The following is a 110,471-nucleotide window of genomic DNA, read 5'->3' as shown; positions in this document are numbered from 1 at the left end:
GTTGATTAAACCGTTTTGGAACAGCGCTTCATGGCCGAAGACACCCCTCCCCCGCACACCCCTGATCCGCCTGTGCGGGACGCCTCGTTGAAAACGCCCGAGGCGCTGGTCTGGGGGGCCTTTCTGGGCATAGCCGCTGTCGGGCTGGTGACGCTCGCCGCCTCCGGTGCGGAGATCTGGACGCGCGACTATTGGGGAGATGATCGGTCTGAGATCGCTAGTAAGCTGGCAACATTCGCGCTCGCGATGGTTGCTATTTGGCTTGCCTGGCGAAGAACGAACACTGCAAGCCGACAGCAACGCGTCGCCGAGCGGGGTATGAACGTGGATCGTTACCAGAAGGGCGCTCAGATGTTGGAGAGCGAAAAAACCTACATCCGCGTTGCCGGCATCAACGGGTTGCGCGATCTGGCAGCCAGCGACCCAAGCGAAAGCTATATCATCGTCCAATCGCTTCTCGTCGCCTTCATCCGAGAGCACTCCAAGACCCGCGCACCGAAGGCCGCTGAAACCGACAAAGAAACGGAAGGTACCGCCAAACAGCGCGCGACATACGAGGACCTTAATCCCGATGTCCGTGAGGCCTTGGACGCCACAACAGCCCTGCGGGAAGCAATCCCCGAGGTGCATAACTTGGAGCAACAAGCTCAGTGGCGCCCCAGTCTCGCACGCGCAAACCTGTCCGATGCAAACCTTGACGGCGCCAACCTGTTCGACGCGAACCTTGCCGAGGCCAACCTGTCCGGCGCGAACCTTTTCATCGCCAACCTGTCCCGCGCGAACTTTGACGGTTCCAATCTTTCCAGTGCGAACCTTGTCGGCGCCAATCTGTCCGACGCAAACCTTGCCGAGGCCAATCTGTCCAACGCGAGCCTTGGAAGCGCCAATCTGACCGGCGCGGGCCTGAGACACGCCAATCTGTCTGGCGCGGACCTTCAATATACAAGTCTGTCCGGCGTGAGCCTCAGGATGGCCAATCTGTCCTGGGCGAACCTCGCCGACGCCAATCTGTCCAGCGCGAGCCTGAAATACGCCAATCTGTCCCGGGCGAACCTCGCAGACGCCGATCTGTCCTGGGCGAACCTCGCAGACGCCGATCTGTCCTGGGCGAACCTCGCCAACGCCAATCTCTCCGGCGCCGTTGTTGCTCACTCTAACCTGTCCGCCGCCGATTTTTCCGAAGTCAAGATCAACGAACGCACCAAGCTCTCCGGCATCTGGGCATGGGCCGACCGGCCACCGAGGAACATGCCCCCGGAGATCGAAGCCGCGATCACCTACCGCGATCCGGCCGAGCGCAAAGACGGCGACTGACGCCATCACGCCGCCCTCCCCTCGTCCGCCGCGAAGAGGTCACCCCCGCCCTTTGCCCGCCGTGCAGGCCCGGCCGCCGGCTCACCGCGCCGGCACTTGATCGTCGAGGATAAGCGCCCGAAGGCCTCCACCTGGGCGCAACGCCGCGCCAGTTCCGCACTGGCCAGGGCGAGATTGCGCCGCAGGACCTCATTCCGGCGGGCCAGATCGCCATTGCGCGCGGTCAACTCGGCATTGCGTCTGGTGAGATCCGCCACCGCGGCGGACACGACGTCCGCCCGCGCGGCCTCATAGGCGGCATGGGCCTGGGCAAGGGCCAGTTGCGCCCGCAGGTCGTCGGGCCGCCTGTCGGCCGCCGCCCTGCGCCGGTCGAGCTCCCGCGCCGCCTCGTCATGGGCGTCCTGAACGCGGGCCTCATGCAGCGGGCGTTCACGGAGCGCGCTCATGGCCGCGCCTCCCGGGTTGTGGAATTACAACGTGTTACACTGGTGGTTCCCCGTGAAACACCCCGTCCCTCCGCCTTGTGGAACGCCCCCTCGCGCCGGTGAAGCTCCGCCGCATCCAGCAGCGCGAACGGGTTCACGTCATGCAGCCGGCACAGCCGCAGGAACGAGGTCGAGGACACGGGCTTGCCGTGCTCGGCATGGCTGACGACACGCGGCGAGACACCCGCCTCGCCGGCAGCCCCGCGCACGGACAGCCCGGCCCGCTCGCGCGCCGCGCGGAAGGCGCTGCCCATGAACGCCAGCGCCGCCGCCTCATGCACCGCCGCGCTCATGACAGCCACCCGGACAGCAACAGCAGGAGCGCCCGGCTTGCCTCGGCGGCGCACAGCCCGGTGACGAACCACATGGCGTAGGTGCCGACCTCTTCGCGTCCCCGCGCGCGCCGGAGGGCGCGCATGTGCCGGCAGGCCAGCACCTCGCCCAGACTGCCTTCCGCCTGTTGCAGCGTCTTGCCCAGAAAGACCGCCTGTCCCGGCGTCAGACGGAGCGTGATCTGGCCCTCGCGCGGCGAAAGCTTCCCGAGAAGGACAAGGCGTTGCCCGACGTCCAGGGCGGCCGTGTCGGTCTCACCGCTCATGCCGCCGCCCTCCCCGCACGGCCGGCAGCCGCTCGCCCGGGTGACCATCGCGCTCCGGCATCAGGAACCCCCGGCGCAGGTCGTCATGCCGCACCACGCGGCGCTCCTTGCTGACCCAGCCAAGATCGGCATTGCCCCGGCGGTGACCGTCGACCCACAGCCAATAGGGCTCCAGAACACCGTCGATCAGCCGCCAGTGCCCCACGACCATGTGCCCCCGCAGCCCAGCAAAGGACTCAACAGGCCGCACCTGCCCCCGGTGCAGCGCCGTCTTCGGCAGAACAAACTCGACCTTGTTGTAGGAGCAAAGCGGCACGCCAACCTGCGCGCGCCGGCGGCTGCACGCCGCGCGGGCCCGGTCCAGCATCGACGGCAGAACCCGGCGCACGCTGGTGACACGCGGGCTGGAAAGCGCGGCAAGCGTTGCCACGGCAACCTTCATCAGACCGAAGAACGCCGGGTCCTTGTTCTCCCCTTGGTCATCGCAGTAGCCAAAGGCATATGCACCAGCCTCCAAATGGATGGAGGCGGAGGGCGCGAGAAACCCTCTGCCTTCACGGTAGTCCATGACGAAGCTGCACACCGGCAGCGGGGCATCCACTCGCGAGGGCCTGACGAAGACGGTGACTGTCGGCGCTTCGACCGCCCCATGGCAGTAAAGAGCTATGGCGTCGTGCTCGACAAAGCACGGGACCAGGGGAACGCGCGCATTGGTGGCTGCAGCAAGCATGGATTCCGCGTCGCCAAAAGCCCGTTGAAGGACGTCAGGCCAATCCCCCGGCAGCACGAAGCGGTCGCAGGCCGGGCGCCAGTAATCGCCCTCGACCGGCGCATGGTTGCGGGCCGGCAGCTTGAGGGCATCGCGCGCCGCGTCCACCAGCGGATGCCCCGTCGGCGCCATCGCCATGAGCGTCTCGGAAATCCTCTTCATGCCGCATCCCTCCCTGCCATTGAAAACCGCCGGTCCCGTGCGCCGGCCACCGCCGCCGCCCGTCTCAGCTCCGCAAGGCCAACGCCGCACCAGGCGCCGACCTCCACCAGCGCCGCATCGCGGACGAACCGGCCGGCGCGAAACGCCGCAAGCGATGCCGGGCCTTCACCCGCGTCTTTGCGCTCGCTCTCACGCCTGTCGCGCCCGGCAATCCCGGCGGCACAGACGAAGAGCGCCAGCACGCGCCGCACATGCGCGCGTTCCGCCGGTGTGAACAGCACCGCGCTCATGCCCGCTGCTCCCATGCATCCGGGGGCAGCACCCCGCCCCCGTCGGCAGGCGCCGCACAGGCGGCAAGCGCCAGCGCAAGCCCGAACGCCAGCGCCCCGGCGACAAGCAGCGTCATGCGCCGCGCCCGCCCCGCGTTCAGCCGCAGCGTCTGCGCCGCGAGCCAGCCGGCCAGCGGGTCGGCCAGCGGATCGGCTTCGGCCTGAGAGCCGGTCTCCTCATGCGGTCTCATCGTCCCCTCCTGAGCGGTGTGGTCATGCGGGGCTGGAACACCTGCGCGTGGCACCACGCGCACCAGTTGGAGCCCGGTGCCGTCGGCGCACCGCAGACAAAGGCCGCCTCTGCTGTAGGGGGGACATCGTCCGGCCAGAGCGGGCGCGGGCATTGGCTGCGCTGCCGCTCCATCAGCGTCACCGCCTCGCGCGGGCCGATCGGGTCCACCCCCGCTGCAACGGGCACAGCCTCGGGTCCATCAGGCAGAAGCACCGTGCCGCGCGCCGGATTGCCCTTTGCGGTCTGGGCGGTCTGTGCGGCCTGTGCGGCCTGGGCGGATCTGGCCCGCGCCTGCCGTGCCCGGCCGGAGCCCGGGCGCTGCGGGCGCCGAAGGCGTGCGCGGCTGAACGCCAGTCCCATCCGGTGCACCTTGCCGATGACGGCGCTGCGGCTCACGCCCAGCACGGCGCTGATCTCGGTCGAGGTGTGCCCCCGGCCGATCAGCTCCGCGAGCCGGCTTTCCAGTGCGGGCGACCACACGCTCATCAGTGCACCTCCTGCAGGCGGGCAACGGCCGAAGCGCGGTCCGTCGCCATGAGCCCGTGCAGCTTGCGGATGAGCGCCTGGATGTTGCGCACATCGTCATCGGAAAGATGCTGGTCCGAGAGGTCCTGAACCGTCTGGCCAAGGGCGGCCAGAACACCGGAAAACCCCGGCCCGCTCGCCGGCGTCCGCTCCACCAGATCGCAGCCCGCCTTGTCCGCCAGCCATTCGGCCAGTTCCCGGATGCCATAGACCTGCGTCAGCAACCCGGCCCGCAGGAGCGAAAGCTCGCCATCCCGGTCGGGATCGGAGGCCGCATAGAGCAGCCATTGCGACACACCGAGTGTCGCGGCCGCGGCCGCGATGCCCTGCTCGCCGGTGCGCTGCTGGATCTCGTCAAACGCCCGGGTGATCGCATCGTGAACGGAGCCGCGCGGACGGGGCTTCACTGCGCTCATGTCATGCCTCCAGAACCGGCCCCGCCTGCGCAGGGCCTCCAAACACGGGAAGACGGTTGGACCTGTGCGGACCGGCCGCACGCGGCCATTCTCCGGATCGTCGCACCGTCAGGCGGCAAGCCGGTGCAAGGGATCGCTCCCCGCCCGCCGGCAGCGGCGCCCCGCACCGCCTCGCGGGGCGCCGGCCACACACCGACAGGGAGGCCGGCCCGCGCGAGACACCCAATCGCGCAGGCCGGCGGGTACGCCCGACCGGAGCCGGGCGAGACGATGAGGGAGGGGATGTGCGGAGCGAGAACGATGGACCGAGGGGAGATGAGGCACTCATGAGGAAACCTCACGAACCAACCCACGCTCGGAACTAAGGAAGAAATCGTTGGGTGAGACTGTTCCTCCGGTAACCTCAAAGATGCGACGCATCTGGTCCGGTCGAGGTACCCTTTCCCCCCGCATCCATTTGACAACAGCCGATGCGGTCACTCCTCCCATGCGCACGGCAAATCCGTGAGTTGAGAGGCCATTCAGGCGAATGTAATCGGAGAGTGTCATGCAAAGTAAGTTACCCATTATGGGTAACTATGCAACCCCATATTGGGTTGCGACAAACCCGCAGGACGTCGGCATTATCCCCGACATGGGTAACCGTCTGAAATTTCTACGCGAAGGTCGAGGGTGGACGCAGGAAAGAGCGGCCGCCGAATTTGACCTATCCAAGTCCGGCTACATCAAGATCGAACGCGGTGAGCGCGAGCTCACCGCAGACCGCATCGCTAAGGCCGCCAAAATCTACGGGGTAACTAAGGCCGAAGTCCTGGATGATCCGACACTTATGACTGACGGTGAGCGCGACTATCTCTTGGGTCTTTATGACCGTCTTCCACCAGCGGTTCAGCAGGTGGCACTGCGTCAGATCGAGGATCTAGTTGACGCAATAGCGCCTCGACCCGAGAAAAAGCCCAAGCCGGGAGAGACCCAATAAGGCGCTCTATATTGCGCCGATCTTCATCCATAGACATTTCACCTCCCGTAACGCATACACAAATTACGACATCAAATAATTGATATCTCTCATATAACAGCATTCATACGAACGCGCCTCACGTCAAATTTCGCGAAGGGATCGCAAGGGATCAGTCCCTCCCCATAGGGAATCTCGCCCGACATACGGACAAATTCCCCGCCACATACGCACGGCCTTTTTGGCGGCTGAAAGAGCCCCCCCCCTCCCAAGTCACTTCTTACTTGAAACAGAGCTTCTGCCGCACGACGCCCTACCGGCGGATGCTAGCAATGATCGCTTTTTGCCCGCGCGCACCAGGACACCCATAAGAGCCAAACAAGCAGAGCTCCCCTTCGGCTCACGCACAGAACAGAAACAACACAACTTCCCCCACGCAACCACCACCGCAGGTGATGGACGGCGCTCACCGTCCAGACTCAAAACGTGGCGCCTTGAGGCCACCCACCAAAGCAGCATACACCTCCGCCATATGTGCAACCCATATTGGGGTTGTCATGATACCCAATTTGGGTATCATTACCTCCATCGCTACCCCGATGGAGGTCCCATGTCAGTCTCATTCGATCAAAGCCATTTCGTCAGTGCCGGGCGCACGCCTGCCCGTCACATCCAGCTCACGCTGTCCCGGAACACAGGCAGCGCCGATGAGGCGGTCCTTCACCTCCTGTCGCCGACGGAAGCCGCGCGGCTTCACCGGGAGCTGACCTCGCTTCTCGCGGTGGACCTCAAGTCGCTGGACACCGACGCACCGGCCGAAGGCGACGAAGCTGCCGGCAGCGATACAGAGGAAGCGCAGGTGCAGGTGCAGGAGGCGCCGACCGTGGCAAGCCTCCTCGCCCGCATCGAGGCGCTGGAGGTCTTCGCCAGCAAGCTTGCCGTGCGCCTGACCAACGCCGAGTACGCCCTCATCGACGACAAGTCGACGATCCGGTTTCTGGAAAACCGGGTCTGTTCGCTGGAAGTGAAGCAGTGACCGGCAACGCCACCACGTGCATCACGCGCCGCGCTTTTCTGCGCGGCGCCGCCGGCTCGGCAGCAGGTGTGGCGGCCGAGGCAGACGAGGTCCGTCATGATGACCGGCCCGAGATGCCCGCAGAGGTCGACGGCAGCAGGCTCATCGACCGCAATGCGTTCGGCCGCACCCTGATGATCCGCGACCTCTCCTCGCGCGAATGGATCTTTCCATGCGAGCCCATGTGTGAAGCCGAGCGCGCTCATGACGCACGGATGCGCGCGCAGAACGCGGAGTATCGCCGCACGGACCTCGCACAGCAGGCCAGTGACTTTCGGGAGGTCGCTCGGCTCGCCTTGATCGCGGCGGACGCCGCCGAGACGATTTCACGCGCGGTCACGGTCGACAACTTTGACCGGATCGCCAGCGATTGCAGCTTCAGGCATGACGGCCGGCGCGAGGCCTTCACGTTCTACCACTCGGATCCGGACTGTTATGACGGTTGGGAAAGCGCCGGCCCTCTTGCCGAAGCGCTGCTGGAGATCCTGCGCGACCAGACGCTCACCATCCTCGCCCGCAACCTGACCGAAGAGGTCGGCCCCCTCGCTGCAATTGCCGCAAGAGCCCGTGCGGCGACGGGGGAAGCACCAGAGCCCGACGAGGCCGGTCATGACTGACCGGCCCGACATGATCGACCGCATGGCCGATGTGCTGCGCACGGGAGCTGAGAAGCGCGGCTGGGTCGACATTGCCGATCTCAGGGAGAGCTTCGCGCAAGACGAGATCGAGGCTCACGGCCCGGAGGCCGCGTTTCGGATCATCAACCCGAATCCCGAATGCCCGCTGAACCTCAAGCATGAGGCCTGCGCCGCCCTGATGGAGCGTTTGCGCAGCCATGCCGGTGCGCTGTCGCCCGGCCGGAGTGACCGTGCCGCATGAGCCAGCTCGCCGCCCTCGCCCTCATTGTCTTTGGCATCGCGTTTTGCGCGGCGCTGTTTGTGCTGGTCGCCGCGGCCCTTGCCGGCGTGGCCGCCCTGACCATGGGCCTGCGCCGGCAACATGAGGACGAGACCGACCTCACGCCCTGGCAGGAGCATCCCCTGCCCGACCAGAAGGAAACAGACACATGAGTGATGCAGGCGGAATTGCAGCGGACCAGCTCCGCGCCTTCATCGAGCGCATCGAGCGGCTCGAGGAGGAGAAGAAGGTCATCGGCGACGACATCAAGGAGGTCTACGCCGAGGCCAAGGGCACCGGTTTCGACGCGAAGATCCTGCGCAAGGTCATTTCCCTGCGCAAGAAGCAGCCGCACGAGCGTGAGGAGGAGGAAGCCGTTCTCGACCTCTACATGCAGGCGCTCGGGATGGCCGGCCCCGCCTGAGACACGAGGAATTCCCGCGCGATGCTCCTTTCTCACCGCGCGGGAACGCCGCCGGCGGATTGTCCTCCCTGGTCCGCCGGCGGCACCCCCGCAAACCGCAGGAAGTCGCACATGAAAGACCTGCCACCCCCTCGCCCGTTCACCTGGGCACATCTGACCGGTCATGTCGGCGCGGTCATGGCCACCGGCGTCCTCCATGTGCCACAGGCCGCGCACGCACGGCTCGACATTCCCGGATACGTGGAGGCAGCGAGATGACACCACATTCGACACCGCCGCCGAGTGTTCTGCGTTGCCTCGAGGCAGTGTTCGCGGGGCGTCCATGGATCCCCCATGCGGAGGCGGCACGCCTTCTCGAGGTTGACGCCAAGACGTTGACGCGGGCCGGCGATGCCGGGCAGATTTTCTATCGCCTCAAGGGCGTCAGGCGGGCCTACACGATCGAGGATCTCGCCGACTACATCGGAGGACGCGGATCGTGTCAGTCTACCGCCCCCGCTCACGCGACCCGCAATCGGGCGAATGGGTCTACAAGTCAAAGGTCTGGCACTACGATTTCATCCTCACGGTCGCCGGGCAGCGTCGTCGATTTCACGGCAGCACAGGCGAAACAGCGAAACGCAAGGCGGAGGAATTCGAGCGCAAGGAGCGCGAACGGGTCCGCGCCGAAGGGCCAAATGACCACCTGACGCTTGCGGCTGCATGTCTGCGTTACAATGACGAGGTCGCCTTCGGGCAGGCCAGCGAGGCGGACACGCTCATTGCCCTCGAACATTGCTGCCGTCTCATAGGTGGCGACCGACGCCTGGTCTCGATCACGGCAGACGACATCGCGATCGCCGTGCGCCGTCGCGCCGGCGAAACCAAGGGCCGAAAAAACCCCAAGCTCATATCCCCCGCCACCGTCAACCGGCAGATCGTCGAGCCCATGCGCCGCCTCCTTCGTCGCGCGCGCCGAATCTGGCAGGTACGCGTCGATGCTGATGCAATTGACTGGACAGGCCTCAAGCTTCGCGAGCCACAGGAGCGTGCGCGCGAGATGACGGGCGACGAGGCGGACCGCTTCTGGGCAGCCCTGCGCCAGGACTACCTGCCCATCGTCTGGTTCCTCGCCAACCGCGGCTTGCGCGTCAATTCGGTGATAGACATGGCCATCGGTGACCTCGATCTAGACGCCCGCCGCATCCGGATCTGGCGCAAGGGACATGGTCTGGTGTGGGTGCCGATCAACGACACGCAGGCAGCGGTTATCGCGACGGAGCTCCAGCGCGCACCAAGAGGGTGCAAGGCGGTCTGGACCTATCAACGGGCACGGGGAGAAAAGCGCGGCAAGCGCTCGCCGATCACCTATGCCGGCCTGCGGCGCACCATCAGCACGACATTGCGAGCGGCGAAAATCACCGACTTCCGCATCCACGATCTCAGGCACGATTTCGCGTCGAAACTGTTGCGCGCGACCCGGGACCTCAAGCTGGTCCAGGACACGTTGCTGCACTCGGACATCTCGACGACGATCCGCTACACGCATGTGATGGACGAGGACGTTCGCGCCGGACTGGATGCAATGCCGTCCCGGAATTATCCCGGAATTCCGGCAACAGCAGGCGGGCGGAAGAAAAAGTCCGCATAATAATCAAAGACTTGGGAAAAGTAGCTCCGGGGCTCCCAAAGCAGATGCGCTACCAGGCTGCGCTATACCCCGACGACTGGATTTCTGCGGTTTATCCGGCATTGACCACGTCAGTCAAGCAGGAACGAACAGGGAGTTGCGGGCAGATACAGGCATCTTCGGGCAAAGGAGACCCGCAAGCCGGTCCATGATGGCAAGGCCGTCTATTTGTCGGCGAGGGCTGCCCTTGCGCCTGACTGAAACCGGGACGGAACGGCAACGCGGCGAGCAGCCTCGATCATGTCGGTCGTCGCTCGCGTGGCAACGGCGGGAAAAGCATAGAAGCGCGCGTAGGGCAGTTCGGGCACCCCGTCATCCTCTCCCAGTTCGCGCAGCCCGTCCCGCGTCTGGCTTCGCGATACCACAGTGACAGCGATCCCGGCACGGGCCGCGGACAGGCATCCGGCGATGCTGCTGCTTTCGAATATGACCCGCCACGGGCGTCCGGCACGGTTCAGCGCCGTTGTCGCGGCTTCACGATAGACGCATGGCTCGGCAAATAGCGCCAGTGGCAGTGGTTCTTCCGCGTCCAGATCATGGCTTTCCGCACAGACCCATGTCAGCGGCTCCTCCCACAGAAGATGGCCGCCAGCTCCGGAGCGAACGCATTGCTTGCCGAAGACAAGGTCCAGCCCGCCCTGGTCCTGCTGCCGCAGAAGATCCAGCGTAATACCGACCTTCAGCTCGAACGTGGCGACGGGGTACTCCAGGCGGAATTGACGGAGAGCCTCGGGAAGCCAGGCGCCGGCGAAATCCTCGCTCGCCCCGATGCGCAGATGTCCCTGCCAGGGCGAGCCGCGCAGCCTCGCACGTGCTTCGCGTTCGAGATCAAGGATGTTTCGGGCGTAGGCATAAAGCGTTGCGCCCGAAGGCGTGAGATCGACGCGGCGTGTCGTGCGCGCAAGAAGCGTCACCGCCGCGCTTTGTTCAAGCCGCCGGATATGACCGCTCACGGCCGACGGCGTCAGCGCCAGACGGTCGGCGGCGGTGGCGAAACTCCCGCATGCCACGACCTCGACGAAAGTGCGTAACAGCAGGGTATCAAGAGGCGACCCGCCAACCGGTTGCATGTGTGTCTGCTCCGCTCATTAGACGCAAATCATCATCAGTGAGCGATGATTAATCGTCAATCGAATTGAATTGATGAGCTAGAAGACCGGTGAACCCTTGGAGGAAATCACTCATGTCCGATCGGAAATTCGCGGTCACACCACGTCTTGAAATCGCCTACGACGAATGGAACCCGGCAGGTGCGCGAACGGCCGTACTGCTGCATGGGTGGCCGGACAGCCCCGCGTGCTGGAATGCGATCGCGCCGGTGCTGGCGGATGGCGGATACCGCATTCTGACGCCTGCGCTTCGGGGTTTCGGGCCGACACGCTTCCGTGATGCCGAGACGCCACGCAGCGGGCAGCTCTCCGCGCTTGGCCGCGACCTGCTCGAATTCATCGACGTTCTCGGGCTGGAAAACCCGGTTCTGGTCGGACACGACTGGGGAGCCCGGGCGGCAGCCAATGCCTGCGGTCTGCGCAAAGGCGTCGCATCGCATCTCGTCATGCTGTCGGTCGGCTACGGGACCAATGATCCGCTGCAGCCGATCAGCCTGCAACAGGCACGAAACTACTGGTATCATTGGTATATGGCCACCTCCCGGGGAGAACGGGTCGTGCGTGAGGAGAGCAACGCCTTCGCGCGTCAAATGTGGGACACTTGGTCTCCGGCTGGATGGTATTCCGATGAAACGTTCGATGAAGCCGCCAAGGCCTTTGAAGGCGAGGATTGGGCGGACATCGTTCTCCACTCCTATCGACACCGCTGGGGCTTTGCCGAGGGAGATCCGGCCTATGCCAATGACGAAGCACGGCTGCATCCGGCACCACGCCTCGCGGTGCCGACGCTGACCCTCCACGGCACGGCGGACACCTGCAACCACCCGGACAGCTCCAAGGGGCGCGAGAGTTTTTTCCAGGGCCGCTACGAGCGTCATCTTCTGGAAGGCGTCGGCCACTTCCCGCAGCGGGAGGCTCCGGCGCTGGTCAGCGAAGAAATCCTGCGGTTTTGCCAGACCAGATAGGGTTTCGCCTGCACGGACGCATCCGGCATCCAGGGGCACAACGTTCAAGGGCAGGTCCGGACGCGCAGGGGCTGCCCATCACACCACCCCTTGCCGTTTTCACGCCGGACATGCCTCGTCTATGGGGCCACACCCTAGTTCTCGGCGGAGGCCGCCGCGATCGTCGGGCCCTGCACGACATCTCCCACCTCGACCCCCAGTTCGGCGGCGCGTCCGCCGGGCACTTCCAGCACGAAACGCACGACGGCACGGGAGGGAATGAGTTCTTCCGACAGAGGAACCGCGTTGCGCGCGATATGGGCAATGCGACCGGTCTTTTCGATGAAGAGAAGGTCAAGCGGTATCAGGGTGTTGCGCATCCAGAACGCGACTTCCCTGTCCTGCCGGAAGTCAAACAGCATCCCTGCATCCGCCGCCAGTTCGCGCCGGAACATGAGACCACGCGCGCGCGCAGCCCCCGTCTCTGCAACCTCCACCTCGAACCGGTGCCGACCGGAGGCGGAGACGATCGCCAGCGTCTCGCGACGAAGCCCCTCCTGCGCACGATCCTCAACGGCAGGGACGCTCTGGGCCTGCCGGGTGTCCTTCGCAAGGGCAGATGAAAAGCCGCCGCCCTGCCAATCGAGCGTACCGGCGAACACGAGACAGGCAATGGCGGACGCAGCCACCACCGCAAACGGACGATACCTGGGAAAGCGCGACATGCGGCGCGGCGTCAATGGGAAGACGGGATGTGGACACCGTCCCCGTCGGGCCGGATCTCCGCCGCCATGCGCCCCTTCGGCCCCTGGCCGAACCGGACCATGACGCTCTGTCCGGGCCGAAGCTCGGTAATGCCGAAGCGGCGAAGCGTTTCCATGTGCACGAAGATGTCCTCGGTCCCCTCGCCCTGGGTGAGGAAGCCGAATCCTTTCACACGATTGAACCACTTCACCACGGCTCGCTCGTATCCGCTCTCGGGCGTGACCTGGGTGTGCGTGCGCGAGGGCGGAAGCTGGGAGGGATGAACCGCCGTGCTCTCATCCATGGAAAGGATGCGAAAGGCCTGCATTCCACGCTGTCCGGGAACCGCCTCGCAGACAACGCGCGCCCCCTCGTAGGCGGTTCGGTAGCCGTCGCGCCTCAGGCACGTGACATGCAGCAGCACGTCCTGTCCGCCTTCGTCGGGAACGATGAAACCGTATCCCTTGGCCACGTCGAACCACTTGATCGCCCCGGCGATCACCGTGAGCTCGGAGTTGACCTCCGTGGACTCCGTGTTTCGATCGGCCTGCGCGGCCTTTGCCCCCAAATCCTTCATCGTCCACGCCTCTGATACGCCGCAAGCTGGATCTATAGCGACATCGCTAAAACCTACGATTCCGCTTGTGGAGGATAACATCCCCCCAAGCGCGGGCCAGACAATTTTGCGAAAATCTCGGGACCGCGCTGTCTGTGCAACTGTGTCTGCAATCGCGCGATTCGCAAAGCCCGCGTTTACCATGTTGCAACCATCCGCCCGCTTCCGGGTAAAATGTCTTCGCGAGGCCCCGCCCTCCCGGTTGAGCGCAATTGACGATCCCGGATGCAATTCCGCTGTGGATGAGCCTTCATCTGCCCTCTTGCCGGATCGAGAAAACATGCCTATAACCCCGCGCAACAACGGACCGGGCGCCCATCGTCTAGCGGTCTAGGACATCGCCCTTTCACGGCGAAAACACGGGTTCGAGTCCCGTTGGGCGTACCACTCTCCGATTTGTTTTTCCTGCGGCATCGGTGCCCCTTCGGGAGCCACCCGGCCCGGCCGGCGCTCCTCCCGCCTCTCCCAGACATCATGCTCTCATGCGGCAACACGGTCATCGTGCCTTGCGCTTCTGGTAGCTGACGCCGAGCGAAGCGTCAGGCCGAACTTCTGTCCGCCTTCCCGAGCGAGGCCGCGTTGCTCCTCGATTTTTCCGGATGGATCAAATATCCCGCGACTTGCGCATAATTATTGCGCTCACGAATTCCTGAATTTCCGATCATTGTTCAATCGCGATTGCAACTTCGGAACGGATTCGCAATTCGCAAAGGCTGCAACGAGATGCCGAGCCCGCGTTTCATCCGCGCGGAGAACAAAACGCGCCAAAAAGCGCATTTTCGCAAAACCTGGGCGTTCGCGAAAGTTGGCACGCTTCTTGGAACTAAGAGACCGAGCGCACGATTGCCACGCGGAAGGTCAGCCCGCCGGTTGTCGGAGCGCCAAGGGAACCACGACTGTCCCATCGACCAACACGGATCGTGGACCCCTGGAACCTGAGACATCCGCCGGACGGCGCCGTCACACCCCCACCCCGGATGGCGTGTCTGGCGGATGATCTCTCTTCCCCTCTGCCCTCTCCTCCCCTGATTGCCATCGCGCTCACGTTCGAGCCCCGTTCCCTCCGACGCAATCGGCTCCGGGCCTTTGCCGCCGATACGCCTTCGCGCGCCGAAACATGCCCGGGATACGGTTTCCCTCTCGCAAGGGGAACCAAACCCATGGAGCGGCGTTGTCTAGTCAAACCAGGCCGGCGCGAAGCTTTTTCAAGAGAACGGGTTCTCCCCGGACACCACCTCTGCGCCGCATCACAAGGAGTAGGGACCATGGGTATCGAAGTCGGTGGCCTCCTCGGCCTCATCATTCTTGTTCTCGACGTCTATGCGATCGTGAAGGTCGCCGGCTCGGGTGCCTCCACGGGCGCGAAGGTGCTCTGGATCGTTCTCATTCTCTTGCTCCCGGTGTTCGGTTTCCTGCTGTGGCTGCTCGCCGGCCCCTCGAAGCCGTCTTACGCCTGACAGCCACAACCTGAACACCGAGCGGCAGGACACGCCGCCCCCTGTCTTCCAGGCACGATAAAAACGACATGGCGACGGAACCATTTCGTGCCGCGGACGTTTGAAGGGGGTGCGGCGGCTCGACACCGCCCACTTGGACCGGGATCGACCGGGGGTACGCGCCTCGTGCAGCGCCACCTCCCCACCCGGCGCCGTCTGAGTTGCGGGTCCTGTCAAGGAAAGTCGCAGGACGCAGAAGGAAAAGGCAAAAAATGTCGGATGTGACCGATAGCAATCTGCGGAGGACGCGTCGCGAAAGTGTCGAGGAAGACATCCATTCGCGTATCGGGACGAAACTGAAGTCCTACTATGACGACGTCCTGTCGCAACCGGTGCCGGACCGCTTCACCGAGTTGCTTCGCCGCCTTGATGAACAGGCGGATTCGGCGGAGGGAAAACGGTAATGGCGACGCTGTCCGCTGAAATCAGGGAAGAAATCATTTCCTGCATCCCCAGCCTTCGCGCCTTCGCGGCCTCCCTTGTCGGAGTTGGAGACAGGGCCGACGATCTCGTCCAGGAAGCGTTGATGAAGGCATGGGCCAACATCTCCCGCTTCCAGGCGGGCACGAACATGAAGGCCTGGCTCTTCATCATCCTGCGCAACACGTTCTATTCCGAGTGCCGCAAGCGCAAGCGTGAGGTGCAGGACGTGGACGGCCAGTATTCCAGCACCCTCGCCGAACATCCCGGCCAGATCGGCCACCTCGATTTCGAGGATTTCCGTGACGCGCTGGACAAGCTTCCCGCCGACCAGCGCGAGGCGCTGATCCTCATCTGCGCATCCGGCTTTTCCTATGAGGAAGCCGCTGAAATCTGCGAGTGTGCGGTTGGAACGATGAAGAGCCGGGTCAACCGCGCCAGAAACCGGCTCTCGGAGATCCTGAGTGTCGATTCAGCGGAAGAATTCGGTCCCGATCAGTCCGTGCGAGCGGCGGTGACGGCATCTCCAGGCGGGATGGAAAAAATCAGTGCCATGGACTAAACTTCCGCCGACGAGCACGCGGCTGGACAGACGACTGTTCGGATACATGGCGGCGGCACTCGTGCCGCTCGCCGCCTTGGCGTTTCTCCTCTCCTACTCCGATCACTTGCGCCGCGCCGACGAAAATCAGGCGCGGTTTTCCGAATATGCGCGCCTGATCGCCCAGTCGAGCGCCAAGGTCATGGCGCGCGCGGACGGGTATGCTTCCGCCCTTTCGTCCAACACTCCCGCCCGCTTTTCCGACTGCCTGACCACCTTCGAGGGAATGAGGCTGGACCTGCGCGAGGCGGTCAGCTTCGTCGCGCGCAGCAACGGCGACCTCCTTTGCGCCGCCGCTCTCGTCGACGGACGCCCCCAGATCATAAACCCGCAATCACGTCCGGACGCCGATGAGGTGCTGCCCGTGACGCGATCGGACGAGGAAACGGGTGTCGAGGTCGAGATCGGCCTGCGGCCCCAAACGTTCCTGCTCGCGCCCATCGAGGCGACGGGGGCCAAGAGCGACACGGGGTTTGCCCTGGTCGACGGCGCGGGACGGGTGATTTCAGCCCACCTCACCAATACCGAAGCGATCGAGGACTTCAGGAAGCTTCTCGCAGAACTCGCAGCCTCCCCGACATCCGCGCCCCCGACGGAGGAAGTTGGCGGATGGTACGTTGCCACCGCCCCTCTACCGGGCACGGACTACGAGGTGGTGACCGCCGCCCCGGCAATGAGCTCGCTTCTCGAGCCCTGGCTCAGCATCACCCGCGCGCTCGCCCTGCCGCTGCTGCTTCTCGCCATCGTGTTCCTGGTTCTGCGTTACGGCATCCAGCGCTACCTGCTGCGTTATCTCCGCCACATCTACTCGACGTTCCGCCGCTATGGCTCCGGCGACACCTCGGCCCGCGTCGGCCTGATGGCCGCGGCCCCGCCGGAGATCAACGTTCTCGGCATCACCTTCGACATGATGGCCGACCAGATCGATGGCCGCACGAGCGACCTGGAAGCGTCTCTCGCCGAACAGACGCGCCTGACGCGCGAGCTCCATCATCGCATCAAGAACACGCTGCAGATGATCACGAGCCTGATCGCCATGCAGCGCCGCGAGGCCGGCCTGCCGGAGGAACGCGCGGTGCTGCGCATCGCGCTCGAGCGGGTTCTGGCAATCTCGTCGGCCTATCGCGTTTCCTATGCCTCGAGCGAGGGAACGGACGTGCCCATCGAGGCGCTGGTGCGCGAGGTCGTGGAAACACTGCGGGAGCCGGCGATGATCTCTCACGGTCGGGTGCACATCACCGCCGACAAGCTCGCTCATGCCACAATAGACCTGGATCGCGCGATCCCGCTTGCCTTCATCCTTGCCGAACTTCTGCCGCCCCGTTTCGATGCCCTTGCCCCGGGCGAGGCGGTTACCATCGCCGTGCGCGGCGGGGAGCGTATCGAACTCGCGATCTCCGGCGGCGGGGGCAATTCCGACACGCTCGACGAATTCGCCGAGGAGACACCGCTGCGCTCACGCCTCATCCGCGCCTATCTCCACCAGCTCCAGGCCACATACGAGACCGGAGAAACCGGTTCATGCCTGACGCTGCCTGGCGGGCACCTCCCCTGAAGCTTCCGCGAACCCAAAGCGCCACTGACTTGCCGGAACAACGAAAACGCCGCGAAGTCCGGGACCTCGCGGCGTTTTTTCACGCATCTGCCGCGGTTACGCGACCGGCGGGCGACGGCCCGTGACCAGGCCGTAGATCAGCGACAGCACGAACAGCACAATGGCGACGAAGAAGATCAGCTTCGCGATCCCCACGGCGGTGCCCGCGATCCCGCCGAAGCCGAGAGCCGCGGCAATCAGGGCGATAATCAGGAAGGTCAGAGCCCATCCAAACATGGTCATTCTCCTTTTTCGCGTGTCTCCGGCCGAAGGGGGCATAGAAACCGCCATGCAAGTGGCGGCGTCTTCGAAGAACTCCAAAGCTCCGGTCAGATCATGGTCGACCCGGCCTCAGCGCGTCATGCACTGTCACAAGTAAAACCCGCCCAATCGAAAAAAGTTCGCCCCTGTTCCAATTTTTCTTCATGCGGGAACAGGGTTGCGGCCACGTCGTGACAGAAGTTCCCTGCGGCAAAGGCCTGCATCAAAGGAATGTTCGCGCGCGCGAGGGACATGGGCGCGACGTGCCATCACGAAAATCGCACGGCCTCGACGGTGAGCCGCGGAAACCCGCGCCACACGGCGCGCCGGGCAAGGGGATCAGAATGACAGGGAGAAAAAATCCGGAACCAATTGCGCGGCCCGTTGGTTGTCTGGGTGTCAAACGGTCACGCCGGGGACGTGGTCTTGCAAATCAGCATCCCCGACGCGACCGGTAAGTCCAACAGACTACCGGGAGACGTTACCATGATCCGCACGCTTCTGACCACCACCGCCCTCGCCGCCGCCCTGACGACCGGCGCCATGGCGGCTGATGACATGAAGTCGACCGATGCGACCCGTTCCAACGGAAGCGGGTCCGCCGTCTTCAACACCATGCAGGATTCCGATCCGATGCAGAGCCAGGGGGGCTATTTTGCCGCCTCGCCCGGGCAGATCCTCGCGTCCTCGCTGATCGGACAGTCGCTGTACAACGGCTCCGGCGAGGATGCCGAGAGCGTCGGCGACGTCAATGACGTCGTCCTGTCCCAGGACGGCAAGGCCCGTGCCGTGGTCGTCGGAGTCGGCGGTTTCCTCGGCATCGGCGAGAAGGATGTTGCCGTCGACTTCACCCGCGTCAACTGGGTCGAGCGGGACGGCTCGCGCTGGCTGACGGTCGATGCGACTCAGGAGGAGCTCGAGAATGCTCCGGCCTTCGATCGCACCAACCTGCAGCCCGGCGAGAATACCGCCGCCATGGAGGGTGCGAGCGAAAAGGACACCACCGCCATGGTGACCGACCAGGCATCGAAGGCGGGTGACGAGCTGTCCGAGATGGGAGACAGCATGTCCGAAACAGCCTCCGACGTCGCCTCGAAGATGGGCATGGACGGAGAACCCGAAACCATGACCCGGGCCGCCGATGCCTCCGCCGACGAACTGATCGGCAGCTCGGTCTACAATGCCCGGGATGAGGAGATCGGCGAGGTCGACGACGTGATCCTGGCTGCCGACGGAGCCAAGGTCGAGGCCGTGATCCTTGACGTCGGCGGCGTGCTCGGCATCAACGAGAAGCCCGTCGAGCTGAAGATGGCCTCGCTCGACATCAAGAAGGACAGTGATGGCGAGGTCCATGTGTACTCCGATTATTCGGAGCAGGACCTCGAGGCGATGCCCGAGTACAACGGAAGCTCGAGCTCCTCGACCACCCAGTAACGGAGATCGATTTCACCGAAAACGCCGGCCCACGGGGCCGGCGTTTTTGTTCAGGTCTGAGCTTTTCGCAACAGAACAAAATACGACACCGGATGAAACCATTCACGTCCGGGCGCGTTATTTCAGTACAAACAGCAAGGAGGTACTAATCATGGCCACCAGCACGACGGCCTCGAGCCGCAACGGATCCAATCGCCAGGCCGGCGACGATGCCGCCACCATCGAGCAGAACATCGAGAGGTTGCGCGGCGATATCGCCGCCCTTGCCCAGTCGGTGACGCGCTACGGCGCCGACAAGACCGGAGAGTACAAGGATCGCGCCAACAAGGCGGGCAAGGATATCGCCGAAAGCTCGCAGCAGGCGCTGGACTCCCTGTCCGCGGAACTGACCCGGCTCGAGGATTCCCTTGCATCGCGCGTGCGCGAAAAGCCGCTCCAGTCGCTCGGCATTGCCGCCGGCATCGGCGTCCTGATTGCCCTCCTGGCCCGGCGCTAACCGATGATGCGCCTCGCCCCGCTTCTTCTATCCGCCATCGCGACGGATTTCGGCGCTCTTTTGCGCCGGCTCCGCCGCCAGGCGATCGTGTGGGTGCTCGCGGGGTTTCTCGCCATCATGGCCTATATCGCAGCCATGGCGGCGGCCGGTATCGCGCTGGCCGCCGAGACAGGTGCGTTCGAGGCGGCGCTCATTCTGGCGCTCGGCCACCTTGCCGCCGCGGTCCTGCTTGTCGCGGGCCTGATGATCGGCGAGGCCATCGCGCGCCGCCGCCGCGAACGCAATCGGGCCGTGGACAAGGACCGCAACCAGGCCCTTCTGGCCGCCGCACTAACCGTTGGAGCGGCGCATCTGCCGGGCCTGTTGCGCTCCCGTGGCGCGGTGGGAGCCGCAGCCCTTGGCGTGGTTGCGCTTCTGGCCCTGCGCTCACGCGGGACACCATCCGACTGAAGCATCCCCGAAACAATATCCCCGATACCGCCCAATATCCCCGATACCGCCCCTGTGGCATCCCGGTCACAAGACGACATCGCGAACCGAACGAAAGGAGCTCATCCATGACCCGGACAGCAGCCGCCGTTCTCAAGCCCGTCAGCCACGACGAACGCCCCGACATCGGACTGGACGACGCCTATCTGGCGACCATGTCGGAGAAACTTTCGGAGATCCTCGCCGCAACCTACCGGCTGACGGTGAAAAGCCACATCTACCACTGGAACGTGGTCGGCCCGCTCTTCAAGCCTCTGCACGAGTTGACGGAGGAGCACTACAACGCCCTCTTCGCGGCGACCGATGTCATCGCCGAGCGCATTCGTGCGCTGGGGCACCTGGCGCCGGCCACCCTGGCCGATGCGAAAAACTTCGCCCCCAGGGGCGGAGATGTCAGCGAACTCAACGCAAGCGACATGGTCGCCGACCTGATCCACGATCACAGCGAGGCCGTGAAGACGATGCGGGCTGCCGCGACGATCGCCGGTGACGCGGGAGACGTCGTGACCGAAGACATGCTGACCGCTCATCTGACCTTCCACGAGAAGGCGCTCTGGATGCTGCGGGCGATCGCGGCGACCTGATCGCGACTGTCGGAACCAGGAATTCCGGTCGGTCACATTCCCCCGATTTCACCCGATCCGGCCGGAATGACCGCGGCGCCTCTTCGGCGCCGCGGTTTCCTTTTGCCCGGCGAACCGGAATCAGGACCTGGGGCCAGAGTAGTCCCCGACCGGTTCCGGTGCCGCCGCCTCGCCTTCCGCGAGTTCCAGCAGGTCCCTCAATCGAACCCGTGCCCGGTTGACCCTGCTCTTCAGCGTGCCCACCGCACAGCCGCAGATCTCCGCCGCCTCTTCGTAGGAAAACCCGGACGCACCGACCAGCACCACCGCCTCACGCTGGTCTTCGGGAAGCGCGTCGAGCGCGACGCGAATGTCCTTGAGCTCAAGCGACGCCTGCTGCGGGGCCTGCACCGCCATGCGGTCGGTCTGCAAGCCGTCACTGTCCGAAACCTCCCGTCCCGAACGACGCAAGACGCTGTAGAACTCATTGCGCAAAATGCGAAACAGCCACGCCTTCATGTTCGTGCCGGGCTGGAAGGACTGCTGGTTGGCCCAGGCGCGAAGAATGGTGGTCTGCACCAGATCGTCCGCGAAATCGCTGCGACCACACAGGGACACGGCAAAGGCACGCAGCGCCGGCAACCGGCCGAGCATGTCTCGCTTGAAGTCGGGGTCGACCGCCTCGGTCGCGGCACTCATGATCCGCCGTCCGACGCCTTGCGTTCAGCTTCGTCCAGCCGCTCGAGCAGATCGAGAAACTTGTCGGGAATCCCCTCGTCCTGCACTGTCTCGTAGAGTTCGCGCAGCTTCTGGGTGATGTGGTCATGCCCTGGAACCGGAACGTCCGCGGACGTCAGGGGGGCGTCCAGCCGGGGCTTTCGCGTATCCGTCATGTCTGCATCCCTATCCTTGCCGCACGCCCCCAGTCTAGCGGCAAACGTTAAAATCGCCCAACCTCATGGAACTTTCCTTTCGCATGAGCGTTTGTGTGGTGTTCAATGCCTTAGAGAGGCAAACAGGGAGCCCCCTCATGTCACTTTCCACCCGTGTTGCGTCCCACCTGCCCTACCTGCGTCGATACGCGAGGGCAGTGACCGGGTCGCAGAAGTCGGGCGATGCCTATGTCGCGGCCGCTCTCGAGGCCCTGATCGCCGATGTCTCGATCTTCCCGGACACCGGAAGCGATCGGGTCTCCCTCTACCGCCTGTTCGCAACGATCTTCGAATCCACCCGCATAGAGCCGGAGAGCGGAGACTCTCCCTTCGCCTGGGAGCAGCGCGCAACGGCGAACCTCGCGGTTCTCCCCTCGCCCGCGCGCCAGGCGTTCCTGCTCACCTCCGTCGAGGGTTTCACTCCGGCAGAAGCCGCCCGGATCCTCAATGTCGAGGAGAGCGAGATCGACGGCCTGCTGGCGGAAGCGGCCGAGGGAATCTCGCGCCAGATCGCGACCGACATCCTCATCATCGAGGACGAGCCGCTTATCGCCATGGACATCGAGTACATCGTCAGCGAACTCGGTCACAACGTGACAGGTATCGCCCGCACGCGCGACGAGGCCGTCGAGCTTTACAAGAGCACCCGTCCGAAAATGATCCTGGCGGACATTCAACTCGCCGACGGCAGCTCGGGCATCGATGCCGTGAACGACATCCTGACCACGTCGGATCTGCCGGTGATCTTCATCACCGCCTTCCCCGAGCGCCTGCTTACCGGCGAGCGGCCGGAGCCGACGTTCCTCATCACCAAGCCCTTCAACCCGGACATGGTGAAAGCCCTCATCAGCCAGGCCCTGTTCTTCGACCAGAGTGTCGGCGCCGCTGCCTGAACGGCCTCGGTCAGGCAAAACGGGAGACAACACCAGATACACTTTTTGCGAGTAAATCCGAGATCGTGAAATCCTGGATTCTCCGATTTGCGACACCGCAAAAGAAAAGGCCCGCGCAACCGCAGGATGGTGGCGCGGGCCTTTTCTTGTTCCGACCTGGCTCAGGCCGGTAAAAACCGGAAGTCAGTGGCGCTCGAGCCAGTCGTCGATCTCACGCTCGGCCTCTTCCTGGGCCTTTCCGTAGCGTTCCTGAATCTTCCCGACCAGTTTCCTGCGATTCCCGGCGACAACATCCAGATCGTCACCGGTGAGCTTGCCCCACTGCTCCTGAGCCGAGCCCTTGAATTGCTGCCAGTTGCCTTCGATCTGATTCCAGTTCATCGGAAACTCCTTCTTGCATTCGGAACGTCTTTTGTGTTCCTGCAAGATCAACGCAGTGGCTCGCCAAGGGTTCCGCAAAGGCCAAAATTAATTATTCGCAATCTCCTGTGTCGAAACCCAAAAAATGCTTGGCCACTGTCACAAACCGCCGATAGAAGGAAGAATGACCCTTTTGGAAACAACGCCGTGATCCGTATTTTACCACCTGTCGTGTTCGGGTTGGTTGCCCTTGTCGGTATCGGCGCAACGGCTGTCGTGTATCGGGCGGAGGAAGCGGGAGACCGCATCCGCTTCGAGAACATGGCGGACGAAAGCATCGACCGGATCGCAAGCCGCGTCCGCAAGCACGTCGCCTTGCTGATCTCGACCCACGCCTTCTTTTCCGCCCAAAGCGGAGAGGTCTCGCGTTCGGCCTTCCAGCGCTTCGTGGGCGGCCTGGAGCTTGAACAGGAGTTCGAGGGCATCCGGGGCATCGGCTATGCTGAAAGAATCTCCTCTGGCGAGGAGCAAACGGCCGAGATGCGCTTGCAGCGCGGCTATGGCCTGAACCTGGCCGTCTGGCCCGACACCGACCAGACCGTCCGCACGCCCATCGTGCTGCTGGAGCCTTTCGACGAACGCAACCGCGCCGCCCTCGGGTTCGACATGTTCTCCGAGCCTCGCAGGCGCGCGGCTATGCAGCAGGCCGTTGCAGACGGCACGCCCCACGCCAGCGCCCCGGTCGAACTGGTTCAGGAGATCACCGAAACCAAGCAGGCCGGCTTTCTGGTCTACATCCCGTTCTGGCGCGGTGGCGCGCCGCGCCCGGATACGCCGACGGCGGTCGACGGCTTCATCTACGCTCCCTTTCGCGCCGGGGATCTTCACGACGCCGCGCTGAAGCAGATGGCCGGCGACAGGTTTGTTCTGGAAACGAACGACGTCACCGGAGAAGAGCCCGTGAGGCTCTACCAGTCGGCGGACTTCGACCGCGCCGACACGCTCACCGGCATGGCGGTGACGCGTGTCATGGACATTGTGGGGCGCGACTGGGCCTTCACGGTGCGCGCCACCCCGGCCTTCCGCAGCTCCACGCGGCACCTGTATGCGATCCTGATCGGCGCGATTTCACTTCTTCTGGCCCTGGCCTTCGCCCTTGCGACCCGCTTTCAGATCAAGGCCGTCGAGAGCGCCCACACCCTGCACGCCATCTCGGAAAAGACAGTGCAGGAGAAGGATCTCATGCTTCAGGAGATGAAGCACAGGATCAAGAACTCCATCGCCCGCGTGCTTGCCATCGCCCGCCAGACGGCGGCCAGCTCCGAGACGCTGAGCGACTTCAGCACGTCCTTCTCGGCACGCCTCAATGCGATGGCCAATGCGCAGGACATGCTCACCCGCTCCCACTGGCAAAGGGCGGATCTGGAGGAGCTCCTGAAGACGGAGCTCGAGCAGGTTTTTGGCGGCGCCCGGGACACGGACCGCCTGAACGGACCCAAGGTCCTGCTCGATGAGCGCACCACGCAGGCCCTTGGCCTGACCTTCCACGAGCTGGCAACCAACGCCCTGAAATACGGCGGCGTCGCCTCCAGGGACGGCGACCTCGACGTGCACTGGGAGATTCTCGGCTCCGGCCGCCAGAGACGCCTGCGCATCGACTGGGTGGAGACCTCGGCGGAGCCCATAGAAGCACCGAAAGGAAGGGGTTTCGGCTCTCGTCTCATCGACGCCAACATTCGCGGCGAGCTGGGCGGCTCACTGGAACGGGAGTTCCCGAGCACCGGCATGACGGTCCGCATGGTCATTCCCGTTCCGGAAGGCCCGACACCACGCCGCAAACGCCGTGGCGCGACACAGAAAACACTGGCCTGACCGGAACCCGTCCCCCATCGCGCGCGTTGTGTAAAAGGGCGGCGTTTTCCGTCCCTCCACCGACACAGCGCGACAGATGCGGGAGGCGCGGTTCTTGACCAAGTCCGACTTCGAGACCCTTTTGGGAAATGTTGCCAGGATTGCCGTGATCTTTCTCGGCGCCATCGCACTGATTGCGACGCTGGACATTGCCCAGGTCATTCTGGCCCCGATCTTTCTCGCCATTGTGATAGGTCTCATGTTCGGGCCGCTTTCCGACCGGATCGAGCAGGCCGGCATTCCCTCCTGGATCTCGGCCCTCGCGACCGTCGTCCTGTTTCTGATCCTGATCGCCGCGGCCGCCACGGGCTTCGCGGTGCCCCTGTCCGACTGGCTGGACAAGCTTCCTTCTATCTGGTCCAGGCTTCAGTCCGAACTGACGGACTGGCGCGGCGTGATCGCGTCCCTTGGCGGGCTTCAGGAGCAGATCCGCAGCGTGATGGGGTCGAGTGCAAGCATGAGGGTGAACGTGGAGGACACCTCCACCATGGAAAGCGTCGCCTATTTCGCACCGACGTTCATGGCGCAGATCATCCTCTTCCTCGCGAGCATGTATTTCTTCATCGCCACGCGAAAGGGCATCCGCGACACCGCCATCACGTATTGCATCACGCCACGCCTGAGAAATGGCGTGCGCCGGACGTTCGACGACGTGGAAAACCGGGTGTCGCGCTATCTTCTGTCGATCACCGCCGTCAACGCGCTTCTGGCGTTCATGGTCTCGCTGGTGCTCTACCTGCTCGGCGTCCCCTCCCCGCTCCTGTGGGGCCTGATGGCGGGCGTTCTCAACTATGTCATCTACATCGGGCCGGCCGTCATGGCGCTCATTCTCACAGGCGTGGGACTTGCGACAGCGGAAGGCACCCTGGCCATCCTCACGCCGCCACTCGCCTATCTGGGACTGAACCTGCTGGAGGCCCAATTCATCACCCCGGCGGTGCTTGGGCGAACGATGACCCTCAATCCGTTTCTGGTCCTCGTCTCCATCGCGAGCTGGATCTGGCTGTGGGGCCCGACGGGCGGTTTCATCGCCGTCCCCTCCCTGCTCGTCCTCGGCGCGATCCTGTCCAACATTCTCCCGCACGAAGGCTGAGGAACCGCAAAAGGCAGAAGCATCACCCGCCAGGAAGGAGCATCTCATGAAACCGAAAACGCCCGTCCATCAGAAGGACCCCATCGACGCGAAACCCGGCGACAGCAAGGATGTGGAGCAAACCGCTCTGACGATCTCTTCCGGCGAAATCGCGGCCGCAGAGATCTCCGAGGGAACGCGCGAAGAGCGCATCGAACGCCTGAAGCGCATGAAAGCGGATCTCGAGGCGCGCATGACGGGAAAGGAAGGCGACGAGCTTGCTCCACTGCGTGACGAGATCGACCGGGCACTTGCCCGCCTGAATGCGCCGGAAGCTCTCTGATGCGCCTCGATCCGGCACGAAAAAGCCGCCACCCCGAAAGGGCGGCGGCTTTTTCGACATGAAGGAAGGATGAGGGCGGAAACGACAACTGCGACTTACAGGCCGCTCACCTGAAAGCTCTTTCCGACAGGCCAGCCAGTGCAGGTGGAACGGTCGGCACCGGCGACACAGCGCACCTGAACCGGGTCGAGCGAGGACTGAGCGACCTTCCGGTCCGACTTGGCGGCCTGGTTGGAGACAACGGTCCGAAAGGGATCCGCACCCGATCCGGACTGCGGCGACAGGGCGAGCGCCACCGCGCCACCAAGACATGCCAATCCCAGAACTGCGCCAACGGTATAGGTCATGATCGTCGAATGGGTCATCTTGCTACCTCCACCAAGTTAACGTGGAAGTAAGGAAAAGGTTTCATCCGAATTTCACATGCCCCCGGCGGCGGGGCGTTTACCTGCGCCATTCAAGAGCGCCGGGCGCGGCCCGCCCCTTCCGTGCCCCTGTCAAAGGCGGCAAGGCGAACGCCTCTTACAGCGTGATCACTCATCCGGATAATTCACAGCACGCATGACGCGAATCTATCAACAAAATACCCCCATTGCGTGGCATCTGCGTATATTTTAGGCATTCCATGACCCTCCAGCCACGAAAAACGGCTTGCACACATCCTCCTCATTCATAAACATACAGTACGTTCTGTTTTTTAATGAGGAGCCGCATGGACCGTGCCCTGACATCCCGCCTCCTGTTCGGCGCGTTGATCGTGCTGCTCTACCTGTTCCTGCTGCTTCCCGTTCTGGCGGTCACTTACGTCAGCTTTTTCGACAGCCAGTTCCTGTCATTCCCGCCCCCCGGCTACACCCTGCGCTGGTTCGCGAATGTGCTCGAACAAGACGCGCTGATAAGCGGGTTCATCACCAGCGGCGAGGTCGCCCTCCTCGCATCCGTGATCGGGGTGGTGTCCGGTGTCCTGGCGAGCCTCGCGCTCGTGCACTTCGAGTTCCCCGGGCGCGAGGCAATCAAGAGCTTCCTTCTTGCCCCCCTCCTCGTGCCGGGCATCGTGATCGGCACGGCGCTCTACATCTTCTATATCCAGATCGCCCAATCGACAGGCTGGAACCCGACCCGCTCGCTCACGGGCCTCGTGGTCGCCCACGTCATGCTGACGATTCCATGGTCGGTGCGCCTGATCGCGGCATCCATGGGTATGCTTGACCGCTCGGTCGAGGAAGCCGCACGCAATCTGGGCGCCGGCGCGCTGAAGACATTCGTCCTCATCACCTTGCCGCGCATGCGCGCCGGCATCGTCGCGGCTGCCCTTTTCTCCTTCGTCATCAGCTTCGAGAACCTCGAGGTCTCCGTGCTGCTGGTGCAGCCGGGCGCCACGACCCTGCCCATCGCGATGCTCCAGTACATCGAATGGAACATGGACCCGACACTGGCAGCCGCCAGCGCCGTTCAGATCCTCATCATCGGCGCGCTCCTGCTGATTTCCGACCGTTTCGTCAAGCTCTCTCAGGTGGTGTGATATGGCCGAGCTCGTAATTCGTGACCTCGTGAAGACCTATGGCGACCACCGCGCGGTGGACACCATCAACCTCAAGGCAGAAGCGGCGGAGCTGGTCGCGCTGCTGGGCCCCTCCGGCTGCGGAAAGACGACGCTTCTGCGCTCGATCGCCGGGTTCGTGCCGATTTCCTCCGGCGCGATCGAGATCGATGGCCGGGACGTCAGCAAGCTGGCCCCCAACAAGCGCAACACCGGCATGGTGTTCCAGAACTACGCGCTCTTCCCGCATATGAGCGTGGCCGAGAACGTCGCGTTCGGGCTCGCCATGCGCAAGGTTCCCAAGCCGGAGATCGAGTCCCGCGTCGCTCACGCCCTCGATCTGGTGTCCCTGACGGAATATGCCGAACGACGCCCGCGTGCCCTTTCCGGCGGCCAGCAGCAGCGTGTTGCCGTGGCCCGCGCCCTCGTCGTCAACCCGGACGTCTTCCTCCTCGACGAGCCGCTGTCGAACCTCGACGCCAAGCTGCGCATGAGCGTTGGAATGCAGCTTCGCGCCCTGCAGCAGAAGCTCGGCCTGACCACGGTCTTCGTCACCCACGACCAGAAGGAAGCGCTGATGATGGCCGACCGGCTGGTCATCATGCGGGCGGGCCGCGTGGTGCAGGAAGGTTCGGCGGAACACCTTTACCAGGAGCCCGCGACACGGTTCGTCGCCGACTTCCTCGGCCACTCCAACGTGCTGACCGGAACGCCCGTCGAAGGCGGTTTCAGGACCGACGGCGGCATTACCCTGCCGAGCGCCTCCACCGACGGTCCGCGCGTTCTCGCCGTGCGACCGGAAAATCTCCTGCTCGGCGGCGAGACGGAAGGCGCGGAAACGGTTCTGGACGCCACGGTCGAGGCCGTCACCTACCTCGGCGCCATTACCGAGGCGACCCTTGCACTTCCTGGTGGCGAGCGCGTTGTCGCCCATCACCAGAACCGGACCGGTAGCGGACTGCATCTGGCTCCCGGTGACGCGATCCGCGTTGGCTGGCGCACCGACGCCACTCAGCTCCTGATCGACGACATGTCCGACGCGGCCTGACCCGGTCGCGTCGCTCCCCTTCACCTTCCTCGTTCACAAGAAAACTATCGGAGAAGACAATGTCCCGTTTCACCCTGTCCCGCCGTTCCATGCTCATGGGCGCCGCAGCCGCCGGCGCGACCCTTGCCGCACCCTCCGTTCTGCGCGCCCAGTCGAGCCGCGTCATCGTCGGTGCCTGGGGCGGAGACTACGAGCGGCTGCTCAAGTCCGCGGTCAACCCCAAGACCCAGGAAAGCGGCGTCGATCTCGTCATCGACACGGGCAACGCGACCTCGCGCAAGACCAAGATGATCACCGCCCTGCGCGTTGGCGGCGGCGCAATGGACGTGTCCTGCCTGTCCAACTCCGACATGCACCAGATGTCCGTCGCGGGCGCCCTGAAGCAGGTCGACGAGCTCGACCTCACCCGCCAGGACAAGATCTTCCCGCAGTTCGCCAAGCCCTACTCGATCCCGCATATCTACAGCGCGATGACGATCATCTACGACCGCTCGCAGGTCGATACCCCGCCCACGTCCATCAAGGACCTGTGGACCGAGGAGTATCTGGGCAAGGTCGGCTTCTCCGACATTCTCTTCAACTACTACCTGGTTATCGCGGCAGCCACCTTCGGCAAGAACGGCAATGATTTCGCCGCCGCCAAGGCCGCCTATGACGAGTACAAGAAGAAGTCCGGCGGCGTGCGCGTCTACTCCTCCAACGAGGCGATCGCCAACGCGTTCAACGCCAAGGAGATCAAGGCCACGATCATGTGGAAGGCGCGCGCTTTCCAGTGGCGCAAGGCCGGGCTCGACCTCGTCGCGGTCGCTCCGAGCGAGGGCGCCCTTCCGGTGGTCTTCGAGGCCGGCTGCACGTCCTTTGCCTCGAACGTGAAGGGCGCGGCGGTCACGCTCGACGCCATGCTCGACCCGAAGCTGCAGCTCAAGTTCGCCGAGGCGATGGGATACCTGCCGACCGTTTCCGACGCGCCGATCCCGGAAAAGATGCGCGAGGACCTCGGTTTCACCGACGCGGAGCGTGAGAACTTCATCCTGCCGGACCTGGACTACATCGCCAAGGAGCAGAGCGAGACGCTCGTCTGGTGGAACCAGAGCTTCAAGGCCTGATCCAAGATGGCTCTGTCCGCAACAGATCTGAAGCGGGGGGGATCGGCGTCAGCGCTGCTTCTCCCCGCGACGCTGCTGGTGGTCGTGGCGCTCGTCGCGCCGATGCTGACGCTGTTGCGCTACAGCTTCAACGCCTACGACCCCATCATGCTCATGCGCGAGACCTTCACGCTGGAGAACTACGCGCGCTTCTTTACCGAACCCTACTACCACGAGGTCATTCTCACGACACTCGCGGTGGCATTCGGCGCAAGCCTTGGCGCTCTCGTTCTGGGCTTCCCGCTGGCCTATTTCCTGGCTCGCACGAAGAGCCGATACAAAAGCCTCCTGGTCGTCCTCGTGGTGTTCCCGCTTCTGGTGGGCAACGTCGTGCGTGCCGCCGGCTGGATCGCCCTGTTCGGATCCCGTGGCATCCTGAACGTGACCCTGATGAAGCTCGGCCTCATCGAGAGCCCGCTCGAGATCATGTACACCGACTGGGCCGTGGTCATCGGCACGCTGTCGGTCGTCATGCCCTTCATGGTGCTCAGCCTCCAGAGCGTGATCGAGAACGTTGACTTCTCGGTCGTGGACGCCGCCCTCAATCTCGGCGCTACACGCCTCCAGGCCTTCCGACTGGTGTTCCTCCCCCTCGTCATGCCCGGGGTGACCGCCGGCTTCGCACTGATCTTCATTCTCTGCATGAACGCCTATGCGACGCCCTACCTGCTCGGCGGCCCCGGCTACAAGATGATGGCCCCCGCCCTCTACGAGCAGATCTCGGTGCTCTCGAACTGGCCCTTCGGCTCCGCGCTCGCCTTCATCCTCATGGCGACCACCGTCCTGGCAACGCTGTTCGTGACGCGTGTCGCGCGCGGCAAAGCCGCCTGACCTCCTCCCAAACAACAAGAGAAAGAAAGGTCCCCACATGGGTTTCCTGTCCACCGACGTCTTCGAACACCGGCTTTCGGCCCTTCGCGCCGTGATGGCCCGCAAGGGTCTCGACGCCGTCGTTCTGTTTGGCGCGGACTCCGAGTTCTACACCAACTGGATCGTCGACGTTCAGGTGTGGGAGCGCCCCGTGGCTGTGGTCGTTCCCGCCGAGGGCGAGATGTTCGCCGTCCTGCACTCGCTCTCGACCCACCACTTCCGTTTCGCCCGGGAGCGCGGCAGCGCCTGGCTCGCCGACGTGGAATTCTACTACGAGCACCAGCGCGAGGGCGTTCGCCTGTGGAACGAATTCCATGACCATGTGGCCGACCGCCTGCGCGCGCGCGGACTGCACGGGGCCACCTTCGGCCATGACGGCGCGGCCGCGCACATGGCCTCGATCATCACCTCTCTGGGCGGCGGCAAGGCCGTTCCCATGACCCAGGACCTGCGCGACCTGCGACTGGTCAAGACCGACGAGGAGATCGCGCTGATGCGCGAGGCCGCCTCGATCTCCGACTGGTTGCAGGACCGCTATCGCGAGAACATTCGCCCCGGCCGCCTGATCCAGGAGCTGGACATCGAGATGCACCGGCAGGCCGTGGTGGAATCCGCGCGCCGTTTCCCGGAGCAGAACTGCGAATGGCGCATCTACACCCTTCGCGGCGATCATTCCGCCTCCCCGCATGGCAATGGCGCCCAGACCGGGGCGACCATCCAGGAAGGCGACGGGCTGGTGAACATCATCATTCCGCGCCTCAACGGCTGCACCATCGAGAACGAGCGCACGATCTTCTGCGGACGTCCTTCGAAGACCCAGGAAGCGGCCTATGACGCGGCGCTTCAGGCACAGCTTGCCGCCATCGAGGCGATGCGTCCCGGCCTGACCGTCTGCGGCATCGACAATGCCGCCCGCGAGGTGATCGAGGCGCGCGGGTTTGCCGACAACATCATGCACCGCACCGGCCACGGCGTGGGCATGCGCGGCCACGAGTACCCGGCCGATACCGCCTTCAACGCCCGCCTTCTGATGAAGAACGAAGTGTATTCGGCGGAACCCGGCATCTATATCTGGGGTCTGGGAGGATTCCGGCTGGATGACACGATCGTGGTTGCCGACACTCCGGAGGTTCTGACCAAGACCTCCAAGGACATCGGTGTCCAGACGATCCTTTGACACAACAGAGGACGGACGCGGATCCCGGGATCCGCGCCCGCCCCTCACCGGAGCACGATATGACGGGCAGCAGCAGGCCACCTCGACGGACACAGGCGGAAAAATCGGCCGCAATGCGGCTGAAGCTGTGCGAGGCCACGCTGAGCGCACTTGCGGAAGTCGGTTATGAGAAGACCACGACCCAGGAGATCTGCGCGCGCGCGGGCGTCTCGCGGGGGGCGCTCACGCACCAGTTCCCCACCCGCGTCGCGGCACTCGCGGCCGCCTTCGAGCATCTTGTCGAGGAATGGGAGCGGGAGCGCCGCGAGCATGTCGCCTCACTGCCCGAAGGCCAGCCGATCAGCTTCGAGGCCTACACACGTCATCTGTGGCGGGTTGTCTTCGCCTCGCCCAACTACGTCGCGGCACTCGAACTGATGATGGCCGCGCGCATGGACGAGGAACTCGGCGCTGAATTGCGCAAGGTGCTCGAGGACTGGCGCTCGGTGCGTGACTACCTGTCCCTGCAGTTGCTCGGCCGGGAGAACGAGGCGGAAGACCCGAAGGTTCTCACCTTCCTCCACCTGAACCTTTGCATGTTGCGCGGGATCGCGATCCACGGAAGCTTCGACGCCTCGGCCGAGGAGCGCGAACGCCTGCTCGACGCCTGGCTCAGCTTCCTTCAAAGCCGTTCCGACGACATGCCGGGCTATCACCCCAAGACGCTGACGCCACGCTGACGCGGCGCCCTTGTTGCGCCCCAGCGCCGGTACCGGCGCCGGCAGCAGGCCACTGCGTGGGCCGAAAACCTCGCCGACAAACCTACAAGACTCGCTGTAGCGCCCTGCCGCGAAACTCGCGCAGGTCGCCGGCTGCGCAGGCTCGTTCCCACACAGCGAGCACCTTGCTCACCGGCCTCCAGGGGACCTGCCCCTTCGACGATTTCCCGATCCGAAACGAACCGGTCCAGCCAACGGGGCCCGGCGACAGCAATGTGATGGGGAGAAGAGTGGTGGGCGGTGAGAGACTCGAACTCCCGACATCCTCGGTGTAAACGAGGCGCTCTACCAACTGAGCTAACCGCCCTTCGCAATGGCCGTTTTCTAGGCGCACAGCCAGCGCTTGGCAAGGTGTTTCCGCCCTGCCCCGCACGGCTTTCGCACAGCCGCGCCAAAAAGAAACGGCCCTGCCGGAAGACCGACAGGACCGTTTGCAAAGTTCAGGAGGGGAACGCCTATCAGCTGTTCACCGCGTCCTTCAGGCCCTTGCCGGCCTTGAACTTCGGCGTCTTGGACGCCGGAATCTGGATCGTGTCACCGGTGCGCGGGTTGCGGCCCTCGGAGGCAGCGCGCTCGGAGACCGAGAAGTTGCCGAAGCCGATGATGCGGACTTCACCGCCGCCCTTGAGCGTGCCCGTGATCGCGTCGAGGGTCGCATCAACCGCCTCGCCGGCCTGCGCCTTGGTGAGACCGGTCTTCTCCGCGACAGCGGCGATCAGATCGTTTTTGTTCATGGCAGTCCCTTTCCTGGAAACAGCAAGCCCGACGATTCGTGACAGGCTTCGGGGACGGACACTCATGCGATTTCGCCCCCAAGGCAAGCCGAAAAGCGCAGAAATCCGCGATTTCTTGCGGTTTTCGAACGACAAAGGGGCCCTTGCTGCCGCAAGGGCCCCTTTCTTGTGCAAAACCGTTGGATCAGTGCGCGACCGGCTTGGCTTCCTCACCACCCGCGACCACCGCCTTTGCGGCGGCTTCCGCAGCGGCTTCATCCCATTCGATCGGCTCCACCTTGCCCGTGAGCGCCGTCTTGAGCACGTCCTCCATCCGCGAAACCGGGATGATCTCGAGGCCGTTCTTGACGTTGTCCGGGATCTCGGCGAGGTCCTTGGCGTTGTCCTCGGGGATCATCACGGTCTTGATGCCACCGCGAAGCGCGGCAAGGAGCTTCTCCTTCAGGCCGCCAATGGGCAGGACCCGGCCACGCAGGGTGATCTCACCCGTCATCGCCACATCCCTGCGCACCGGAATGCCGGTCATGACCGAGATCACCGCGGTCGCCATCGCGATACCCGCCGACGGACCGTCCTTGGGCGTCGCGCCCTCGGGAACGTGGACGTGAATGTCGCGCTTCTCGAACAGTGGCGGCTCGATGCCGAAGTCGACGGCCCGCGAGCGCACGTAGGACGCGGCCGCGGAGATCGACTCCTTCATCACGTCACGCAGGTTGCCCGTGACCGTCATCTTGCCCTTGCCGGGCATCATGACACCCTCGATGGTGAGCAGTTCGCCGCCCACCTCGGTCCAGGCAAGACCGGTGACCACGCCAACCTGGTCTTCCAGCTCCGCTTCGCCGTAGCGATAGCGCGGAACCCCCAGGAACTCCTCGACGACCGCCTCGTCGACCTTGATGGCCGGCTTCTCGCTCATCAGGATTTCCTTGACCGCCTTGCGCGCAAGGGTCGCGAGCTCGCGCTCGAGATTACGCACGCCCGCCTCGCGGGTGTAGCGGCGGATGACCATGCGAAGCGCCGCATCGTCGACCTCGAACTCGCCCTCACGCAGGCCGTGGTCCTTCTCCGCCTTCGGCAGCAGGTGCCGACGCGCGATCTCGACCTTCTCGTCCTCCGTGTAGCCGGCGATGCGGATGATCTCCATCCGGTCCATCAGCGGCGCGGGGATATTGAGCGTGTTGGCCGTGGTCACGAACATCACGTCCGAAAGATCGTATTCGATCTCCAGGTAGTGATCCATGAACGAGCCGTTCTGCTCCGGATCCAGCACCTCGAGCAGGGCCGAGGACGGGTCGCCACGGAAGTCCATGCCCATCTTGTCGATCTCGTCGAGCAGGAAGAGCGGGTTGGACTTCTTCGCCTTCTTCATCGACTGGATGACCTTGCCGGGCATCGAACCGATGTAGGTGCGGCGGTGACCGCGGATCTCGGCCTCGTCGCGAACGCCGCCAAGCGACATGCGCACGAACTCACGCCCCGTCGCCTTGGCGATGGACTTGCCGAGCGAGGTCTTGCCGACACCGGGAGGGCCGACGAGGCACAGGATCGGCCCCTTCAGCTTGTTGGCCCGGCTCTGCACCGCGAGATACTCGACGATGCGCTCCTTGACCTTCTCCAGCCCGTAGTGGTCGAAGTCGAGCACTTCCTGGGCGTGCTTGAGGTCGTGCTTGACCTTGCCCTTCTTGCCCCACGGGATGCCGAGCAGCCAGTCCAGATAGTTGCGCACGACCGTAGCCTCGGCCGACATCGGGCTCATCTGCTTGAGCTTCCTGAGCTCGGCATTGGCCTTCTCGCGCGCTTCCTTGGAGAGCTTGGTCTTGGTGATCCGCTCCTCGAGCTCCGCGAGCTCGTCGCGGCCTTCCTCGCCGTCGCCAAGCTCCTTCTGGATCGCCTTCATCTGCTCGTTGAGATAGTACTCGCGCTGGGTCTTCTCCATCTGCCGCTTGACGCGGGAGCGGATTCGCTTTTCCACCTGCAGCACGGAGATTTCGCTCTCCATCAGGCCGAGCACACGCTCAAGCCGCCCGGCCACCGAGGTGATCGCCAGGATGTCCTGCTTCTCGGGGATCTTGACCGCCAGATGCGAGGCGATCGTGTCCGCGAGCTTGGAGTGATCGTCGATCTGTCCGATCGCGCCGAGGACCTCCGGAGAGACCTTCTTGTTGAGTTTCACGTAGTTCTCGAACTCGGAAACCACGGAGCGCGAGAGCGCCTCGATCTCGACCGCGTCGCCCTCTTCCTCGGGAAGCATCTCGGCTTCGGCCTCGAACAGGTCGGAACGGTCGGTGAAGCGGGAAATGCGCGCACGTCCGCCGCCCTCGACCAGCACCTTCACGGTGTTGTCGGGGAGCTTGAGGAGCTGCAGCACGGTCGCGAGCGTGCCGACCTCGTAGATGTCGTCCGTCGAAGGCTCGTCGTCGGAGGCGTTCTTCTGCGTCGCGAGCAGGATCTGCTTGTCGGCGCTGAGCACCTCCTCAAGCGCGCGGATCGACTTCTCGCGGCCGACAAAGAGCGGCACGATCATGTGCGGGAAGACGACGATGTCGCGCAAGGGCAACACGGGGTAGAGCGTACCCTCGCCCTTGGGCCGCGCGTCGAAATCAGTCATGGGCTGTCCTTTCCTTGCGAACCCGCCGCCCCGGTGGAAGTGGCAGACACGGACGGGCGCATTGGTGGCAGCGGTGACGGAAAGCGCAATGTGCCGCGCCTGCGGCTGTTGCACCTAGCGTCAGGCCGACGTTCGACGCCCCGTTTCCTGGGCACGGCGACCGTCGCCCCGCTTGCCTGTTGTTCCAATAGGTGGAGTCCTGTCCGCACGGTGTCAAGACGCGCAGACGAACCCACGGCCCGTCGTTTCCAGAGACTACGCCCAATCGCCGCGATTCGCGTGAAAATCCACCCGCAGGGTTAGCGAATGGAACGAAAACCGGGGATTTCGCCGCCTTGTTTCCTTGCCGGCGAAGCAACCACCAATTTTCGCGGCTTCCCTGTGAAGGAAGGGCCCGAAACGAAACCGGCTCCGCGCGCGAATATGCGTGCGGAGCCGGAAAACGTGTTCCTGGCGCCCGGGCGGGCGTCCGGAATATCAGGCCGAGGTCGCGGAGGTCTCCTCGCCACGGTCCTCGTAGATGTAGAGCGGGCGCGCCTCGCCGGTCACCACCTCTGCGGAGATGACCACTTCCTTGACGCCCTTCAGGCCCGGCAGCTCGTACATGGTGTCGAGCAGGATCGACTCCAGGATGGAGCGCAGGCCACGCGCGCCGGTCTTGCGCTCGATGGCCTTCCGCGCGATCGCCTTGAGCGCCTCCTCGTGGAAGGTGAGCTCGACCGTCTCCATCTCGAACAGGCGCTGGTACTGCTTGACCAGTGCGTTCTTCGGAGCGGTGAGGATCTCCACGAGAGCTTCCTCATCGAGATCGCCAAGCGTGGCGATCACAGGCAGACGGCCGACGAACTCGGGGATCAGGCCGAACTTCAGCAGATCCTCCGGCTCCAGCTCCTCGAACAGCTCGCCGGTGGCGCGATCCTCGGGAGCCTCGACATTCGCCTTGAAGCCGATGGACGTCTTGCGGCCACGCTCGGAGATGATCTTCTCCAGGCCGGCGAAGGCACCGCCACAGATGAACAGGATGTTGGTCGTGTCCACCTGCAGGAACTCCTGCTGGGGATGCTTGCGGCCACCCTGCGGGGGCACGCTGGCAACCGTGCCTTCCATGATCTTCAGAAGCGCCTGCTGCACACCTTCGCCCGAGACGTCGCGCGTGATCGACGGGTTGTCGGCCTTGCGGCTGATCTTGTCGACCTCATCGATGTAGACGATGCCGCGCTGCGCGCGCTCGACGTTGTAGTCGGCCGACTGCAGCAGCTTGAGGATGATGTTCTCGACGTCCTCGCCCACATAGCCGGCTTCCGTCAGCGTGGTCGCGTCGGCCATGGTGAAGGGCACATCGAGAATACGCGCCAGGGTCTGGGCGAGAAGCGTCTTGCCGCAACCCGTCGGACCGACGAGGAGGATGTTCGACTTCGCCAACTCGACGTCGTTGCTCTTCGACGCGTGGTTCAGCCGCTTGTAGTGATTGTGCACCGCCACGGAGAGCACCTTCTTGGCACTGCCCTGGCCGATCACATAGTCGTCGAGGACCGCACGGATCTCCTGCGGCGTCGGGATGCCGTCCCGCGACTTCACCAGCGAGGACTTGTTCTCCTCGCGGATAATGTCCATGCACAGCTCGACGCATTCATCGCAGATAAACACGGTCGGGCCGGCGATCAACTTCCGCACTTCGTGCTGGCTTTTGCCGCAGAAAGAGCAGTACAGCGTATTTTTCGAATCGCCGCCGCTGGCCTTGGTCATCAGGAAAACCCCGCGTGGTTCGGAAGTTCAAGAGCCTTCCGGTCTGTCTTTTCAAGGAAAACGCCGTTGCGTCTCCCTTGCGTCCGGGTGCCGGGCGAGCAACTCGCCCGAGGCTGATCCGGAAATGTCACCATGCTTCCACCGCAAAAATCAATATAGGTTTAAGGCAGAGGCAAGGCAGTGTCTTGTCATGACGGGCGCAAACGCCGGCCGGGGCCGGCGCGGCGCTGTCGTCACTTGCCGCCCGAAGCACCCGCAAGCGAGTTGCGGTCGGCGATCACTTCGTCGATCAGGCCGAAATCGCGAGCCGTATCGGCGGTCATGAAATTGTCGCGCTCCAGAGCCGCTTCGACCTGGTCGAGCGTCTGGCCCGTGTGCTTCACGTAGATATCGTTCAGCCGCTTCTTCAGCTTCAGGATCTCCTGGGCGTGCAGCATGATGTCCGCCGCCTGGCCACGGAAGCCGCCCGAGGGCTGATGCACCATGACGCGGGCATTCGGCAGCGCGAAACGCGAGCCCTTGGCACCGGCGGCGAGAAGCAGCGACCCCATGGACGCGGCCTGACCGATGCACAGCGTCGCCACTTCCGGGCGAATGAACTGCATCGTGTCATAGATCGCCAGGCCCGAGGTCACCAGACCGCCGGGCGAGTTGATGTAGATCGAGATCTCCTTGGTCGGGTTCTCGGCCTCGAGATAGAGCAACTGCGCGCAGACGAGCGTCGCGAGATGATCCTCGATCGGGCCCGTCAGGAAGATGATGCGTTCCTTCAGAAGCCGGGAATAAATGTCATAGGCACGTTCTCCCCGGTTCGTCTGCTCGACGACCATCGGAACGAGGGAGTTGACGGCGAAATCGACTGGATCCTTCATGCCTCGTCCATGCTTTGGAGGTTCGTCCCCCGACCGTCGGGACCGGCGTCACTGCACCGGACATGCTTTCGATCGGGACCGGACGGTCTCTGTCTGGTCTTCTTGAGTCGAAAAAAGCGACACCCATTCATAAGGGATGTCGCCTCTTTTCGAAAGATAGGCACCTGACGGGCTCAGGCAAGGGTTAAAGCCCAATTATGCCACCGGGATCCCCCGTTGCATTGCGCAAGGGCCCCGGAAGACGATCAGGGGGCGAACCTGCCGCCCCCGTCCCGTGCTTGTCAGACCGAGGCCTCGTCGGCCTCATCCTCGGCCATCAGCTCTTCCTTGGAGACCGTCTTGTCGGTCACGTTGGCGAGCTCGAGGATGTAGTCGACGACCTTCTCCTCGTAGACCGGAGCCTGAAGGCTGGCCAGTGCCTGCGGGTTGTTGCGGTAGAAGTCGAAGACTTCCTTTTCCTGCCCCGGGAACTGGCGGATGCGCTCATAAAGCGCCTTCTGCACCTCGTCGTCGCTCACCTTGATCTGGTTCTGCTCGCCGACCTCGGAAAGCACCAGACCAAGACGCACGCGACGCTCGGCAATCTTGCGGTATTCCGCCTTCGCCTCGTCCTCGGTGGTCTCCTCGTCCTCGAAGGTCTTGCCCGCGTTGGCGAGATCCTGCTCGACCTGGCGCCACACGCCCTCGAACTCGGAATCGACAAGACGCTCGGGCAGGTCGAACTGGTAGACCTCGTCCAGCTTGTCGAGAAGCTGGCGCTTGACCTTCTGGCGGGTCATGGAGCCGAAACGGCTCTCGATCTGGCCGCGCACGATCTCCTTGAGCTTGTCGAGGCCCTCGAGACCGAGGCCCTTGGCGAACTCGTCGTCGATCTTCACCTCGCCCGGAGCCTGGATTTCCTTGACGACGATGTCGAAGGTGACCGGCTTGCCGGCAAGATGCTTGGCCGGGTAGTCCTCGGGGAAGGAAACCTCGATCACCTTCTCGTCACCGGCCTTGAGACCGACAAGCTGCTCCTCGAAGCCCGGAATGAAGGTCTTCGAGCCGATGACAAGCTGGCCGTTCTCGTCGGCGCCGCCCTCGAAGGGCTCGCCGTCGAGCTTGCCGAGATAGCTCATGAGAACGCGGTCGCCCTCGACGGCCTTGCCGTCCTTGGTCTCGAACGGCTTGTTGTTCTCGGCGATCTGCTGGATCTGCTCGTCGACTTCCGCCTCGTCGATCTCGACGACCGGGCGCTCGATCTCGACCGTCTTGAAGTCGATGACCTCGAACTCGGGCAGGAGGTCGTAGCTCATGGTGAAGGCGAGATCGGCCTCACCGTTCAGGATGCGCTCCGCCTCGCCCTCGGGCAGATCGATCTCCGGCTGCAGCGCCGGCTTCTCGTTGCGCTCCTCAACGGCCTTGCGCGTGCTCTCGGTGAGCATCTCGTTGAGGATCTCGGCTGTCGCCTGGCGGCCGTAGAGGCGCTTGAGATGCCCCGCCGGCACCTTGCCCGGGCGGAATCCCTTGATGTTCACCTTGCCCTTGAGGTCTTCAAGATAGGCATCAAGGCGGCTAGCAAGCTCAGACGCCGGAATGACGACTTTCAGTTCGCGTTTCAGCCCCTCGGCCAGCGTTTCGGTTACCTGCATGGTCGTGTGCTTCGTCCTAGATCGAGAACGTCTTTCCGACAGCTCGTGTGATTGTGATGCCCGCTTTGCAGCGAAGGCCCCGGTGCGCGCCCGCTTGAAACTGCCCGCGACAATTAAGCGGGGGCCAGGGCAGGCTCTCGCGTGGTGCGGGCGGAGGGACTTGAACCCCCACGGCTTGCGCCACCAGAACCTAAATCTGGCGTGTCTACCAGTTCCACCACGCCCGCGACGTGCGGAAGTGCCCCAAAGCCAAGGCGCGGCCTCTATACCATTCCGTCTGGTGGGGTCAAAGAAAAATCCGGGGATTTGCCCGGCCCATCGACAGGCAATGCCGATGCGTCCGGCACGGCAAGTGGAGCCATGTTTCCCGCCCGCGTCTCAAGCGCCCTCTCCCGCCACATCCACCTGCGCGGCAAGCAGGCGCTCCATAGCCGGCTTCAGAGCACCCGGCAGGTCCTCCGCCGTCAGCGCGACGCCCGCGACAGCTCCCGCCTCGCCGTGAAGCCACACTCCCATCGCCGCTGCCGCGAACGGCTCGACCGCCTGCGCACCCAGTCCGGCGATCGTTCCGGCCAGGACATCGCCCGAGCCCGCCGTCGCAAGCCAGGCGGAGGCGTTGACATTGATCGCGGCACGCCCGTCCGGCGCGGCAATCACCGTGTCTGCCCCCTTCAGGACGATCACCGCACCGCTCCGGCGCGCCGCCGCCCGGGCGCGCTCCACCTTGGAGCCGTCCGACTCGCCAAGATCGGGAAACAGCCGGGCGAACTCGCCCGCGTGCGGGGTGAGGATGGCATTTGCGCCCGCCCCGGAAATTGCATCGAACAAAACCTGCGGGTCCGGCGAAAACGACGTGATCGCATCCGCATCGAGCACGACCGTGCCGCCGCGCGGCCCCAACCGGGACAGACCACGAAGACTGAACGCCGCCGTCCGCTCCCCCACCCCGGCCCCGGGACCAAGAACGAGAGAAGTGACACGACCGTCGGAAAGCAGGTCGTCGAACGCGGTTTCGTCCCTGACCGGACGGAGCATCACCGCCGTCAGATGCGCGGCGTTCACAAGAGCCGCCGACGGAGGGCTCGCCACGGTGACGAGCCCCGCCCCGACCCGGAGCGCGGAGGCCGCCGCAAGCCGGGCCGCGCCGGTGGCAAGCGCGGGACCGGACAGAACGACCGCATGGCCGCGCGCATATTTATGTGTCTCCGCTCCCGGTGCCCGCCAGGCATCCCGCCACAGGTCCGGTCCGTTGCGCCAGAGGCGGATCGCGGTCGCATCGCCTTCGCGAATCCGGTCGATGGCATCGCCCCTTATGCCGATGTCGGCAATTTCCAGCCGGCCCGCGTGAGACCTGCCCGGCATCAGATAATGTCCGGGCTTGGCACGAAAGAAGGTAACCGTGTCGGTGGCCCGGATCGCAACGGCCTCGCCCTCCGCGTTGGCCAGGGGCAGGCCGCTCGCGCCGCTGACACCGGAAGGCAGATCCACCGCGACGACGGGCAGCCCGCTCTCGTTGACCTGGCGAACCGCCTCCGCCGCAACACCGCCGAGCCCCCGGTCCAGTCCCGCGCCGAACAAGGCATCAACCACGAGAGATGCCCGCGACAGTCCAGCGCCGAGCACTTCCCCGGACAGGGGGGGCGCACCGATTCCGGCAGCCTCCATCGCCTCGGCGGCGCCGGCGGCATCGCCCTTCAGCCGAGCCCTGTCGCCCAACAGCAGCACCTCGACCGGATGGCCGCGCTGACGCAGCAGCCGGGCGGCCACGAAACCGTCGCCTCCATTGTTGCCGGGACCCGCGAGAACAAGCACCGGATCGCCGGGGCGAACCAGTCGACAACAAGCATCGGCGACGGAACGCCCCGCCGCCTCCATGAGTGTGAGGCCAGCGACACCGCCCGCAATCGTCAGCCGGTCGGCCTCGCCCATTTCCGAGGGCGTGAGCAACTCGTTCACGCGCCAGCCTCCCCCGCATGATCGTCGGCACCGGCAATGACCACGGCCTGCGGCTCGGAAAGCTCAACGAGATTGCCGTCGGGATCGCGTATGTAGACCGAACGCAACGGCGAGCACGCACCCGTGCGCGTCACCGGCCCTTCCTCGATCTCCACACCGGCTTCGCGAAGCCTGTCGATGACATCCTCGAGGCTTTCGACAATAAAGCAGAGGTCGCCGGAGCCCGGCGTCGGCTTGCGTGCCGCCGGCTGGAACTCCGCGCCGGCCGTGTGCAGGTTGATCTTCTGGCTACCGAAGGACAGTGCACGGCGTCCGCCGCCGAAGACGATCTCCTCCATGCCCAGGATCCCATGATAGAAGGCCACCGTCCTGTCCGGATCGGCAACGGTCAGAACCAGATGATCGAGGCTGAGTATCCGCATCTCGCGCTCCCCCTTCGCTGCGCCGCACCGCGGGCGATACAATCTCGCCACGTTCGCCCGGCAGCGCTTTCCTCGCAAGCGTGTAGCCACTTTGTGGGCACATCGCCGCAAAGACGGGCATGAACGTCGTTCCATCGTGAGGATGCGCCATTTGCGCCTCGAAGGCACCTCTCTCAAACGCCGCATCTCGTGAACACGCCTCACCACGATTCCCGACCCGAGGCGCCGCTTTTGTGATTACTTTCTATTCACATTGCCCATAAAATAGGCTTCATCTTTGGCAACCCCGCGTGGCGCATCGTGTTACACCTCCCGAATTGCCCGATTTGCAGGCTGATTTTTCGGCAAGCGGAGTTGGCACGGCACATGCTAATCATCGGGTATCGCAGGCCCGCAACGGCCGGCATTTCGAAACCGAACGACGCGAAGTGGCGGAGGCGATGAAGAAGATCGAGGCGATTATCAAGCCGTTCAAGCTCGACGAGGTCAAGGAAGCCCTTCAGGACGTCGGCCTGCAGGGCATCACCGTGACCGAGGCGAAGGGCTTTGGCCGGCAGAAGGGTCACACCGAGCTGTATCGCGGCGCGGAATATGTGGTCGACTTCCTGCCGAAGGTGAAGGTCGAGATCGTTCTTCCCGACGAGCTTGTCGAGAAGGCCGTGGACGCCATCCGCAACGCCGCCCAGACGGGCCGCATCGGTGACGGCAAGATCTTCGTTTCCACCGTCGAGGAAGCGGTCCGCATCCGCACCGGCGAGACAGGAAACGACGCGATCTGACGACCGCAGATCCCCGGAGCCGGCCCGAGGCGGCCGCTCCGGCAATTCCCAACCAACCGAACTTTGTGAGACAGGGAAGAAATACATGACGACGCCCAGCGAGATCCTGAAGGAAATCAAGGACAAGGACATCAAGTTCGTCGACCTGCGGTTCACCGACCCGCGCGGCAAGATGCAGCACGTCACCATGGACGCCGGTCTGGTCGACGAGGACATGTTCGCCGAGGGCGTCGCGTTCGACGGCTCCTCGATCGCGGGCTGGAAGGCGATCAACGAGTCCGACATGATGCTCGTTCTCGACTGCGAGACGGCCCACGTGGATCCGTTCTTCGCTCAGTCGACGATCTCCATCCTCTGCGACGTGATCGACCCGATCTCCGGCGAGGCCTACAGCCGTGACCCGCGCACGACCGCCAAGAAGGCCGAGGCCTACATGAAGTCGCTCGGCATCGGCGACACCGTGTTCGTCGGTCCGGAAGCGGAGTTCTTCATCTTCGACGACGTCCGCTTCTCGGCAGAGCCCTACAACACCGGCTTCAAGATCGACAGCGGCGAGCTGCCGACCAATCTCGACACCGAGTACGAGATGGGCAACATGGGCCACCGTCCGCGCACCAAGGGCGGCTACTTCCCGGTGCCGCCGATCGACAGCGCCCAGGACATGCGCTCCGAGATGCTGACGGTCCTCACCGAGATGGGCGTCACCGTCGAGAAGCACCACCACGAGGTGGCTGCCGCCCAGCACGAGCTCGGCATCAAGTTCGACACGCTGACCCGCAATGCCGACAAGATGCAGATCTACAAGTACGTCGTGCATCAGGTCGCCCATGCCTACGGCAAGACCGCGACGTTCATGCCGAAGCCGGTGTTCGGCGACAACGGCACGGGCATGCACGTTCACCAGTCGATCTGGAAGGACGGCAAGCCGGTCTTCGCCGGCAACCAGTACGCGGATCTTTCCGAGACCTGCCTGTACTACATCGGCGGCATCCTGAAGCACGCCAAGGCGCTCAACGCCTTCACCAACCCGTCGACCAACTCCTACAAGCGTCTGGTCCCGGGCTATGAGGCTCCGGTTCTGCTGGCCTATTCGTCGCGCAACCGCTCGGCGTCCTGCCGCATTCCGTTCTCGACCTCGCCGAAGGCGAAGCGCGTCGAGGTTCGTTTCCCGGATCCGTCCGCGAACCCGTACCTCGCCTTCGCGGCCCTGCTCATGGCCGGCCTCGACGGCATCAAGAACAAGATCCATCCCGGCGACGCGATGGACAAGAACCTCTACGACCTGCCGCCGGAGGAGCTGAAGGACATCCCGACCGTGTCCGCTTCGCTGCGTGAGGCGCTCGAGAGCCTTGATGCCGACCGTGACTTCCTGAAGGCCGGCGGCGTCATGGACGATGACCAGATCGACGCCTACATCGAGCTGAAGATGGAAGAGAACATGCGGTACGAGATGACGCCGCATCCGGTCGAGTACGACCTGTACTACTCCGTCTGATGCCAGGTCGCCGGGCCCCTCGCGGTCCGGCCTCCGGAGAAAGACACGAAGCCCCCGGCGATCTCTCGCCGGGGGCTTTTTTGTCGGGCGCCCTTTCCACCGCCCCGCACGGCGGCTATGAGAGGCCAATTGCATCCGGGCGGGAGATCACCCTTGGCAAAGGCCGTCGTTCTCGGCGGGTACGGGCTTATCGGTTCCGCCTGCATGCGCGCGCTTGAGGCTGCGGGCTTTTCGGTCACCGGTGTCGGCCGTTCACATGCAGCCGCCAGCCGCCTCGCGCCGGACGCTGACTGGATCATCGCCGACATCACACGCCTCGACGGCCAGGCGTGGCTAGAGGTGCTTCGCGACGCCGAGGTCGTCGTCAATGCGGCCGGCGCGCTGCAGGACGGTGGGCGTGACGATCTCGTCGCGATACACGAACGGGCGGTCGCGACACTCGTGGACGCCATGGAGCGGTCCCCCTCGCATCCACGCCTCGTACAGATCTCCGCCGCCGGCGTGCGCGACGATGCCCCAACCGACTTTTTCCGCACCAAGGCCCGAGGCGACGCCATTGTCCGCGCCTCCCCGATCGACTGGGTGATCCTGCGTCCGACCCTGGTGATCGCCCCGGCCGCCTATGGTGGAACCGCCCTGCTCAGGGCGGCCGCGAGCCTGCCCTTCGTGCTGCCGCGCGTGTTGGCCGACGCACCGGTTCAGACCGTCTTCGTGGACGATCTCACCGCCGCCGTCGTGAAAGCCGCCAAGAGAGACATTCCTGCCAAAACGGTCGCCGACATCACCGAGGCCCGATCACGCAGCTTTCTTGACACGTTGAAGATGACACGGCGCTGGCTGGGTCATCCGCCCGCACCTATCGAGATGCCGGTGCCCGCGCCTCTCCTGCGCCTGTGCTGCGATGTCGCGGATCTCGCCGGCCGGCTTGGCTGGCGGTCTCCGCTTCGAAGCAACGCGGTCCGGGCACTGGAAGACGGCATCGGCGGCGACCCGTCGGCCTGGACGAGCGCGGGCGGCAATGCCTGCCGTCCGCTTGAGGCAACATTCAAGGCGTTGCCCGCAACCGTACAGGAACGCTGGTACGCTCGTCTCTTCCTCCTGTTCCCGCTGATGATCGTGCTCTTGTCGCTGTTCTGGACCGCATCCGGCGTGATCGGCTTCCTGCAACTGGAAACCGCACGGGACATCCTCACGGACAGGGGCATGGACACCGCCCTCGCCCGGGCGGCGGTGATCGCCGGCGGCATTGCCGACATTGTCCTCGGTCTCGCCGTTCTGTGGCGGCCCGGTGTCCGCGCGGCGTGTCTGGGCATGATCGCCGTGTCGCTGGCCTATCTCGCCGGAGGCACCCTCTTTGCGCCCGACCTCTGGGCGGATCCGCTCGGCCCGCTGGTCAAGGTGCTGCCCGCAGCCGGCCTCGCCCTCGTCACTCTCAGCCTCGCCGACGACCGATGACCTATTTCCTGCTGCTTTTCCTGCATGTGATCGGCGCGACGGTCCTGCTCGGCACCGGGGCGGGAATCGCCTTCTTCATGGTGATCTCGAACCGAAGCCGGGATCCGGCGCTGATCGCCCATGTGGCCGGGATCGTCGTGCTCGCCGACACGCTCTTCACCGCGACCGCCGCCATCGCGCAGCCCGTGACGGGCTATCTGCTCGCGCGCGAAGTGGGCTGGTCGCTCGGCGAGGGCTGGATTGCCCTGTCACTGGCGCTCTATGTGTTCGTCGGAATGTTCTGGCTCCCGGTCGTGTGGATCCAGATCCGCTTGCGCCAGCTTGCGGCCGCCGCCCGGGACGGGAACCAACCGCTGCCCGAGGCTTATCACAGGCTCTACAGGATGTGGTTCGTCTGCGGTTTCCCGGCCTTCGGCGCGGTTCTCGCGATTGTCTGGCTGATGCTCACCAAGCCGCAGCTCTGACGGCCATCCGATACAGAAGCGGCCGGCACGGACACCGGCCGCTCCCACTCCCCTTCACACCAGCGCCAGAACCCGGCTCGGGCCGCCGGTCGCGCCCCTGATCTTCGGCGCGCCGACCACGATCGTCGCGCCTGTTGCCGGCACCTCGTCCAGATTGGCCAGGCACTCGATGCCCCAGCGGCCCGACGGTAGCCAGGTGTAGTGCACATCGAAACCTTTCGAGGCGCCGGGATCGAGCGACAGCGTGTCGACCGCAATGCCGACCACGCCCTTTTCCATCATGTAGAGACAGGCCTCCTTCGAAAATCCGGGAAAGTGCATCGCACCGTCCGCATCCGCGTTTCGGAATTTCTTCTCGGCAACATACGCGCCCCAGCCCGAGTTCATGGCGACACAGCCACCTTCGGGCAGTGCTCCGTTCGCCGCCTCGAAGGCCTTCAGGTCCTCCACCGACACCTGATAGTCCGCGTCATCCGCGGCCTGCTGCTTCACATCCACGACAACGAGCGGAACCACCAGTTGGTCCAGAGCCAGTTCGTCCGCGCTCGCTCCGTCGGCGGAGAAATGCAGCGGCGCGTCGAGGTGGGTTCCCGTGTGCTCGGCCAGATGCCATGTGAACATGTTGAAGCCGTCCTTGGAAAACTCCGCGGTGCGCTCCATCTCGAGCTGCGGCTTGCCGAAGAAGGTCGGAAAATCCTCCATGAGCGCATGGGTGAGATCGACCGCCCGGTCGAACGAGGCAGGCGCGGCGCGGGCCGCACGCGGCGGCGGAAAGGCCGTGAAGGCGGCCGTGCCCGCCGTGACCCCGGCAAGCCCCTTGAGCAGGCCGCGACGGCTGAGCCGGCGCGCGACGGTTTCCTGACATCCTGGAACGCACATGGTTTTCCCCTCCGGCTTGTGTGTGCGAGACCTGCATCCTAGGCTTGTCCCGCCTCGCACCGCAATTGCCGCGAACCGCTTCAGGGCAGGTGCGAAAAATCTCCGCGGACCGTTGCCGTGGTGCCCTTGCGCGCGACACGCTTTCCCGCCATTGATCCCGCCATGTTGCAGATCACAGACCTTACCTACCGAATTGCCGGGCGCACGCTGCTCGACCGCGCCAGCGTCACTCTTCCCGCCGGCGCCAAGACCGGATTCGTCGGCCGCAACGGCACCGGCAAGTCGACGCTGTTCCGCCTCATCACGGGCGAAAGCGCGCCGGAGAGCGGCGAGATCCGCCTGCCGAAGAACCTGCGCATCGGCCAGGTCGCGCAGGAAGCGCCGGGGACCGAGGAAACGCTCCTTGAGGTGGTCCTGGCCGCCGACACCGAGCGCGCCCGGCTGATGGCGGAAGCCGAAACCGCGAGCGACCCGACCCGCATCGCCGAGATCCACACCCGCCTTGCCGACATCGACGCCCATTCGGCGGAAGCGCGCGCCGCGCGCATTCTCGCCGGCCTCGGCTTCGACACGGCTGCGCAGGCACGCCCCTGCTCCGCCTTTTCCGGTGGCTGGAGGATGCGTGTCGCGCTTGCCGCGGTGCTGTTTTCCGAGCCCGACCTGCTGCTTCTCGACGAGCCGACCAACTACCTCGACCTCGAGGGCACGCTGTGGCTTGAGAACTACGTCGCGCGCTACCCGCATCAGGTCCTGCTGATCAGCCACGACCGCGACCTGCTCAACAAGGCGGTGGACAGCATCGTTCACCTCGACCAGCTCAAGCTCACCTTCTATCGCGGCGGCTTCGACAGCTTCGACCGCCAGCGCCGCGAGGCCATGCAGCTTCAGGAAAAGGCGCGCGAGAAGCAGGACGCCCAGCGCAAGCACATGCAGGCGTTCGTGGACCGCTTCCGCGCCAAGGCGACGAAAGCCCGCCAGGCCCAGTCCCGCCTCAAGATGCTGGAAAGGATGGAGCCGATTTCGGCAGTGGTCGACAGCGAGAGCCCGCCGATCTCCTTCCCCGAACCGGAGGGCAGGCTGGCCCCGCCGATCATCCGCCTCGACGATGTGTCCGTGGGATACGGTGAGCGCACGGTGCTGTCGCGCCTTGCGCTCAACATCGACAACGACGACCGCATCGCGCTTCTGGGCGCGAACGGCAACGGCAAGTCCACCTTCGCCAAGCTGATCGCGGGCCGCCTTGCCCCCTCCTCCGGCGGCATTACCCGCGCGCCCAAGCTCAAGGTCGCCTTCTTCGCCCAGCATCAGCTCGACGACCTGGTTCCCGCCGACAGTCCGGTTGCCCATGTGCGCAAGCTCATGCCCGAGGCGCCGGAAGCAAAGGTGCGTGCCCGGGTCGCCCGCTTCGGCCTGTCGACCAGTCGCATGGACACCGCCGCGCAGGATCTCTCGGGTGGCGAGAAGGCGCGCCTTCTTCTGGGCCTTGCCACCTTCGACGGTCCTCATCTTCTCATCCTCGACGAGCCGACCAACCACCTCGACATCGACAGCCGGGAAGCCCTTATGCAGGCGGTCAATGCCTTCGAGGGTGCCGTGATCCTCATCTCGCACGACCGGCATCTGGTCGAGGCCTGCGCCGATCGCCTGTGGCTGGTCGCCGACGGCGGGGTGCGCGCCTTCGACGGCGACATGGAGGACTATCGCAAGCTCATCCTGAAACGCGAGCGCGGCGAGAAGACCGAGCACGGCGCGACGGAAGCTCAGGGTGAGGAGCCGGCGGAACCCGAGGACACCCGCACCGCGCAGGAGAAGCGGCGCGAGGCGGCGGAAAAGCGTGCCCGCCTTGCTCCGCTGCGCAAGGAGATCAAGGACGCCGAGGCCGAGATGTCCCGCATCACGCAGAAGATGGAGCGCGTGGACGAGGTGCTTTCCGATCCCGACCTCTTCACGCGTGAACCCGAGCGCGCGGCGAAATACGTGCGCGAGCGTGCCCACCTTGAAAAGAAGCTGGTTCGCACGGAAGAGCTCTGGCTGGAACTCTCGGCGGAGCTGGAGGGAACGTGAGCACCAGCCTCACCACCATCGGCTTCGACGCTGACGACACGCTCTGGCACAATGAGCACTTCTTCCGCCTGACCGAGGCGCGCTTCGCCGAACTGCTCGCCGACTGGTGCGAGAAGGACAATCTGGTGGAACGCCTGCTCGACGCGGAGCGGCGCAACCTCGCGCTCTATGGCTACGGCATCAAGGGCTTCATTCTCTCGATGATCGAAACGGCGGTCGAGGTGAGCGACGGTCGCGCCCCGTCCAGCGTTCTGGGCGCCATCCTCGAGGCCGGGCGCGAGATGCTGTCCCATCCGGTGGATGCGCTGCCCCACGTGAACGAGACGCTCGAGGCGCTGTCGGGTGACTTCCGGCTGGTGCTCATCACCAAAGGCGACTTCTTCGACCAGGAGCGCAAGATCGCGGAATCGGGCCTGGCGGAGCGCTTCGACGCCATCGAGATCGTTCACGAGAAGACGAGCGGAACCTACGAAACGCTGTTCGCGCGCCATGGCGATGGCGCGGCGCGCGCGGCGATGGTCGGCAACTCCCTGAAGTCCGACATTCTTCCCGCGCTTCAGGCGGGGAGCCACGCCGTGCATGTCCCCTACGAGATCACTTGGGAACTGGAACGGGCGGAGGAGCCGGACGGGCACGAGAGGTTCCACCGGCTCGCAGATCTCTCAGGCCTGCCCGCTCTCCTTGCCCGTCTTCGCGATGGGGCCACATCCTAGACGGCCGCCCCGAAAAGTGCGCCGGCGGCGGAGGTGACGGCAAGCGCCAGTGCGCCCCACACCGTGACCCGCAAAGCCCCCCTTGCCGCATTGGCACCACCCGCCCGGGCACCAAGGGCTCCCAGGATCGCGAGAAAAAAGAGCGTCGAGACGACGATCGCAGGCAGCAGCATGGCGGTCGGGCTTGCCAGCACCACAATCAGCGGCGAGGCCGCTCCCACCGCGAAGGTGACCGCGGACGTCAGCGCCGCCTGCAGCGGCCGCGCGGTGGTAATGTCCGTGATGCCCAGTTCCTCGCGCGCATGAGCGCCAAGCGCATCAGCCGCTGTCAGTTCGCGCGCCACGGCTTCGGCCGTCTGCCGCGACACACCGCGCGCCTCGTAGAAGCCGGTGAGCTCCTCCAGTTCGCCTTCGGGATCCTCTTCCAGCTCGCGCCGCTCCAGCGCCAGGTCCGCCTTTTCCGTATCGGCCTGCGAGGAGACGGAAACGAACTCCCCCGTGGCCATCGACATGGCTCCGGCCAGAAGTCCGGCGAAACCCGCGATCAGGACGTCGGAGGTCGTGGCCTGGGCTGCGGCGACGCCGGCGACGAGGCTGGCGGTCGAGAGAAGCCCGTCATTGGCGCCCAGAACGGCGGCGCGAAGCCAGCCGATCCGTTCGACGCTGTGAAACTCGGGATGGGATACCGCGCGCGCGGCCATGTTTTGTCACTCCTCTACGGTCGCGGCCTCCGAGACCGCGAGAAGGCAAGCTGCCCTGCTTCCATGACGAGGAGATTAACAGGCGATCGAGCGTGGCGCGTCAGCTTCGCACGTCCGCCGGCCGCCTCAGGTCCTCCATGCCCGACACATACTGCAAGGCATGGCACTTTCCGGCAGCCTTCGCGGCATACATAGCCACGTCGGCCCGTCGCATCAGCTCAGCCGGATCGCCACCATCAAGGCTTGTGGCATGGCCGATACTGGCGCTGACATGAAACTCGCGCTCTCCGACGATAAAGGGAATGGACAGCGCGTCGATCACCTGCTGCGCCAGAATCTGTGGCGGCTGGGCCTGCACTTGCGCCAGGGCGAACTCGTCGCCGCCAAGCCGGCCGATTGCCGTAAACTGGTCCGCAAAGCCGGCGAGACGCACCGCGACGGCGGAAATGAGCAGGTCGCCGACGGCGTGCCCATAGGTGTCGTTGACCTTCTTGAAGCCGTCGAGATCCAGCATGTGCAGCGTGAGCGGGCTCTCCGGCGAAACCTCTTTTGCGAGTGTGTCCAGGGTTTCAAGAAACCCGCCACGGTTCAGCGCTCCGCTCAGCGGGTCCCGCTTTGCCTCAAGTTCGGCAGCGGCCGCGATACGGCGCAGGCGCGTGGTTTCCACGGCACCCGCCGCAAGCACCAGAAGCAGGAACACGACCAGTGTCGCACCCGCGACAAGGAGACGCGGGCGGTTATGCTCGAACACCTTGTCTCCCGGCTTCCGGCTGGGCCAGGAAAGGTAACCGATCCGTTCGCCGTTCGGATCCTTCAGCTCGAGATTGAGCATGTCGGGCATTCTGGTGCCGCCGATACCGAGCGAGACGATCTGGTAGTCGCGACTGATCAGTTCGAGGACGTTCTCGTCGATCGCCTTCATCAGGATCAGAACCGGCATCTCTTCGTTGGTCGGCTCGACCGAAAACGGCTTCATGGTCATGGCGGCGAAGGCAACGACCATGTCACCGATCCGCAGGAGGCTCGCCACCGGCCTGTCGCTGGCCTGGGCCCGCGCCGCCTGTTGCGCGATCATCCGACCGGCCGCACCGGAGGGGGTGAATTCGGATCCCTTGATGTAACTGGCGATCAGGGAAAGGTCCGTCGCGAGAACCACGACCCCGTCGTAAAGAGGATAGGCTGCGCTGGGAGCGCCCCAGTTGTCGCGAATCCATACGCCTGCCTCGCTGCCGAGCGCGGCGTTATAGGCCTCATCCCAGACCGCATTGTCCTGAGCAGTGAGCGAGAGACGACGCTGGAGCGCGCCGATCGCGGCCGAAGCGGCGGCCATCGCCCGTTCGTCGTCGATACGGTTGGCGGTCTGGCGCATCGAGACGACCACGCTCGTCACGATCAGCACCAGCGCGAGCGCGACGGCAAGCACCAGTCCGGTACCACCGACGATGGACCAAATCTGCCCGCGCGTGACGCGCGGGCAGGATCCGGGGCGCACAAACGTGTTCCCCCCGGACGTATCTGCCCCCATGCCTGTCAATCCGCGTGCCACTCATGGTTCCGCTTTGGCCCAGACGCGCACCTAAGCACGCCCCTGCGGCAGTTCCGACTACCCCTGCCATTTTTGCGTAGCACGAATCGCGGGGAGTCGCAGCTTTCTTGCGAAAGTTGAAAGAGAAGATGGCCGTAGCGTTACCGGCGACTAAACACGGCCCTGATGTGCGGAATGACGCGCGCGCCCTTCACCACCTCATGGGGTGTTGCCTCCTCCCGAAAGAAGCCGAGCGCATCGAAGCGGGCGAGTTCCTGCGGTGTCAGGGGCCAGGGTGGACCGTCGACCTTGGTCCCCTCCGGTCGCGTGCGCGTGATCACGAGCAGCCGACCACCCGGCGCCACGAGCCTTGCAAGGGCGGGAAACGCGGTCGCCCGCAGCGCGCCGTCCAGCGCCTGCAGGGTGTAGCACTCATGCACGAGGTCGAAGTGACCGTCCCACTCGGCGGGCAGATTGAAGAGATCCGCCGTCCGGTAATCGACAGCACTTTCGGGAAACCGCTCGCGTGCCCACGCAACGGCCTCCGGCGCAAGGTCGAAGGCCGTGGTTCTGTACCCGGCGCCGGCCAGTTCCTCCGCATTGTCGCCAAGCCCGCACGCCACATCGAGGGCCCGGCGTCCCTCGCCCGGATTGTCGACGAGCCAGTCGCTCAACGCCTGCTTGGGTGCAAGGTCCGCCCAGGGCACGGCGGCCGCATCACGCGCTGCACTCTCATAGACGGCACGAAACCAGGCGGAGCGGTCCTCCCGCTCTCCCCCCTTGGCACCCGTGATCGAATCGAGCCGGTCGCGGGCGAGATCACGCCTGGCCAGGAAGCCGGGTGTTCCAGGACCTCCACCGGCCAGCCCGGGCGTCCGCTCGCCGTTCATCCCCTGCCCGTTCGCCCTGGGCACTCCCCGCCTGCGATCGCTCATGCCTTGCGCTCCCAACGCCCGGTTTCCGCTTGCTGCCAGTACGTGAGTTCGTGTCCCTCGCCCTTGAGGCGCTTCCAGTGTTTCCGCGCGTCGGAGACAGCCTCCGGATCGGAGCCGTCGAACAGGAACACTCCTCGGGTGAACGACGAAAGGTCGCCAGGGACCGCACGGTCGACAAGGAAGCGGACCGTCGCGCCGTTCGGCGTGTCCTGGCCGTCGGTGAGATACACCGGCTGCATCGCCTCGCGGCCATCGGCCGAGGTGCCATGCGGCAGAAAGGCGTCGTCGCGATAGGACCACAACAGCGAATCGAGCGCGGCGCACCGCTCGCTCGAACCGGTCTGCACCACGACGCGCCAGTCGCGCTGGAGACAGGTCTCGAGCAATCCGGGCAACACCTCTTCCAGCGGGCGCAGCGTCAGGTGATAGAACAGCACCTCGGTCATGGCATTCTGTTTTCCCGCTTGGTCAAAGGGTTAGGTAAGGAATAGCTCCCCATCGGGATCTCGTCTGCGGCATGCATGCAACACGGGTTTGCCGAAATGTCGCGCGTCCGTGTTCCGGCTTTGCTTTGGAAAGGATTCACGATTAACGGTTTCCCAACTTCGGCCGGGCAGGCTCTGCCCGATACGACCCAGACGCGCCCCGCGCAGGATTTCGGGACACCTTCATGGCGAATGCCGCGTGACGGTAGTCGCCTTCGGAAGACGGGGCAACGGGAGAGCTTTAGAGATGGCGCTGCGGATTGCTTTGTTCTTCGGACTGGTGCTTGGACTTGCCGGTGTGACCACGGCCATGGGAACCGTCGTCGTCGAGCCGGCAGGCGCATGCACCGGCGCCTACAAGGCCTGCTGATACGGGACGTCCCGCGTCCTTCCGCCCCGCTTTCTTCAGGAAACGGCGTCAGGCGAGAACGAAAAAACCCGCCTTCCGGCGGGTTTTCTTTTGTCGGCAGCCTCCTTCCCCCGAACGGTGCTCCGCCAGGGAAAGGAGGCCGGAGCGGGCCTCAGCCCTCGTAGTTGTCGCGCACCAGTCGGTCGAGCAGCCGCACGCCGAATCCCGACGCCCAGGTCTTGCTGATCTCGGTCTTGGGGCTGCCCATGGCCGTGCCTGCCACGTCGATATGCACCCACGGCACATCATTGACGAAACGCTGAAGGAACTGCGCCGCCGTGATCGAGCCGGCCGTGCGTCCGCCGGTGTTCTTCATGTCGGCATTCGGCGTGTCGATGAGCTTGTCGTATTCCTTCGACAGCGGCAGGCGCCACACCTTCTCTTCGCTGGCAAGACCCGCCGCCGTGAGGCGCTCGGCCAGTTCGTCGTTGTTGGAGAAGATGCCCGCGTGCTGATTGCCGAGCGCAACGATGATGGCGCCGGTGAGCGTCGCGAGATTGATCATGAAGGACGGCTTGAAGCGGTCCTGCGTGTACCAGAGCGCGTCGGCGAGCACGAGGCGGCCTTCCGCGTCGGTGTTGATGATCTCGATCGTCGAGCCCGACATGGCGGTGACGATGTCACCGGGACGTTGGGCCTTGCCGTCGGGCATGTTCTCCACGAGGCCGATGACGCCAACGGCGTTCACCTTGGCCTTGCGCGCCGCAAGCGCATGCATGAGGCCGGTCACGGCGGCCGCTCCGCCCATATCCCCCTTCATGTCCTCCATGCCGCCGGCCGGCTTGATCGAGATGCCGCCGGTATCGAAGACGACTCCCTTGCCGACGAAGGCCACCGGGGCATCGTTCTTCTTGCCGCCGTTCCAGCGCATGATGACGAGACGCGGAGGCATCTCCGACCCCTGGGCGACCCCCAGAAGCGCATTCATCTTGAGCTTCTTCATCGCCTTTTCGTCGAGCACCTCGACCTCGACGCCGAGTTTCGTGAGCGCCTCCGCGCGCGCCGTGAACTCGAGCGTGGTGAGGACGTTGGCCGGCTCGTTGACGAGATCGCGCGCAAGCAGCGTTCCGTCGCTCACGGCATCCGCATCGGCGAAGGCCTTCTTCGCGGCCTTGGCGTCCTCGAGCGAGATGTCGATCCGTGCGGCCGTGGCCGGCGTGTCGTCGTCGCTCTTGGTCTTGTACCGGTCGAACGTGTAGCCGCGCAGCTTCATGCCGACCGCGAAGGCGGCCGCGAACTCGGCCGGAATCTCCCCGGAGGGGGTCTCGAGGCAGACATGGGCGGAGGCCGACTTTCCAACAGCCCCCATCACGATTCCGCCGAGCGTGCTCCAGTCCGTCTCGCCGAGACCCGCGATATCCTCGTCCTTGCCGAGACCGATCACGATCAGCCGTTCGACCTCGAGGCCGGCGGGGGCGAGAATATCGAGAACACCACGCGCCTTGCCGGTGAAGTTGCCGGCGGCGGCTGCACGGGCGAGAACGCCCTCGCCCGCGCCAAGCACGGCTTTCGCCTGGGCGCCAAGCGCCAGTGTATCGTCGACGAACAGCACCGCGACGCCCTTGGTCGGCACGGAGACCTTTGTGAAACTGATCTTGGGAAGCAAGACGGACCCCTCGTTCTGAAGTGTGGGACACGGGCAGGTCTGGTGCCCGTCCCGGAAAAAGGATGGCGATTCGCCCGCTCCGGCCTCGCGCGCGGCAGGCTGGATGTCGCCAGCCCGCGCGGCGGTCGCCGGTAAACGGCCGCTCGTGTTCCTAGAATGGTGCTCCTTTGCGCCTGCGGCAAGCGGCTCACCGCTAATTCACCGTTAACCCTTTTTCTTGGCCAAACATTTACCTAAACTCGCGCTTAATCGGGCGGAACGGACCCCTGCTCCGGCCGGTCGCCTTCTGTGCGGCACGCGGGACCCCTCCCGGTCCCGGCCCCCGGCAGCGGGGATGCCGGAAACGGATGCCATCAACCGGCACCGAATGAACGGGCGCCACGAGAAAACCGCAAGCGGGAACGACACGGTCGTTTCATGCGACATGGACCAACGACGCGGCCGGAACCGGTACGGGGCTGATGACCACTTTCGAGCGCTACGTCCTCAGACGACTGATGGCCGCGTTCCTGATGACGCTCGGCGCTCTTGCCGGCATCGTCTGGGCGACGCAGGCCCTGCGCCAGCTTGACCTGGTGACCGCCAAGGGCCAGACCATCGTCCAGTTCGTCGGCATGACGCTTCTCGCCATGCCCTTTCTCGCCCAGGCGATCGCCCCCTTTGCCCTGCTGATCGCGGTGATTCTGGTGCTCAACACGCTGTCGAACGACAGCGAGCTCATCGTCATCAACGCGTCCGGGGCCTCTCGCGCGGTTCTGGTTCGGCCGGTGATCGTCTTCTCCCTCGCCGTCAGTCTTCTGTGCGCCTGCCTGACGGTGGCACTGGCACCCATGGGCCTTGCATCGCTGCGCGACGAGATCACCAAGGTTCGCGTGGACCTCGTGGCGAATATCGTTCGCCCCGGCCGCTTCATCGGCATCGAGGAAGGGCTGACGTTCCACATCCGCAACCGGGCCGGCGACGGCCAGCTCGACGGACTTCTGCTTCACGACGAGCGCGACCCGGACACGATCTTCACCTATGAAGCGGCACGCGGGCGCATCGTCGAGGCGGCGGGACGGACGCTACTGATCATGCAGGACGGTACCATCCAGCGGCGTGCGCGACGCACGGGCAGTATCTCCATCGTGCGGTTCCAGTCCTATGCCTTCGACCTGTCGAACATGATTCCCTCCGAGACCGCGGTCACCTACAAGGCCAGCGAACGCCCCACCCTGTCGCTTCTGTCGCCCGCCCCCGATGATGCCTACGCCAAGGCAAACCGGGGCCAGTTGCTCGCCGAGTTCCACGACCGGCTGAGCCAGCCTCTCTATCCCCTCGCCTTCGGTCTCATCGTCTTCGCCATGATCGGCCAGCCCAAGACAACGCGCCAGAACCGCTCCATGGCCACCATTGCCGCAATCCTCACCGCCATGCTGGTACGGGCCGCCGGCTTCGGACTCGTAACCATCGTACCGGGGGTACCGGCCGTCTGGCCCGCCCTCTACCTGTTGCCGCTCGCGGCGTGCGGCCTCGCCGCCTGGGCCATCGCGCGGGGCCGCCCGCCGCGTTGGGTCGGAGCGCTTGCGCAGGCGGGCGAGTATGTCGTGGAGAGGGTCGAAACCCTCGTCGCACGGCTTCAACGCCGCATCCAGGGAGGCGCCGCGGGATGATCGGGACCGCAAGCCGCACCGGCACGACCCTCGCCGTCTATTTCGCCATGCGCTTCGTGTGGGCGATCCTGGGTTTGTTCCTGCTCACCACCGCACTCATTTTCCTGTTCGACCTGCTCGAACTGCTGCGCCGCACCAGCGGCGAGGCAGGTGCGGGGCTCTTCCGCGTTGCCCTGATCTCGCTGCTGCGCGTGCCTCAACTCATGGAGCAGGTGCTGCCCTTCGCCGTGCTCTTCGGCGCGATCGCCGGGTTCCTGGGGCTGTCGCGCAAGCTGGAACTTGTCGTGGCACGCGCCGCCGGCGTGTCGGTATGGCAGTTCATCGCACCGGCACTGATCGTGGGAATCACGATCGGCCTTCTCGCCGTCACGCTCTACAATCCGCTGGCGGTGGTCTTGCGAGACCAGTCGGATCGCGTCGCCGCCGGCCTGTTCGGACGCGAACAGAACTTCCTTCTTCAGACAACGGGCGAGATCTGGCTGCGACAGGACGGCGCCGATGGGGAATCGGTCCTGCATGCCAAGCAGATTCTCGATGGTGGCGAACGCCTCTTCGGCGTCACGCTGTTCACCTTCGGCCGGCAGGGAAGCTTCACGCGCCGCATAGAGGCCACGGAGGCCCGGCTCGCCGACCGCGCCTGGCAGCTCGACGACGCCACCATCTACACGACCACGGGCGATCCGGAGCACCGCGACACGCTGGCCGTATCCACCTATCTGACTCCAGCCGAAGTGCGCGAAAGCATCGCGGCACCTGAATCGATCGGGTTCTGGGACCTGCCCCGCGTCATAGAACTCTCCCGCAGGGCGGGTCTTCCGGCCTATCGGTATTCGCTTCAATACCAGACACTTCTCGCAAGGCCCGTGCTTCTGGCCGCGATGGTTCTGATCGCCGCCTGCGTTTCCCTGAGGGTTTCGAGGATGGGCGGACTGGGCGGACTGATTCTGGGTGGAATCCTTGCCGGGTTCGTGCTTTACGTTCTCTCGGAGCTTGGCAAGGACCTGGGCGGCGCGGGAATCGTACCGCCCTTTCTTGCGGCGTGGGCGCCAGGAGTGTTTGGAGTATTGATGGGGATCACGATCCTCCTGCATCTGGAGGACGGCTGATGAGCTCGGCCGAACTTCCGGACATGGTGACGACATCGGCCTCCCGCGTGTGGGCCGGCGTGAGCCTGCGTGCGCGCTGCTCCGCCCTGCTGCGCGGCACCGCTCTGGCCGGCCTTGCGCTCGCCGTGCTCGGTGTTTCCGGGGCGGTGGTTTCCTCCCACGCCCAGTCCGGCCTCACGGATCAGCTTGCCGGTCAGGTCGACCCGGCCGAGCCGCTCCTGCTCGAAGCGAACGAGCTGCGCTACGACTTCGATCGCGACATCATTTCCGCCGTCGGCAACGTGCAGATCTACTATGGCGACAACACGGTGGAGGCCGACCGGGTCGATTTCGACCGTCGCCAGAACCGCCTGCGCGCCACGGGCAATGTCCGTCTGACCGAGCCCGGCGGAAACGTCGTCCGCGCTGCGTCCATGGACCTGTCCGACGACCTGCGTGACGGTTTCGCGGCCCAGCTTCAGCTCGACACGCCCCAGCGCACCCGCTTTCTCGCCGAAAGCGCCAAGCGCGAGGCGGGCAACCGCACCACGTTCAACAACGGCGTCTACACGGTCTACACCTCGCCGAGGAACCCGCCGGACAAGCCGCCGCTGTGGCGCATTCGCGCCCAGACGATCGTGCACAACCAGGAAGAAAAGACGATCGAGTTCGAGAAGGCCTCCCTGGAGTTCTTCGGCCGGTCTCTCGCCTATCTTCCCTATCTGTCGATGCCCGATCCGTCCGTCAGGCGGAAGTCGGGCCTCCTGACGCCGTCCGCAGTCTTTGGCGACCGCGTCGGCGCGGGCGTGCGCATCCCCTATTACTTCGCGCTCGATCCGAGCTACGACCTGCTTGTGACCGCGACACCCCTGACCAAGCAGGGTGTGCTCGGCCAGGTCGACTGGCGCCAGAAGCTGATCGACGGATCCTACTCGATCCACGCGGGCGGCCTGTTTCAGGCCCAGCCTGGCGAATATTCGACCTCGAGCGGCAATCGCCGCTTCCGTGGCGTCATCGCGTCCCAGGGCGATTTCTTCATCAACGACCGCTGGAAATGGGGCTGGGATCTCTCCTGGCGCACCGACCGGGCGTTCCTGAACGACTACAGCTTCGCCAAGTTCGGCAACGCGAGCGATGTGTCCCAGCTCTACATGACGGGTCAGAGCGAGCGGAACCGCTTCGACATGCGCGCCTACGCCTTCCGCATCTCGCAGGAGGACTATTCGGCCGCGCCGGCGCTGAACTCGCCCAACGGCTTCCTGCCCGTGGGCAGCATGTTGCAGGACAAGCAGCCCTTCGTGCACCCGGTCGTTGACTGGAACTACATCTTCGAGGATCCGGTCGCGGGCGGCGAACTGTCGCTCACCGGAAACCTGACGAGCCTGACACGACAGCGCACCGATGCCATCAGCATCGGTGGCGTGGACCGGTTCCGCGGTATCGAGGGCACCTTCACGCGCACCTCGCTGCGCGCTGACTGGCGTTCGACGATCACCGATCCGCTCGGCCAGGTCTTCACCCCCTTCGCCTATGTGAAGGGTGACCTCTATTTCCTGGCCTCGCAGGATCGCAACGTCAACTCGCTGACCGGCGAATCCGTCGTCGGCCGCATCATGCCGGCCATCGGTCTCGACTACCGGTTCCCGTTCATCGGCACCTTCGAGGGCGGCAACCAGATCATCGAGCCCGTCGCGCAGATCATCGTGCGCCCCAACGAGGGGCGCATCGGCGAGTTGCCCAACGATGACGCCCAGAGCATCGTCTTCGACTCCACGACGCTGTTCGAATACGACAAGTTCTCCGGCTTCGACCGGTCGGAAGGCGGCACGCGCGCGAACGTCGGCCTGAAATACAGCGTCCAGTTCGACGACCTGTTCAACGTCTCCGCCCTCTTCGGCCGTTCCTTCCATCTCGCCGGGACGAACTCGTACCGCACGCCCGACATTCTCGGCGCGACGACGAGTTCCGGCCTCGAAACGGGTTCGAGCGACTACGTCGGCAGCGTCTACCTCGACACGTTCCAGGGCTTCCGCCTCGGCGCGCAGGGGCGGTTCGACGGCAAATCGCTCGCCATGCGCCGCGGCCAGGTGGAGGCAACGGGCATCTACGGTCCGGTCACCGGAAATCTGGCGTATGCCTATCTCTCCTCGCAGCCCGCGCTCGGCATCACCACGCCGCGCGAGGAGATCATCGGCTCGGCCAGCCTGCGCCTTCAGGAAAACTGGCGCCTCTTCGGCTCCATGCGCTACGACCTGCAGCGCAAGAACACCGTCCGCGACAGCCTTGGCATCGGCTACGACGACGAGGGCTTCTCCATGTCCTTCGCCTATGCCGAGGACCGCAGCCGCAACAACGGCCAGACGACGGACCGGATGTTCTTCTTCCGCTTCGGCCTGCGCACCATCGGCGACACCGAGTTCTCCAGCTCTGCCGACAACTGATCCGTCCGCCCACGCGCCCAAGAGGCGACGCCGGACGATTTTTGGCCGTTTTCCGGTGGCATGGCATGATCCTGGACACCGGACGGCTTGACGCGGCCGCCACGGGCGGGGACCCTGCGTCAGGCTTGAGACCGGCCACGGCGGATCCGTCCGTCGCCAAATGAGACCGCTCCTTGCGACACGGCCCGACATGGCGTCGGGATCGTCTGGGAGCGCAACTGGAAGTTCGAGATGATCCGTTCGACATCTTGTTCCGCGCGGGCGGGCAGGTCGGGCGAGACCCAGGGGGAAACTATGAGTGCACTGCGCTGGATGGCCGTCGTCGCAGCCATGGTCTTCGCGATCGGCGTGGCGGGCTCTCCCGTCGAGGCACAGACGTCGATCAAGGTCGTCGTCAACGGCACGCCGATCACCACCTATGACATCAGCCAGCGGGCCAAGCTCCTGCGCCTGACCACCGGGCGTGGCGGTGCCGCCGCCCGCCGCGCGGCACAGGAGGAGCTGATCGACGAGCAGCTCAAGAAGGCCGAGGCATCCCGGCTGCGGATCAGCGTATCCAAGTCGGACGTGGACAACGCCTATGCCAACATCGCGCGCCGCGTGAAGCTCTCCACCAGCCAGCTCACCCAGGCCCTTCGCCAGTCGGGCATCAGCCCCGACACGCTGCGCGACCGCCTTGAGGCCGAGATCGGCTGGACCCAGATCCTGCGTGCCCGCTTCCAGCGCGACGTCCAGATTTCCGAGGCCGACATCATCGCAGCCCTCCAGCGCAAGGACGAGAAGAACCGCAGCACCTCGATGGAATACAGCGTCCGCTCGGTGATCTTCGTCGTGCCCGGCAAGGCGTCCAACGGACAGAAGGCGCAGCGCAAGCGCCAGGCCGAGCAGTTCCGGTCCCGCCTCACGAGCTGCGAGCAGGCGGACGCGCTGGCGGAGGAGTATCGCGAGGTCGTGGTGATGCCCGTGCGTACGCGCCTCGAGACCGAGGTCCCCGCCCCCATTCGCGAAGTTCTGGAGAAGACTTCCGCTGGCAAGGCCACCCCGCCCCAGCCCGCGCAGAAGGGGTTCGAGCTTCTGGTCCTTTGCAACAAGCGCGAGATCCAGTCCAACGCCGCCGCGCGCATGGAGATCGAGGACGAGCTGCGCAACAAGGAGGGCGAGCAGATGAGCCGCCGCCTGCTGCGCGAGATGCGTTCGCGCGCCATCATCGACTATCGCTGATCCCATGCGCACCAGTCGCCGCCCGCTCGCGGTCACCCTGGGAGAGCCCGGCGGCATCGGGCCGGACGTGATCCTTGCCGCCTGGTCGGAGAGGATCGAACGCGCGTTGCCCCCCTTCTATGTGATCGGCGACGCCCCCTTCCTTGCCGCACGCGCGGCACGGCTGGGGCTCGATGTGCCCGTCGTCGAGACGGACGCGGACAAGGCCTGCGAGCTTTACCCCGATTCGCTGCCGGTGGTTCCCCTCAGCCTGCCGCCGATCGCCGACCGCCCGGGCATCGCCGATCCGGAAACCGCCGGACACGTGATCGCATCCATCGAACGGGCCGTCGCCGACGTGACCGGCGGCATCGCCGATGCGCTGGTCACCAGCCCGATCAACAAGAAGGCGCTTTACGACGCCGGTTTCGCCCATCCCGGACATACGGAATTCCTGGGCGAGCTGGCCATGCGCGCCGGCAGCCCGCGGAGCTTTCCCGTCATGCTGCTCGCCGGCCCGGACCTGCTGGTGGTTCCTGTGACGGTGCATATTCCGCTGTCGCAGGTGCCGGAGGCTCTCACCAGCGAACTGGTGATCGACGTGGCGCGCATCGTGCACAAGGACATGATCGAGCGCTTCCGCATCGCGAACCCTCGTCTGGCGCTTGCCGGGCTCAACCCGCACGCGGGCGAGGACGGCGCGCTTGGAAAAGAGGATGCCGCCGTCATCGCTCCAGCCGTTGCCGCCCTTCGCGCCGAGGGCATCGACGCGCGCGGCCCCCTGCCCGCCGACACGATGTTTCACGAGGAGGCCCGCGCCACCTATGACTGCGCGCTGGCCATGTATCATGACCAGGCACTTATTCCGGCCAAGACGCTCGCCTTTCACGAGGCGGTGAACGCAACGCTCGGCCTGCCCTTCGTGCGGACCTCTCCCGACCACGGGACGGCGCTGGAAATTGCCGGGGCGGGGACCGCACGCGCCGACAGCTTTTCCGCCGCTGTGCGGCTGGCCGCCGTGCTTGCCGATCCCGGCCTTATCGCGTGATCCCCGTTTCATGAGCCAAATCGACACGCTTCCGCCCCTGCGCGAGGTCATCCGCACCCACGAACTGCAGGCGAAGAAGGCGCTTGGGCAGAACTTTCTGCTCGACCTGAACCTCACGCTGCGCATCGCCCGGACCGCCGGCGACCTGTCGCAGACCACCGTTCTGGAGGTCGGCCCGGGTCCGGGCGGCCTCACCCGGGCGCTTCTCGTCGCCGGTGCCAAGAAGGTCGTGGCGGTGGAGAAGGACCCGCGCTGCCTGCCGGCGCTTGCCGAGATCGCGGCCCATTACCCGGGCAGACTCGAGGTGATCGAGGCCGACGCGCTGACGCTGGATCTTGCCGGCATCGCGGAGGGCGGACCGCTCAAGATCGTCGCCAACCTGCCCTACAACGTCGGCACCCAGCTCCTGCTGAACTGGATCACACGTCCCGTGTGGCCACCGGAATGGCAGTCGCTCACGCTGATGTTCCAAAAGGAAGTCGCCGAACGCATCGTCGCCTCGACCGGCGACAAGGCCTACGGCCGGCTTGGCGTGCTCGCCGGATGGCGCTGCCATTCGACCATCGCCTTCGACGTCGGCCCCAAGGCCTTCACGCCCCCTCCCAAGGTCACATCGGCCATCGTGCACCTCACTCCACGCGAGACACCGCTCGCGGTGGACCTGAAAGCGCTGGAGCGCGTCACGGCCGCCGCCTTCGGACAACGGCGAAAGATGCTGCGCGCAAGCCTCAAGGCGCTTGATCCCGATGCGGAGAGGATCCTCGAGGGTATCGGCATCACGCCGACACGCCGCGCCGAGGAGCTGGACGTCGCCGAATTCGTGCAGGTCGCAAACGCCTTCGCCAGGGGCTGAGACGCCCCGCAGACCTCCCCTGCCCCTCCGGCGCACACCCGATGGTCCACCCGCGCTCTGTTTGTCATCCCTGCGAAGGCAGGGACCCAGTATCCCCGAACGGTCATGTGTGTCCCGTGCCGAGCCTCCGGCGTCACCCCGGGCAAGGGCCGACGGCCCGCGACCCGGGGCCCATTGGTGCCCTCGGTCGGAACGGAAAGGACCACTCGGGACCGGCAGGGAAACGACCAGTCAAACAACCGGTGTCACATGCGGGCAGGTGGATTGGGCCCCGGATCTCCGCTGCGCTGCGTCCGGGGTGACGACAGGGGAAGACCGCACCGCCTTGGCCTAGCATGCCGCCGGCCCCGCTCTTCACCGTCACACCTGCCCTCCGGCGTCACCTCGGGCAGGCCTCCCCGATGGTCCACCGCGCTCTGCCTGTCATCCCTGCGAAGGCAGGGATCCAGTATCCCCGAATGGTCATGTGTGTTCCCGGCGGAGAGCTCCCCTGCCCCTCCGGCGTCACCCCGGGCAAGGGCCGACGGCCCGCGACCCGGGGCCCATTGGTGCCCTCAGCGAGGATGGAGAGGTTTCAGCGGATACGGCAAAGATGGGAAGCAGCGGAACCAGATAGCCGAAAGCGACAGATACGCGGTGTCAGCTCTCGCCGGTCTCGCGCTTGAGGTCGCTCACCATGCCGTCGATGAAGGCGCCGATCGCCGGGCTGCGCTCGCGCTTGAGCCGCTCCGCGCGCAGGATCGCGCGCGCCCCCTCGAAGGCACGCTGCAGGTCATCATTGACGATCACATAGTCGTACTGCGACCAGTGCTTCATCTCGCCGACAGCGGTCTTGAGACGCCGCTGGATGATCTCCGGCGTGTCCTCGGCGCGCCGGTGAAGGCGCGACTTCATCTCGGCGATGGACGGCGGCAGGATGAAGATCGACACCACGTCCGGGCGCACCGCCTCGTAAAGCTGGAAGGTGCCCTGGATGTCGATGTCGAACAGCACGTCCTGGCCCGCCGAAAGCGCTTCCTCGACCGGATCGCGCGGCGTGCCGTAGAAGTTGCCGTGCACCTCGGCCCATTCCAGCAACTCGTTGCGGTCACGCATCTGCTCGAAGCGGTCCCGGGAGATGAAATGGTAGTGAACGCCGTCGATCTCGCTGGTGCGGCGCGGACGCGTGGTCACCGAAACGGAGAGCTTGAGATTGGTCTCCTGGTCCAGAAGCTGGCGGGCGATGGTGGACTTGCCCGCGCCCGAGGGTGAGGACAGCACTAGCATCAGGCCGCGCCGGCTCGCCTCCGCCTCATCCGCCGTGACGACGGTTCCATGCATGTCCGTGGTGGCGGCACCAGCCATCGCAGTCACTCCAGGTTCTGGATCTGCTCGCGCATCTGGTCGATGACGGTCTTGAGCTCCAGACCGATGGCGGTCAGCTCCGTGCCGTTCGACTTCGAGCACAGCGTGTTGGCCTCGCGGTTGAACTCCTGCGCGAGGAAATCGAAACGGCGCCCGACGGGCCCGCCCTTGTCGAGAAGCGCCCTTGCCGCCGCCACATGGGCGACCAGCCGGTCCAGCTCCTCGCGAATATCCGCCTTGGTGGCAAGCAGCGCGGCTTCCTGGTGCAGGCGCGCCGGATCGAGCCCGGCCCCCGCCTCCATCAGCGCCGCCACCTGGGCCGACAAACGGGCCCGGATCGCATCGAGGCTGCGACAGGGCGCATCCTCGGCCTGCTGCGTGAGATCCGCAATGGTTGCAAGCTGTCCGCGCAGAACCGTCTCGATGGCGCGCCCCTCGCTGGCCCGCATGGCGCAAAGCGCGTTCAGCGCTTCACCGAGGCCCTCCAGAAGCGCGGTCTCAAGTGCCTCGCGTTCCGTCTCGTCCTCTTCCGGCTCCTTCCAGTCGATCACGCCCTTTTGCGCGAGAATCGCTTCCAGCGCCACCGGAGCGGCATCGGGAACATGGGCACGGATCGCCTCCAGCGAGGCCAGCACCGCATTGAGCCCTGTCTCGTTGACCTGGGGAACGAGGTCGCCCTGCCCGCGCTGATAGGAGAGGTTTACGGAGACATTGCCACGTGACAGGCGCCGGGAGACGATCTCGCGCACCTGGGTCTCGATGGACTCAAGGCCACCGGGAAGCCGCAGGCGAACGTCGAGGCCCTTGCCGTTGACGGAGCGCAGTTCCCATGTCCACCGCGCGGCTCCCAGCGCCCCCTCGGCGCGTCCGAAGCCCGTCATGCTGTTGAGCGCGTCGACTGCTGCGGTCCCGTGTGTCTCGCCTGTCATCCCCTGCCCCGGTCTGGCGGGCCGACCGTGCACGACCGGCCCTTCGCGTCAGTTCGCCGATCCGTTTCCTGACGGCGGCGCCTGCTCGTTCCGCTGCTGCTCGGCACGGCGCTCACGCTCGATCTTGCGCCATTTCGCGACGTTGCGCTGATGCTGCTCGTAGGTCTCGGCGAAGACGTGCCCCCCCGTTCCGTCGGCAACGAAATACAGGTCCTTGGTGCGCGAGGGATTGGCCACCGCTTCCATGGATGCCCGGCCCGGGCTGCCGATCGGTCCCGGCGGCAGGCCGTCGATCTGATAGGTGTTGTAGGGGTTGGGCTTGTCCATGTCGGAGCGCGTCAGGGCCGAGCGATCGCTGGTCCATGCCTTGCCGCCATGCAGGCCGTAGAGGATCGTGGGATCCGACTGAAGCCGCATACCCCGGCGCAGGCGGTTGACGAAAACGCCGGCGACCCGCGGGCGTTCATCGGCGCGCGCCGTTTCCTTTTCGACCACGGAGGCCAGGATCACAAGCTCTTCCGGCGTCTCCACCGGCAGGCCATCGGTCCGCCGCTCCCAGATCTCGGCAAGCGCCTTCGTCTGGGCCTCGATCATGTCGTCGACGATCTCGCGCCGGGACATGCCGCGCGTGAACGTATAGGTCTCTGGCAGCATCGCGCCCTCGGGCGGGATTTCGTCGATGGTGCCGATGAGAACGGGATGCTCGCGCACGCGCTCGATGATCTGGGCGCTCGTCCACCCTTCCGGAATGGTGAGCGTGTGGTAGACTGCCTTGCCGCTGACGAGGTCGTTCATCACCTGGCGCATCGTGCTGCCCGGCTCGAACGCATATTCGCCCGCCTTGAGCTTGGCGGCATTCTTGTAGATCTGAACGCCGCCCCAGAAGACGAGGCTGTCGGAGATGACGCCTTCACGCTCCAGCCGGTCGGCGATCGACTGCAGGCCGGACCCCGACGAGATCAGGACGGTCTTTTCCTCGGCCAGCGGACCGGGCGCGTCGAATTCGCCCTTGCCCCAGTAGAGCAGGCCGCCGACGCCGATCACACCGAGCACGGCGAGCGTCAGGATCGCGTTGATGACGATGACGAAGGGATTGCGCACATGGCGCGAGCGCACCGGGGGCTGGGGCCCCGGCTCGGGCTGGATGGCCTCGCGCGGGCTCTTGGGCTGGGGACGGTAAGGGGCCGTCTCCTGCTCATTGCCATGGTCGGGATCTTTGGGTGGCGTCTCGGTCATGGGTCCCGTCGGTCAGCTCGATCGAGGAAAGGTTTTCGCCAATTGCCGTGCAATTGTGGCCAAACCGCGAAGAGTGGCGTCCGGGCCGCCCGGCCTCGACGAGCCGGGCGCCACAAGACGAAATCCAGGTCGTCAGGCGACCTTGCGGAACACCAGCGAGGCGTTGGTGCCTCCGAAGCCGAAGGAGTTCGACAGCGCCGTATCGATGGTCATGTCCTTGGGCGTGTTCGGAACCAGGTCGATCTCCGTCTCGACGGACGGATTGACCAGGTTGATCGTCGGAGGCGCCTTGCCGTCACGCATGGCCAGAAGCGAGAAGATGGCCTCGATGGCACCCGCCGCGCCCAGCAGGTGGCCGGTCGACGACTTGGTGGACGACATGGTCAGCTTTGCGGCCGCATCGCCGGCCAGCCGCTGCACCGCGCCGAGCTCGATCTCGTCGCCGAGCGGCGTGGACGTACCGTGGGCGTTGACATAGTCGATGTCGCCGGCGGTCATACCCGCACGCTTCAGCGCCGCCTGCATGCAGCGGAAGGCGCCGTCGCCGTCCGAGGACGGTGCGGTGATGTGATAGGCATCGCCCGAAAGCCCGTAGCCGATCACCTCGCCGTAGATCTTGGCGCCACGCGCCTTGGCCCGCTCGTACTCCTCGAGCACGACCACGCCGGCGCCCTCGCCCATGACGAAGCCGTCACGACCGGCGTCGTAGGGGCGCGAGGCCTCCTGCGGACGATCGTTGAACCCGGTGGACAGCGCACGCGCGGCGGCAAAGCCCGCCAGCGCAAGGCGGCAAACCGGAGACTCCGTGCCGCCGGCGACCATCACGTCGGCATCGTCCAGCGCGATCAGGCGCGCGGCATCACCGATGGCGTGGGCGCCCGTCGAACACGCGGTCACGACCGCGTGGTTCGGTCCCTTGAGGCCGTGACGGATGGAGACGTAACCGCCGGCGAGATTGATCAGCCGGCCGGGAATGAAGAACGGGGAGACGCGACGCGGTCCCTTGTCGCGCAGGACATGGGCGGTCGCCTCGATGCCCTGCAGGCCGCCGATGCCCGAGCCGATCAGCACGCCAGCGCGATACTGCTCTTCCGGGGTCTCGGGGCTCCAGCCGCAATCGCGAATGGCCTGCTCGGCGGCGGCCATGGCGAAGACGATGAAGTCGTCGACCTTGCGCTGCTCCTTCGGGTCCATCCAGTCGTCCGGATTGAACGTACCGTTGGAACCGTCGCCGCGCGGGATCTGGCAGGCGATCTGACAGGCGAGGTCATCGACCTCGAAACTCGTCACGCGGGACGCGCCACTTTCGCCCTTGAGAATCCGGGCCCAGCTCTCCTCGACACCGCACGCCATTGGCGTGACCATGCCGAGGCCGGTTACGACTACTCGCCTCATCACAAACCTGCATCTGGACGCACCGGGCCGAAGACGAAAGCCCTGGCCCGGTGCGAGAAAAACCGATTAACCGGCGTTCGCCTCGAGGAACTTCACGGCATCGCCGACCGTCAGGATGGTCTCGGCCGCATCGTCCGGAATTTCCACGCCGAACTCTTCCTCGAACGCCATGACCAGCTCGACGGTGTCGAGGCTGTCGGCGCCGAGATCGTCGATGAAGCTGGCCTCCATGACAACCTTCTCGGCGTCCACGCCGAGGTGCTCGATGACGATCTTCTTTACCCGATCCGCGATGTCGCTCATTTCAGATTCCTCGATTGCTTACACGATGTTAGCTCGTTCAGCGCTTGGCGCCGTACCTCGTTACCCGATCCTCGGAACGTGGTGAATGGAGATCCAGCCCGTGCCTGTTCCGCCGTGACACCCATCGTCCGCAGGGAAAGGCCCGCCCGAGCGCCGAACTGTCGTGAACGGGTGTGCTGGCCGGCGGGTTCGTAACACACTTTACCAGCCTTGACCAGTCGGCGTGCCACCACGCCGGACCCCACCCGAACCGATCACGGTCTCGCGATAATTCGCGAGTTAAATCATGGCCATGCCGCCGTTCACATGCAGCGTTTCGCCGGTGATGTAGGCCGCCTCGTCGCTGGCCAGGAAGAGGGCGGCCGAGGCGATCTCCTCCGCACGGCCCAGACGACCGGCCGGAACGCTTCCAAGGATCGAATCCTTCTGCTTGTCGTTGAGCGCTCCGGTCATCGGCGTCTCGATGAAGCCCGGCGCGATCGTGTTGACGGTAATGTTGCGCGAGGCGACCTCGCGCGCCAGCGACTTCGCCATGCCGATCATGCCGGCCTTGGCGGCGGCATAGTTGCCCTGCCCCGGGTTGCCGGTGACACCGACCACCGAGGCAATGCCGATGATGCGGCCCGAGCGGCGACGCATCATGCCCTTGGTCGCGGCGCGGCAGAGACGGAAGCCTGCGGTCAGGTTGACCTCGATGACGTCGTCCCACTCCTCGTCCTTCATGCGCATGAAGAGATTGTCGCGGGTGATGCCGGCGTTGTTGACTAGGATGTCGAGACCGCCCATGGCCTCCTCGGCCGCGGGAACCAGCGCATCGACCGCGGCGCGGTCGGAGAGGTTGGCGGCCACCACATGCACGCGCTCGCCCAGATCCTCGGCCAGCGCCTGGAGCTTTTCGGCGCGGGTGCCGGAAATGGTCACGGTGGCGCCCTGTGCATGAAGCGTGCGGGCGATCGCCTCGCCGATGCCGCCGGTCGCGCCGGTCACGAGCGCGGTCTTGGAAGTCAGATCGAACATCTTGAAAGGTCCTCTTTCGGAAACCGTGATCCTGCCGCTCCCGTATCAGGCGGAGGCGAGCTTTTCCATCAGTGCGTCAATGTCGTCCGGCGAGGAGACGGCAACGCCGCTCACGCCCGGGGCAATGCGCTTGACCATGCCGGTCAGCACCTTGCCGGTGCCGATCTCGAAGGCGGTCGTCACGCCGGCCTCGGCCATCCACAGGATGGATTCGCGCCAGCGCACCGTGCCGGTCACCTGCTCGACGAGCCGGCGGCGAATCTCGTCCGGATCGCTCACCGGCCCCGCGAGCACATTGGCCACCAGCGGAACCGCCGGCGCCTTGAGTTCGACGTCGGCAAGCGCCGCCGCCATGGCCTCGGCCGCCGGCTGCATGAGGCCGCAATGGAAGGGCGCGCTGACGGGCAGCAGCAGGCCACGCTTGGCACCGCGCCCCTTGGCGATCTCGATGGCCCGCTCGACGGCCGCCTTGTGGCCGGAGACCACCACCTGGCCCGGCGCGTTGTCGTTGGCCGCCTGGCACACCTGGTCGCCGGCGGCTTCGGCGGCGACTTCCGCCGCCGTCTCGAAGTCGAGCCCAAGAAGGGCCGCCATGGCGCCCTCGCCCACCGGCACCGCCTGCTGCATGGCCGTGCCGCGAATGCGCAGCAGCCGCGCCGCATCGCCCACCGAAAGCGACCCGGCGGCGGCAAGCGCGGAATACTCACCCAGGGAATGGCCCGCCACATAGGCGACGGAGGCCTTGAGATCGAGGCCCCGCGCCTCGGCCACCCGCATGGTGGCGAGGCTGACGGCCATGAGCGCGGGCTGCGCGTTGGCGGTCAGCGTCAGTTCGTCCGAGGGGCCGTTCCACATGACTTCGGAAAGCTTCTGCCCGAGCGCGTCATCCACCTCCGCGAAGACCTCGCGCGCTTCCGCGAAGCGCTCGGCAAGGTCATGGCCCATGCCGACCGTCTGGCTGCCCTGGCCGGGAAAAGTGAACGCAAAGCTCATGCGACGTCTCCACCAATATCGTTCGCCGGCGGCCCGTGCCGGCGTGCATCATGCTTCGAAGCTGGCCGCAATGACACGGGCAGCGCCCCGCCTGTCAAGGTCGAAGGGTCAAAAAACGCCGCGTTTGCGGTGCAAAGCCTTGCGCGGGACGCGAACTGGTGTATAAGCCGGGCCTCGTTCGGAACTCTGGCCGGGGGCTGAACGGAAGGCTGTCCGAAAGGATGGCAGGAGGGCAAGCGTGCTTCTCCGACTTCCCGTGTCTCCGCCTTCGAAGTTGCTTCGTTCGCCTTTCATGAAGGCTCGAAGAGGCTTGGCGCCGGGTTTCGGGGAAGATGAACCACTGGAAAGGCAGACCTTCATGCCGCTTTACGAGCATGTGTTCCTGGCACGCCAGGACGTCTCGGCCCAGCAGGTCGAGCAGATGGTTGAGCAGTACAAGGCCCTGATCGTCGAATACGGCGGCAGTGTCGGCAAGGTGGAGGCCTGGGGCCTTCGCACCCTCGCCTACCGCATCAACAAGAACCGCAAGGCTCACTACACGCTGATGAACCTGGACGCCTCCCCGGCCGCCGTGGCCGAGATGGAGCGCCAGATGCGCATCAACGAGGACGTGCTGCGCTTCATGACCCTCAAGGTCGAGGCCCACGAGGACGAGCCCTCCGCGATGATGCAGAAGCGCGACCGCGACGACCGTCGCGGCGGTCGCGGTGACCGTGGCGATCGCGGTGGCCGTGGCGAGCGCGGTGATCGTGGTGACCGCGGCGATCGCGGTGACCGTGGCGGCCGCCGCTTCGGCGACGAATAAGAAGTCAAGGAGAACATCCAATGGTCGATATCGCCCAGCTTCCGACGCGCCGTCCCTTCTTCCGCCGTCGCAAGACCTGCCCGTTCTCCGGCGCCAACTCGCCGAAGATCGATTACAAGGACATCCGCCTTCTGCAGCGCTACGTTTCCGAGCGCGGCAAGATCGTGCCGAGCCGTATCACGGCCGTGTCCGCCAAGAAGCAGCGCGAGCTCGCGCGTGCCATCAAGCGCGCCCGTTTCCTCGGCCTGCTGCCCTTCGTGATCAAGTAAGAGCACGAAGACAATCGGCTGGGGTCGCCGCCACCGCGTGCGACCCCTAACCGCGTCCTGGACGCGGGACAGACGACAAGGAACATCGACATGCAGATCATTCTTCTCGAGCGCGTCGCCAAGCTCGGCCAGATGGGCGAAGTGGTGAAGGTGCGCGACGGCTTCGCCCGTAACTACCTTCTGCCGCAGGGCAAGGCGCTTCGCGCCAACAAGGCCAACCTCGCCCGCTTCGAGAACGAGCGCGCCCAGCTCGAGGCCCGCAACCTCGAGCGCAAGTCCGAGGCCGAGGCCGTCGCCAAGACCCTCGACGGCGAGACCTTCGTGGTCATCCGTCAGGCCGGCGAGACCGGTCAGCTCTACGGTTCCGTGTCCACGCGCGACATCGCCGACACGCTGACCGAGGGCGGCTTCTCGTGCTCGCGTTCGCAGATCCGTCTCGACAAGCCGCTCAAGACGATCGGCATGCACACGATCATCGCGCTCCTCCATCCGGAGGTCGAGGTCGAGATCACGCTCAACATCGCCCGTTCGCAGGACGAGGCCGAGCGCCAGGCGCGCGGCGAGGATCTCACCGCCCGCGACCAGGAGAGCTTCGAGTTCGAGGAAGACGAAGAGCTCGAGGGTGACGACGAGGGCGAGACCGAGGCCGAGGACGGCGAGACCGTCGCCGAGGAGTCCGAGGAAGAGGCTCTCTGAGCCCCTCCCCCTCACGAAATTGAAGAAGGCCCCGTCGGCGATCCGGCGGGGCCTTTTTCGTGGTCAGTCATGCCGGCTTTCGCTAAACCGCGCCTTGCCAAGCCGCCCCTTCAGAATCGCGTCACGACCGTTGCGCCGACACCCTGGAAGCTGTCCATCGCCATCAGCGCGGGAATCGATTCCTCCAGGCTGATTTCCCGCCCGACAAGCCGCTCCGGCGCGATCCGGCCCGACAGCACCAGCGCCAGCATCGCGTCATAGCGATGCGCCTGCATCCCGTGACTGCCGAGGATTTCCAGTTCGTCGGAAATCACCTTGCTCATCGGCACGCGCGGCGTGGCCTGGTCGTCCAGCATCAGCCCCACCTGCACATGCCGGCCGCGCTTGCGCAGGCAGCGGATCGAGTTGAAGCAGGTCACCGGATGGCCGAGCGAATCGAGCGACAGATGCGCCCCGCCCCGCGTCAGTTCCGCGATGGCACCCGGCACGTCGTCCACCTCGGCGCCATTGATCGTGTGCACCGCGCCAAGCGCGCGGGCGAGATCCAGCTTGTCCCGCGCGATGTCGACGGCGATCACATTGGCTCCCACGGACTGGGCGATCATCACCGCGGAGAGGCCGACGCCGCCGCAACCATGCACCGCCACCCATTCGCCGGGCGTCGCCCGCCCCTGGTCGACCACCGCGCGAAACGACGTGGCGAACCGGCAGCCGAAACTGGCGGCGGTGGCGAAATCGACGCTTTCGGGCAGCGCCACCACGTTGAGGTCCGCCTGATGGATGGCCACGAACTCCGCGAAGGAGCCCCAGTGGGTAAAGCCGGGCTGGGTCTGGTTGTGACACACCTGCTGGTGACCGGCATGGCATTCCGGGCAGGAGCCGCAGCCGCTGATGAACGGCACCGTCACCCGGTCGCCCACCTTGAAGCGGGTGACACCGGCGCCCACGGCCTCGATCACGCCGGCCAGTTCGTGCCCGGGGACATGGGGAAGCTCGATATCGGGATCATGTCCCATCCAGCCGTGCCAGTCGCTTCGACACACGCCGGTGGCGCGCACACCGATCACCACGCCGTCGCGGTCCGGCACGGGATCCGGCAGGGTCGCGATCTTCGGGGCGGAGGCGAAGGTTTCGTAGAGAACGGCTTTCATGGGATCGTCCTGGGGCTCGCACGTTGTCCGACGGCCTCTCTTTCCAGCTTCCGCGACCGCGCGCAAGCATCACCCGTCACCGGCGCGTCATGTCGCGGTGCTATCGACACGCCCGTACGCCGGCGACCGCTTTCGCCCGCCGGCTTCGACCCGCAAACTTATCCGGCGACCCCAGTGGTCGCCGTTTCTTTTTGGCGACACACATGCGCGGATTTTGCCCGCCCGCCCTCACGCTCGCCGGTTCCGGCCATTTCCCCGTGATCTTCACGCGCCGATCCGCTATGAGGTGCGGGCCCTCCGGGGCTTTCGACCTCACAACAAGATGCAGATTGGCAAGATGACCGGATTCAAGTCGGATTTCCTGAGGACCCTGAGCGAGCGCGGCTTCATCCACCAGATGTCGGATGAAAGCGGGCTCGACGATCTCCTGCGGAACGAGACGGTCACGGCCTATATCGGCTACGACCCGACGGCGCCCAGCCTGCACGTCGGTCACCTGATGCAGATCATGATGTTGCACTGGTTCCAGGAAACGGGACACCGGCCGATCTCGCTGATGGGCGGCGGCACCGGCATGGTCGGCGACCCCTCCTTCAAGGAGGAAGCCCGCAAGCTCATGACCGTGGACATGATCGAGGACAACATCGCCTCGATCAAACGGGTCTTCTCCAGCTACATCGATTACGACAAGGGCCCGCTCGGCGGCGGCCTGATGATCAACAACGCGGAGTGGCTTCGCCCGCTCAACTACCTCGAGTTCCTGCGCGACGTCGGGCGCCATTTCTCGGTCAACCGGATGCTGTCCTTCGACAGCGTGAAGACCCGGCTCGACCGCGAGCAGTCGCTGTCGTTCCTCGAGTTCAACTACATGATCCTGCAGGCCTACGATTTCGTCGAACTGGCGAAGCGCTACGACTGCCGGCTGCAGATGGGCGGCTCCGACCAGTGGGGCAACATCGTCAACGGCATCGACCTCGGCCACCGCATGGGCACGAAGCAGCTCTATGCGGTAACCTCGCCGCTTCTGACCACGGCCTCGGGCGCCAAGATGGGCAAGACGGCCTCGGGCGCGGTCTGGCTCGATTCCGGCCTGCTGTCGGTCTATGACTTCTGGCAGTACTGGCGCAATGCCGAGGACGCCGACGTGGAGCGCTTCCTGAAGCTCTTCACCACCTTGCCGCTCGACGAGGTCGCGCGTCTTGCCGCCCTTGGCGGATCGGAGATCAACGAGGCCAAGAAGGTGCTCGCCACCGAGGTCACCGCGATCCTGCACGGCCGCAAGGCCGCCGAGGAGGCAGCCGAGACCGCACGGCGTGCCTTCGAGGAAGGTGCGCTGGCCGATGGCCTTCCCACGGTCGAGATCGCCCGGTCCGAGCTCGACGCGGGGCTCGGCATGCTCGCCGCCTTCGTCACGGCGGGCCTTTGCGCCTCCAACGGCGAGGCCCGGCGCCAGGTGAAGGGCGGCGGCTTGCGCGTCAACGACATGGTGGCCCAGGACGACAAGCGGATGCTCGGCACGGATGACCTCGTCGAGGACGGCGTCATCAAGCTCTCGCTCGGCAAGAAGAAGCATGTGCTGTTGAAAGCCGTCTGAGAAAAGCCCGGCAAACCCTTGAAAACATGAACGGGCGGCCTTTGGCCGCCCGTTTTCGCTTGTGCGGTGTGTCGGCTTCAGCGGTACTCGAACAGCTTGCGGAAGATGCCCGGCGCGATGGCCGAGGCCGGATTGACCGTCAGTACCGGATCGCCGATCGCGCCCGTCACCTTGTAGGTAACGCCGATCAGCCCCTCGTCGGCCCCGCCGCCGAGCGCCAGTCCCAGGATCGGGATCTTGGCGAAGAGGTTGTTGAGCGCGAAGGCCGGCACGAAGGTACCGGTCAGATCCAGCGTCCGCTCGGCCATGTTCACGGTGCCCGAAACAGTGCCGCCCACGGTGGCGCCGGTGAGCGTTCCCTCGGTGATCTCCAGCCGGTCGCCGTTGCGCACGAAGGTGAGATCGAGCGCGCTGAACGACGCCTCGCCCTGGCGCTCGGAACCGACGAACGCCTGGCGCCGGCGCGGATCGCCTTCGGCCACCACACGCGTGCGGGCCAGCGCGCGGATCGCAGGGTCCTCGGTGATCGCCAGCCGTTTCACCCGGAACTTTCCGCTCCAGATGTTTCCCTTGGCCATGGTGATGTTGAGAAGCCCCGTGCCGCCACGCATCCGGTCGTAGAGATTGGCGAAGCGCAGCACGGCGCCGGTGTCGCCGACGACTCCGGTCATGACCCTCTGCCCCTCGGAGGGCGTGAGATTGAACTCGAACGTGCCGCTGGCGCTCGTGTGCCCGGTCGCCGAGAGAGAGCGCACCTCTCCACCGGCGGAGGTCATGCGCAACGAGACCCCGTTCAGACTGACGTTGTTGAAGCCCGTCATCTGGTCGACCTCGGCGCTGACACGGAAGGCGGCGGACGACGAACCGTCCTCGCCGCCCCGTCCGCTTCCCGTCAGGCTCGCGATCAGGCCCCGCGCGTCGAAGCGGCGGGCCTGGAAGTCGGCGACATAGGTCCGCCCGTCGCGGCTCACCCGGAGCGTCGCCTCGTCGCTGGGCCGCAAGGCAAACCAGCTGAACTGGGCCCGCTTCAGGTTGCCCTTGCCATCCAGCGACAGCGTTCCCGTGATCTCGACCCCCTCGGAGGTGAACTCGAAGCCGCGGATCTCGCGCGCGCCCCCGCTCTCGGTCATGGTGAAGCGCGCGCGCGCCGGGACGCCGGGAGACTTGGTCCAGCCCACCTGGGCCAGGTCGATGCGCGCCCGCGTCAGATCGATATCGAAGGACTGTCCGCCGTCCTTCTCGTCGACCGCCAGGCGCATGGACCCGTTGACGAACTCGCGCAGATCGATGCCACGCTTGGCAAGCTGGTCGGCCGTGGCATTGAGCACCACGTCCTGGCGCGCGGCGACCGCATCCGTTCCGTCACCGAGCGGCACGACGAGATCGAGATCGGCGGGCAGACCGTCAAGACGTCCCTTGCCCTTGAGTTCGAGCCGGCTTGCGTCCACGTCGAAGGTCAGGTCGGCGGCGCTGATCATGCTGCCCTGAATGGGCTTGTCACTGGAAAAGTTCCGGACATTGCCCGAGAGCTTCCACGCCACATCCTCCAGGGAAAGCTCCCGCACCAGCGGAAAGCGCGCGTCGAGCGTGACACTCGCGGAGCCGGAGATGCCGTCCGGAGAAAGCCCCCGTTCCGACAGGACGTTGAGCGGCTTCGCGTCGAGCACCGTCGCGACCGAGGCCGCCGGCCCGTCGAGATCGAGTGAAAGCACGCCGGTCTTGTCGCCGTGCTTGCGCACGTCGGGGATGGAGAAGGTCGCCCCGGGCAGCGTGAGCTGCTCGCCCGCGCGCGCCGCCACGATCCCGTCCTTCGCGGTGACGCTCAGGATTTCGTCCTTGAGTTCGACCTTGCCGCCGAGCCGCTGGACGATCGGCACCGTGCCGATGGTCTTGAGTGTCAGGTCGGAGAGGTCGATGTCCACGTTGACGTCATTGCCCGACCAGCCCGGTCTCGGATCGGAAACGTCGAAGGCCGGCGGGGTCAGCGCCACGGTGGCGCGTCCACCGTCGACACGCCCGTCGATCACATGCTCGATCACCCAGGCGCGCGCCGGCGGCACCATCGTGATCGGCCACAGGCGCTTGAGCGTGGCGACCGCCATCGGCCCGCTCTCCATCGCCAGCGCCAGATAGGGACCGTCCTCGGCAAGCTTCAGGGATCCGGCGCCGTCCAGGTTCGCCGTGCCCGAGCGCAGCGTGATCCGGTCGAAACCGAGCTCGCGCGCGACCGGATCGGCATCGCCCTCGACGACAAGGTACTCCATCTCGTAGGGCGGTCCGGGGACGTCGCTCGGCCCGATCTCCGCCCCGCGCGAAACGATGCGGAACGACCAGCGCTCCTGCCAGTCACGTGGCGGCTCGACCACCCCCTCGAAGGGAATGACCGTCCTGCCGCGCGTGTAATACGAGGGCGCGATCTGGAAGCCCGGCGCTCCCGCGAGCCATTGCACCTGCACGTCGATGCGGTCGAAGGCCACGATGGTGCGACCGGTGTTCACCCAGCCGGGCGAGACGACCGTGCTGAGGCGTGTCGCCTTGAAGGCACCGGCATTGTCGAGTTCGGTTTCCAGCCGCAAGTCGACGGGAACGCCGAGCCCCTTGCCCGTGCGGATGTCGGTGTCCACCGGCAGGAATTCGCCGAGCGTCACGTCGTCGATGTCGAGACGGATCAGGCGCGCGCCGGTGTCGGGGTCGACGCTGCGTCGCGCCCCCACCCGCCAGCGGCCCAGCCGCCCCGCGATTTCGGCGCGCACGGTCAGGATTTCGTCGCCCTCGCGGGTCAGCTCCGCGTCGATGCCGCGCATCCGGTAGGTTTCCTCGCCTTCGGAGACGAGTTCCGCCGAAACGAGTTCGATACGGCGGATGGTGCGTTCCGCCAGATGTTCCAGGGCCAGGCGGGCGAAGCTGTCGGCGGCGAGCGAAAGCTGGTCCATGTCCGGGATCTCGGACGTTCCGCCGGCGACCGGGTGCACGGTGAGGCGCGGCTGCTCCAGCACCACCTCGGACACGGCCACATGGCCGGTCAGCGCCGCGCCGACGTCGAGCGGCGCGGTGATGCGCGGAACCACAACCGCGATCGGCACGTCGCCTTCGGCCTCGATGGTCACGTTCAGCAGTTCGATGCGCGCCGGAAAGCCCTCGGAAAAGTCCAGTGTCGCGGCGCCGATGGTCACCTGCGTGCGGTCGCTGGAGATGCGCGCCTCCACCGCACGCGCGAAGTAGCCCACCGAAAGCGGTCCCTGCAGCGCGATCACGACGCCCACGCCGGCGAGAATCGCGAGCAGCACGGCAAGCCAGCCGAAACCGCGCAGAACCCGCCGCCTCCGGCGTGTGCGCAGGGTATCCCGCAAGGGCTTGTTGCGGTGGATCAGCCGTTTTAACAGTGTATCTGTCCCCGGGACGTCTGGCGCCGACCGGCACCGATTCGAATATGCCCAGTATGGCATCCGGCAGGCCGGTCGCGTCCGTATTCATGATGCGACTCGCAAAGCGCGAGTCTTCCCTTCTCCGGTGACCAAAGGATGGCAAAATGTCCGAACTGACCGTTGGCAGCCCCGCCCCCGACTTCGACCTCGCCGCCGACGGTGGCGGACGGGTGTCCCTTTCGACGCTCAAGGGCCGCAAGGTCGTCCTCTACTTCTATCCCAAGGACGACACACCCGGCTGCACGAAGGAGGCCATTGCCTTTTCCGGCCTCGCGGACAGCTTCGAAGAGGCAGGCGCGACCATCGTCGGCGTTTCGCCCGACAAGGCGGAGAAGCACGACAAGTTCAAGGCCAAGCACGACCTGAAGGTGCTGCTGGGCGCGGACACGGACACCGACGTCGCCAACCGCTATGGCGTGTGGGTCGAGAAATCCATGTACGGCCGCAAGTACATGGGCATCGAGCGCTCCACCTTCCTCATCGACGCCGAAGGCAGGATCGCCGCCATCTGGCGCAAGGTGAAGGTCGCCGGCCACGCGGAAGCGGTGCTGGAGGCGGTGCGCGAACTGGGCTGAGCCCCGCGCGTCCCCCCTTTCCTTCTCGGCGGAACAAGCGGACAGAGAAAGCCTTGGTCGTTTCCCCCACACATGCCGACACGGCCGGCGACCTGCCGCCCTCGCTCGCCGACGGCGCGCGCCGGATCGTCGAAACGCCGGATCTCGACGAGAAGATCCGGGTCGCACACGCCACCGCGCGCGCATGGTTCCGGCGCGGCCTGTCGCTGCGCCGGCGCATGGGGGCAACGCCCATGCCCGACCAGCCGGGCCGGCCGGACGAACCCGTTCTGCTGCCCCCGCGCGAGATGCCCAGGCGCGCTGTCGGCGGGACCGCCGGCCGGGTCGCGCTGCTGCACTCGCTCGCCCATATCGAGCTCAACGCCGTGGATCTCACCTGGGACATGGTGGGCCGCTTCGCGCACTGGCCGCTGCCGCGTTCCTTCTTCGACGACTGGGTGCGGGTGGGGCTGGAGGAAGCCAAGCATTTTTCGCTGCTGCGCCACCGGCTCGGCCTGCTCGGCTCGCACTATGGCGCCCTGCCCGCCCATCACGGGCTGTGGGAGGCGGCGGAAAGCGCCGGCGACGACCTTGCCGCCCGCCTCGCCGTCATCCCGTTGGTGCTCGAGGCGCGCGGCCTCGACATCTCCCCGCCGATGATCGAGAAGGCCCGCGCGGTGGGCGATGACGACACGGCAGCTATTCTCGAGATCATCTATCGCGACGAGAAGCATCATGTCGCCTTCGGCGCGAAATGGTTCCGCTTTCTCTGCGACCGAGAGCGCACGGACCCCGAGCCCCGCTTCCAGGCGCTGGTGCGGACCCATTTTCGCGGCGGACTCAAGCCTCCCTTCAACGACAGGGCCCGCTCCGAGGCCGGACTGACACCCGGCTTCTACAGGCCGCTTGCCCGTCTCGTCGGCTGACCCTCGGCATTTCCGGCTATCGAAATGCGAGGTGATTAGTTTTTGTTAACCTTAATCCCTTCTAATCGGGACGTGTTTTTGGAGCGTCGTGTTGTGGCGCTTCCGACGGAAAACGGGTCCGGAGAGTAATGACGGGACACGGTGACTATCCCTCGCGTGAGTTCGGCAGGCGCAAGGAGCCGCATCGGGTCATTATTGCCCGGGGCGACAACGTGCGCAGCTTCACCATTTCGCCCTGGCTGGCGGGTGTCGGCACCGTCTGCGGCCTCGCCCTCGCCCTGGGGTATGTCGGCGCCACCGCCTATCTGGTTCTGCGCGACGACATCATCCAGGCTTCGGCCGAGCGCCAGGCCGAGATGCAGCTTTCCTACGAAGACCGGATTTCCTCGCTGCGCTCGCGCATCGATCAGCTCACCAGCCGCCGGGTTCTGGAAAAGCGCTCCATCGACGAGCAGATCGAGGAGGTCGTCGCCCGTCAGCGCGATCTCGACCAGCGCCAGGCCGACGTGGCCCGTCTGATCGCCCGGGCCGCGCGCACCGGCATCCGGGTCGCCGCTGCAAGCCCCCTGCCCCCGGCGAAGCCGGAAATCGACGCGCCGCAGCTCGCCATGGACACGTCGGCCTCCGACGCGCCGCCCGCCATCGGCGGCACGCCCGAGCCCATCGAGATTTCGCCGGTTCTCAGCCTGCGCGGCACCAAGAGCGACTACGGGCCCGCCGCCGCGGCGGCGGCGGCCCAGGCCGCCGGTCATCCCGCGCGGCCGCTGCGCGACCTTGGCGGGGACAGCGCAAGCGCCGATGCCACGCCGGCCCGCGCGACGGCACCGACCGATCAGCGCACCGACCTTCTGGAAGACATGAACGCGACGCTCGCGCGCATGGACGACGAGACCACCATGGCGCTCGACGTCATCGCCGTCACCGCCGAGCGGGACGCGAAGACCATCACGGCCGCTGCCGACACCCTGGGGCTCAAGCTCGCGGGCACCGCCAGGGGCGGGCTCGGCGGCCCCTTCGTGCCGCTTGGCGACGTCGGATTCGACAAGCGACTGGACCGGGCAAGCTCCGCGCTTGAGCGCCTCGAGACGGTGAAGACCGCCGCACGTGGCATTCCGCTTGCAGCCCCGCTTTCGGGCGCCGCCACCTCCTCGGGCTTCGGTCCGCGCCTCGATCCCTTCCTCGGCCGCATGGCCATGCACACCGGGCTCGATTTCCGGGGCGCCACCGGCACCACCATCAAGGCCCCGGCCCCCGGCAAGGTCGTCTTCGCCGGGCGCAACGGCGGCTACGGAAAGTCGGTCGAGATCGAACACCCCAGCGGCGTCACCACGCGATTCGCCCACATGAGCCGCGTTTCGGTCACCAAGGGCGAAACGGTCGGTCTGGGCGAGACCATCGGCTATGTCGGCTCAACAGGCCGCTCCACCGGTCCGCACCTGCACTACGAAGTGCGCATCAACGACCGCCCGATGGATCCCATGCCTTTCATCAAGGCCGGCAGGAAACTCTCTCCCCTGCTTCGCAACTGATCCCGGCAAACGCCGCCACCCGACCCCGTTTCTTGCGCCCCGGACCTCGCATCCGGGGCGTTTTTGCATGTGATCCGGGGCAAGTCCTCCCTCGCGAAAAACGCCAATCGTCATGTGCCTGAAACACAGTCCGCCTAACCGGACCGTGCAAGGAGGACACGGACGATGTCAGCGATTGAAGTCAGATCGGTCTCGAAGACGTTCGAGCGCGGCAAGCCCGTGCTTCGGAACGTTTCCTTTTCGGTCGCCGAGGGAGAGATGGTGGCGCTCATCGGCGCGTCCGGCTCCGGCAAGTCGACCCTGCTGCGCCTGTTGTGCGGCCTCGAGACCATCGACCGGGGCGCGTCGAGCGCCCTGTCGCTTCTGGGCCGTGACGTGCAGCGCGACGGGCGGCGGACGGGCGACGCACGCCGTCTGCGCCGGGACGTCGGTGTCGTCTTCCAGCAGTTCAATCTCGTCAACCGGCTGAGCGTGCTTGCCAATGTCCTGGCCGGCCGCCTCGGCAAGACGCCGGCCTGGCGCGGCACCCTCGGCCTGTTCACGCGATCGGACCGGATCCGCGCCCTGTCGGCCCTGGAGCGGGTCGGCATCGTCGATTTCGCCCGCCGCCGCGCCTCGCGGCTTTCAGGCGGTCAGCAGCAGCGCGCCGCGATCGCGCGCACGCTGACCCAGGAAGCCCGCCTCATCCTCGCCGACGAGCCCATCGCCTCGCTGGACCCCGCCTCCGCCGACACGGTGATGGAGACCCTGTCGCGCATCAACCGCGAGGACGGCGTGACCGTGGTCGTCTCCCTGCATCAGATCGATCACGCCTTCCGCCATTGCCGGCGCATCGTGGCGCTGAAGGCGGGAGAACTCGTCTACGACGGCCCGGTCTCAGGCATCGACCGCGCCACCCTTTCCGACCTCTACGACAGCGAAAGCCTGTCGGACACGGACATTCCCGTTCCGGCACACGCCGGCACCGCGCATGGCGCCACGCCAAGCGCGCCCGCATTTCCGGACCGCATCGCAGCCGCCACGAGCGCCTGAGCGCGGATCCCAACAAGAGCGGCACAAACGCCAGCTACCTCTATCCCAAGCGACTTGAAACCCAGGAGCCCCACATGCTGAAGACCGTTCTCGCGGCCGCGACGCTCGCCATGACCGTCACGACCGGCCCCGCCTTCGCCCAGGACGCCGGCCAGATGCCGTCCGTCATCAATTTCGGCATCATCTCGACCGAAAGCGCCTCGGTGCTCGAGGAAAACTTCAAGCCCTTCCTCGACGACATGTCCGCCTCCCTCGGCGTCGAGGTGAAGCCGTTCTTCGCCTCCGACTACGCGGGCGTGATCGCCGGCATGGGCGCCAAGCAGGTCGACGTTGCCTGGTTCGGCAACAAGTCCGCCATCCAGGCCGTGGACAAGGCCGGCGGCGAGGTCTTCGCCCAGACCATCAAGGACAACGGCGAGCGCGGCTACTACTCGCTGCTCATCACCCAGAAGGACAGCCCGCTCAACTCGCTCGACGACGTGCTGAAGTGCGACAAGACGCTGACCTTCGGCAACGGCGATCCCAACTCCACCTCGGGCTACGCGATCCCGGGCTACTATGTGTGGGCCCTGAACGGCAAGACGCCGGAAGAGTGCTTCGCGCGCGTCACCGCGTCCAACCACGAGGGCAACGCCCTTGCCGTGGCCGCCGGCCAGGTGGACGTCGCGACCAACAACACCGAGTCCATCTACGCCCGCCTCGCCAAGTCCAACCCGGACGCCGCCGCCCAGATCAAGGAAATCTGGCGCTCGCCGCTGATCCCCTCCGACCCGATGGTCTGGCGCGCCGACCTGCCGAAGGCCGCCAAGGAGAAGATCTACTACTTCTTCATGCAGTACGGCCGTTTCGGCGACATGGAGAAGGTCAAGCGTGAGCGCGCGGTGCTCGCCAATCTCTCCGACGGCTGGGGCCCGTTCCTCGCCTCTTCCAACGCCCAGCTTCTCGACGTGCGCCAGATCGAGGCGTTCAAGGCAAAGCTGAAGGCCGAGGCCGCCAACGACGCGGAGGCCATCAAGGCCGCCGACGCGCTCCTCGCCGATCTGGCCGCCCAGGCCAAGATCGTTGGCGAAGGCGGCTACTGATCCCGCATTCCCTCGCGGCGCGGTCCCTTGCGGATCGCGCCGTTTCTCTTGCGACACGGAAACGGCCCCTTCCGGGCCGTTCCGCCCGTCCGGCCCGCCTTCGGACCGACCACAAGGACACGACACAGCCATGCACGCGCACCCCGAGCCCTCAGCCGCCGCGCCCTCCCCGGCCGTCCTCGCCGCCCTGCGCCCGCAATGGTCGAGCCTGCTTGGCACGGCACTGGTGCTTGGCGTGATCGCGCTTCTGCTCGGCCTGTCCTGGTATCCGACCGAGATGAACAACTGGACGCGGCTGTTCCAGGGCAACGACTTCCTGTCGAGCATGGTCGCCCAGTTCCTCGCGCCCGACTTTTCCAACCTGCCGCTCTACATCCGCAAGATGATCGAGACGGTTCAGATAGCCCTCTGGGGCACGGTGCTCGCCATCATCTTCGGCGCGCCGCTCGCCCTGCTGGCCTCGTCCAACATCGCCCCCGCCTGGGTGGTCTTTCCCATGCGCCGGCTGATGGACGCGAGCCGCGCCATCAACGACCTGGTGTTCGCCGTGCTCTTCGTGGCCGTGGTCGGTCTCGGCCCCCTGCCCGGCGTGCTCGCCATCTTCGTACACAATCTCGGCATCGTCTCGAAGCTCTTCTCCGAAGCGGTCGAGGCCATCGACCACCGTCCGGTGGAAGGCATCCGCACCACCGGCGCCACGCGGCTTCAGGAGATCGTCTACGGCGTCATCCCGCAGGTCATTCCGCTTTGGTCGAGTTTCTCGCTCTACCGCTTCGAGACCAACGTGCGCTCGGCCACCGTGCTCGGCATCGTCGGGGCCGGCGGCATCGGCTTCACCTTCAACGAGGCGTTCAAGGGGTTCCGCTTCGAGGAGGCCAGCGCGATCATCATCGTCATGGTGGTCACCGTCTCGGTGATCGACATGATCTCCTCGCGCCTGCGCAAGCTTCTGGTCTGAGGCCACTCCTCGCCACATCGATGCAAAAAGGGCGGCCCCGGGGCCGCCCTTTCGCGTTTCGTCGATAGGCGCTGTCGGCCTACTCCACGTCCTCGACCGCTTCCGGCGCGCCGCCGAAGGCGCGCTGCGCCAGGGTGGCCTCCATGAAGGTGTCGAGATCGCCGTTGAGCACGTCGCTCGGGCTGGTGCTTTCCACGCCCGTGCGCAGGTCCTTCACGAGCTGATAGGGCTGCAGCACGTAGGAGCGGATCTGGTGACCCCAGCCGATCGACGTCTTGGCGGAGGCGTCGGCATTGGCCTTCTCCTCGCGCTTCTGCAGCTCCAGTTCGTAGAGGCGCGCCTTCAGCATCGACCAGGCGGTGGCCCGGTTCTTGTGCTGGGAGCGCTCGGACTGGCACTGCACGACGATGCCCGTCGGCTGGTGGGTGATGCGCACCGCCGAGTCGGTCGTGTTGACGTGCTGACCGCCCGCGCCCGACGCCCGGTAGGTGTCGATGCGGCAGTCGCTCTCGTTCACGTCGATCTCGATCGAGTCGTCGATCACCGGATAGACCCACGCCGAGGCGAAGCTCGTGTGCCGGCGCGCCTGGCTGTCGAAGGGCGAGATGCGCACCAGCCGGTGCACGCCCGATTCCGTCTTCAGCCAGCCGTAGGCGTTCTCGCCCCTGACCTTGAGGGTCACGGACTTGATGCCCGCCTCCTCGCCGTCGTGGATCTCGAGCACCTCGACCTTGTAGCCGCGCTGCTCGGCCCAGCGGGTGTACATGCGCATGAGCATGTTGGCGAAGTCCTGGGACTCCGTGCCGCCGGCGCCGGCGTTGATCTCGAGATAGGCGTCGTTGCCGTCGGCCTCGCCGGAAAGCAGCGAGGCGATCTGGCGCTTCTGCACGTCGCCGCGCAGCGCCTTGAGCGCGCTCTCCGCCTCGGAGACGACATCCTTGTCGCCCTCCATCTCGCCAAGCTCGATCAGTTCGAGATTGTCGGCAAGATCGGCCTCCAGCTTGCGCACGCCGGTGATACCGTCCTCGAGCTGCTGGCGTTCGCGCATGAGCTTCTGTGCCCGCGCGGGATCGTCCCAGAAGCCCGGATCCTCGGACGCCGCGTTCAGTTCATCAAGTCGGGAAATCGCTGCATCCCAGTCAAAGATGCCTCCTCAGCAGGCTTATGGCCTGCTTGATTTCGTCGACAACAACCTCGGTTTCAGCGCGCATCGCTGCTCCTTGCGGGTTGAGGCCACGGCACACCGTGACCGTTTGCGTTCAAGGCGCCGCACGGGCGTGCGGCAGCCACGGGGCCGCCCGTCGGGCGACCGTTCGGGGGCGGACCATAGAGCATTTTCCAGGCCGGAGAAACCGTCGCGCGAAAGCCTTCAAGCCCCCATGCGGCAAGGTGTTTCCCTTTTGAAAAACACAAGGGGCGACCGCCCGGCCGCCCCTTGCAAACCCCGTCACGCGGATGCCTCAGTAGAGGCCGCCGGTGCCCGTCATCACCGCCTGTCCCGCCTCCGGCGACACCGTGCGCGGAATGCCGATCTCGTCCTGGAAGCCGATGATCGAGTATTCGTCCGGCGGCGCGGTACCCGGCTTGAAGCCCTCCAGGATCGTGCCCGGCGCGCCGGCCGAGGCACGCAGGCCCGTCTTGCGGTTGATCGGGATGAGCTGCAGGCCCTTGGGCACGCGGAACTCCACCGGCGGCGTGTCCTCGAGAGCGGCCTTCATGAACTCGATGAAGATCGGTGCCGCTACCTGGCCGCCCGTCGCGCCACGGCCCATGGGCTTGGGCGTGTCGTAGCCGACGAAGACGCCGACGGTCAGGTCCGGCGTGAAGCCGACGAACCAGGCGTCCTTCTCGTCGTTGGTGGTGCCGGTCTTGCCGGCGATCGGACGACCGACCTCGCGCACCTTGGTCGCCGTGCCGCGCTGGACCACGCCCTCCATCATGGACGTGATCTGGTAGGCGGTCATCGGGTCGAGCACCTGGTCGCGGTTGTCGATCAGCTCCGGCTCCGGCTGGTGTTCCCAGTGATCCACGGCGCAGGTCTCGCACAGCCGGCTCTCGTGCTTGTAGACGGTCTTGCCGTAGCGGTCCTGGATGCGGTCGATCAGCGTCGGCGTAACCTGGCGCCCACCATTGGCGATCATCGCGTAGGCGGTGACCATGCGCATGACCGTGGTCTCTCCCGCGCCCAGCGACATGGCGAGCACCGGCTTCATGTCGTCGTAGATGCCAAAGCGCTTGGCGTATTCGGCTACCAGCGGCATTCCCATGTCCTGGGCGAGGCGCACGGTCATCACGTTCCGCGAAAGCTCGATGCCGACCCGAAGCGTCGAGGGACCATAGAACTTGCCGCCGTAGTTCTGCGGGCGCCACATGGGCAGCCCCGGCCCCTGGCTGATTTCCAGCGGGGCGTCCATGACCACGCTCGAGGGCGTGTAGCCGTTGTCGAGCGCGGCCGCGTAGATGAACGGCTTGAAGGCCGAGCCCGGCTGGCGATAGGCCTGCGTGGCGCGGTTGAACTGGCTCTGGTCGAAGGAGAACCCGCCGACCATCGCAAGCACGCGGCCCGTGTAGGGGTCCATGGCCACCAGCGCGCCGGACACCTTCGGGAACTGGCGCAGCACATAGTCGGCGCCGTCCGAGTTGCCGTCCTTGGCCTCCACGTAGACCACGTCGCCGGGCGAAAGCACGTCGCCGGTCGAGCCCGGCGCACGGCCCGAGACCCGCGCCCACTTCATGTCGGACAGCGACAGGCGCACGGTGCGCCGCTCGCTGGAAAGGCCGCCGTCGACGCGCCGCTCCGGCTGCAGGCCCACCTCGGCGGAGTCCCCACCGGCGGACAGCACCACGCCGACCTTCCACTCGGGCACGTCGGCCAGCCCGTCGATCTTGGCGATCGCAACGCCCCAGTCGCCGGCGAGATCCACCGTCTGGATCGGCCCGCGCCAGCCACCGCCGCGACGCTCGTCGAAGGACAGAAGACCGTCCATGAGAGCCCGGCGCGCCTTGCGCTGCATCACCGGATCGAGCGTCGAGCGCACGGACAGGCCACCCTCGTAGAGCCCCTTCTCGCCGTACATTTCGCCGAGCTTGCGGCGCACTTCCTCGGCAAAATACTCAGAGGCGAAGAGATGCGACCCGCGCGTGCGCGGCGTCACGACCAGCGGCTTGGCCTTGGCGGTCTCGCCGGCTTCCGGCGTCACGTAGCCGTTCTCGACCATCCGGTCGATGACCCAGTTGCGGCGCTCGACGGCCGCCTCGCCATAGCGGAAGGGATGGTAGTTGTTCGGACCCTTGGGAAGGGCCGCGAGATAGGCGGCCTCCTCCAGGGTGAGCTCATGCACCGACTTGTCGAAATAGACGAGCGAGGCCGCGGCCACGCCATAGGCGCCCATGCCGAGGTAGATCTCGTTGAGGTAGAGCTCGAGGATTTCGTCCTTGGTGTAGGTCTGCTCGATCCGCAGCGCCAGAAGCGCTTCCTTGATCTTGCGCTCGAAGCTCACCTCGTTGGTGAGCAGGAAGTTCTTGGCGACCTGCTGGGTGATCGTGGAGGCGCCCTGCGGGCGACGGCCGGAGCCATAGTCACGCACATAGAGGAACACGGCGCGGGCGATGCCCTCCGGATCGACACCGATGTGGGTGTAGAAATTCTTGTCCTCGGCCGAGATGTAGGCCTGCTTGAGCATGTCCGGGATCGCCTGGATCGGCAGGAACAGGCGGCGTTCCTTGGCGTATTCGGCCATGAGCTGGCCGTCGCCCGCATGAACGCGCGTCATCACCGGCGGCTCGTAGTTCTTCAGCGTCGTGTAGTCGGGAAGATCGTTCACCTCTTCCTGCAGATAGATCCACACGCCGGCGGCAACGAGCACCCCGAGCACCGCGCCGATGCCGAACAGGTAGCCGAAGAGTTTGATCAAGACCTTCATGGAAGCGGCTCATTCATTCCTTGTCGTCGGACCCGTACCCATTTCGGGAAAGGTCCGCGGATGTATCCAGCGTCGCGGCAGCCCGCCGAGGGGCGGCTTGCCCGGCCAGGGGCCGGCTCACCGGCAGCGTCGCGCAAATGGCGGAACCGCCCCGCGCGACAAGCGCATCTACAGGATTCGCCCCGCCCCGTCCCGCGCCATCGGCAACGGTCCACTTTGACCGTCTTCCTTTACGACCAATATGGCGATGCTGAGGCGGTCGGCGTCACTCCGCCCCCTTCGCGGCCGCCGTTTGCGTCGTCTGCGTCACATGCATCGCGCGGTCGCCGAACCGGCGGTCGAAATAGCGGTCGATCGCCGCCTCGATCGCCTCGCCCATGCGCTCGCGCCACTCGTCGGTCGTCATCAGCTTCTCGTCCAGCTTGTTGGACAGGTAACCGAGCTCGATCAGGGTCGAGGGAACGTCATGGGCGGTCAGCACGCGAAAGCCCGCCGAGCGGCGCGGATTCTTCACCAGTTGCGCCGCGCCGCGCAGTTCGCCCTCGAGCGTTTCCGCGAACAGGAAGGAGAACTTGCGCGTCTCCTGCCGTGTCAGGTCGATCAGGATGTCGGACACGTCGTCCGGCTCTTCCGCCAGGTCGATGCCGGCGAGAACGTCGGAGCGGTTCTCGCGCTCGGCCAGGGCGGCGGCGATGGCGTCACTGGCCTTGTCGGACAGCGTGTAGATGCCCGCGCCGCGAACCTGGTCGCGACCGATGCGCACCGAATCGGCATGGATGGAGACGAGAAGATCCGCCTGAAGGCCGCGTGCGATCTTCACCCGCTCGCGAAGCGGAATGAACACGTCCGTGTCCCGGGTCATGCGCACTTCGTAGCGGCCGTTCTTCTTGAGCCGGTCACGCAGCCTCTTGGAGAAATCGAGAACGATCGCCTTTTCCAGGGTACCGCCGTTTCCGACCGCCCCCGTGTCGATGCCGCCATGGCCGGGGTCCAGCACGATCAGCGGCTTGTGGGGGCTGCCCGCGCGCGCCATACGGTCGCTCTTGCGGGTGGCCGGCGTGTGCGGCTTGGATTCGGCGACGGACTTCAGGAAGGCGTCACGGTCGGAGCCGACCAGATCGAGCACGAAGCGCGCCGCCTGCCCCGAGACCGGCGGAAGCACGAAGGCCTTGTCGACGGCGACCGGCTCGTTCGCGTCGATCACGATGCGCGACTTGCCGGGCGCGAACTGCCCGAAGCGCCAGGCCCGGATCAGGCCGAGGCTCTCCCGCCCGGCGGTGTCCGGCAGGTCGAAGCGGAGGGCCGGCAGGTCGATGACGATGCGATAGGGATCGGCGAGCGTGGAGACGGAAAACTCGATCGGCGCGGACAGGTCCATCACGAACCGGGTGCGCTTGCCGTCGCCGGCAAGCTGCGCCGAACGCACCACCATCCCCGCGCCGGCTTCCCCGTCCCCGTCCTGGGCCAGGGCCGCGCCGGCGGCAAGCGGACCATGGGCGGCGCCGAGCGCCCCGCACCACGTCACGATGAACGCGGCCGCCGCCAGCCGCAACGTCTTCCGGACCATGTGCACCGGTCGGGCCTTCGTCACTGCCATCTGTCCTGTCTGCGTCTCTTGAGATCCCGTGGCACCCAAATCGCCGCCCCGGGGCGTGACCGCCTCCTTGCCGCCCGCACGATGGACGTAGCGGAAGCTTCGGCGAGGACCGCCCTGGCGGAACCTGTCCCAGCGGCCGGCGGGCCGATCGGCCCGGAACGTTCCCGTGCAGCGATGCCACGTGAAGGTAACCGTGGCAAGTTAACCTTTCATTGACGATAACCGCCAATATGGGATGCGGGATGCGAAACCGGCGAAACTCATTCATAGCCTAGCAGAATGCTTGCCATATTCGCCGCCCGACCGTAAAAGAGTTTATACGGTTCCTGGTCCTGAACATGATTCAGGCAGGTTGCCCCCGACGCCCCCGAAGAGCGTCCGGTTACGCCAACTGTCCTTGCGTCACCCGCGAAAGATCGATTGGCTCCGGGCTCCGTGATGGGGGGCTCGCGCTTTTGGCGTGTCCGGGCCCGGTCGAGAACGTCGTCCCCAAGCCATGGCCAATCGTGCCCCGGCTGACGGAGGATCGCTCCGAGGGCCTTTCGGACCGCCCACGAGACGGGCCGCGGATCACGGGACGGGCTGACGCCCGGAACGGGTCGAAGGGAGCGGGTCCTGACTGGCGAGATCGCGCCGGCGAACCGTAGCAGGAGCGATGGCGGAGGACATGATCCGCGCCGTTCGGCCCTGCCGGCAATGCAATCCAGGCCCGGCCTTCGAGCGCCGGAGCCACTCATTAGGGTAACACGGGCGCGGCAATGACATCTTGCGCGAAGACGATCCGGAACGGACACGGGGCAGCCGCTTGCGGCTTTGCCACCGGCTCCCGGATCGCCGCGCGGCGCGCCGACGCTTCCTTCTTCAAACCAAAGACCAGAACGACCGGTTCCTCGCCCAGGCGGGCGCGTGCCTCATGCCGCCCCGCAGCGACGGTCGTGGAGATCCCATTCTATGGCAAACAAGATGCTCATCGATGCCGCGCACCCGGAAGAGACCCGGGTCGTGGTTGTGCGCGGCAACCGGGTTGAGGAATTCGATTTCGAGGCTGCAAATCGCAAGCAGCTTCGCGGAAACATCTATCTCGCAAAGGTGACGCGGGTCGAACCCTCGCTCCAGGCCGCCTTCGTCGATTACGGCGGCAACCGGCACGGCTTCCTCGCCTTCAGCGAGATCCACCCGGACTACTACCAGATCCCCATGGCCGACCGGCAGGCCCTCCTCGATGAAGAGGAAGAAGAGGCCCGGACCGGCGAGGACGACGAGCGCCCCGCACGCGGCAAGCGCGGCAAGGCCGCCCGCAACGAGGACGAGAGCGAAGCCAAGTCCGCTCCGGCCGAGGATGCCGAGAACGGCGACGACGACGGCGAGGCGGCCGAGGGGCAGGACGTTGAGTCCGTCGGCGCGGAAGACGCGCTCGAGGAGGTTCCCCAGCGCGCCCGCAAGTCGCGCAAGCAGTACAAGATCCAGGAAGTCATCAAGCGCCGCCAGGTGCTCCTCGTCCAGGTCGTGAAGGAGGAGCGCGGCAACAAGGGCGCCGCGCTGACCACCTACCTGTCGCTGGCCGGACGCTACTCCGTGCTGATGCCGAACACCGCGCGCGGCGGCGGCATCTCGCGCAAGATCACCACGCCGACGGACCGCAAGCGGCTGAAGAAGATCGCCTCGGAGCTCGAGGTGCCCCAGGGCATGGGCGTGATCCTGCGCACCGCCGGCGCGAGCCGCACCAAGGCCGAGATCAAGCGCGACTTCGAGTACCTGATGCGCCTCTGGGAGAACGTGCGCGACCTGACGCTGCAGTCCTCCGCCCCCTACCTCGTCTATGAGGAAGGCTCGCTCATCAAGCGCTCGATCCGCGACCTCTACAACAAGGACATCGACCAGGTCCTTGTCGCCGGCGACGAGGGCTACCGCGAGGCCAAGGACTTCATGCGGATGCTCATGCCGAGCCACGCGAAGAACGTCCAGCCCTACAAGGACGCGACACCGGTCTTCTCGCGCTTCATGGTGGAGTCGCAGCTCGACGCCATGTTCTCTCCGCAGGTGACGCTGAAGTCCGGCGGCTACATCGTCATCAACCAGACCGAGGCTCTGGTGGCGATCGACGTCAACTCCGGCAAGTCGACGCGCGAACACAACATCGAGGACACCGCCGTCCAGACCAATCTGGAGGCCGCCGAGGAGGTGGCCCGCCAGCTCCGCCTGCGCGATCTCGCCGGTCTGATCGTGATCGACTTCATCGACATGGAGGAGAACAAGAACAACCGTGCGGTGGAGCGCAAGCTCAAGGACTGCCTCAAGAACGACCGCGCGCGCATCCAGGTCGGCCGCATCTCGCACTTCGGCCTGCTGGAGATGTCGCGCCAGCGCATCCGCACCGGCGTTCTGGAAAGCTCCATGACGCCCTGCCCGCACTGCCACGGCACGGGCATGATCCGCTCGGTCGAGTCCGTCGCGCTGCATGTTCTGCGCTCGCTCGAGGATCACCTCCTCAAGGGGGCCACCCACCACCTCACCGTCCGCACCACGACGGAGGCGGCGCTCTACATCCTCAACCAGAAGCGCGCGCACCTGAACGACCTCGAGAACCGTTTCGGTCTCGAGATCACCGTGGTCGCGGGCACCATGGACAACGGCCATCTTTACGCCGTGGAGCGCGGCGAGCCTGTTGGCGAGCGCTCCGTCGACGAGGCGCCGCGCAGCGTTCAGCCCTCCACGGTCGAGCCGGTCGTCGTGGCCGACGACGAGCCGGAGGAGCGCGAGGAGCGTGACGACCGCGACGAGGCCCGCGCGGGTGACGACGATGGCGGCAACCGCAAGCGCCGCCGCCGCCGCCGCCGCCGGAAGCCCTCCAACGGGGACGACTCGCAGGGACGCGACGGCGACGACAATGGCTCCGACGACCGCGATGACGCCGGTTCGGACGACACCGACGCCGACAATGACGGCGAGGCCCGCTCCGCCGACGTAGACGGCGAGAGCGACGACGATCGCGCCGCCCGCCGCAAGCGCCGCCGGGGTCGCCGGGGCGGACGTCGCGGCAAGCGCGACGGTCAGGGCGAGAATCAGAACGAGGCCCAGGCTGACGAGAGCCAGTCCGACGCCCAGGCTGGCGAGGAAACCGCCGACCAGTCTTCGCAGGAGCAATCCCCGCAGGAGTCGGCATCCGGGACCGCGCCCGCCGAGGTTCAGGCTGAAGCCGCAAGCGCGCCCGAGACAACCGCGCCCCCCGAGGCAGCGGCGAGCGAAGACCAGTCCGACGTGACGTCGTCCGAGCCTGCGGAGGCCGGGGCCGCACCGGAAGAGGCTTCGAGCGGAAGCGAGGCGGAGACGCCCGCAGCCGAAGCGGTCGAAGAGACCTCCGAACCGGCTGCCGCCGAAGAAAGCGATGTTTCGCGGGACAGTGACGGCGAGACGGTTGCCGAGGCCGAGGTCGAGACCGCTGCCGAGGACAAGTCCGACGCCGATACGGACGCCCAGGGCGAGGACAAGCCGGTCGAGGCCGCCGCGCCGAGCGAGCCTGTCGTCGTCAGCGAGACCGTGACCAAGACCGGCGAGACCGAGCCCGCCGATGAGGCCGGCCCCAAGCGCTCCGGCTGGTGGCAGCGCCGCAGCTTCTTCTGAGGCACCTGCAAAATTCGCGCAGGATTGACTCAATTCTGCGTCGTTTTTTGCCTGAACTTGATGAAACGAAGCCGGTGGATCGCAAGATCCGCCGGCTTTTTCATATCCGCCCGCCGTACTGGACGTTCCCTGTCCCGCGTGATTTCATGTCCCCATTGCAATTACGGATTGATGATCGAGGGCTTGTCAACGTGAAGACTGTAGTCCGAGGTGCGCGCCGGGGCAGGTTCGCCGGCAGCGTCAGTTGTCTTTGTGCGGTCGCTTCGGCCCTTTTCGGCACGGTTCTGGCGACGCCGGCACATGCCGAGTTTCTCGAGCCGGTTCCCGTCGACGGACGCCTGACCTACCAGCAGGCGGATGTTCTGGCGAATGCGAGCGAGGCCTGCGAGACGTTCGGCGCAACCTTTCGAAGCCTGCTCGAAGGTTCCGAAAAGAGGCAGGGAACTGCGGCCCCGCTGTCGGACCTGAGAGACCGCGCCTTCGCCGAGACGAAGGCCTGCCTTGCCCGCGACTACGGTATCGCGGGCGAGGCCGACGAGCGCGCCCGCGAGGCCCGCCTGCAGGAAATCTACAATGAGAAGGCGGCCGGCCCGGTCGAGGCGGACATTCCGCCCTTGAAGGAAATCCCCGGATCGCCGGACATCCATCACCGCTTCCGCCTGCTCGCCACCACGGGCCCGGGCGACACGGCCTGCCACGAGGTCGAGTGGCTGCAAATCATCGTCGACACCGAGCGTACCGGCGACCGGCCGCTCACACGCGGCGAGATGGAACGCTTCATTGCCGCCGCCTTCCTCGAGACCATCGGCCGGGCCGACTGCGGCAGCCCCTCTCCCCGCCTGGTCCACTACATCTTCACGGTCGGCGACACCGTCGTTTCGGAGCCGGCATTCGCGCCCAGGTGGGACAGCGGCGGCGGTCGGCTCTGGCCGGACGAATTGCACGCCCAGGCCTTCGGGCGGCAGGTGGGCGGCGCGGTGCTCGACGCGATCTACGCCGCCCTCTGACTGTCGTCTCACTCGGCCGGCGCGAAGGCGACGTCCGCGACAAGAGCCGGGCCGCCGGGCTTGCCAGAGGCCTTTGCCAGGTCGGACAGCGTGATCACGGAGAAGTCGGCCCCCTGCTCCAGCGCATAGCCCCGCGCGACCAGTCGCGCGCCGAGGTCCGCCGGCGCCAGATCGAAGAGCGGCGCCGCCTCGGCAATCGTCGCACCTTCGATGGCACTGATCGCGGCCCGCATGGGATTGCCGCCGCCCGCCGCTCCGGAGGTCATCGCCGGCCATGCGAAGATCAGGGAGGCGACCACGCCGAGAACCGCCGGAGGCAGCAGCGTGCGGCGCTTGAAGTAGGTGGTGAAGGCATTCCAGTTGCGCCACAGATGCACGGCGACGGGCACGATCAGCACCAGGGACAGCCACTCGTGCATTCCGTGAAACGCGGCCGGGGCCCAGTGAAAGAACAGGGCGACGCCGGACACGGCCGACACGAAAAACAGGACGATGGTAAAGGTGGTTCCGTGGGTCTTCAGAAGGCGGGTCACGGCTTGGTCTCCGGGATGAGTGTTTCCTCCCGGGGCCAATGCTTGCACCCTTCTGAAAATATGTGAAACACCAAAGCTGTAACAAGCTGTCGCAGGCGCGATGCCTGCGACAGATCCCGACATTTCCCCGCCGGACCAGGCCCGGTCCGCTCAGCCCGCGCGCGGCAGCCAGTCCGCGAGCCGCTCGCCGGCCTCCCGGATCACCGCATGATCGCCGGCAAAGGAGAAGCGGATGAAGGCATGGCCGTGGACGGGATCGAAATCCGCGCCAGGCGTCGCGGCGACCCCTGCCTCCTCCAGCATACGGCGGGCGAATTCCGCGCTGTCGTTGGAGAACGGTCGCACGCTCGCATAGAGATAGAAGGCCCCGTCCACGGGCAGCATCTCGGTAAAGCCGAGCTTCGGCATCGTCTCCAGCAGAAGCGTCCGGTTGGCGGCGTATCCGGCCTTGATCTCCTCGAGCTCCCGCGTCGCCGAAAAGGCCGCGGCGGCGGCACGCTGGGAGAGTTCCGGTGGCGAGATATAGAGGCTCTGGGCGATGCGCTCGAGCGGTCGCACCAGAACCTCGGGCAGGATCATCCAGCCGATGCGCCAGCCGGTCATGCAGTAGTATTTCGAGAAGCTGTTGATGATGATGGCGTTTTGCGTGAAGGCAAGCGCCGTTTCCTGCTGCCCGGCGAAGACGAGCCCGTGATAGATCTCGTCCGAGATGAACCAGATATCCAGCGCCTCGCAGGCCTCCACGAGCCCCTTGAGGGCTTCCCGCGTCATCATGGTGCCCGTGGGGTTGGCCGGCGAGGCGACCAGAACACCCTTGAGCGGGGCCTCGCGGTGGACGGCTTCCAGAAGCTCCGCCGTCAGCGCGTAGCGGGTTTCGGGACCGGTCTCGATCTCGACCGGCACGAGGCCGAGCGCACGCAGGATGTTGCGGTACGCCGGGTAGCCGGGGGCCGCGATCGCCACCCGGTCTCCCGGATCGAAGGCCGCCAGAAAGGCCAGGTTGAAACCCGCCGAGGATCCGGTGGTCGCGACAATGCGATGGTCCGGCACGTCGACGCCGTAGGTCACGCGATAGTGATCGCGAATGGCATCGCGCAACACCGGCAGGCCACGCGCCTCCGTATAGCCGAGCCGTCCGCCGTCGAGCGCCGCCTGCGCCGCGGCGAGCACGGCGCGCGGTGCGCCGGCGCCGGGCTGCCCCACCTCCATGTGCAGGATCGACCGGCCCTGCGCCTCCAGTGCATTGGCCCGGGCAAGAACGTCCATCGCCCGGAAGGGCTCGACATCGGATCGCGCGGAGGCGGTGGGCATGGCAGGTATCCTTCTGGCATCGAACGGCGGGACGTCGCGCATCCCCCGCAGTCCCCCACCGTCATGCTGACGCCCGATTCATGACGTCTTGACGGGTAAGGCGGAGGGAAGAAGCGCGGTTGACCGCTTTCGTCGCGCTCCCTACCCTCCCGGCGCGGCCCTGTCGAGAGTTCCCTCCTCCAAAGGGAGGCGGCACGGAACCGGCAGACCGGCAGGAACGGACTTTCGGCGAACCGCGACAAACGTTTGAAACGACCATGAGACGGACGAGGGACGGGATGACCGGCATTCGGCAGGCGGACACGGTGAAGGCCGAAGCGCTGACGCGCAAGGGGTTGCTGCGCCGGGGCCTGGCGCTGTTGACGGCCGGTCTCGTCGGCGTGTCCGCAATGACCTCGCCGGCGGCGGCGCAGCGCAGTCTGCCGCTGGTGCGCGACGCCGAAACCGAAGCCCTCATGCGCGACTACACCTATCCGATCTTCGACGCGGCCGGCATCGCCCGCGAGCAGGTCGAGGTGGTGCTGATCAACAAGCGCGATTTCAATGCCTTCGTCGCCGATGCGCGCCACATCTTCATCAACGTCGGCGTCATCACCGACGCGGAGACGCCCGGAGAAGTGATCGGCGTGCTGGCGCACGAGACCGGCCACATCAAGGGCAACCATCTGGCACGCCTGCGTGACGCCGTCGCCAATGCCCAGGTCATGGCGGCGATCGGCATGATTCTCGGCGTCGGAGCCATTGCCGCCGGTGCCGGGTCCAACACGGGCGGCCTCGCGCAGGGTGGCGCGGGCGCGCTGACCGCCGGCGCCGGCCTCGCCCAGAGGTCGCTTCTTTCCTATCGCCGCGGCGAGGAATCGGTCGCCGACCGCGCGGCTGTGACCTTCATGAACAAGGCGGGCATCTCCTCGCGCGGGATGCTGAAGACCTTCAGCCGCTTCGCCGACCAGACGCTGTTCTCCGCCCAGTACACCGACCCCTACGCGCAGAGCCATCCGATGCCGCGCGAGCGGCTTTCGGCGCTGGAGACGATCGCGCGCAAGAGCCCCTACTGGAACCGGCCCGACAGTCCCGCCCTGCAGGCACGCCACGACCTGGTGCGCGCCAAGCTGATCGCCTTCACCCGCCATCCCAACGAGACCGCGCGCGCCTACCCGCGCTCGGACCGCTCGCTGCCGGCAGAATATGCACGCGCGGTGGTGGCCATGCGCACCAAGGGCCGCCGCGAGGCGGTGAGCGCCATCGACGATCTCATCCGCCGTCAGCCGGACAACCCCTATTTCTACGAGCTCAAGGGCCAGGCCCTGCTGGAATCAGGCAGTCCGCGCCAGGCCGTGGCGCCCTTCCGCAAGGCGCTGGCGCTGCGTCCGCGCGAGGGCCAGTTCCACGTCTGGCTCGGCTTCGCGCTGGTCGCCAGCAACGACAAGGCACTGCTCGGCGAAGCGGAAAAGGTGCTGAAGACGGGTGTCCATTTGGACCCGAACTCCCATATCGGATATTCTCAGCTCGCGATTGCGCTCGGGCGGCAGGGCCGCACGGCCGAGGCGGATCTTGCCACCGCCCGGGGCCTGATGGCCAAGGGCGACTTCAAGGCCGCCAAGCGCTACGCGTCGCGGGCCAAGAAAACGCTGAAGCGGGGCACGCCCGCCTGGCTTCAGGCGGACGACATCGTGACCTACACCCCGCCGAAACTGCCCGGCCGCTCCTGAGGAGCGCCCCGGACAGCCCTGGTGGCAGCGTCCTCCGGCGTCCAGAGCGGATGCCACGGACATTTTCCGGGCCCATGCGCCCGCTGGAGACCTGAATGAGCAAACCGACTGCCCGCCGGACCCTGTCCGTTCCCGCCGCCCGCCGGACCCTGTCCGGTCTCGCAGCCGCCGCCCTTGGCCTCGCCCTTCTCGCCGGTTCCGCCGGCATGCCCGCACAGGCAGAGACGGCCCCGCTCGCGAAGTCGGACGTCGAGACCATCGTGCGCGACTATCTGCTCGAGCATCCGGAGGTGATCCGCGAGGCACTGGAGGAACTCGAGCGCCGCGACATGGCCAAGGCCGACGAGGCCCGCGCGCAGACGCTGTCCTCGGTCTCCGACATCCTGTTCAACTCCACCCGTCAGGTGGAACTCGGCAATCCGGACGGCGACGTCACGCTGGTCGAGTTCTTCGATTACAACTGCGGCTACTGCAAGCGCGCCATGGCCGACATGGACCGCCTGCTGGAGGAAGACCCGAACCTGCGCATCGTGCTGAAGGAATTCCCCGTTCTTGGCCAGGGGTCGGTGGAGGCCGCCCAGGTCGCGGCGGCGCTGAACCACATCGCGCCGGCGAAATACGCCGAGTTCCACCGCGAACTGATGGGCATCCAGGGCCGCGCGAACCGGGCGAGCGCGCTTGCCGCCGCCAAAACCGTCGGCGTCACCGAGGAGGAGATCCGCAAGGCGGTCGCGGACCCGGAGGTCAACGCCACCATCGAGGAAGCCTATACGCTGGCCAACAAGCTCGGCCTGACGGGCACCCCCTCCTACGTGGTGGGTGACGAGGTCGTGATGGGCGCCGTCGGCTACGACCAGCTCGCCGAGAAGATCAAGTCGGTGCGCGACTGCGGCGCCACGAGCTGCTGAACCGGCGCGGGAGCACGGCACGCGGCGGATCCGTTTCGCCGCGATGCCCTTTCCGCCCTTTTCCTCTCCGGCACGAGTGCCTATAAGGGGTCATGAGTTGCCACGCGGAAATCCCGCGTCGCCCTTTGCGGGGATTGAATGTCCGCCTCGATCTATGTCCTCAACGGACCGAACCTGAACCGGCTCGGCACACGCGAGCCGGGAACCTATGGCACCTCGACGCTCGGCGACATCGAGCTTCTGTGCCGCGAGGTCGGGGAGGATCTTGATCTGGAGATCGAGTTCCGCCAGACGAACCACGAGGGAACGCTGGTCGACTGGATCCAGGAAGCGGGCGATCTGGCCCAGGGGCTGGTCATCAATCCGGCCGCCTACACACATACCTCGGTGGCGCTGCATGACGCGATCCGCACCGCCGAGATCCCGACGGTCGAGATCCACCTGTCGAACGTGTTCGCACGGGAGGCATTTCGGCACCATTCCTACGTGTCGCCGGTCGCGCTTGGCGTGATCTGCGGCTTCGGCATCACCGGCTACCGGCTCGCGCTCGAGGCACTTTCGACCGTTATCCGGCCCTGATGCCGCTCACGAACCGGCCCCGGCCATTTTTCCAGGCAAAAGACAACACAAGACAAGGCAATGTCGGACAAGAAAAGCAAGTTTGACCAGGACCTCATTCGTGATCTCGCCAAGCTTCTGGACGAGACCAACCTGAGCGAGATCGAGCTCGAGCACGACGATTTCCGCATCCGCGTCGCGCGCCAGATCACGGTCGAAGCGCCGGTTTCCGCGGCCCGCGCCGCACCGGCGGCCGCGCCCGCGGCCCAGGCCGCACCGAGCGCCTCCGCCGATCCGGCGGGCCATCCCGGCGCCGTGCCCTCGCCCATGGTCGGCACCGCCTACCGCTCGCCGGAGCCCGGCGCGCGCACCTTCATCGAGGTGGGTGACACGGTCGCCGCCGGCGACACGCTGATGATCGTCGAGGCGATGAAGACCATGAACCAGATTCCGTCGCCGCGCGCCGGCCGCGTGACGGCCATTCTGGTCGAGGACGGCCAGCCGGTGGAATATGGCGAGCCGCTCGTCATCATCGAGTGACGGGGCGCAGCGCCATGTTTTCCAAGATCCTGATCGCCAATCGCGGTGAGATCGCCCTGCGCGTGATGCGCGCCTGCAAGGAGCTCGGCATCCAGACGGTTGCCGTGCACTCCACCGCGGACGCCAACGCGATGCACGTGCGCCTCGCCGACGAAAGCGTTTGCGTCGGCCCGCCCGCCGCGCGCGACAGCTATCTCAACATTCCCCAGCTTCTCGCCGCCTGCGAGATCACCGGCGCCGACGCGGTCCATCCGGGCTACGGCTTCCTGTCGGAGAACGCGCGCTTCGCCGAGATCCTCGAGGCCCACAAGATCGTGTTCATCGGCCCCACGGCCGAGCACATCCGCATCATGGGCGACAAGATCGCGGCCAAGCAGACGGCGAAGGAACTGGGCATTCCGGTCGTTCCCGGCTCCGACGGCGCGGTCACGCCCGATGACGACGCCCATGCGATCGCCCGCGAGATCGGTTATCCGGTCCTCGTCAAGGCCGCCTCCGGCGGCGGCGGGCGCGGCATGAAGGTGGCGCTGACCGAGAAGGACCTCGACACCGCGCTCTCCACGGCCCGGTCCGAAGCGAAGGCCGCCTTCGGCGACGATGCGCTCTACATGGAGAAGTATCTCGGCAAGCCGCGCCATATCGAGGTGCAGGTGCTGGGCGACGGACGCGGCAACGCGATCCATCTGGGCGAGCGCGACTGTTCGCTTCAGCGTCGCCACCAGAAGGTGCTCGAGGAAGCCCCCTCCCCGGCGCTCAACGCCGAGCAGCGCAAGGAGATCGGCGAGATCGTCGCCAGCGCCATGCGCAAGCTCAAGTACCGGGGCGTCGGCACGATCGAGTTCCTCTACGAGGACGGCCGCTTCTACTTCATCGAGATGAACACCCGCCTTCAGGTGGAACATCCGGTGACGGAGATGATTACCGGCATCGATCTCGTGAACGAGCAGATCCGCATCGCCTCCGGTGCCGAGCTCCTGCTGCGCCAGGAAGACATCACCTTCGAGGGCCATGCGATCGAGTGCCGCATCAATGCGGAAAACCCGCGCACCTTCGCCCCGTCCCCGGGCCGCATCAGCTACTACCACCCGCCGGGCGGTCTTGGCGTGCGTGTCGATTCGGGCGTCTATCAGGGCTACAGCATCCCCCCGCACTACGACAGCCTGATCGGCAAGCTGATCGTGCACGGGCGCAATCGCGTGGAATGCATGATGCGCCTGCGCCGTTGCTTGGACGAGTTCGTGGTCGACGGCATCGATTCGACCATCCCGCTGTTCCGCGACCTGGTCGACAACCAGGACATCGCGAACGGGATGTACGACATCCACTGGCTGGAGAAGTATCTCTCCAGCGACGACGCGAGCTGATCCGCGTCACCCGACACGGGCGCCCCGGCGGCATTGCCGGGGCGGTCCGCGCTGAAAGAGGCGAAGAGACAGATGGCCGGCAAGGCGTCCGAACCGCTCGTCATCACGCCGCACGTGCTGCTCAAGGCCTATGCCTGCGGCATCTTCCCCATGGCCGAATCCGCCGAGGACCAGAGCCTGTTCTGGATCGAGCCGGAACAGCGCGGCATCCTTCCCCTCGACGACTTCCACATCCCCAAGCGCCTGCGCCGGACCGTACGCCAGGACGTGTTCGAGATCCGCATCGACCATGATTTCGACGCGGTGATCGAGGGATGCGCCGAACCGGCGAGCGATCGCCCGAAAACATGGATCAACTCGGAGATCCGCCGCCTTTATGGCGCCCTGTTCGACATCGGCCATTGCCATACGGTGGAGGCCTGGCGCGACGGACGGCTCGTCGGAGGGCTCTACGGCGTCGCGCTCGGGGCCGCCTTTTTCGGCGAAAGCATGTTCGCACGCGAGCGCGATGCGTCGAAGGTGGCACTCGTGCATCTGGTCGCAAGACTGTGCGCTGGCGGCTTCACCCTGCTCGACACCCAGTTCGTGACCGATCACCTCGCCCGTTTCGGAACCCGTGAAGTGCCCAAGCAGCGCTACGACAGGATGCTTGAGGGGGCCATCGCACGCTTCGCGGACTTTTCCGCGCTTCCGCTGGTGGCGTCGGGCGCCGAAGCGCTCGCCGCCGTGCAGGCAGGCCCCCAGGCGGGCTGAACGCCCGCCCCTTCAGGGCCCTTTCACTCATTTTCCGCCGCGTGTCGGATCATAGGCCAGCAGCCGGAGCGCATTGGCCGTCACCAAAACCGTTGCCCCGGTGTCCGCGAGGATCGCGATCCACAGCCCCGTGACGCCCAGGATCGAGGTCACGAGGAAGACGCCCTTCAGACCGAGCGCGATCGCCACGTTCTGATGGATGTTCGACATGGTGGCGCGCGCGAGCCGGATCATCGCCGGCACATCCGCCACCCGATCACGCAGGATCGCGGCATCCGCCGTTTCCAGCGCCACATCGGTTCCGGATCCCATCGCGACACCCAGGCTCGCCTGCTTGAGCGCCGGCGCGTCATTGATGCCGTCGCCCACCATCATGACAGGCCCGGCGCCTGAAAGCTCGCGGATGGCGGAAAGCTTGTCCGCCGGCATCAGCCGTGCCCGCTGCTCGATGCCGATGGTCTTGCCGATGGCGGCGGCCGTCAGCGCATTGTCGCCCGTCAGCATGATCGAGGCGACACCCATGCCCGCGAGGTCCCGGATCGCGGCCGTCGCATCCTCGCGCGGCTCGTCACGAAGCGCGACCAGCCCGAGCGGACCATCCCCGCCATGCACAACGACGACTGTCTTGCCGGTTTCCTCAAGCCCGGCGGCGGCGGCAAGCCCCTCCTCGCCGAGCCGGCCCTCGGAGCGGGCCCGCGCCGGGCTGGTCACATGGATGCGGCCGTGCCCCGCGATCTCGGCGGAAACGCCGTGTCCCGGCAGCGCCTCGGCAGCGCTGGCAAATGGCACGTCGATCTCCGCGTCTTCTGCGGCGGCAAGGATCGCCCGCGCCAGCGGGTGGCTCGACCCGCTTTCGACAGCCGCCGCGAGCGCCAGAAGCTCTTCGCGTGCATGCCCCTCGAAAGCCACCACGTCGGTAACGACGGGACGCCCCTGCGTCAGGGTTCCGGTCTTGTCGAAGGCGACCTGCCGGGCGGCGGCCGCCGCCTCGACCACCGCGCCGCCCTTCATGAGCAGCCCGCGCCGGGCGCCCGACGACAGTCCCGAGGCAATGGCGGCCGGCACCGAGATCACCAGCGCACAGGGGCAGCCGATCAGCAGCAAGGCCAGCGCCCGATAGATCCAGACGTCGAAGGGAAGGCCCAGCGCCAGCGGCGGCACAAGGGCGACGAGCACGGCGATGCCGACCACGAACGGCATGTAGATCCGAGCAAGCCGGTCGATGAAACGCTCGGTGGGCGCGCGGGCCTCCTCCGCTTCCTCCACGAGACGAATGATGCGCGCAATGGTGTTGTCGGCAGGCTCGCGGGTGACCTCGACGGTAAGTGCCGCTTCCGTATTGACGGAACCGGCAAAGACCTCGTCGCCGGGCGTGCGCGTCCGCGGCACGCTTTCACCCGTCACCGGGCTTTCATCGACGCCGGAACTGCCGGCGACGACCGTCCCGTCCGCCGGCACCCGATCGCCGGGGCGCACGAGAACCTCGTCGCCGATGGAGAGACTGTCCGCCGGCACCTCGCGCGGTCGCCCGTCTTCCAGACGCAGCGCCGTGCGCGGCAGCAGCTTCAGCAGACCGCGAATGCCGCTGCGTGCCTGATCGGTGGCAACACCCTCCAGCACCTCGCCGACGGCGAAGAGGAACACCACGAGGGCGGCCTCCTGCTCCGCGCCGATGATCAGCGCGCCACTGGCGGCAATGGTCATCAGCATCTCGATGGTAAAGGGCATTCCGGCCCGCAGGAGCGCCAGCGCCCGCCTTGCCACGGGAAAGAGACCGATCAGGCAGGCCGCGACGAAGGCCCAGCGTGCCGTGCCCGGAGCCACGAACAGCTCGCTTGCCCATGCAGCCGCAAGAAGCAGACCGGTGAGCAGAACCAGGCGCCCCTTGCTCTTGCGCCACCAGGACAGCCCGCGTTCGGACGGATCGTCATGGTCATGAGCATGGGCGTGGATCGGGCGGGCCTGTCCCTTCTCTCCGGCATCCCCGTGAGCGTGGTCATCATGGCCGGAGCAACCGCACGCTCCCGCGTCGGTCGTCTCGTCGTGCTGCGTCTCCTCGCTCCCGCTCAGACGCCGGCGTCCCGAGACCGAATAGCCCACCGCCCCGACGGCCCTTTCGACGGCCCGCGGATCGGTGCGCGTCTCGTCGAGCGAGACCCGAAGCCTCTCCTTCATGAGCGAGACCTGCACGTCGGACACACCGGTCACGCGCTCGACAGCGCCCCGCGCCTTCGAGGCACAGGCGGCGCAGTCCATGCCGGAGACGGACCACTCGTAGCGAATGGAATTCGTGGAGGCGGAATCGCCCGCGGAGGCCTTGCTCATGTCAGTCCTTCCCCCCGGGAACGCCGGGGATGCGGTTTGGAAACTGACATGAGACATAATCCCTCTAGTCGCTATAGCTTCAAGAGGGTTTTCGGAAAAAGTTCAGCGCGGGCCGATAAGGGCCGCGATCTCCTCCGCGAGACGCAGGGTTTCCTCCGCGCCCTTGCCGCGCGGATCCGTCTCGATGATCGTGCGCCCCGTCCCCATGGAGGCGGCGAAGGCAGTGCGGTTGCCGAGCCTGGCCGAGGCCACGGGGTAGCCGAGTGCCTCGATTTCATCGAGCACGTCCTGTGTCAGCGCGGCACGCGGTGGCACCCGGTTGAGCACCAGAAGCGCGTCCGTTCCCTCACGCCGGGCGATGTCCACCGTCTGGCCCGTGGCCCAGAGGTCCACCTGTGTCGGCTGCACCGGGATGACCACGAGGCCGGCCGCCTCGATCGCCGGCTTGACGTCGGAATCGGTCTTGGGCGGCGTGTCGATGATGACGAGACCGTGGTCGCGCGCCAGGGAGCGCGCCTCGCGCCGGGCACCCCAGCCGCTGGACGTGCGAAACGTCAGGCCGGTGCCTGCCTCGCCGAGCACGTCCTCGCGCGCCTCGTACCATGTGCCGAGAGACCCTTGCGGATCCACGTCGATGATCGCGACCGGATAGGCGCCGGTCCGCGCGAGCGCCACGGCGATATGCGCCGCCAGCGTCGTCTTGCCGGAGCCGCCCTTCTGCTGGGACACCGAGAGCACGAGTCCACTCATTGCCACCCCCAATCCATCGCCCTAATTTCGCACCGCAGCTTTGCATTGCAGCACGCACGAGGCAATGCGTCGAAAGCCTGTTCCGCCCCTGCAAGGCCGCGCCCGGCACGGCACGCGTCTCGCTTTGACGGACATGTCGTTCCAATCTATGTCTTTGTTTTGCCGTGCGATAGCGGAACACTCAAGGGATCCGCGCCATGGCAAACGCTCCAGGAGCCCTTCGTGACGCACTATGCCTTTCCCCCCGCAGAGACGCCAAGTCTGGCCATTGCCGGCAGCGAGGACCGCTTCCCGGTCCGCCGGGTCTACTGCGTCGGGCGCAACTATGCCGCCCACGCCCGAGAAATGGGCAACGACCCCGACCGCGAGCCGCCATTCTTCTTCTCGAAGCCGGCGGACGCGGTGTGCGACGCCGGCTGCATCATCCCCTACCCGCCGCTGACCGAGGACCTCCATCACGAGATGGAACTGGTGGTGGCCATCGGGTCCGGCGGCGCCAATATTCCTGAGGAGGAAGCCCTTCTGCATGTCTGGGGCTATGGTGCCGGCATCGATCTGACCCGGCGCGACCTGCAGGCCGAGGCCAAGAAGATGGGCCGCCCCTGGGATCTGGCAAAGGGATTCGACTTCTCCGCCCCCTGCTCGCCCCTTGTTCCCGTCTCCGAGAGCGGTCATCCCGAGAGCGGGCGCATCACGCTCTCCGTCAATGGGGAAACGCGCCAGGACGGGGACCTCGACGAGCAGATCTGGCCCGTCGCGGACATCATCTCGATCCTGTCGCGCGCGGTCGAACTGAAGCCCGGAGACCTCATCATGACCGGCACCCCCGCCGGTGTCGGCGCTCTCGTGCCCGGCGACCGGGTCGAGGGCTTTATCGAGGGTGTCGCGGAGATCTCCATCACCCTCGGTTCGCGGGCCTAGACGCGTGGGCGGGGGGCGCGTGGACCAACAGGTGAGCGGATCGACGGATAGGCGCGACGAGGAGACACGCCCCGTCCGGCCGTCTCCTCGCGGGCTTGCCGGCCTGATGGCTCTGCCGCGCTCGCTCGCCTTCATCGCGCTCGTCATCGCAAGCCTTGTGGTGCTGTCCCCGCTTACGCCGTTCCTGGTGCTGCCGCGCCGGGTCGTGCTTGCGATCTCGCTGCGCGTGCTGCGGTTCTGGCTCTTTCTGCTGCGCCACGTGGCCGGGCTGTCATTCCAGGTGCGCGGGCTGGAGCATCTCGAGGGAATCGGCCCCTGCATGGTTGCGGCCAAGCACCAGTCGGCCTTCGAGACCCTCGCCCTGCAGGTGATCCTGACCGACCCGGCGATCGTGCTGAAACGGGAGCTGACGCTGATCCCGGTGGCAGGCTGGACCATGGCGCGCCTGCGCCACATCGCCATCGACCGCCGGGCGGGAGCAGCAGCGCTTATGAACCTCGTCCGCGATGCCAAGGCACGACTCGCGGAGGGACGCAGCCTCGTCATCTTTCCCGAGGGGACGCGAAGCGCGCCCCTGAGCCCGCCGGACTACAAGCCCGGTGTGGTCGCCCTCTACCGGGCCCTGAAGGTTCCCTGCATTCCGGTGGCGCTGAATTCAGGCGTGTTCTGGCCACGCAGGGACCTGCGTCGCTTTCCCGGGACGATCACCATCGAGTTCCTGCCGCCAATCCCTCCGGGCCTCGCCGGCGACCGGTTCCGTTCCGAACTGGAAGGGGCTATCGAGACCCGCAGCACGGAGCTTGCGCTCGAAGCGCTCAGGCGGGACTGATCACGACGAGACACGAAAGGTCGGGCGAAACCTCAGGCGGCTTCCGCTGTTTCCAGTCGCGACCTGACGGCGCGCGAGCCCAGGCGATAGGCGTCGAGTGAGAACGTCATCAGGTAGAGAATGAAGGCCGAGATCGTGATGATCTCCTGCACCGTATACACGTAGTAGATCGTGTATTCGGTAACCGGCAGGTCCATCCGCTTGATGGCGAACAAGGTGAAATAGATCAGCGCCGCCACGACGACGACCTTGGAAAACATCACCCGGAAGCGTGTCGCCACCGGCGAGAGAGCGGTATCCGGCCACGGGCCGCCGTGGTCGGCCCGCACGATGCGGGTGCACAGGAAACCGTTCATGCCGATCGCCAGCATCTGGAAGATGAAGAACAGATAGCTGCCCAGCATGTGCAGGTCGTGGCCGTTTTCGAAGGTATACTGGGTGCAAAGCACCATGCCGGAGCTGCCAATCACCTGACAGGCGATCATGATCCGGCTGAGCCGACTGCGCCGCCGCACCTGCTCCGGCGTGTCATGCCACACATGCGCGATCGTCACCTGGAAGGCGCGCGACAAAAAGACGAGCGCCGTGAAGATCACCGCCGTCACCGCGAGAATCGTCATCGCGAACGGAGCCCCGATGAACGGATCGGAAATGGCGCGGCTGATCGTCGGAGCGCTTTCCTGGACGTAATCGGGATGGCGTTGGTAAAATGCGAAACGCGCCCACACCATCATCGCGATGGCTGATCCCGGCACGAGGGCAAGGGGAACACTGACAGCCAGGCCGGCGAGCCTGTCGAGGGACAGGGAGCGCTCGGCTCTCGGCGACGGTCTGGTCATTTCGGCCTCGCCCCTGTCGGCGTCCTGCACGCCCGCTCATCGGACGCGTCCGGCATACACCGGGCTCGCGGCCGTGGATAGCGGATGCGGCTCCCCTCTGGCAAGGGCTTTGGCGCCAGGCATGGATTGCGATCAACGGACCGGCGACGCGACGGCACAATGGTGACCGAAGGGCAATTCGGGTCTGGATCAACCGGCGGTTAGAATTTATGACAGGCCAACGGCCTGACACAAAGGGACAAGAACGAGCCATGGACAAAATGCTGGAGGGGATCGAGCCGGACACGCTCGAGCGGTTGCTGGACCTCGTCGCGAAGGAAGGCATGGTCGAGCGCGACGCCTTGAAGCCGGATGCCTCGTTCGAGGATCTGGGCATCGAGTCGGCGGACATGGTGGTGATCCTGATGGCGATCGAAGAGGAGTTCGGCGTCTACATCCCCGTTGACGGCGAACTGGCCGAGGCAACCACTGTCGGCGACTTCCTGAAGGTCCTGTCCGAGCGCATGAAGGAAGGCGCCGCGTGACACGTGAAAGACGCCGGGTCGTCATCACCGGCATGGGAGCGGTAACCGCCACCGGGCTCGGTGTCGACTCGCTCTGGACAGCCGCGCGCGACGGGCGCTCCGGCGTTTCCCGCTTCCAGCTCGACCGCTATCCCAAGCAGCGCATCACCCGTGCCGCCCATGTGAAGGACTTCCCCGCGGAGGCCCTGCTGGGGGTGTCGGCTGTCAAGACATGCGACCGCTTCGCCCAGTTCGCGCTCGTCGCATCTCGCGAGGCGCTGGCGCAGGCGGGGTATGACGAGGACGCGAGGCTTGGTCATCGCTGCGGCGCCATCATCGGTTCCGGCATTGGCGGCTCGGAGACCACCGACGACGGCATGTACGGCTTTTACGTCACTGGTTCGCGGCCCGACCTGCTCGCCATCGCCAAGGTCATGCCGAATGCGGCGGCCTCCCAGATCAGCATGCGCCATGGCGTAAACGGCCCCTCGCTCGCGGTTTCCAGCGCCTGCGCCTCGGGAACGCAGGCCGTCGGCTACGGCCTTCACATGATCCGCTCCGGCCTCATCGATTCCTGTCTGGTGGGTGGCAGCGAAGCGCTTCTGACACCCGCAACCTTCCGCGCCTGGGAAGTCCTCCGGGTCATGGCGCCGGAGACCTGCCGCCCCTTCTCCGACAAGCGCAACGGCATGGTGCTTGGCGAAGGCGCCGCCGTGCTGATGATCGAGGAGCTCGAGCACGCACTGGCGCGCGGCGCGACGCCACTTGCCGAGATCGCCGGCTATGGCACCACCAGTGATGCGAGCGACCTGCTC

General features: G+C 65.8%; 109 protein-coding genes and 3 tRNA genes (1 of these 112 only partly in view). 64 read left to right on the top strand and 48 right to left on the bottom strand.

Annotated elements, in window-relative coordinates; translation table 11 throughout:
* Nucleotides 1–30: 30 nt before the first annotated feature.
* Nucleotides 31–1,314 (top strand): pentapeptide repeat-containing protein, encoded by a 1,284-nt coding sequence (locus ACYX4S_RS06825; protein WP_476362340.1) that lies wholly within the window; start codon nucleotides 31–33, stop codon nucleotides 1,312–1,314.
* Nucleotides 1,315–1,319: 5 nt separating this feature from the next.
* Here ACYX4S_RS06825 and ACYX4S_RS06820 read toward each other — a convergent pair whose 3' ends face one another.
* Genes ACYX4S_RS06820 through ACYX4S_RS06785 form a run of 8 tightly spaced genes read right to left on the bottom strand, consistent with a single transcriptional unit; the run spans nucleotide 1,320 to nucleotide 4,830 of the window.
* Nucleotides 1,320–1,760, bottom strand: coding sequence for a hypothetical protein (locus tag ACYX4S_RS06820; protein ID WP_476362339.1), 441 nt, complete (start codon nucleotides 1,758–1,760; stop codon nucleotides 1,320–1,322).
* Nucleotides 1,757–2,092 (bottom strand): helix-turn-helix domain-containing protein, encoded by a 336-nt coding sequence (locus ACYX4S_RS06815; RefSeq protein ID WP_476362338.1) that lies wholly within the window; start codon nucleotides 2,090–2,092, stop codon nucleotides 1,757–1,759. Before ACYX4S_RS06815 ends, ACYX4S_RS06820 begins: the two co-directional genes overlap by 4 nt.
* On the bottom strand, nucleotides 2,089–2,397 hold the full coding sequence (locus ACYX4S_RS06810; protein ID WP_476362337.1) for a hypothetical protein: 309 nt from the start codon (nucleotides 2,395–2,397) through the stop codon (nucleotides 2,089–2,091). The genes ACYX4S_RS06815 and ACYX4S_RS06810 overlap by 4 nt, the downstream gene beginning before the upstream one ends.
* Nucleotides 2,387–3,328 carry a hypothetical protein gene (locus ACYX4S_RS06805; RefSeq protein WP_476362336.1) on the bottom strand — a complete coding sequence of 314 codons (942 nt, stop codon included), beginning with the start codon at nucleotides 3,326–3,328 and terminating at the stop codon, nucleotides 2,387–2,389. Before ACYX4S_RS06805 ends, ACYX4S_RS06810 begins: the two co-directional genes overlap by 11 nt.
* On the bottom strand, nucleotides 3,325–3,618 hold the full coding sequence (locus ACYX4S_RS06800) for a hypothetical protein (RefSeq protein ID WP_476362335.1): 294 nt from the start codon (nucleotides 3,616–3,618) through the stop codon (nucleotides 3,325–3,327). The genes ACYX4S_RS06805 and ACYX4S_RS06800 overlap by 4 nt, the downstream gene beginning before the upstream one ends.
* Nucleotides 3,615–3,848 carry a hypothetical protein gene (locus tag ACYX4S_RS06795; protein WP_476362334.1) on the bottom strand — a complete coding sequence of 78 codons (234 nt, stop codon included), beginning with the start codon at nucleotides 3,846–3,848 and terminating at the stop codon, nucleotides 3,615–3,617. Before ACYX4S_RS06795 ends, ACYX4S_RS06800 begins: the two co-directional genes overlap by 4 nt.
* Nucleotides 3,845–4,375, bottom strand: coding sequence for a GcrA family cell cycle regulator (locus ACYX4S_RS06790; RefSeq protein WP_476362333.1), 531 nt, complete (start codon nucleotides 4,373–4,375; stop codon nucleotides 3,845–3,847). Before ACYX4S_RS06790 ends, ACYX4S_RS06795 begins: the two co-directional genes overlap by 4 nt.
* Nucleotides 4,375–4,830 (bottom strand): hypothetical protein, encoded by a 456-nt coding sequence (locus tag ACYX4S_RS06785; RefSeq protein ID WP_476362332.1) that lies wholly within the window; start codon nucleotides 4,828–4,830, stop codon nucleotides 4,375–4,377. The genes ACYX4S_RS06790 and ACYX4S_RS06785 overlap by 1 nt, the downstream gene beginning before the upstream one ends.
* 547 nt (nucleotides 4,831–5,377) lie before the next feature.
* Here ACYX4S_RS06785 and ACYX4S_RS06780 point away from each other — a divergent pair.
* From ACYX4S_RS06780 to ACYX4S_RS06745, 8 genes are all read left to right on the top strand, one after another.
* Entirely contained in the window at nucleotides 5,378–5,809 is a 432-nt protein-coding gene (locus ACYX4S_RS06780) for a helix-turn-helix domain-containing protein (RefSeq protein ID WP_476362331.1), read from the top strand.
* Nucleotides 5,810–6,398: 589 nt separating this feature from the next.
* Nucleotides 6,399–6,824 carry a hypothetical protein gene (locus tag ACYX4S_RS06775; protein WP_476362330.1) on the top strand — a complete coding sequence of 142 codons (426 nt, stop codon included), beginning with the start codon at nucleotides 6,399–6,401 and terminating at the stop codon, nucleotides 6,822–6,824.
* The gene (locus ACYX4S_RS06770) at nucleotides 6,821–7,480 is read left to right on the top strand and encodes a hypothetical protein (protein WP_476362329.1); all 660 of its coding nucleotides are present in this window, start codon (nucleotides 6,821–6,823) and stop codon (nucleotides 7,478–7,480) included. The genes ACYX4S_RS06775 and ACYX4S_RS06770 overlap by 4 nt, the downstream gene beginning before the upstream one ends.
* Nucleotides 7,473–7,742, top strand: coding sequence for a hypothetical protein (locus tag ACYX4S_RS06765; protein WP_476362328.1), 270 nt, complete (start codon nucleotides 7,473–7,475; stop codon nucleotides 7,740–7,742). The genes ACYX4S_RS06770 and ACYX4S_RS06765 overlap by 8 nt, the downstream gene beginning before the upstream one ends.
* The gene (locus ACYX4S_RS06760; RefSeq protein WP_476362327.1) at nucleotides 7,739–7,933 is read left to right on the top strand and encodes a hypothetical protein; all 195 of its coding nucleotides are present in this window, start codon (nucleotides 7,739–7,741) and stop codon (nucleotides 7,931–7,933) included. Before ACYX4S_RS06765 ends, ACYX4S_RS06760 begins: the two co-directional genes overlap by 4 nt.
* Complete coding sequence (locus ACYX4S_RS06755) at nucleotides 7,930–8,184, top strand: DUF2312 domain-containing protein (RefSeq protein ID WP_476362326.1); 255 nt, start codon at nucleotides 7,930–7,932, stop codon at nucleotides 8,182–8,184. Before ACYX4S_RS06760 ends, ACYX4S_RS06755 begins: the two co-directional genes overlap by 4 nt.
* A gap of 111 nt (nucleotides 8,185–8,295) precedes the next feature.
* Nucleotides 8,296–8,442 carry a hypothetical protein gene (locus ACYX4S_RS06750; RefSeq protein WP_476362325.1) on the top strand — a complete coding sequence of 49 codons (147 nt, stop codon included), beginning with the start codon at nucleotides 8,296–8,298 and terminating at the stop codon, nucleotides 8,440–8,442.
* Between the two features lie 220 nt (nucleotides 8,443–8,662).
* A complete protein-coding gene (locus ACYX4S_RS06745) occupies nucleotides 8,663–9,814 on the top strand; it encodes a tyrosine-type recombinase/integrase (RefSeq protein WP_476362324.1) in 1,152 nt (383 codons plus the stop codon).
* Nucleotides 9,815–10,017: 203 nt separating this feature from the next.
* Here the strand turns inward: ACYX4S_RS06745 and ACYX4S_RS06740 are convergent, their stop codons facing one another.
* Entirely contained in the window at nucleotides 10,018–10,923 is a 906-nt protein-coding gene (locus ACYX4S_RS06740; RefSeq protein WP_476362323.1) for a LysR substrate-binding domain-containing protein, read from the bottom strand.
* A 113-nt stretch (nucleotides 10,924–11,036) separates the two neighbouring features.
* Between ACYX4S_RS06740 and ACYX4S_RS06735 the strand changes: the two genes are divergently transcribed.
* Nucleotides 11,037–11,927, top strand: a complete 891-nt coding sequence (locus ACYX4S_RS06735) for an alpha/beta fold hydrolase (RefSeq protein WP_476362322.1) — start codon at nucleotides 11,037–11,039, stop codon at nucleotides 11,925–11,927.
* 134 nt (nucleotides 11,928–12,061) lie between these two features.
* Here the strand turns inward: ACYX4S_RS06735 and ACYX4S_RS06730 are convergent, their stop codons facing one another.
* Both ACYX4S_RS06730 and ACYX4S_RS06725 read right to left on the bottom strand, forming a co-directional pair.
* Nucleotides 12,062–12,631, bottom strand: a complete 570-nt coding sequence (locus tag ACYX4S_RS06730) for a DUF192 domain-containing protein (RefSeq protein ID WP_476362321.1) — start codon at nucleotides 12,629–12,631, stop codon at nucleotides 12,062–12,064.
* An 11-nt stretch (nucleotides 12,632–12,642) separates the two neighbouring features.
* Nucleotides 12,643–13,218: a cold-shock protein gene (locus tag ACYX4S_RS06725; RefSeq protein WP_422070230.1), complete on the bottom strand. Its 576-nt coding sequence runs from the start codon at nucleotides 13,216–13,218 to the stop codon at nucleotides 12,643–12,645.
* Nucleotides 13,219–13,577: 359 nt separating this feature from the next.
* Between ACYX4S_RS06725 and ACYX4S_RS06720 the strand changes: the two genes are divergently transcribed.
* The 5 genes from ACYX4S_RS06720 (at nucleotide 13,578) to ACYX4S_RS06700 (ending at nucleotide 17,338) form a co-directional block, all read left to right on the top strand.
* Nucleotides 13,578–13,653, top strand: a tRNA-Glu gene (locus tag ACYX4S_RS06720).
* Between the two features lie 878 nt (nucleotides 13,654–14,531).
* A complete protein-coding gene (locus tag ACYX4S_RS06715) occupies nucleotides 14,532–14,723 on the top strand; it encodes a PLDc N-terminal domain-containing protein (RefSeq protein ID WP_293721252.1) in 192 nt (63 codons plus the stop codon).
* A gap of 251 nt (nucleotides 14,724–14,974) precedes the next feature.
* Nucleotides 14,975–15,166 carry a NepR family anti-sigma factor gene (locus ACYX4S_RS06710; protein WP_293721253.1) on the top strand — a complete coding sequence of 64 codons (192 nt, stop codon included), beginning with the start codon at nucleotides 14,975–14,977 and terminating at the stop codon, nucleotides 15,164–15,166.
* Nucleotides 15,166–15,744, top strand: a complete 579-nt coding sequence (locus ACYX4S_RS06705; protein ID WP_293721254.1) for a sigma-70 family RNA polymerase sigma factor — start codon at nucleotides 15,166–15,168, stop codon at nucleotides 15,742–15,744. The genes ACYX4S_RS06710 and ACYX4S_RS06705 overlap by 1 nt, the downstream gene beginning before the upstream one ends.
* A 46-nt stretch (nucleotides 15,745–15,790) precedes the next feature.
* Nucleotides 15,791–17,338 carry a sensor histidine kinase gene (locus ACYX4S_RS06700; RefSeq protein WP_476362320.1) on the top strand — a complete coding sequence of 516 codons (1,548 nt, stop codon included), beginning with the start codon at nucleotides 15,791–15,793 and terminating at the stop codon, nucleotides 17,336–17,338.
* 96 nt (nucleotides 17,339–17,434) lie between these two features.
* On the opposite strand, the gene ACYX4S_RS06695 is transcribed toward ACYX4S_RS06700, so the two are convergent.
* Nucleotides 17,435–17,614: a DUF1328 domain-containing protein gene (locus ACYX4S_RS06695; protein ID WP_293721256.1), complete on the bottom strand. Its 180-nt coding sequence runs from the start codon at nucleotides 17,612–17,614 to the stop codon at nucleotides 17,435–17,437.
* A 510-nt stretch (nucleotides 17,615–18,124) separates the two neighbouring features.
* On the opposite strand from ACYX4S_RS06695, the gene ACYX4S_RS06690 reads away from it, so the two are divergent.
* The 4 genes from ACYX4S_RS06690 to ACYX4S_RS06675 all read left to right on the top strand — a co-directional run bounded on the left by ACYX4S_RS06690 (nucleotide 18,125) and on the right by ACYX4S_RS06675 (nucleotide 20,641).
* Complete coding sequence (locus ACYX4S_RS06690) at nucleotides 18,125–19,072, top strand: PRC-barrel domain-containing protein (protein WP_476362319.1); 948 nt, start codon at nucleotides 18,125–18,127, stop codon at nucleotides 19,070–19,072.
* A gap of 151 nt (nucleotides 19,073–19,223) precedes the next feature.
* Nucleotides 19,224–19,568 carry an ElaB/YgaM/YqjD family protein gene (locus ACYX4S_RS06685; protein WP_293721259.1) on the top strand — a complete coding sequence of 115 codons (345 nt, stop codon included), beginning with the start codon at nucleotides 19,224–19,226 and terminating at the stop codon, nucleotides 19,566–19,568.
* A gap of 3 nt (nucleotides 19,569–19,571) precedes the next feature.
* Nucleotides 19,572–20,018, top strand: coding sequence for a hypothetical protein (locus tag ACYX4S_RS06680; protein WP_476362318.1), 447 nt, complete (start codon nucleotides 19,572–19,574; stop codon nucleotides 20,016–20,018).
* 107 nt (nucleotides 20,019–20,125) lie between these two features.
* Nucleotides 20,126–20,641: a Dps family protein gene (locus tag ACYX4S_RS06675; protein WP_293721262.1), complete on the top strand. Its 516-nt coding sequence runs from the start codon at nucleotides 20,126–20,128 to the stop codon at nucleotides 20,639–20,641.
* A gap of 120 nt (nucleotides 20,642–20,761) precedes the next feature.
* On the opposite strand, the gene ACYX4S_RS06670 is transcribed toward ACYX4S_RS06675, so the two are convergent.
* The gene (locus ACYX4S_RS06670) at nucleotides 20,762–21,319 is read right to left on the bottom strand and encodes a sigma-70 family RNA polymerase sigma factor (protein WP_476362317.1); all 558 of its coding nucleotides are present in this window, start codon (nucleotides 21,317–21,319) and stop codon (nucleotides 20,762–20,764) included.
* Nucleotides 21,316–21,513 (bottom strand): NepR family anti-sigma factor, encoded by a 198-nt coding sequence (locus tag ACYX4S_RS06665; RefSeq protein WP_293721265.1) that lies wholly within the window; start codon nucleotides 21,511–21,513, stop codon nucleotides 21,316–21,318. The genes ACYX4S_RS06670 and ACYX4S_RS06665 overlap by 4 nt, the downstream gene beginning before the upstream one ends.
* 137 nt (nucleotides 21,514–21,650) lie before the next feature.
* Between ACYX4S_RS06665 and ACYX4S_RS06660 the strand changes: the two genes are divergently transcribed.
* Nucleotides 21,651–22,445 (top strand): response regulator, encoded by a 795-nt coding sequence (locus ACYX4S_RS06660; protein WP_422069001.1) that lies wholly within the window; start codon nucleotides 21,651–21,653, stop codon nucleotides 22,443–22,445.
* A gap of 183 nt (nucleotides 22,446–22,628) precedes the next feature.
* Here the strand turns inward: ACYX4S_RS06660 and ACYX4S_RS06655 are convergent, their stop codons facing one another.
* On the bottom strand, nucleotides 22,629–22,826 hold the full coding sequence (locus ACYX4S_RS06655; protein ID WP_293721268.1) for a CsbD family protein: 198 nt from the start codon (nucleotides 22,824–22,826) through the stop codon (nucleotides 22,629–22,631).
* Between the two features lie 186 nt (nucleotides 22,827–23,012).
* Between ACYX4S_RS06655 and ACYX4S_RS06650 the strand changes: the two genes are divergently transcribed.
* The 3 genes from ACYX4S_RS06650 (at nucleotide 23,013) to ACYX4S_RS06640 (ending at nucleotide 26,131) form a co-directional block, all read left to right on the top strand.
* Entirely contained in the window at nucleotides 23,013–24,677 is a 1,665-nt protein-coding gene (locus tag ACYX4S_RS06650; protein WP_476362316.1) for a CHASE domain-containing protein, read from the top strand.
* Between the two features lie 94 nt (nucleotides 24,678–24,771).
* Nucleotides 24,772–25,809 carry an AI-2E family transporter gene (locus tag ACYX4S_RS06645; RefSeq protein WP_476362315.1) on the top strand — a complete coding sequence of 346 codons (1,038 nt, stop codon included), beginning with the start codon at nucleotides 24,772–24,774 and terminating at the stop codon, nucleotides 25,807–25,809.
* Between the two features lie 46 nt (nucleotides 25,810–25,855).
* Nucleotides 25,856–26,131 carry a hypothetical protein gene (locus ACYX4S_RS06640; protein ID WP_422069004.1) on the top strand — a complete coding sequence of 92 codons (276 nt, stop codon included), beginning with the start codon at nucleotides 25,856–25,858 and terminating at the stop codon, nucleotides 26,129–26,131.
* Between the two features lie 95 nt (nucleotides 26,132–26,226).
* Here ACYX4S_RS06640 and ACYX4S_RS06635 read toward each other — a convergent pair whose 3' ends face one another.
* Nucleotides 26,227–26,496: a hypothetical protein gene (locus ACYX4S_RS06635; protein WP_476362314.1), complete on the bottom strand. Its 270-nt coding sequence runs from the start codon at nucleotides 26,494–26,496 to the stop codon at nucleotides 26,227–26,229.
* Nucleotides 26,497–26,843: 347 nt separating this feature from the next.
* On the opposite strand from ACYX4S_RS06635, the gene ACYX4S_RS06630 reads away from it, so the two are divergent.
* The 6 genes from ACYX4S_RS06630 (at nucleotide 26,844) to ACYX4S_RS06605 (ending at nucleotide 32,630) form a co-directional block, all read left to right on the top strand.
* Nucleotides 26,844–27,653 carry an ABC transporter permease gene (locus ACYX4S_RS06630; protein ID WP_293721275.1) on the top strand — a complete coding sequence of 270 codons (810 nt, stop codon included), beginning with the start codon at nucleotides 26,844–26,846 and terminating at the stop codon, nucleotides 27,651–27,653.
* 1 nt (nucleotide 27,654) lies between these two features.
* Nucleotides 27,655–28,719, top strand: coding sequence for an ABC transporter ATP-binding protein (locus ACYX4S_RS06625; RefSeq protein WP_293721277.1), 1,065 nt, complete (start codon nucleotides 27,655–27,657; stop codon nucleotides 28,717–28,719).
* A gap of 59 nt (nucleotides 28,720–28,778) precedes the next feature.
* Complete coding sequence (locus tag ACYX4S_RS06620; protein WP_476362313.1) at nucleotides 28,779–29,825, top strand: ABC transporter substrate-binding protein; 1,047 nt, start codon at nucleotides 28,779–28,781, stop codon at nucleotides 29,823–29,825.
* 6 nt (nucleotides 29,826–29,831) lie between these two features.
* Entirely contained in the window at nucleotides 29,832–30,695 is an 864-nt protein-coding gene (locus ACYX4S_RS06615) for an ABC transporter permease (protein ID WP_476362312.1), read from the top strand.
* Nucleotides 30,696–30,732: 37 nt separating this feature from the next.
* Nucleotides 30,733–31,911 carry a M24 family metallopeptidase gene (locus tag ACYX4S_RS06610; RefSeq protein ID WP_476362311.1) on the top strand — a complete coding sequence of 393 codons (1,179 nt, stop codon included), beginning with the start codon at nucleotides 30,733–30,735 and terminating at the stop codon, nucleotides 31,909–31,911.
* A gap of 113 nt (nucleotides 31,912–32,024) precedes the next feature.
* On the top strand, nucleotides 32,025–32,630 hold the full coding sequence (locus ACYX4S_RS06605) for a TetR/AcrR family transcriptional regulator (RefSeq protein WP_476362310.1): 606 nt from the start codon (nucleotides 32,025–32,027) through the stop codon (nucleotides 32,628–32,630).
* Between the two features lie 270 nt (nucleotides 32,631–32,900).
* On the opposite strand, the gene ACYX4S_RS06600 is transcribed toward ACYX4S_RS06605, so the two are convergent.
* From ACYX4S_RS06600 to ACYX4S_RS06560, 9 genes are all read right to left on the bottom strand, one after another.
* Nucleotides 32,901–32,976, bottom strand: a tRNA-Val gene (locus ACYX4S_RS06600).
* 151 nt (nucleotides 32,977–33,127) lie between these two features.
* Nucleotides 33,128–33,403, bottom strand: coding sequence for an HU family DNA-binding protein (locus ACYX4S_RS06595; protein WP_293718609.1), 276 nt, complete (start codon nucleotides 33,401–33,403; stop codon nucleotides 33,128–33,130).
* A gap of 184 nt (nucleotides 33,404–33,587) precedes the next feature.
* The gene (lon, locus tag ACYX4S_RS06590) at nucleotides 33,588–36,011 is read right to left on the bottom strand and encodes an endopeptidase La (protein WP_293718607.1); all 2,424 of its coding nucleotides are present in this window, start codon (nucleotides 36,009–36,011) and stop codon (nucleotides 33,588–33,590) included.
* A gap of 477 nt (nucleotides 36,012–36,488) precedes the next feature.
* Nucleotides 36,489–37,757 (bottom strand): ATP-dependent Clp protease ATP-binding subunit ClpX, encoded by a 1,269-nt coding sequence (gene clpX, locus ACYX4S_RS06585; protein ID WP_293718605.1) that lies wholly within the window; start codon nucleotides 37,755–37,757, stop codon nucleotides 36,489–36,491.
* A gap of 233 nt (nucleotides 37,758–37,990) precedes the next feature.
* On the bottom strand, nucleotides 37,991–38,629 hold the full coding sequence (gene clpP / locus ACYX4S_RS06580; protein ID WP_476362309.1) for an ATP-dependent Clp endopeptidase proteolytic subunit ClpP: 639 nt from the start codon (nucleotides 38,627–38,629) through the stop codon (nucleotides 37,991–37,993).
* 281 nt (nucleotides 38,630–38,910) lie between these two features.
* Nucleotides 38,911–40,260: a trigger factor gene (gene tig / locus ACYX4S_RS06575; RefSeq protein ID WP_422069010.1), complete on the bottom strand. Its 1,350-nt coding sequence runs from the start codon at nucleotides 40,258–40,260 to the stop codon at nucleotides 38,911–38,913.
* 142 nt (nucleotides 40,261–40,402) lie between these two features.
* Nucleotides 40,403–40,487 (bottom strand) — tRNA-Leu (locus ACYX4S_RS06570).
* A gap of 151 nt (nucleotides 40,488–40,638) precedes the next feature.
* Nucleotides 40,639–42,216, bottom strand: coding sequence for an NAD(P)H-hydrate dehydratase (locus tag ACYX4S_RS06565; protein ID WP_476362308.1), 1,578 nt, complete (start codon nucleotides 42,214–42,216; stop codon nucleotides 40,639–40,641).
* Nucleotides 42,213–42,638: a VOC family protein gene (locus tag ACYX4S_RS06560; RefSeq protein ID WP_476362307.1), complete on the bottom strand. Its 426-nt coding sequence runs from the start codon at nucleotides 42,636–42,638 to the stop codon at nucleotides 42,213–42,215. Before ACYX4S_RS06560 ends, ACYX4S_RS06565 begins: the two co-directional genes overlap by 4 nt.
* A 440-nt stretch (nucleotides 42,639–43,078) precedes the next feature.
* On the opposite strand from ACYX4S_RS06560, the gene ACYX4S_RS06555 reads away from it, so the two are divergent.
* From ACYX4S_RS06555 to ACYX4S_RS06540, 4 genes are all read left to right on the top strand, one after another.
* Nucleotides 43,079–43,417 carry a P-II family nitrogen regulator gene (locus tag ACYX4S_RS06555; protein ID WP_293718596.1) on the top strand — a complete coding sequence of 113 codons (339 nt, stop codon included), beginning with the start codon at nucleotides 43,079–43,081 and terminating at the stop codon, nucleotides 43,415–43,417.
* Between the two features lie 85 nt (nucleotides 43,418–43,502).
* Nucleotides 43,503–44,912 (top strand): type I glutamate--ammonia ligase, encoded by a 1,410-nt coding sequence (gene glnA / locus ACYX4S_RS06550; protein ID WP_293718594.1) that lies wholly within the window; start codon nucleotides 43,503–43,505, stop codon nucleotides 44,910–44,912.
* 153 nt (nucleotides 44,913–45,065) lie between these two features.
* Nucleotides 45,066–46,367: an SDR family oxidoreductase gene (locus ACYX4S_RS06545; protein WP_476362306.1), complete on the top strand. Its 1,302-nt coding sequence runs from the start codon at nucleotides 45,066–45,068 to the stop codon at nucleotides 46,365–46,367.
* The gene (locus ACYX4S_RS06540; protein ID WP_476362305.1) at nucleotides 46,364–46,831 is read left to right on the top strand and encodes a DUF2269 family protein; all 468 of its coding nucleotides are present in this window, start codon (nucleotides 46,364–46,366) and stop codon (nucleotides 46,829–46,831) included. The genes ACYX4S_RS06545 and ACYX4S_RS06540 overlap by 4 nt, the downstream gene beginning before the upstream one ends.
* A gap of 54 nt (nucleotides 46,832–46,885) precedes the next feature.
* Here the strand turns inward: ACYX4S_RS06540 and ACYX4S_RS06535 are convergent, their stop codons facing one another.
* The gene (locus ACYX4S_RS06535; protein WP_476362304.1) at nucleotides 46,886–47,710 is read right to left on the bottom strand and encodes a cyclase family protein; all 825 of its coding nucleotides are present in this window, start codon (nucleotides 47,708–47,710) and stop codon (nucleotides 46,886–46,888) included.
* Between the two features lie 162 nt (nucleotides 47,711–47,872).
* On the opposite strand from ACYX4S_RS06535, the gene ACYX4S_RS06530 reads away from it, so the two are divergent.
* On the top strand, nucleotides 47,873–49,774 hold the full coding sequence (locus ACYX4S_RS06530; RefSeq protein ID WP_476362303.1) for an ABC-F family ATP-binding cassette domain-containing protein: 1,902 nt from the start codon (nucleotides 47,873–47,875) through the stop codon (nucleotides 49,772–49,774).
* Nucleotides 49,771–50,487 carry an HAD family hydrolase gene (locus tag ACYX4S_RS06525; RefSeq protein ID WP_476362302.1) on the top strand — a complete coding sequence of 239 codons (717 nt, stop codon included), beginning with the start codon at nucleotides 49,771–49,773 and terminating at the stop codon, nucleotides 50,485–50,487. Before ACYX4S_RS06530 ends, ACYX4S_RS06525 begins: the two co-directional genes overlap by 4 nt.
* Here the strand turns inward: ACYX4S_RS06525 and ACYX4S_RS06520 are convergent.
* The 4 genes from ACYX4S_RS06520 to ACYX4S_RS06505 all read right to left on the bottom strand — a co-directional run bounded on the left by ACYX4S_RS06520 (nucleotide 50,484) and on the right by ACYX4S_RS06505 (nucleotide 54,094).
* Complete coding sequence (locus ACYX4S_RS06520; RefSeq protein WP_293718582.1) at nucleotides 50,484–51,188, bottom strand: VIT1/CCC1 transporter family protein; 705 nt, start codon at nucleotides 51,186–51,188, stop codon at nucleotides 50,484–50,486. The genes ACYX4S_RS06525 and ACYX4S_RS06520 overlap by 4 nt on opposite strands.
* Nucleotides 51,189–51,288: 100 nt before the next feature.
* Complete coding sequence (locus ACYX4S_RS06515; protein ID WP_476362301.1) at nucleotides 51,289–52,713, bottom strand: diguanylate cyclase domain-containing protein; 1,425 nt, start codon at nucleotides 52,711–52,713, stop codon at nucleotides 51,289–51,291.
* A 161-nt stretch (nucleotides 52,714–52,874) separates the two neighbouring features.
* The gene (locus ACYX4S_RS06510; protein WP_476362300.1) at nucleotides 52,875–53,648 is read right to left on the bottom strand and encodes a class I SAM-dependent methyltransferase; all 774 of its coding nucleotides are present in this window, start codon (nucleotides 53,646–53,648) and stop codon (nucleotides 52,875–52,877) included.
* The gene (locus ACYX4S_RS06505) at nucleotides 53,645–54,094 is read right to left on the bottom strand and encodes a DNA polymerase III subunit chi (RefSeq protein ID WP_476362299.1); all 450 of its coding nucleotides are present in this window, start codon (nucleotides 54,092–54,094) and stop codon (nucleotides 53,645–53,647) included. Before ACYX4S_RS06505 ends, ACYX4S_RS06510 begins: the two co-directional genes overlap by 4 nt.
* Nucleotides 54,095–54,380: 286 nt before the next feature.
* On the opposite strand from ACYX4S_RS06505, the gene ACYX4S_RS06500 reads away from it, so the two are divergent.
* On the top strand, nucleotides 54,381–54,503 hold the full coding sequence (locus ACYX4S_RS06500) for a hypothetical protein (RefSeq protein ID WP_293718574.1): 123 nt from the start codon (nucleotides 54,381–54,383) through the stop codon (nucleotides 54,501–54,503).
* Nucleotides 54,504–54,654: 151 nt separating this feature from the next.
* Here the strand turns inward: ACYX4S_RS06500 and ACYX4S_RS06495 are convergent, their stop codons facing one another.
* Nucleotides 54,655–56,148 (bottom strand): leucyl aminopeptidase, encoded by a 1,494-nt coding sequence (locus tag ACYX4S_RS06495; protein WP_476362298.1) that lies wholly within the window; start codon nucleotides 56,146–56,148, stop codon nucleotides 54,655–54,657.
* 461 nt (nucleotides 56,149–56,609) lie between these two features.
* On the opposite strand from ACYX4S_RS06495, the gene lptF reads away from it, so the two are divergent.
* The 6 genes from lptF to rsmA all read left to right on the top strand — a co-directional run bounded on the left by lptF (nucleotide 56,610) and on the right by rsmA (nucleotide 64,427).
* Complete coding sequence (lptF, locus tag ACYX4S_RS06490; RefSeq protein WP_476362297.1) at nucleotides 56,610–57,800, top strand: LPS export ABC transporter permease LptF; 1,191 nt, start codon at nucleotides 56,610–56,612, stop codon at nucleotides 57,798–57,800.
* Entirely contained in the window at nucleotides 57,797–58,906 is a 1,110-nt protein-coding gene (gene lptG / locus ACYX4S_RS06485; protein ID WP_476362296.1) for an LPS export ABC transporter permease LptG, read from the top strand. The genes lptF and lptG overlap by 4 nt, the downstream gene beginning before the upstream one ends.
* Complete coding sequence (locus ACYX4S_RS06480; protein ID WP_476362295.1) at nucleotides 58,906–61,326, top strand: LPS-assembly protein LptD; 2,421 nt, start codon at nucleotides 58,906–58,908, stop codon at nucleotides 61,324–61,326. Before lptG ends, ACYX4S_RS06480 begins: the two co-directional genes overlap by 1 nt.
* A gap of 294 nt (nucleotides 61,327–61,620) precedes the next feature.
* Entirely contained in the window at nucleotides 61,621–62,547 is a 927-nt protein-coding gene (locus ACYX4S_RS06475) for a SurA N-terminal domain-containing protein (RefSeq protein ID WP_476362294.1), read from the top strand.
* A gap of 4 nt (nucleotides 62,548–62,551) precedes the next feature.
* Nucleotides 62,552–63,574, top strand: a complete 1,023-nt coding sequence (pdxA, locus tag ACYX4S_RS06470) for a 4-hydroxythreonine-4-phosphate dehydrogenase PdxA (protein ID WP_476362293.1) — start codon at nucleotides 62,552–62,554, stop codon at nucleotides 63,572–63,574.
* 10 nt (nucleotides 63,575–63,584) lie between these two features.
* Nucleotides 63,585–64,427: a 16S rRNA (adenine(1518)-N(6)/adenine(1519)-N(6))-dimethyltransferase RsmA gene (gene rsmA / locus ACYX4S_RS06465; RefSeq protein WP_422069025.1), complete on the top strand. Its 843-nt coding sequence runs from the start codon at nucleotides 63,585–63,587 to the stop codon at nucleotides 64,425–64,427.
* 639 nt (nucleotides 64,428–65,066) lie between these two features.
* Here the strand turns inward: rsmA and gmk are convergent.
* The 7 genes from gmk to fabD form a co-directional block, all read right to left on the bottom strand.
* A complete protein-coding gene (gene gmk, locus ACYX4S_RS06460; protein ID WP_293718626.1) occupies nucleotides 65,067–65,747 on the bottom strand; it encodes a guanylate kinase in 681 nt (226 codons plus the stop codon).
* A gap of 29 nt (nucleotides 65,748–65,776) precedes the next feature.
* Nucleotides 65,777–66,700 (bottom strand): YicC/YloC family endoribonuclease, encoded by a 924-nt coding sequence (locus tag ACYX4S_RS06455; RefSeq protein WP_476362292.1) that lies wholly within the window; start codon nucleotides 66,698–66,700, stop codon nucleotides 65,777–65,779.
* Nucleotides 66,701–66,748: 48 nt separating this feature from the next.
* Nucleotides 66,749–67,936, bottom strand: coding sequence for an endolytic transglycosylase MltG (mltG, locus tag ACYX4S_RS06450; RefSeq protein WP_476362291.1), 1,188 nt, complete (start codon nucleotides 67,934–67,936; stop codon nucleotides 66,749–66,751).
* Between the two features lie 132 nt (nucleotides 67,937–68,068).
* Nucleotides 68,069–69,331: a beta-ketoacyl-ACP synthase II gene (fabF, locus tag ACYX4S_RS06445; protein WP_293718554.1), complete on the bottom strand. Its 1,263-nt coding sequence runs from the start codon at nucleotides 69,329–69,331 to the stop codon at nucleotides 68,069–68,071.
* Nucleotides 69,332–69,397: 66 nt separating this feature from the next.
* A complete protein-coding gene (locus tag ACYX4S_RS06440; protein WP_293718552.1) occupies nucleotides 69,398–69,634 on the bottom strand; it encodes an acyl carrier protein in 237 nt (78 codons plus the stop codon).
* Nucleotides 69,635–69,913: 279 nt separating this feature from the next.
* The gene (gene fabG / locus ACYX4S_RS06435; RefSeq protein WP_293718550.1) at nucleotides 69,914–70,651 is read right to left on the bottom strand and encodes a 3-oxoacyl-[acyl-carrier-protein] reductase; all 738 of its coding nucleotides are present in this window, start codon (nucleotides 70,649–70,651) and stop codon (nucleotides 69,914–69,916) included.
* Between the two features lie 45 nt (nucleotides 70,652–70,696).
* Nucleotides 70,697–71,644 (bottom strand): ACP S-malonyltransferase, encoded by a 948-nt coding sequence (gene fabD / locus ACYX4S_RS06430; RefSeq protein ID WP_476362290.1) that lies wholly within the window; start codon nucleotides 71,642–71,644, stop codon nucleotides 70,697–70,699.
* Between the two features lie 358 nt (nucleotides 71,645–72,002).
* Here fabD and rpsF point away from each other — a divergent pair, with 358 nt between their 5' ends.
* The 3 genes from rpsF (at nucleotide 72,003) to rplI (ending at nucleotide 73,414) form a co-directional block, all read left to right on the top strand.
* Nucleotides 72,003–72,449 (top strand): 30S ribosomal protein S6, encoded by a 447-nt coding sequence (gene rpsF / locus ACYX4S_RS06425; RefSeq protein ID WP_476362289.1) that lies wholly within the window; start codon nucleotides 72,003–72,005, stop codon nucleotides 72,447–72,449.
* A gap of 20 nt (nucleotides 72,450–72,469) precedes the next feature.
* Entirely contained in the window at nucleotides 72,470–72,718 is a 249-nt protein-coding gene (gene rpsR, locus ACYX4S_RS06420) for a 30S ribosomal protein S18 (protein WP_293718544.1), read from the top strand.
* 90 nt (nucleotides 72,719–72,808) lie between these two features.
* A complete protein-coding gene (gene rplI / locus ACYX4S_RS06415) occupies nucleotides 72,809–73,414 on the top strand; it encodes a 50S ribosomal protein L9 (protein ID WP_293718542.1) in 606 nt (201 codons plus the stop codon).
* Between the two features lie 110 nt (nucleotides 73,415–73,524).
* On the opposite strand, the gene ACYX4S_RS06410 is transcribed toward rplI, so the two are convergent.
* Nucleotides 73,525–74,565: a zinc-dependent alcohol dehydrogenase family protein gene (locus ACYX4S_RS06410; RefSeq protein ID WP_476362288.1), complete on the bottom strand. Its 1,041-nt coding sequence runs from the start codon at nucleotides 74,563–74,565 to the stop codon at nucleotides 73,525–73,527.
* Nucleotides 74,566–74,902: 337 nt separating this feature from the next.
* Between ACYX4S_RS06410 and tyrS the strand changes: the two genes are divergently transcribed.
* Complete coding sequence (gene tyrS, locus ACYX4S_RS06405) at nucleotides 74,903–76,159, top strand: tyrosine--tRNA ligase (protein ID WP_476362287.1); 1,257 nt, start codon at nucleotides 74,903–74,905, stop codon at nucleotides 76,157–76,159.
* Between the two features lie 77 nt (nucleotides 76,160–76,236).
* Here tyrS and ACYX4S_RS06400 read toward each other — a convergent pair whose 3' ends face one another.
* On the bottom strand, nucleotides 76,237–79,509 hold the full coding sequence (locus ACYX4S_RS06400; protein ID WP_476362286.1) for a hypothetical protein: 3,273 nt from the start codon (nucleotides 79,507–79,509) through the stop codon (nucleotides 76,237–76,239).
* 179 nt (nucleotides 79,510–79,688) lie between these two features.
* On the opposite strand from ACYX4S_RS06400, the gene bcp reads away from it, so the two are divergent.
* The 6 genes from bcp to phnE all read left to right on the top strand — a co-directional run bounded on the left by bcp (nucleotide 79,689) and on the right by phnE (nucleotide 85,665).
* A complete protein-coding gene (gene bcp, locus ACYX4S_RS06395; protein ID WP_476362285.1) occupies nucleotides 79,689–80,159 on the top strand; it encodes a thioredoxin-dependent thiol peroxidase in 471 nt (156 codons plus the stop codon).
* 53 nt (nucleotides 80,160–80,212) lie between these two features.
* Nucleotides 80,213–81,064, top strand: coding sequence for a ferritin-like domain-containing protein (locus ACYX4S_RS06390; protein ID WP_293718526.1), 852 nt, complete (start codon nucleotides 80,213–80,215; stop codon nucleotides 81,062–81,064).
* A gap of 128 nt (nucleotides 81,065–81,192) precedes the next feature.
* Nucleotides 81,193–82,593, top strand: coding sequence for a peptidoglycan DD-metalloendopeptidase family protein (locus ACYX4S_RS06385; protein WP_476362284.1), 1,401 nt, complete (start codon nucleotides 81,193–81,195; stop codon nucleotides 82,591–82,593).
* 165 nt (nucleotides 82,594–82,758) lie between these two features.
* A complete protein-coding gene (phnC, locus tag ACYX4S_RS06380) occupies nucleotides 82,759–83,625 on the top strand; it encodes a phosphonate ABC transporter ATP-binding protein (RefSeq protein ID WP_422069036.1) in 867 nt (288 codons plus the stop codon).
* 74 nt (nucleotides 83,626–83,699) lie between these two features.
* The gene (gene phnD, locus ACYX4S_RS06375; protein WP_476362283.1) at nucleotides 83,700–84,707 is read left to right on the top strand and encodes a phosphonate ABC transporter substrate-binding protein; all 1,008 of its coding nucleotides are present in this window, start codon (nucleotides 83,700–83,702) and stop codon (nucleotides 84,705–84,707) included.
* Nucleotides 84,708–84,837: 130 nt separating this feature from the next.
* Entirely contained in the window at nucleotides 84,838–85,665 is an 828-nt protein-coding gene (gene phnE, locus ACYX4S_RS06370; protein WP_476362282.1) for a phosphonate ABC transporter, permease protein PhnE, read from the top strand.
* Between the two features lie 79 nt (nucleotides 85,666–85,744).
* On the opposite strand, the gene prfB is transcribed toward phnE, so the two are convergent.
* From prfB to ACYX4S_RS06355, 3 genes are all read right to left on the bottom strand, one after another.
* A protein-coding gene (prfB, locus tag ACYX4S_RS06365; RefSeq protein ID WP_422069038.1) for a peptide chain release factor 2 occupies nucleotides 85,745–86,876 on the bottom strand; the annotation gives its coding sequence in 2 pieces (ribosomal slippage) (nucleotides 85,745–86,806 and nucleotides 86,808–86,876; 1,131 coding nt in all).
* Nucleotides 86,877–87,125: 249 nt separating this feature from the next.
* Nucleotides 87,126–89,579 carry a penicillin-binding protein 1A gene (locus ACYX4S_RS06360; protein ID WP_476362828.1) on the bottom strand — a complete coding sequence of 818 codons (2,454 nt, stop codon included), beginning with the start codon at nucleotides 89,577–89,579 and terminating at the stop codon, nucleotides 87,126–87,128.
* A 274-nt stretch (nucleotides 89,580–89,853) separates the two neighbouring features.
* Complete coding sequence (locus tag ACYX4S_RS06355) at nucleotides 89,854–91,179, bottom strand: N-acetylmuramoyl-L-alanine amidase (protein ID WP_476362281.1); 1,326 nt, start codon at nucleotides 91,177–91,179, stop codon at nucleotides 89,854–89,856.
* Nucleotides 91,180–92,136: 957 nt separating this feature from the next.
* Between ACYX4S_RS06355 and ACYX4S_RS06350 the strand changes: the two genes are divergently transcribed.
* The gene (locus ACYX4S_RS06350) at nucleotides 92,137–94,806 is read left to right on the top strand and encodes an Rne/Rng family ribonuclease (RefSeq protein ID WP_476362280.1); all 2,670 of its coding nucleotides are present in this window, start codon (nucleotides 92,137–92,139) and stop codon (nucleotides 94,804–94,806) included.
* Between the two features lie 191 nt (nucleotides 94,807–94,997).
* Nucleotides 94,998–95,813, top strand: coding sequence for a hypothetical protein (locus tag ACYX4S_RS06345; protein WP_476362279.1), 816 nt, complete (start codon nucleotides 94,998–95,000; stop codon nucleotides 95,811–95,813).
* Between the two features lie 8 nt (nucleotides 95,814–95,821).
* On the opposite strand, the gene ACYX4S_RS06340 is transcribed toward ACYX4S_RS06345, so the two are convergent.
* Together ACYX4S_RS06340 and ACYX4S_RS06335 are read right to left on the bottom strand one after the other, a co-directional pair.
* Nucleotides 95,822–96,346 carry a DUF4405 domain-containing protein gene (locus ACYX4S_RS06340; protein WP_476362278.1) on the bottom strand — a complete coding sequence of 175 codons (525 nt, stop codon included), beginning with the start codon at nucleotides 96,344–96,346 and terminating at the stop codon, nucleotides 95,822–95,824.
* A 150-nt stretch (nucleotides 96,347–96,496) separates the two neighbouring features.
* Complete coding sequence (locus ACYX4S_RS06335; protein WP_476362277.1) at nucleotides 96,497–97,657, bottom strand: pyridoxal phosphate-dependent aminotransferase; 1,161 nt, start codon at nucleotides 97,655–97,657, stop codon at nucleotides 96,497–96,499.
* A 278-nt stretch (nucleotides 97,658–97,935) separates the two neighbouring features.
* Between ACYX4S_RS06335 and ACYX4S_RS06330 the strand changes: the two genes are divergently transcribed.
* The 6 genes from ACYX4S_RS06330 to aat all read left to right on the top strand — a co-directional run bounded on the left by ACYX4S_RS06330 (nucleotide 97,936) and on the right by aat (nucleotide 103,489).
* A complete protein-coding gene (locus tag ACYX4S_RS06330; RefSeq protein WP_476362276.1) occupies nucleotides 97,936–99,366 on the top strand; it encodes a M48 family metalloprotease in 1,431 nt (476 codons plus the stop codon).
* Between the two features lie 95 nt (nucleotides 99,367–99,461).
* Nucleotides 99,462–100,274 carry a DsbA family protein gene (locus ACYX4S_RS06325; RefSeq protein WP_422069044.1) on the top strand — a complete coding sequence of 271 codons (813 nt, stop codon included), beginning with the start codon at nucleotides 99,462–99,464 and terminating at the stop codon, nucleotides 100,272–100,274.
* A 138-nt stretch (nucleotides 100,275–100,412) separates the two neighbouring features.
* Nucleotides 100,413–100,853 (top strand): type II 3-dehydroquinate dehydratase, encoded by a 441-nt coding sequence (aroQ, locus tag ACYX4S_RS06320; protein WP_293718502.1) that lies wholly within the window; start codon nucleotides 100,413–100,415, stop codon nucleotides 100,851–100,853.
* A 60-nt stretch (nucleotides 100,854–100,913) separates the two neighbouring features.
* Entirely contained in the window at nucleotides 100,914–101,372 is a 459-nt protein-coding gene (gene accB, locus ACYX4S_RS06315; protein ID WP_293718500.1) for an acetyl-CoA carboxylase biotin carboxyl carrier protein, read from the top strand.
* 14 nt (nucleotides 101,373–101,386) lie between these two features.
* On the top strand, nucleotides 101,387–102,736 hold the full coding sequence (gene accC, locus ACYX4S_RS06310) for an acetyl-CoA carboxylase biotin carboxylase subunit (protein ID WP_422069045.1): 1,350 nt from the start codon (nucleotides 101,387–101,389) through the stop codon (nucleotides 102,734–102,736).
* A gap of 72 nt (nucleotides 102,737–102,808) precedes the next feature.
* Nucleotides 102,809–103,489, top strand: a complete 681-nt coding sequence (gene aat / locus ACYX4S_RS06305; RefSeq protein ID WP_293718496.1) for a leucyl/phenylalanyl-tRNA--protein transferase — start codon at nucleotides 102,809–102,811, stop codon at nucleotides 103,487–103,489.
* Between the two features lie 27 nt (nucleotides 103,490–103,516).
* On the opposite strand, the gene ACYX4S_RS06300 is transcribed toward aat, so the two are convergent.
* Together ACYX4S_RS06300 and parA are read right to left on the bottom strand one after the other, a co-directional pair.
* Nucleotides 103,517–105,814 (bottom strand): heavy metal translocating P-type ATPase, encoded by a 2,298-nt coding sequence (locus tag ACYX4S_RS06300; RefSeq protein ID WP_476362275.1) that lies wholly within the window; start codon nucleotides 105,812–105,814, stop codon nucleotides 103,517–103,519.
* Nucleotides 105,815–105,916: 102 nt separating this feature from the next.
* The gene (gene parA, locus ACYX4S_RS06295) at nucleotides 105,917–106,564 is read right to left on the bottom strand and encodes a ParA family partition ATPase (RefSeq protein ID WP_476362274.1); all 648 of its coding nucleotides are present in this window, start codon (nucleotides 106,562–106,564) and stop codon (nucleotides 105,917–105,919) included.
* A gap of 222 nt (nucleotides 106,565–106,786) precedes the next feature.
* Between parA and ACYX4S_RS06290 the strand changes: the two genes are divergently transcribed.
* Both ACYX4S_RS06290 and ACYX4S_RS06285 read left to right on the top strand, forming a co-directional pair.
* Nucleotides 106,787–107,485 carry a fumarylacetoacetate hydrolase family protein gene (locus tag ACYX4S_RS06290; protein WP_476362273.1) on the top strand — a complete coding sequence of 233 codons (699 nt, stop codon included), beginning with the start codon at nucleotides 106,787–106,789 and terminating at the stop codon, nucleotides 107,483–107,485.
* 31 nt (nucleotides 107,486–107,516) lie between these two features.
* Complete coding sequence (locus tag ACYX4S_RS06285; protein ID WP_476362272.1) at nucleotides 107,517–108,314, top strand: lysophospholipid acyltransferase family protein; 798 nt, start codon at nucleotides 107,517–107,519, stop codon at nucleotides 108,312–108,314.
* A gap of 32 nt (nucleotides 108,315–108,346) precedes the next feature.
* Here ACYX4S_RS06285 and ACYX4S_RS06280 read toward each other — a convergent pair whose 3' ends face one another.
* The gene (locus ACYX4S_RS06280; RefSeq protein WP_476362271.1) at nucleotides 108,347–109,153 is read right to left on the bottom strand and encodes a Frag1/DRAM/Sfk1 family protein; all 807 of its coding nucleotides are present in this window, start codon (nucleotides 109,151–109,153) and stop codon (nucleotides 108,347–108,349) included.
* A gap of 251 nt (nucleotides 109,154–109,404) precedes the next feature.
* On the opposite strand from ACYX4S_RS06280, the gene ACYX4S_RS06275 reads away from it, so the two are divergent.
* Both ACYX4S_RS06275 and ACYX4S_RS06270 read left to right on the top strand, forming a co-directional pair.
* Nucleotides 109,405–109,677 (top strand): acyl carrier protein, encoded by a 273-nt coding sequence (locus tag ACYX4S_RS06275; RefSeq protein WP_293718485.1) that lies wholly within the window; start codon nucleotides 109,405–109,407, stop codon nucleotides 109,675–109,677.
* Nucleotides 109,674–110,471, top strand: partial view of a beta-ketoacyl-[acyl-carrier-protein] synthase family protein gene (locus ACYX4S_RS06270; protein ID WP_476362270.1) — the 5' portion only. Its footprint extends 423 nt past the window's final position; only the first 798 of its 1,221 coding nucleotides appear in the window; the start codon lies at nucleotides 109,674–109,676; its stop codon lies off the right edge, out of view. Before ACYX4S_RS06275 ends, ACYX4S_RS06270 begins: the two co-directional genes overlap by 4 nt.

This window comes from Stappia sp. ABD4_338 (genome assembly GCF_056312175.1).
The sequence above is the reverse complement of the archived record's forward strand: the minus strand, read 5'-3'. Positions and strand labels throughout refer to the sequence as shown.

Bases quoted from the DNA above. Each gene is read 5' to 3' on its own strand.
- ACYX4S_RS06825 (WP_476362340.1), top strand. From the start codon at position 31: ATGGCCGAAGACACCCCTCCCCCGCACACCCCTGATCCGCCTGTGCGG.
- ACYX4S_RS06820 (WP_476362339.1), bottom strand. From the start codon at position 1,760: ATGAGCGCGCTCCGTGAACGCCCGCTGCATGAGGCCCGCGTTCAGGAC.
- ACYX4S_RS06815 (WP_476362338.1), bottom strand. From the start codon at position 2,092: ATGAGCGCGGCGGTGCATGAGGCGGCGGCGCTGGCGTTCATGGGCAGC.
- ACYX4S_RS06810 (WP_476362337.1), bottom strand. From the start codon at position 2,397: ATGAGCGGTGAGACCGACACGGCCGCCCTGGACGTCGGGCAACGCCTT.
- ACYX4S_RS06805 (WP_476362336.1), bottom strand. From the start codon at position 3,328: ATGAAGAGGATTTCCGAGACGCTCATGGCGATGGCGCCGACGGGGCAT.
- ACYX4S_RS06800 (WP_476362335.1), bottom strand. From the start codon at position 3,618: ATGAGCGCGGTGCTGTTCACACCGGCGGAACGCGCGCATGTGCGGCGC.
- ACYX4S_RS06795 (WP_476362334.1), bottom strand. From the start codon at position 3,848: ATGAGACCGCATGAGGAGACCGGCTCTCAGGCCGAAGCCGATCCGCTG.
- ACYX4S_RS06790 (WP_476362333.1), bottom strand. From the start codon at position 4,375: ATGAGCGTGTGGTCGCCCGCACTGGAAAGCCGGCTCGCGGAGCTGATC.
- ACYX4S_RS06785 (WP_476362332.1), bottom strand. From the start codon at position 4,830: ATGAGCGCAGTGAAGCCCCGTCCGCGCGGCTCCGTTCACGATGCGATC.
- ACYX4S_RS06780 (WP_476362331.1), top strand. From the start codon at position 5,378: ATGCAAAGTAAGTTACCCATTATGGGTAACTATGCAACCCCATATTGG.
- ACYX4S_RS06775 (WP_476362330.1), top strand. From the start codon at position 6,399: ATGTCAGTCTCATTCGATCAAAGCCATTTCGTCAGTGCCGGGCGCACG.
- ACYX4S_RS06765 (WP_476362328.1), top strand. From the start codon at position 7,473: ATGACTGACCGGCCCGACATGATCGACCGCATGGCCGATGTGCTGCGC.
- ACYX4S_RS06760 (WP_476362327.1), top strand. From the start codon at position 7,739: ATGAGCCAGCTCGCCGCCCTCGCCCTCATTGTCTTTGGCATCGCGTTT.
- ACYX4S_RS06755 (WP_476362326.1), top strand. From the start codon at position 7,930: ATGAGTGATGCAGGCGGAATTGCAGCGGACCAGCTCCGCGCCTTCATC.
- ACYX4S_RS06750 (WP_476362325.1), top strand. From the start codon at position 8,296: ATGAAAGACCTGCCACCCCCTCGCCCGTTCACCTGGGCACATCTGACC.
- ACYX4S_RS06740 (WP_476362323.1), bottom strand. From the start codon at position 10,923: ATGCAACCGGTTGGCGGGTCGCCTCTTGATACCCTGCTGTTACGCACT.
- ACYX4S_RS06735 (WP_476362322.1), top strand. From the start codon at position 11,037: ATGTCCGATCGGAAATTCGCGGTCACACCACGTCTTGAAATCGCCTAC.
- ACYX4S_RS06730 (WP_476362321.1), bottom strand. From the start codon at position 12,631: ATGTCGCGCTTTCCCAGGTATCGTCCGTTTGCGGTGGTGGCTGCGTCC.
- ACYX4S_RS06715 (WP_293721252.1), top strand. From the start codon at position 14,532: ATGGGTATCGAAGTCGGTGGCCTCCTCGGCCTCATCATTCTTGTTCTC.
- ACYX4S_RS06710 (WP_293721253.1), top strand. From the start codon at position 14,975: ATGTCGGATGTGACCGATAGCAATCTGCGGAGGACGCGTCGCGAAAGT.
- ACYX4S_RS06705 (WP_293721254.1), top strand. From the start codon at position 15,166: ATGGCGACGCTGTCCGCTGAAATCAGGGAAGAAATCATTTCCTGCATC.
- ACYX4S_RS06700 (WP_476362320.1), top strand. From the start codon at position 15,791: ATGGCGGCGGCACTCGTGCCGCTCGCCGCCTTGGCGTTTCTCCTCTCC.
- ACYX4S_RS06695 (WP_293721256.1), bottom strand. From the start codon at position 17,614: ATGTTTGGATGGGCTCTGACCTTCCTGATTATCGCCCTGATTGCCGCG.
- ACYX4S_RS06690 (WP_476362319.1), top strand. From the start codon at position 18,125: ATGATCCGCACGCTTCTGACCACCACCGCCCTCGCCGCCGCCCTGACG.
- ACYX4S_RS06685 (WP_293721259.1), top strand. From the start codon at position 19,224: ATGGCCACCAGCACGACGGCCTCGAGCCGCAACGGATCCAATCGCCAG.
- ACYX4S_RS06680 (WP_476362318.1), top strand. From the start codon at position 19,572: ATGATGCGCCTCGCCCCGCTTCTTCTATCCGCCATCGCGACGGATTTC.
- ACYX4S_RS06675 (WP_293721262.1), top strand. From the start codon at position 20,126: ATGACCCGGACAGCAGCCGCCGTTCTCAAGCCCGTCAGCCACGACGAA.
- ACYX4S_RS06670 (WP_476362317.1), bottom strand. From the start codon at position 21,319: ATGAGTGCCGCGACCGAGGCGGTCGACCCCGACTTCAAGCGAGACATG.
- ACYX4S_RS06665 (WP_293721265.1), bottom strand. From the start codon at position 21,513: ATGACGGATACGCGAAAGCCCCGGCTGGACGCCCCCCTGACGTCCGCG.
- ACYX4S_RS06660 (WP_422069001.1), top strand. From the start codon at position 21,651: ATGTCACTTTCCACCCGTGTTGCGTCCCACCTGCCCTACCTGCGTCGA.
- ACYX4S_RS06655 (WP_293721268.1), bottom strand. From the start codon at position 22,826: ATGAACTGGAATCAGATCGAAGGCAACTGGCAGCAATTCAAGGGCTCG.
- ACYX4S_RS06640 (WP_422069004.1), top strand. From the start codon at position 25,856: ATGAAACCGAAAACGCCCGTCCATCAGAAGGACCCCATCGACGCGAAA.
- ACYX4S_RS06635 (WP_476362314.1), bottom strand. From the start codon at position 26,496: ATGACCCATTCGACGATCATGACCTATACCGTTGGCGCAGTTCTGGGA.
- ACYX4S_RS06630 (WP_293721275.1), top strand. From the start codon at position 26,844: ATGGACCGTGCCCTGACATCCCGCCTCCTGTTCGGCGCGTTGATCGTG.
- ACYX4S_RS06625 (WP_293721277.1), top strand. From the start codon at position 27,655: ATGGCCGAGCTCGTAATTCGTGACCTCGTGAAGACCTATGGCGACCAC.
- ACYX4S_RS06620 (WP_476362313.1), top strand. From the start codon at position 28,779: ATGTCCCGTTTCACCCTGTCCCGCCGTTCCATGCTCATGGGCGCCGCA.
- ACYX4S_RS06615 (WP_476362312.1), top strand. From the start codon at position 29,832: ATGGCTCTGTCCGCAACAGATCTGAAGCGGGGGGGATCGGCGTCAGCG.
- ACYX4S_RS06610 (WP_476362311.1), top strand. From the start codon at position 30,733: ATGGGTTTCCTGTCCACCGACGTCTTCGAACACCGGCTTTCGGCCCTT.
- ACYX4S_RS06605 (WP_476362310.1), top strand. From the start codon at position 32,025: ATGCGGCTGAAGCTGTGCGAGGCCACGCTGAGCGCACTTGCGGAAGTC.
- ACYX4S_RS06595 (WP_293718609.1), bottom strand. From the start codon at position 33,403: ATGAACAAAAACGATCTGATCGCCGCTGTCGCGGAGAAGACCGGTCTC.
- lon (WP_293718607.1), bottom strand. From the start codon at position 36,011: ATGACTGATTTCGACGCGCGGCCCAAGGGCGAGGGTACGCTCTACCCC.
- clpX (WP_293718605.1), bottom strand. From the start codon at position 37,757: ATGACCAAGGCCAGCGGCGGCGATTCGAAAAATACGCTGTACTGCTCT.
- clpP (WP_476362309.1), bottom strand. From the start codon at position 38,629: ATGAAGGATCCAGTCGATTTCGCCGTCAACTCCCTCGTTCCGATGGTC.
- tig (WP_422069010.1), bottom strand. From the start codon at position 40,260: ATGCAGGTAACCGAAACGCTGGCCGAGGGGCTGAAACGCGAACTGAAA.
- ACYX4S_RS06560 (WP_476362307.1), bottom strand. From the start codon at position 42,638: ATGCGGATACTCAGCCTCGATCATCTGGTTCTGACCGTTGCCGATCCG.
- ACYX4S_RS06555 (WP_293718596.1), top strand. From the start codon at position 43,079: ATGAAGAAGATCGAGGCGATTATCAAGCCGTTCAAGCTCGACGAGGTC.
- glnA (WP_293718594.1), top strand. From the start codon at position 43,503: ATGACGACGCCCAGCGAGATCCTGAAGGAAATCAAGGACAAGGACATC.
- ACYX4S_RS06540 (WP_476362305.1), top strand. From the start codon at position 46,364: ATGACCTATTTCCTGCTGCTTTTCCTGCATGTGATCGGCGCGACGGTC.
- ACYX4S_RS06535 (WP_476362304.1), bottom strand. From the start codon at position 47,710: ATGTGCGTTCCAGGATGTCAGGAAACCGTCGCGCGCCGGCTCAGCCGT.
- ACYX4S_RS06530 (WP_476362303.1), top strand. From the start codon at position 47,873: ATGTTGCAGATCACAGACCTTACCTACCGAATTGCCGGGCGCACGCTG.
- ACYX4S_RS06520 (WP_293718582.1), bottom strand. From the start codon at position 51,188: ATGGCCGCGCGCGCGGTATCCCATCCCGAGTTTCACAGCGTCGAACGG.
- ACYX4S_RS06515 (WP_476362301.1), bottom strand. From the start codon at position 52,713: ATGGGGGCAGATACGTCCGGGGGGAACACGTTTGTGCGCCCCGGATCC.
- ACYX4S_RS06510 (WP_476362300.1), bottom strand. From the start codon at position 53,648: ATGAGCGATCGCAGGCGGGGAGTGCCCAGGGCGAACGGGCAGGGGATG.
- ACYX4S_RS06505 (WP_476362299.1), bottom strand. From the start codon at position 54,094: ATGACCGAGGTGCTGTTCTATCACCTGACGCTGCGCCCGCTGGAAGAG.
- ACYX4S_RS06500 (WP_293718574.1), top strand. From the start codon at position 54,381: ATGGCGCTGCGGATTGCTTTGTTCTTCGGACTGGTGCTTGGACTTGCC.
- lptF (WP_476362297.1), top strand. From the start codon at position 56,610: ATGACCACTTTCGAGCGCTACGTCCTCAGACGACTGATGGCCGCGTTC.
- lptG (WP_476362296.1), top strand. From the start codon at position 57,797: ATGATCGGGACCGCAAGCCGCACCGGCACGACCCTCGCCGTCTATTTC.
- ACYX4S_RS06480 (WP_476362295.1), top strand. From the start codon at position 58,906: ATGAGCTCGGCCGAACTTCCGGACATGGTGACGACATCGGCCTCCCGC.
- ACYX4S_RS06475 (WP_476362294.1), top strand. From the start codon at position 61,621: ATGAGTGCACTGCGCTGGATGGCCGTCGTCGCAGCCATGGTCTTCGCG.
- pdxA (WP_476362293.1), top strand. From the start codon at position 62,552: ATGCGCACCAGTCGCCGCCCGCTCGCGGTCACCCTGGGAGAGCCCGGC.
- rsmA (WP_422069025.1), top strand. From the start codon at position 63,585: ATGAGCCAAATCGACACGCTTCCGCCCCTGCGCGAGGTCATCCGCACC.
- gmk (WP_293718626.1), bottom strand. From the start codon at position 65,747: ATGCATGGAACCGTCGTCACGGCGGATGAGGCGGAGGCGAGCCGGCGC.
- ACYX4S_RS06455 (WP_476362292.1), bottom strand. From the start codon at position 66,700: ATGACAGGCGAGACACACGGGACCGCAGCAGTCGACGCGCTCAACAGC.
- mltG (WP_476362291.1), bottom strand. From the start codon at position 67,936: ATGACCGAGACGCCACCCAAAGATCCCGACCATGGCAATGAGCAGGAG.
- fabF (WP_293718554.1), bottom strand. From the start codon at position 69,331: ATGAGGCGAGTAGTCGTAACCGGCCTCGGCATGGTCACGCCAATGGCG.
- ACYX4S_RS06440 (WP_293718552.1), bottom strand. From the start codon at position 69,634: ATGAGCGACATCGCGGATCGGGTAAAGAAGATCGTCATCGAGCACCTC.
- fabG (WP_293718550.1), bottom strand. From the start codon at position 70,651: ATGTTCGATCTGACTTCCAAGACCGCGCTCGTGACCGGCGCGACCGGC.
- fabD (WP_476362290.1), bottom strand. From the start codon at position 71,644: ATGAGCTTTGCGTTCACTTTTCCCGGCCAGGGCAGCCAGACGGTCGGC.
- rpsF (WP_476362289.1), top strand. From the start codon at position 72,003: ATGCCGCTTTACGAGCATGTGTTCCTGGCACGCCAGGACGTCTCGGCC.
- rpsR (WP_293718544.1), top strand. From the start codon at position 72,470: ATGGTCGATATCGCCCAGCTTCCGACGCGCCGTCCCTTCTTCCGCCGT.
- rplI (WP_293718542.1), top strand. From the start codon at position 72,809: ATGCAGATCATTCTTCTCGAGCGCGTCGCCAAGCTCGGCCAGATGGGC.
- ACYX4S_RS06410 (WP_476362288.1), bottom strand. From the start codon at position 74,565: ATGAAAGCCGTTCTCTACGAAACCTTCGCCTCCGCCCCGAAGATCGCG.
- tyrS (WP_476362287.1), top strand. From the start codon at position 74,903: ATGACCGGATTCAAGTCGGATTTCCTGAGGACCCTGAGCGAGCGCGGC.
- bcp (WP_476362285.1), top strand. From the start codon at position 79,689: ATGTCCGAACTGACCGTTGGCAGCCCCGCCCCCGACTTCGACCTCGCC.
- ACYX4S_RS06385 (WP_476362284.1), top strand. From the start codon at position 81,193: ATGACGGGACACGGTGACTATCCCTCGCGTGAGTTCGGCAGGCGCAAG.
- phnC (WP_422069036.1), top strand. From the start codon at position 82,759: ATGTCAGCGATTGAAGTCAGATCGGTCTCGAAGACGTTCGAGCGCGGC.
- phnD (WP_476362283.1), top strand. From the start codon at position 83,700: ATGCTGAAGACCGTTCTCGCGGCCGCGACGCTCGCCATGACCGTCACG.
- phnE (WP_476362282.1), top strand. From the start codon at position 84,838: ATGCACGCGCACCCCGAGCCCTCAGCCGCCGCGCCCTCCCCGGCCGTC.
- ACYX4S_RS06350 (WP_476362280.1), top strand. From the start codon at position 92,137: ATGGCAAACAAGATGCTCATCGATGCCGCGCACCCGGAAGAGACCCGG.
- ACYX4S_RS06335 (WP_476362277.1), bottom strand. From the start codon at position 97,657: ATGCCCACCGCCTCCGCGCGATCCGATGTCGAGCCCTTCCGGGCGATG.
- ACYX4S_RS06330 (WP_476362276.1), top strand. From the start codon at position 97,936: ATGACCGGCATTCGGCAGGCGGACACGGTGAAGGCCGAAGCGCTGACG.
- ACYX4S_RS06325 (WP_422069044.1), top strand. From the start codon at position 99,462: ATGAGCAAACCGACTGCCCGCCGGACCCTGTCCGTTCCCGCCGCCCGC.
- aroQ (WP_293718502.1), top strand. From the start codon at position 100,413: ATGTCCGCCTCGATCTATGTCCTCAACGGACCGAACCTGAACCGGCTC.
- accB (WP_293718500.1), top strand. From the start codon at position 100,914: ATGTCGGACAAGAAAAGCAAGTTTGACCAGGACCTCATTCGTGATCTC.
- accC (WP_422069045.1), top strand. From the start codon at position 101,387: ATGTTTTCCAAGATCCTGATCGCCAATCGCGGTGAGATCGCCCTGCGC.
- aat (WP_293718496.1), top strand. From the start codon at position 102,809: ATGGCCGGCAAGGCGTCCGAACCGCTCGTCATCACGCCGCACGTGCTG.
- ACYX4S_RS06300 (WP_476362275.1), bottom strand. From the start codon at position 105,814: ATGAGCAAGGCCTCCGCGGGCGATTCCGCCTCCACGAATTCCATTCGC.
- parA (WP_476362274.1), bottom strand. From the start codon at position 106,564: ATGAGTGGACTCGTGCTCTCGGTGTCCCAGCAGAAGGGCGGCTCCGGC.
- ACYX4S_RS06280 (WP_476362271.1), bottom strand. From the start codon at position 109,153: ATGACCAGACCGTCGCCGAGAGCCGAGCGCTCCCTGTCCCTCGACAGG.
- ACYX4S_RS06275 (WP_293718485.1), top strand. From the start codon at position 109,405: ATGGACAAAATGCTGGAGGGGATCGAGCCGGACACGCTCGAGCGGTTG.